The organism is Streptomyces sp. NPDC047880 (genome assembly GCF_040706515.1).
Taxonomy (GTDB): Bacteria; Actinomycetota; Actinomycetes; order Streptomycetales; family Streptomycetaceae; genus Streptomyces.
Window position 1 is genome coordinate 204784 of record NZ_JBEZOK010000006.1, and the last position, 115343, is coordinate 320126.

Here is a 115343-nt window from a genome sequence, read left to right on the forward strand (position 1 = left end):
GATCGTCGATCTGCCGATCTTCGGAACCAGTACCCCCGACCGGATTCGAACCGGCGCTACTGCCTTGAGAGGGCAGCGTGCTAGGCCGCTACACAACGGGGGCGATGCAGATGAGCTCTGCGAGCTGGCCTACCTGGACTCGAACCAAGACTAACTGAACCAGAATCAGTCGTGCTGCCAATTACACCATAGGCCACTGGAACGCAATCCCCCGAGGGGTTCGTGTTCTAGTTTTGCGCCTGGGGTTCCGGCCTTCCGGCCCGCTCCCCGCGGCGCAGGAAGAACATTACCCGAAGGTGGACGGGGCTCCAAAACGAGTATCGGAGCCCAGCAGAGACGGCAGTTCGGCGAGGGAGGCGATGCGGTGCGGCCCGACGGGCGGTTCGATCGTGGCGTACAGGCCGCCACGGTCGATCCACACCGACAGCAGTCCCGCGTCGGCGGCGCCCCGTCCGTCGATCTCCGGGTGGTCACCGACGTAGGCGACCTGGTGCGGCGGCAGCCCGAGGAATGCGCAGGCCGCGAGGAACGCCCCGGCCTCGGGCTTGGAGACGCCGAGCTCGGCCGCGCACAGGATGGTCTCGAAGCGGTCGTGGACGCCGAGGGCGCGCAGCTTGCGGTCCTGGACGTGGAGGCTGGAGTTGGAGAGCACGGCGTGCCGGTGGCTGGCGGAGAGGGCGTCGAGGACGGGCAGGACGTCCGGGAAGAGGGCCCAGACCGCCTCGTAGTGGGTGACGTACCGCTGGAACCAGGCGTCGGCCTCGGTGTCGGTGAGGTCCTGGTCCAGGAACGCCCGGACGCGGTCGCGTCGCTGGCCCTCGAAGGTGGTCTCGCCCGCCGAGAAGCGCGCCCACTGCAGTTCGGTGGTCTTCCGCCAGTGGTCGACGGCCTGCTCGGCGCTGTCGTAGCGGTCGAGCAGGCCCTCGGCCGTGAGATGGGCGCGCATGCCGAGGCGGTCGGCGGAGGTGTAGTCGAAGAGGGTGTCGTCGACGTCCCAGACCACGGCGAGGATGCTCATGCTCCGACCGTACCCACCGCGTCACGCTCTCAGCCCAGGTCCGGGGTGCCGGAGAGCGTGGGGCCCAGGTGGCGGGCTGGTTCAGCCGCCGGACCGGCGCCGGACGGCGAATGGACCTGGGCCTCCGGCTGTGCGAGGGGCGGCGTGGGGGACGATCGGGACCTCGCCGTACGTGCCGTCGAGGGCGCGCAGGGGGCGTCGGACGTCCGCTCCCGGTGCGCGAGTTGGCCGGACGGGTGAACTCCGGGTGACGGCCGGGAGGACACGGCGAGGGCGGCGCCCGATGTGGACGCCGCCCTCGCGGTGTGCGATGTCGCGCGTTACGCGGCCAGCTTCGCCAGCGCCGCGTCGATCCGGGCCAGGGTGGTCTCCTTGCCCAGGACCTCAAGGGACTCGAACAGCGGCAGACCGACCGTGCGGCCGGTGACGGCGACGCGCACGGGGGCCTGGGCCTTGCCGAGCTTCAGGCCGTGCGCTTCGCCGGCGGCCAGGACGGCCTCCTTGAGCGACTCGGCGGAGGTCCAGTCGGCGGCCTCGAGCTTCTCGCGGGCCGTGCGCAGCAGTGCGTCCGAGCCCTCCTTCATCGCCTTGGCCCAGGAGGCCTCGTCCTCGGCCGGCTCCGGCAGGAACAGGAAGTCGACGTTGTCGGTGATCTCGGAGAGAACCTTGAGGCGGGTCTGCGCGTGCGGCGCGATGGCCTGCCACTTCGCCTCGTCGAAGGCTTCCGGCGCCCAGGGGGCGAACGGGGCCCGGAGCCAGGGGCGGCAGCGCTCGGTGAAGTCCTTCACGTCGAGCAGGCGGATGTGGTCGCCGTTGATGGCCTCGCACTTCTTGAGGTCGAAGCGGGCCGGGTTGGGCTGCACGTCGGAGACGTCGAACGCGGCGATCATCTCGTCGATGCCGAAGACGTCCTGGTCGGCCGAGAGGGACCAGCCGAGCAGGGAGAGGTAGTTGAGCAGGCCCTCGGGGAGGAAGCCGCGCTCCCGGTAGAGGTTGAGGGAGGACTGCGGGTCGCGCTTGGAGAGCTTCTTGTTGCCCTCGCCCATCACGTACGGCAGGTGGCCGAAGGACGGGATCTCCTTGGCGATGCCGAGCTCGATCAGCGCCTTGTAGAGGGCGATCTGGCGGGGGGTGGAGGAGAGCAGGTCCTCGCCGCGCAGGACGTGGGTGATCTCCATCAGGGCGTCGTCGACCGGGTTGACCAGCGTGTACAGCGGGGCGCCGTTGGCGCGGACGATGCCGTAGTCCGGGACGTTCTCCGGGGTGAAGGTCAGCTCGCCGCGGACCAGGTCGGTGAAGGTGATCGTCTCGTCGGGCATCCGGAAGCGGACGATCGGCTCGCGGCCCTGGGCCTGGTACTCCTCGACCTGGGCGGCGGTCAGCTCGCGGCAGTGGCCGTCGTAGCCGGACGGCTTGCCGGCGGCGCGGGCGGCCTCGCGGCGGGTGTCCAGCTCGTCCTGGGAGCAGTAGCAGCGGTAGGCGTGACCGGCGTCGAGCAGCTTCTGCGCGACGTCCTTGTAGAGGTCCATGCGCTGCGACTGGCGGTACGGCGCGTGCGGGCCGCCGACCTCGGGGCCCTCGTCCCAGTCGAAGCCCAGCCAGCGCATCGAGTCGAGCAGCTGGGTGTAGGACTCCTCGGAGTCGCGGGCGGCGTCGGTGTCCTCGATGCGGAAGACCAGGGTGCCCTGGTGGTGCTTGGCGAACGCCCAGTTGAACAGGGCGGTGCGGACCAGGCCCACATGGGGGTTACCGGTGGGTGAGGGACAGAAACGGACGCGTGGGGGTACCCCGTGTCCGAGCGGAGTCGAGGACTTGGGGGAGGGGGAGCCGGATGCGCTAGCCACGCTTGACAACCTTGTTGGTGAGAGTGCCGATGCCTTCGATGGTGACGGCGACCTCGTCGCCGACGTTCAGGGGGCCGACCCCAGCCGGGGTGCCCGTGAGGATCACGTCGCCGGGCAGCAGCGTCATGGCCTCGGAGATGTTGACGATCAGGTCCTCGATGGAGTGGACCATCTCGCTGGTGCGGCCCAGCTGGCGCTGCTGGCCGTTGACCGTGAGCTGGATGGTGAGGTCGCTCGCGTCCAGGTCCGTCTCCACCCAGGGGCCGAGCGGGCAGGAGCTGTCGAAGCCCTTGGCCCGGGCCCACTGCTTTTCGCGCTTCTGCACGTCGCGGGCGGTGATGTCGTTGGCGCAGGTGTAGCCGAAGATCACGTCCTTGACGCGTTCGCGCGGGACCTCACGGCACATCCGGCCGATGACCACGGCCAGCTCGGCCTCGTGGTGGACCTCCTCGGAGAAGGAGGGGTACTGGATCTCGTCGCCGGGGCCGATCACCGAGGTGGACGGCTTGAAGAAGGCGAAGGGGGCCTCGGGCACCTCGTTGCCCAGCTCGCGCGCGTGCTCCGCGTAGTTGCGGCCGAAGGCCACGACCTTGTTGGGGAGCACCGGCGGCAGCAGCCTGACCTTGCCGACCGGCACCTTCGTGCCGGAGAGCTCGAAGTCCGCGAACGGGATGCCCTTGATGATGTTCAGGACGAGTTCGTCCTGTTTGTCGCCCTCGATGGCGCCGAAGGCGACGTTCCCGTCGATGGAGAACCTGGCGATGCGCACGGGATGCTTGGCCCCTTGACTGAAGCGGCTGGAGTCTGACGGTCCAGGCTAACGCGGGGAGGGGATCTCACCCCCGCGCAATACGCGGCGGTGCCCCGTCACGTGAGCGGGGGCGCCCCGTCACACACGAAGGGGCGCCCCGTCGCGGGGGCGCCCCTCGGAAAACCGGTTCCGGTCGCCATGAGCATCCGGCGGCCGGCACGCGTACTAGCGAGTGTCACTCCGCGGCCGCGGCGGCCGCGACGGGGATCTCCATGAGGATGGTGCGCTTGGGGTTTGCGGTCTGGGCCGGCAGGTCGACGGGGTGCTCCGGCTGCTCCGGCGTCTGCAGTTCGTCGGCGTCGTTCATGTGCGCCAGCGTCGTGCGCCGCGGGTTGGCGATCTTGTGGAACATCGTCGTCGTCTTCACTGTTTACTTGACCCTGTCCTGTGACGGGCGCCGGGAGGGTGCGTGAACCCCCCGTACGGGCGCGGGTTGTCGAAAGTGCCATCGCTGTAAAGCGTCAGGCTAAACATCCAATTCCCCGGCCCGGACGCGCAGAGGGCATGATCAGCATGTGAGTTTTCTCACGAACCAGAGGGCGAATCGGTCAATCCGGACTCGCGTCCCACCCCGACGAAACGGACATTGACCCCCTGAAGCCATCATTCCGCTCCTGATCATGGCGACTGGGACACCCGACCCAGCTCGGCGACTCGCGGGGCTTACGCCCGATATGAGCGAACTCGCTTTCTACGACCGGTGATCCGGCACTCACGTGGTGTCACCTACATCACGGGTCGGCCTACGGGCCTTGTTGGAGATCCTGTGCTGTGCTGGAATCTCACGGACCGCCGCAGGATCGAGCCGGCGCACAGGGGGCGCACAGTCGCGCCGAGTGGCGGCGAGAAGGGGGAGCCAGCGCCGGTCACTCACGACCACCACGGGGGCGTATTTCAGGGCGTCCCCAGAACGCCGACACCGTGCCCCGCCGTTTCAGGCGACGGGGTGCCTGGTCCAGAGGTTGCGACGCTAGTGCAGGGACGTTTCAAGAGGGATGGCAGCGCTTCGGCGGAGCCGGAGCCGCACGGCGGGACTGGCCCCGTGAAAGGCGGCCCCGCGCCCCAGCACGCCCAGAACCAGGGCCCGGCGGGTGACGGCGGCGAGCGCTCAGGGCGCCCCGGCGCATCGGCCTCCGCGGGGCCCGGGAGCCCTTCGCCGGCGCTGAAGCCGCCGACGGGGCCGACCGGCCCGGGGCCGCGAATAGCCCTGCGCAACTGGCGCATCTCCACGCGACTGGTGTCGCTGCTCGCCCTCCCGGTGGTCGCGGCCACCTCGCTGGGCGCGCTGCGTATCGACCAATCCATGGACGACATCCAGCAGCTCGACAACATGAAGCTGCTGACCGACATGACGAAGCAGGCCACCGAGCTGTCGGCCGCGCTCCAGGAGGAGCGCGACCAGTCGGCCGGCCCGCTGGCGCACGGTGGCAAGGCGAGCGACTTCACGGTCAAGGGACTTCGCGAGAAGACCGACCGGGCGATGAAGAACTTCCTCGACAGTTCCGAGGAGATCGACGGCGCCAGCAAGGACGGCAACCTCAAGGGCGTCCGCGAGTACCTCGTGCAGCTCGCCGGCGAGCTGGGCGACCTGGAGCAGATCCGCAAGGGTGCCTACGCCTCCGAGGGCAACTCCACGCAGACGATCGAGGCGTACCACCGTCTGATCGAGAACCTGATCGACCTCTCCCAGGACATGGCCGAGGCGACCAGCAACCCGGACATGATCCAGCGCACGCGTGCGCTCGCGGCGTTCTCCTCCGCCAAGGAGTACTCCTCGATCCAGCGCGCGGCCCTCGCGGCGGCACTGCCCGCGAGCAACACCACGACCGGCAAGCTCTCGCCGAACGACCGGCTCTACGCCGAGTCCGCCCTGGAGAGCCAGAAGTCCGAGGTCCGCAGCTTCAAGAGCATCTACGGCGAGGACGGCGCGGCCGAGCTGCTGAAGCCCATCGAGGACGGCGGCAACTCCACGATCAAGGCGACCGACACCTACGCGGGCCGCGCCCTGGTCTCCGCGAGCGGTCTCGCCCAGCAGGACAAGCGGTCCTACCGCGACTGGCTGGACGACAGCTCCACCAAGATCCAGCAGATGAAGAACATCGAGCACACGCTGCTCGAGGAGATGGAACAGAAGGCCCGCGAGCTGCGCAGCGCCACCGAGCGCGACGCGATCATCTCCGGTGCCCTGATCCTGATCGTGCTCGGTGTGTCGCTGGTCGGCGCCTTCGTCGTGGCGCGGTCCATGATCCGTTCGCTGCGCCGCCTGGAGGACACCGCGACCAAGGTCGCCTCCGACCGTCTGCCCGAGCTGGTCAAGCAGCTGTCCGAGTCCGACCCGCAGGACGTCGACACGTCCGTGGAGTCGGTCGGTGTGCACTCCCGGGACGAGATCGGCCGAGTGGCCGCGGCCTTCGACGACGTGCACCGCGAGGCGGTCCGCCTCGCCGCCGAGCAGGCCCTGCTGCGGGGCAACGTCAACGCGATGTTCACCAACCTCTCGCGCCGCTCCCAGGGTCTGATCCAGCGCCAGCTGTCGCTCATCTCCGAGCTGGAGTCCCGCGAGGCCGACCCGGACCAGCTGTCCTCGCTGTTCAAGCTCGACCACCTCGCCACCCGCATGCGCCGTAACGGTGAGAACCTCCTCGTCCTCGCGGGTGAGGAGCCCGGCCGCCGCTGGACCCGCCCGGTCCCGCTGGTCGACGTGCTCCGCGCCGCAGCGTCCGAGGTGGAGCAGTACGAGCGCATCGAGCTGGCCTCGGTGCCGACCACCGAAGTGGCCGGCCGCGTGGTCAACGACCTCGTGCACCTGCTCGCCGAGCTGCTGGAGAACGCGACCTCCTTCTCGTCGCCGCAGACCAAGGTCAAGGTCACCGGTCACGCGCTGCCCGACGGCCGTGTGCTCATCGAGATCCACGACACCGGTATCGGCCTGTCGCCCGAGGACCTGGCCGCGATCAACGAGCGGCTCGCCTCTCCCCCGACGGTGGACGTCTCCGTCTCCCGCCGCATGGGTCTGTTCGTGGTCGGCCGGCTGTCCCAGCGGCACGGCATCCGCATCCAGCTGCGCCCGTCCGACTCCGGTGGTACGACCGCGCTGGTCATGCTGCCCGTCGACGTCGCCCAGGGCGGCCGGAAGCCCCAGCCCAAGCAGCCCGGTCAGTCGCCGTCCGGCGGCGGTCCGGCCGCCGCGCAGGCGGCCGCCGGTGCGGCCGCGGCGCGGCGTGCCGCCGGTGCCGGCCAGGGGGCCGGTGCCCTCGGGGCCGGTGCGTCCGGCGGTGCCTTCGGCGGCGGTGCGTCCGGCGGTGGCCGGCTCGGTTCCGGTCAGGGGCCGCGGGCCGCGCTGCCCGGGCGTGACGCGGACGGCGGCCGTCCGGGAGCGCCCGGTGGGGCGCGCGGACCGCAGGGTCCGGGCACCTCGTCGTTCGAGCAGGGTGGTCCCTCGCAGGGCCGTCCCGCTCCCTCGGGTGCCGGGTTCGGCCAGCAGGCGCCGGGTGCCCCGCAGGGTCTGCAGGCGGCCGGCACCAACGGGCCGCAGGGCCAGGACGCCTTCGGCGGAGGCCGGAGCCGCAAGAAGCAGCGCGGTGACTCCGCGCAGGGCACGGGCCGCAGGCCGCAGCTGCCGCCGCGTGGCGGTCCGCGGGCCGAGCTGCCCGGGGGTGACGCGCAGCAGCGCGTGCCGAGCTGGAGCGACGAGAACGCCCAGCCGCCGGCGCCGCGCGCCTCGCTGGACACCCCGCGCGGGCACGAGGAGACGGACCTCTCCCGGACGTCGTCGCTGCCGCGGGTGGACGACCGTCAGGGTCCCGGCGCGACGGCGGAGATGCCGGCCGTGCCGCGCGACAACGACCGGCAGGGCCTCGGCTCTCCGTCCGACTTCGGCGCTCCCCAGCACCAGGACCCGTTCGGCTCCGGCGCGAACGCGTCGCAGGGCCAGGACCCGTTCGTCCGCCCGGACGTCTTCGGCTCCGCCGCCGGTCAGCGCGACGCGTCGGCCACGACGGGCCAGTACCCGGCGCCGCAGTCCTACGACAACGGCTCCACCGGTCAGTACCCGGCGCCCCGCCAGGACAACGGCAACCAGTACCCGGCCCCGCGCCAGGACAACGGCTCCACCGGTCAGTACCCGGCGCCCCGTCAGGACAACGGCTCCACCGGTCAGTACCCCGCGCCGCGCCAGGACAACGGCTCCGGGCGGCCCGGCCTCCCGGGTCCGGCCACGCCGGCCGACCCCGCGGGCACGGGCCGGTTCGAGCGGTCGCAGGCCGGCAACGGCCGGGGTCCGGCCGACTTCGGCGTCCCGCGTCCGCCCGCCCCGCAGGCCCGTCCGGTCCGTCAGGAGCCCGAGGCCCTGCCGCCGGCGTCCGGTCCGGGCGACGGTCGTACGCCGCTGTACGACACGCTGGAGACCAACTGGTTCCACGGCCAGCAGGAGCAGCAGCCGCAGAACAACGGCTCCGCACCGGCCGCCCCGCAGCAACCGCAGGGACCCACCGGTCCGCAGCGGTCCACAGCCCCCGCCGGCTGGCGCACCTCGCCGAACGACGACCTCGTCCGCCAGGCCGAGCGCGTCCGCCAGCCCGCCGCGGGTGGTATCACCACCTCCGGCCTGCCGCGCCGGGTCCCCCGGGCCAACCTCGTCCCGGGCACGGCGCAGCAGCAAACCCACCAGAGCGGTCCGCAGGTCTCGCGTGCGCCCGATGACGTGCGCGGCCGGCTGACCAATCTCCGTCGGGGAATCGCACAGGGTCGTCAGGCCGGGTCCACCCAGACCGGCAGCCACCCACGGCCCACTCACCAGCAGGAGCGTTAGTTGAGTCCGATGAGCCAGGCGGCACAGAATCTCAACTGGTTGATCACCAACTTCGTGGACAACACCCCCGGGGTGTCCCACACCGTCGTCGTGTCCGCCGACGGTCTCCTCCTGGCGATGTCGGAGGGCTTCCCGCGCGACCGCGCCGACCAGCTCGCGGCCGTCGCCTCGGGCCTGACGTCCCTGACGGCAGGCGCTTCCCGGATCTTCGAGGGCGGTGAGGTGGCGCAGACGGTGGTCGAGATGGAGCGGGGATTTCTCTTCCTCATGTCCGTCTCGGACGGCTCGTCCCTGGCCGTCCTCGCCCACCCGGAGTGCGACATCGGCCTCGTCGGCTACGAGATGGCCCTCCTGGTCGACCGCGCGGGCGCGGTCCTCACCCCCGACCTGCGGGCTGAGCTCCAAGGCAGTCTGCTCCACTGATCGGCCCCGGCACCACCCGTCTCACCACATCACCGTCCGGCCGCCACACACCCCACACAGGCCCCGTCAGACGGCTTGCTGACCGACTTGCTGTCCCGCCCGGAGGACCCATGACCCCGCCCACCGCCTCTCATGATCCGTACGCGGAGCCGTACGAGGACGAGGGCGACCAGCCGCTGGTAAGGCCGTACGCCATGACCGGTGGCCGGACGCGGCCGCGCTACCAGCTGGCCATCGAGGCACTGATCAGTACGACCGCGGACCCCGCCGCGCTCATGGGGCTGCTCCCGGAGCACCAGCGGATCTGCCACCTCTGCCGTGAGGTGAAGTCGGTGGCTGAGGTGTCGGCGCTGCTCAACATGCCGCTGGGTGTGGCCCGGATCCTGGTCGCGGACCTCGCCGAGGCCGGTCTCGTCGCGATCCACCAGCCGGGCGGCGACGATGCCACCGGCGCACCGGACGTGACACTGCTCGAAAGGGTGCTCAGTGGACTTCGCAAGCTCTGACGCGGGACGGTCCACCACGTCCGCGAAGATCGTGGTGGCCGGTGGCTTCGGCGTGGGCAAGACCACGTTCGTGGGTGCCGTCTCGGAGATCAACCCGCTGCGCACCGAGGCCGTCATGACGTCCGCTTCGGCCGGCATCGACGACCTCACCCACACCGGGGACAAGACCACCACCACGGTGGCCATGGACTTCGGCCGTATCACCCTGGACCAGGACCTGATCCTGTACCTCTTCGGTACGCCCGGTCAGGACCGCTTCTGGTTCATGTGGGACGACCTGGTGCGCGGCGCCATCGGCGCGGTGGTGCTCGTGGACACCCGGCGCCTGGCCGACTGCTTCCCGGCCGTGGACTACTTCGAGAACTCGGGCCTTCCGTTCGTCGTCGCGCTCAACGGTTTCGACGGCCAGCAGCCCTACCAGCCCGAAGAGGTGCGCGAGGCGCTGCAGATCGGTCCCGACACCCCGATCATCACGACGGACGCCCGGCACCGGGCCGATGCGAAGAGTGCCCTGATCACGCTGGTCGAGCACGCTTTGATGGCACGGCTGAGGTAGCACCCAAATCTGAGGCGCCATACGGCAGTTGTCGTAGATACACCGGAGCCGGCTGTGTCCTTTGACACGGTCGGCCAAGGTGTTCATAACGTTTCGGCAGAGGAATCGGGTGGTACGGCCACGCGTCGCGCACATCCGGTCTCGCTGCGCGCACAATCGCCCCGCCTTTTGGCGGGGCTCGCTCTTTATGACCGTTTTATCTGGGGCTTACATCACGTACATTCCCCGCCTCGGACTGTTTGGAAGAGCGCAGGTCGTCGTGCTGGAATGCCTGAACTGCCCAATAGTCAATGACGTACTCGTCCGTCGCCGGCGACTTGGGCTCTGAACACTGCGGCACAACGTTGGTGCCGACCGCCGAGAGGTTGTTGGTCGAGTGAGGCGAAGCAAGAACAGTCCCGAGCCGTCGGCCCGGGGCAACTTCACCCCGCCGCCGCGCACAGCGGCGCCCGCCCCCGTGCCCGGTTCGGAACCGACGGCCGCGCCCGCCGAGAGCGGCGGCCGTCTCTCCCCGCGCAACTGGCGCGTGGCGACCAGGCTGAACGCGATCCTGCTCATACCCGTGGTGGTCGGCCTCGTCATGGGTGGCTTCCAGGTGAAGAGCTCGATCGACACCTGGCAGGAGGCCGAGGACGCGGAGAACACCGCGCGCCTGGTCCGCGCGTCGCTGCTCTACGCCAACGCCCTCTACAACGAACGCGACATCACCGCCGCCCCGCTGCTGCAGGGCAAGGGCCAGGACGACAAGACCGTCGTCGACGCCCGCAAGCTCACCGACAAGGCCGCCGACGAGTTCGACGACGCGGCGCAGAACATGCCGGCCAAGCCCGGCCTGGAGCGCCGGCTGGACCTGTTCCGCAAGGCGGAGCCGAAGCTGGCCACCCTGCGCCAGGTGGCCTACACCTCCAAGCTCAAGGGCGTACAGACCGAAGAGGGCTACGTCGAGGTCGCCCACCCGCTGACGGAGTTCGCCAACGAGCTCGGCCTCGGCACCGGCAACATCACCAGCTACGGCCGGACCGTGTACGCCATCGAGCTGACCAAGGCGGCCCTGTCGCTGCAGCGCTCGATCGGCATGCACATCCTGGTCAAGCCGGGCCCCGACGGCGGCAACCTGGCCAGCCAGCGCATCGCCCTGTCCTCGTACGCCTACCTCGAGCGCATCGCCGTGCAGGAGTACATCGGCGGTGGCACCGAGCAGGACGCGGCCAAGCTGAAGGCGGCCGAGGCCAAGATCAAGGCCGACGGTGCCGCGATGGCCCGGGAGGCCAAGGGCAAGAACCCCGACTACGTCCCGCCGCCGGCCAACCCGACGTCGATGATCTCGGCCGTGGCGACGCTGCCGAGCACCGACGCGAGCGCCCGTGCCGCACTCGCGCAGAAGGGCATCACCGCCGAGAACTGGTGGGCGGTCAACACGCTCAAGTTCAACGCGTACGAGAAGATCGAGCAGGACATGGCCGACAAGGCCGTGAGCGAAGCGTCCGACATCGCCGACGACGCCCAGCGCGACGCCTACATCACCGGTGCCGCCGTCGTGGTCGCCCTGCTCCTGGCCTTCATCCTGGCCGGTGCGGTCGCCCGCCAGATGAGCCGCTCGATGCGCCAGCTGCGCAACGCCGCCTTCGGTATCGCCGAACAGCGTCTGCCGATGCTGGTCGACCAGCTCTCCCGCACCGACCCCGGTCGCGTCGACACCCGCGTCGCCCCCATCCCGATCTCCACCACGGACGAGATCGGCGAGGTCGCCCGCGCCTTCGACCAGGTCCACCGCGAGGCCGTCCGGCTCGCCGCCGAGCAGGCCCTGCTGCGGGGCAACATCAACGCGATCTTCACCAACCTGTCGCGCCGCAACCAGTCGCTGATCGAGGGCCAGCTGACCCTGATCACCGACCTGGAGAACAACGAGGCCGACCCGGACCAGCTGGAGAACCTCTTCCGCCTGGACCACCTCGCGACCCGTATGCGCCGCAACGGCGAGAACCTCCTGGTCCTCGCGGGCGAGGAGCCCGGCCGCCGCTGGGACCAGCCGGTGCCGCTGGTCGACGTGCTGCGCGCCGCCTCCTCCGAGGTGGAGCAGTACGAGCGCATCGAGCTCTCCGGCGTCCCGGAGGCCGAGATCCACGGCCGCGCCGTGACCGACCTCGTGCACCTGCTCGCCGAGCTGCTGGAGAACGCCACCACGTTCTCCTCCCCGCAGACCAAGGTCCGCGTCACCGCCACCCGTCTCCCCGACGGCCGCGTGATGGTCGAGATCCACGACAAGGGCATCGGCCTGACCGCCGAGGACTTCGCGGACATCAACCACAAGCTGGCCAACCCGCCGACCGTGGACGCCGCGATCTCGCAGCGCATGGGCCTGTTCGTGGTCGGCCGGCTGTCCGACCGGCACGGCATCCGCGTCCAGCTGCGCCCCTCGGGCGAGCAGGCCGGCACGACGTCGCTGGTCATGCTGCCGGACGCGATCACCCACGGTGGTGGTGGCGAGCAGCACGTGGACCGCGACGAGTTCACCGTCTCGCAGATCATCCCGGAGCAGAACTTCGGCGGCGGCGAGAACTTCAACCAGCCGATGCGCACGGCCGCGGAGCTGGGCTTCGACGACAGCCGCTACTCCGACGTCCCCGACGACATACGGGAGCTGGACCCCGTCGGCCGCTCCCTGATGCGCGAGGAGCGCCGGGCGGCCCTGGAGGCCCAGTCGCACGAGCAGCCCGCGCTGCCCGCGCAGAGCGGCCAGGAGTCCTCCCAGGCCACCGGCTACCGCGACGAGTACAACGGGCAGCAGGGCTACGACGCCGGGCAGGCCTACGACACCGGCCAGACCGGCTATCCGGAGCAGCAGCCGTCCTCGTACGACCGCCAGGCGCCGTACGAGCAGCAGCAGGCGTCGTACGAGGAGCAGCGGCACACGGCGTACGAGGAGCCGCAGCAGCCCGCTTACGACGAGCAGTACTACGCGCCGAACGGCGGCCTGCCGCAGAACGACACCTTCTCGCCGAACGGCGGCTATCCGGAGCCCTCCTATGCGGAGCCGGCCCAGGAGGAGCCCTCGGAGCAGGGTGCGGGCACGGCGGGCGGTTTCGCCGCGTTCGAGCAGCGCCGTCACCAGGACGACTGGCCGCAGCAGGACGGTTACCGCAACGGCTACCCGAGCCAGTACCCTTCTCAGGCCCCGGAAACGGAATCTGCGCAGGCCGCTGACGCAAGTGAGCAGGACCGCGTAGGCTTCGACCGTCCGGAATCGAGCCCCTCCGCCGCTCACACGATGACCGACGCCGGGCTTCCCCGCCGTGGATCCACCGCGAGCGGTGCGAACGGCTCGGGTGGCGCACGGCATGTGAGCCAGGAGCCGCCGGCCTCCGCTTCGGAGAACAACGGCGACGACTGGCGCTCGGCCAACGACGAGCGGTGGCAGCAGGCCTCGCAGCTCCGGAAGCCCAAGGCTGGCGGGGTCACCTCCTCCGGCCTGCCGAGGCGGGTACCCAAGGCGAATCTGATCGAGGGTGCCGCCGAAAGCACCCCCCAGGGAGGCCCCCAGGTCTCCCGCGCCCCGGAGGACGTCCGGGGCAGGCTGAGCAACCTGCGTCGGGGCGTCCAGCGCGGACGCAGCGCAGGCAGTGAAACGAACGGCCAGGGCTTCGGTCCTGACAGCACCTACAACCAGGAGCGTTAGTGTGAGCCCGATGAGCCAGGCGGCACAGAACCTGAACTGGTTGATCACCAACTTCGTGGACAACACCCCGGGGGTGTCCCACACGGTGGTGGTCTCCGCCGACGGACTCCTTCTGGCGATGTCCGAAGGCTTCCCCCGCGACCGCGCCGACCAGCTCGCGGCCGTCGCCTCCGGTCTGACGTCTCTGACGGCAGGCGCCTCCCGGATCTTCGAGGGCGGCAGCGTGAACCAGACGGTTGTGGAGATGGAGCGGGGATTCCTGTTCATCATGTCCATCTCCGACGGATCGTCGCTCGCGGTCCTCGCACACCCGGAGGCGGACATCGGCCTCATCGGGTACGAGATGGCGCTGTTGGTCGACCGAGCCGGTACGGTCCTGACACCGGACCTTCGTGCAGAGCTCCAGGGGAGCCTGCTCAACTAGTAGACGGACGGTGCGTTTTGGCGTCCCGGGGCCGTAAGGTTTCGGGACGCGGCTCCACAGCGATGGGTGCCAGGCACAGTCGGAGGAGGAGAAAGTGGCAACACCCCCAGGCGGTTCGTCTTCGGGCAACTGGTCGTACGGCCCTGCCCAGGGCCAGGGCGACGGTGGCCAGAACCCGAACCGTTACAACTTCCCCTCCGCACCCAGCCACCGGCAGCCGTACGCGCCGCAGGGCCCCGGCCCGTCGCCGTACGACCAGCCGCCGGCCCCGCGCATCCAGCCCGTGCAGCCGCAGCGCCGCACCCCCGAGCCGGCGCCCGCCGGAGGGTCGAACAACCCCCTGGTGCGTCCGTACGCCATGACCGGCGGCCGGACCCGCCCGCGCTACCAGCTCGCCATCGAGGCGCTGGTGCACACCACTGCGCAGCCGCACCAGATGCAGGGCCAGCTGCCCGAGCATCAGCGGATCTGCAACCTCTGCCGGGAAATCAAGTCGGTCGCCGAGATCTCGGCGCTCCTCACGATCCCTCTCGGCGTGGCCAGGATCCTCGTCGCCGACTTGGCGGAGGCGGGACTGGTCGCCATCCATCAGCCCGGCGGCGACGAGAACGCCGGCGGCCAGCCAGACGTGACACTGCTCGAAAGGGTGCTCAGTGGACTTCGCAAGCTCTAGCGGAGGGCCTTCCCGCTCCACCACGTCCGCGAAGATCGTGGTGGCTGGCGGCTTCGGCGTGGGCAAGACCACGTTCGTGGGTGCCGTCTCGGAGATCAACCCGCTGCGCACCGAGGCCGTCATGACGTCCGCTTCGGCCGGCATCGACGACCTCACCCACACCGGGGACAAGACCACCACCACGGTGGCCATGGACTTCGGCCGTATCACCCTGGACCAGGACCTGATCCTGTACCTCTTCGGTACACCCGGTCAGGACCGCTTCTGGTTCATGTGGGACGACCTGGTGCGCGGCGCCATCGGCGCGATCGTGCTGGTCGACACGAGGAGGCTCGCCGACTGCTTCCCCGCCGTCGACTACTTCGAGAACAGCGGCCTGCCGTTCGTCATCGCGCTCAACGGCTTCGACGGCCAGCAGCCGTACACGCCGGACGAGGTGCGCGAGGCGCTCCAGATCGGCCCGGACACTCCCATCATCACGACGGACGCCCGGCACCGGGCCGACGCGAAGTCGGCGCTGATCACGCTGGTCGAGCACGCTTTGATGGCTCGCCTGCGGTAGTTCTCCTGCTGTGGGACAGCCCCTGGCGGCCTCTGGGCTGCCGGGGGCTGTTGCGTGCCGGGTGCGGGTGGTGGTGTGCGGCTTGCCGCGCCCACGCGGCGGAGCCGCATATCGATACAGCCCCGCGTCTCTGAGGCATGCACCCCTGGGCGCCCCCCCGGGCGCACCCACAAAAGAGGCCCCTCCGTGTGGAGGGGCCTCTCTCGTGTCCGCGGGCTCAGCGCCAGCTGTGCGGGGCCCTGAAGCCCGGCTCGCGTTCCAGGCGGCGCCAGCCTGCCTTGATGCGGCCTCGGTGGGCCGGGGCCGGGTCCGTGGGGCGGGCGGCGGCGCGGGCCAGGAGGATGGCCGTGATGGCGGCGACCTCCTCGGGCTCGGCGTGGCCCTTCTCGACGCGGATATCAGCAGATTCCATGGGTGTCAGTCTCCGTGAGGAAGATGTCCGCAGGGTTACTGCGGCGGGTTGCCGTGCTTGCGGGACGGCAGGTCCGCGTGCTTGGTCTGGAGCATGGCGAGGGACTTGATGAGCACCTCGCGGGTCTCGGCGGGGTCGATGACGTCGTCGACCAGGCCGCGTTCGGCCGCGTAGTAGGGGTGCATCAGCTCGGACTTGTACTCCTTGACCATGCGGGCCCGCATGGCCTCGGGGTCCTCGGCGTCGGCGATCTGGCGGCGGAAGATGACGTTGGCCGCACCCTCCGCGCCCATGACGGCGATCTCGTTCGTCGGCCAGGCGTAGGTGAGGTCGGCACCGATGGACTGGCTGTCCATGACGATGTACGCACCTCCGTAGGCCTTGCGCAGGATCAGGGAGATCCTCGGCACGGTCGCGTTGCAGTAGGCGTAGAGGAGCTTCGCGCCGTGGCGGATGATGCCACCGTGCTCCTGGTCGACGCCCGGGAGGAAGCCGGGGACGTCCAGAAGAGTGATGATCGGGATGTTGAACGCATCGCACATCTGCACGAAGCGGGCCGCCTTCTCGGAGGCCTCGATGTCCAGCACGCCCGCCAGGGACTGGGGCTGGTTCGCCACGATGCCGACGACCTGGCCGTCCATCCGGCCCAGCGCGCAGATGATGTTGCGGGCCCAGCGCTCGTGGACTTCCAGGTAGTCGCCGTCGTCGACGATCTCCTCGATGACCTTGGCCATGTCGTACGGCCGGTTGCCGTCCGCCGGGACCAGGTCCAGCAGGACGTCCGAGCGGCGGTCGGCCGCGTCCGAGGACTCGGTGCGGGGCGGGTTCTCGCGGTTGTTCTGCGGGAGCAGCGAGAGGAGGTAGCGGACCTCGGCGATGCAGGTCTCTTCGTCGTCGTAGGCGAAGTGGCAGACGCCGGACGTCTCGGCGTGGACGTCGGCGCCGCCCAGGCCGTTCTGCGTGATCTCCTCGCCGGTGACCGCCTTGACGACGTCCGGGCCGGTGATGAACATCTGCGAGGTGTCGCGGACCATGAAGACGAAGTCCGTGAGGGCGGGGCTGTAGGCCGCGCCGCCGGCGCACGGGCCGAGCATGACCGAGATCTGCGGGATGACGCCCGAGGCCTTGGTGTTGCGCTGGAAGATGCCGCCGTAGCCGGCGAGGGCCGAGACGCCCTCCTGGATACGGGCGCCGGCGCCGTCGTTCAGCGACACCAGCGGGGCACCGGCCGCGATGGCCATGTCCATGATCTTGTGGATCTTCGTGGCGTGGGCCTCGCCCAGGGCGCCGCCGAAGATGCGGAAGTCGTGCGCGTAGACGAAGACCGTGCGGCCCTCCACCGTGCCCCAGCCGGTGATCACACCGTCGGTGTACGGCTTCTTGGCCTCCAGGCCGAAGCCCGTGGCCCGGTGCCGGCGCAGCTGCTCGACCTCCCGGAAGGACTCCGGGTCGAGGAGGAGTTCGATGCGCTCGCGCGCCGTCAGCTTGCCCTTGGCGTGCTGCGCCTCGGTCGCCTTCTCGCTCGGTCCGGCCACCGCCTGCGCACGGATCTCGTGCAGTTCGGCCACGCGTCCACGCGCGTCGGTCGGCTCACCCGGCGCCTCATCCAAAACGGTCATGTAGTGACCTTACGAAGCCGAGTGAGAAATGCGGGCCGTCGACTCCTCACAGTCTCCGGCGTGTTTTCCTGGTACCCCTGAACAGAACCGTGGCGGAGTGCAGCCTTTCCGACTGCTCAGGGGGCGTGTCGCTTGTAAGGGTCACACAAAACCGTCAGGCGAGAGTCACCTCACAGATATGCGTGGCACATGCCTCCCCCGGAGTGACGCGCACGCGCAGTCGGCGGCCTGTGGAGAGCACCTCGACGGTGTCGTCCAGGCGGTCGACCCGCCGGACCGGGCGGTCCCAGGTGATCTCCAGGGTTGCGCCGGTGCGGGGCGGTTCGCTCACGCAGAGGGTAGCGGTGCGGCCCCGGACGACGGTCAGCACGCTCGCGGCGGCGGACGCGGTGAGGGGGCCCGCGGTGCCCGGCGTCCAGAAGTTCGCGGCCGTGCAGCCCAGGGAGGGCACGGTGACCGCTTGGCGGTCCGGGTCGTTGGCGAGCACCGACAGCCAGTGACGGTCGGCGGCGCGCCGCGCGACCGCGGTACGGGACGCCCCGGGCATGAGGACGTAGGCGTACGTGGCGTCCTCGGGGTCGGTGCCGTGGTCGAGCCAGAGGGTCTGCCAGCGGCGGGTGCGCCGCTCCGGGGTGCTGCCGGTGTTGATGTCGGACCAGGCGCCGGTGCGGTCCTCGCGCAGCGCCTTCAGCTCACCGTCGAGCACCAGCCAGCCGCCGTGGTCCTCCAGGTGGGCCCATCTCGGTCCCCGCACGAAACGCTGGGTGCCGTTCGCGCCCAGGTTGCGGTTGTCGACGACCGTCTCGACCGGGACGCCGTCGGCACAGGTGATCCCGGCGCCCAGGCAGACCACCGCGTCCGCGAGACAGAACCAGGACTTGCGGGCCTCCAGGGTGGAGCCGAGGCCCTTGAGGTGCTGGCCGAGGGCCGCGCGGGTGCCGTCGGTGGTGCCGCCGACCCAGCGCGCGTCCGGGCGGGCGGTGCCCCACTCGCCGCCTTCGCGGTCGGCGAGCCGTGTGGTGGAGACGGTGGTGCCGGGCAGCCGGTACCAGTCGACGGTCGGCCAGAACCAGTCCGTGTACTGGTCGCTCGCCCCGGCCCACCAGCTGACCATGCCCGCGCCGGTGTGCCAGCCGCGGGGGTTCTCCCCGTTGCCGCACTCGTAGTGGGCGATGCGGTCGCTGGCCATGGCGATGTTCACGGTGAAGCCGGGGCCGCGGTGGACGGCACGGTCCATGGCGGCGAACAGGTGGTGCCCGGTGGGTTCGGGCGCGGCCGGGACGGGTGAGGCGGCGACGGCGTGCAGCCGGGCCAGGTCGGCCACATCGAACTGGCGGGACGTCAGAAGGGGGCTCACGGTGTCCCGTTCGATCCAGCCCTTGATGCGGGCGTGCCAGCGGTCGCGTTCGGCCGGGTTCGCGCCGGTGGCGAGGAGGGCGATGGCCGCGATGAGCCGGTGGCCGTGGTAGTGGTCGCTGCGCAGGACCTTGCGGTCGTCGGTGGTGAGGTAACCGCGGCTGATGGCCCGTCCGTTGACGCTGTCCATGACCAGTCCGTCGTGGAGGAGCGGCGCGTAGGCCCGCTCTACGCTGTCGAGGACGATCTGCCGGCCGGGGTTGGTGACCTCCCAGTCGGATCCGGCGAGCAGGGCGAAGAGGCGGCCGAGCCCGTCGAGCATGACCTGACCGTAGGTGCCCGAGTAGGCGACCCAGGTGTGCTGGACGAAGGAGCCGTCGGCGTAGAGGCCGTCGCCCCGGGTGACGTACGGGAAGACCGGGGAGAGCGCGTCCCGGGCGAGGGCGATCTTGGCGGGGTCGCGGCCGAGGACGCCGCGCAGGACCACGGAACGGCACAGGTCGACGCGGTTGGCGCCGGTGGAGGTGCCGCTGTAGTCGCCGAGGGCCGAGTCGGGGACGAAGTGGTCGACGGCGGCGCAGGCGGCGTCGACACGGGTCCGGCCGAGTTCGTCGTACAGGGCGGTGGTGATGTCCATCAGCAGCCGGGGGCTGCCGATCTGCCATTCCCACCAGTTGCCGTAGGGGGTGGTGGCGGGGTTGTACACGGTGGCGGCGAGGTGGTCGAGGCCCCGCAGGACGCCGGCGAGGAGGCCCGGGTCGGCGGTCGAGCCGGTGCCCTGCTGGACGTAGGCCTGGGTCATGGTCCACAGCCGCGCGTAACCGAGGGTGATGCCGGCCGGTGGGTCGAAGGGGTGGCCGGGCCAGAGGGAGTGCGCCGTCGGGGCCATGCTCGCGTGCAGGTCGCGGGCGAGCGCGCCGGTCTCCGCGAGCCGGGCCGCGTAGGGCTCGGTCGCCGGGTCGTAGCCGGTGCCGAGGGAGATGTGGAGCCAACGGCGGCGGAGGGTGTCGTACGGGTCGCCCGGCGGGCCGGCGATCGGCCCCGCGGGCGCAGCGCCCCCGGTCGCCGCGAGGGCCGCGGCCGCCAGCAGCAGGGCGCGGCGGCCGGGCCGGAACAGGGCGGCCCGGCCCGTACGGCGGGGGACGGCACGACGCTGGGGAGTCATGCCCATGCCCTACCACGGGGAGGCGGTCACCTGAACGGTGGATCCGGCCGGAGTAACCGGAACGGCGGAACGGCGACGCGGGTGACCCTGCGCATCCGGCAGGAAATGCGGAACGGCAGCACGGGTGGCCCTACGCATCCGGCCGGAGCGGCGCAATGGCAGCACCGGTGGTCCCGCGCATCCGGCCGGAAATGCGGAACGGCAGCACGGGTGGCGCTACACATCCGGCCGGAGCGGCGCAATGGCAGCACGGGTGGCCCCGCGCATCCGGCCGGAGATGCGGAACGGCAGCACGGGTGGCGCTACACATCCGACCGGAGCGGCGCAATGGCAGCACGGGTGGCCCCGCGCACCCGGCCGGAGATGCGGAACGGCAGCACGGGTGGCGCTACACATCCGACCGGAGCGGCGCAATGGCAGCACGGGTGGCGCTACACATCCGGCCGGAGCGGCGTGGGGCGGCGCGGCCCCGGCACGGCTCAGCCGAAGCGGTTGAGCAGGCGGCGGTACAGGCCCGGTGCGAGACCTCGGACCCGGCCGGGGACGGTCAGCCAGGTGGGGACGTAGGCCTCGTCGCGCTCCTGCCGGACGGCCTCCCAGATGGTGGCGGCGACGCAGCCCGGCGAGAGGAGACCGGTGCGGGTGCCGTCGTAAGGCCTGCCGCGTCGGGTGTGGAAGGCCGTGTCGACGGCTCCGGGGACGACGAGGGTGACGCCCACGCCCGTGCCGCGCAGCTCCTGGCGCAGCGCCTCGGCGAAGGCGGCCAGGCCGGCCTTGGCGGCGGAGTACACCGCCTCCTCCCGCAGACCCACGCAGCCCGCGACCGAGCCGAGCAGCACCACGCGGCCCCGCCCGGCCGCGATCATGGAGGGCAGGACCTCGCGCACCAGGTGCAGCGTGGCGTTGAGGTCGAGGGTCAGCACCCGGTCGATGTCGGTGTGCGGCATGGTGGTGAAGGGGCCGGTCCAGCCCATGCCCGCCCCGGCGACCAGGACGTCGATGCGGCCGGTGGTGTGCAGCGCGGACCGGGCCAGCAGACGCGGGCCGTCGGGGGCGGCGAGGTCGGCGGGGAGCACGACGGCCGAGGTGCCGGACGCCGTCTGCTCCAGCCGGTTCCGGTCGCGTCCGCTGAGAAGCAGTTGCCAGCCGTCCAGCGCGAACCGCCGGGCCGTGGCCGCCCCGATGCCGGAGGAGGCGCCGGTGACCAGGGCCACGCGCCGGTCGAGGCGTCGCGGTGGCCCGTACTGGTGCACCCGGGCGGGGACGGGGGCCGTGGAGCGGCGCGGGGCGGGATCCGCCGGTGGGTCGTAGGCCGAGCCGGAGCCGGTGAGTGTCACGAGTCGCTCTCCCCTGCGCTGTGCGTCCGCCGTGGGTCTCGTCTGTCTCCTTGCGCTCCCTTGACACGGAACCCCCTCTCGCCGGACACCGCCACCGCACCGGGCACCGGCCGCGGCCCGGCGCTCCGGGTGCGGTGGGCCCGCGGCCCCTGGGCCGACCGGCGCGGGGTCGCCGTGCGCGGCGTCGGCGGGTGCACCCGCGCGGGCCGTGGGATTGCGCCAGGCGGCGGAACGAGAGGCGCGCGGCAGCGGAGAGGCGTGCGGCAGACGACAGACCGAGACTCCTTCCCCGAAGATGTTGAACATTGAACGGAATAGGTCTACGGTGGGTCGCGTTGGAGTAGTTAAAGATTCAACATCAAGCGCAGGAGGCGTACACCATGAGCATCTTCAGCCGCACCGACACCCGGACCGCTGCCGCGAACACCGCCGTGAACCCCGACCTGGCCGCCCTGACCGGCGACTACACGATCGACCCCGCGCACTCGACGATCGGCTTCACCGCCCGGCACGCCATGGTCACGAACGTCAAGGGCAGCTTCCAGGACTTCACCGGCACGCTGCACCTCGACGGCACCGATCCGTCGCGCTCGACGGCCTCCCTCGACGTCGTGATGGACAGCATCGAGACCGGCAACGCCGACCGTGACGGCCACCTCAAGAGCGCGGACTTCTTCAAGACGGACGAATTCCCGGCCATGACCTTCCGCTCCACCAAGGCGGAGGCGCTCGGCAGTGACGAGTACCGGATCACCGGTGACCTGACGATCCTCGGCACCACCCGCACGCTCGCCATCGACCTCGAGTTCAACGGCGCCGCGAAGGACCCCTTCGGCAACGAGCGCGTCGGCTTCGAGGGCAAGGCGGAGATCCTGCGCTCCGAGTGGGGCCTGACCTGGAACGCCGCACTGGAGACCGGCGGCGTCCTGGTCTCGGACAAGATCAAGCTCAACTTCGACATCTCGGCCATCAGGAACGCGTGAGCCCTGTGGGACCGGCCCGGTGAAGCGCCACCGGGCCGGTCTGGCCGATTCCGGCCCCTTGTGCAAAGACTGTCGGCGTTCCCATAATCCAGCAGCAGTATTTTGACCAGTCCATGCCAGCACATGGACGTTCTTTTTGCCTTGCTGCTGTCATGCACTCGTCAATCTGATGCTTCGGTTGCACCTCCCCAGTCAACCCCCCACGGAAGGCATCACGTTGAAGAGACTCCTCACGGCCCTCAAGAGATGCGCGGTCCTCGGCGCCGCCGCACTCGCGATCGCCAGTCTCCAGCCCGTCTCCGCCGCCCAGGCCGCCCCGTCACCCGTCGTCGGCGGGACCCGGGCCGCGCAGGGTGAGTTCCCGTTCATGGTCCGGCTCTCGATGGGCTGCGGCGGCGCCCTCTACACCCAGCAGATCGTGCTCACGGCCGCGCACTGCGTGGGCAGTTCCGGCAACAACACCGGCATCACGGCGACGGCCGGGGTCGTGGACCTCCAGTCCACCACCGGCCGGGTCCAGGTCCGCTCCACCAAGGTGCTGCGCGCCCCCGGCTACAACGGCACCGGCAAGGACTGGGCGCTCATCAAGCTGGCGCAGCCCATCAATCTGCCGACGCTGAAGATCGCCACCACCACGCAGTACAACACCGGTGACTTCACCGTCGCCGGCTGGGGCGCGAACCGGGAGGGCGGCTCCCAGCAGCGCTACCTCCTCAAGGCGACCGTGCCGTTCGTCAGCGACGCCGCGTGCAAGGGCTACGGCGGCCTCTACAGCGACCTGGTCGCGAACGAGGAGATCTGCGCCGGCTTCGACGCGGGCGGCGTCGACACCTGCCAGGGCGACTCCGGCGGCCCGATGTTCCGCAAGGACAACGCGGGCAACTTCATCCAGGTGGGCATCGTGAGCTGGGGCGAGGGCTGTGCCCGGCCCGAGGCTCCCGGCGTCTACACGGAGGTCTCCACCTTCGCCTCCGCCATCGCGTCGGCGGCGTCAACCCTCTGACACGCGGCTTCGGGGCCCGATGCCGAGGGGTGTCGGGCCCGTTCCGCGTGCGGGCCTCCGCCGCCCGGGCTCATCTCGTCCGGGGCTCCCGCGACTCCAGCTTCCTCACCGTCGCCGCCACCTGCGCGGCCCGGCCCCGCGCCGTCCTGGCCCGCAGCACGCCGAGCATCGCCAGATACCGGTCCGTCCGCCCGAGCGCCCCGAACGCCGCGGCGGCCCGGGGGTTCTGCTCCAGCGCCGCCGCCAGGTCCCCGGGGACCCCGGCCTCCTTCTGTGACGCGTACGCGGCCTCCCACCGGCCGTCCGCCCGCGCGGCCGCTACCTCGGCGAGCCCGCCGGGCCGCATCCGTCCGGCGGCGGTCAGCTCCCCGACCCGCCGGACGTTGACCACGGACCAGACGCTGCCCGGACGCCGCGGCGTGATCCGCTGGAGGTAGTACGCGTGGTCAACTCCCTTGCGCTGCCCGGTGATCCACCCGTGGCACAGCGCAAGGTCGTTGACGTCGGCGGCGCTGACGGAGCGGATGCCCGAGCCCTTCTTCGCGATCCGGACCCAGAGTCCGGGGTGCGGCGCCGGGTGCGCGGCGAGCCAGGAGTCCAGGTCGGCCGTGGTCTCGAAGGCGAGGGGGCCTGCGTCGTCGGAGATGGTCATGGCGTCACCGTAGGAAGTAATTAGGACAGCTACTGTCCGCTGGGCGGCAGCGTCCGGGGTCGTCCTGCAGCTCTCGGGCGGCACGAAGGTCAACACGCTGATGTTCCTGATGGCCCCGGTCACCGGGGTCTGGGGCGCGCTGATGTTCGGCGAGCTGTTCGGCGGGCAGACCGCTCACGGGCCGGCCGTCTGCCTCCGGGCGGTCGTCCTGGTCCGTCGAGGGGGCGGCCGACGGGACACGCCCCGGGCCGGCACCCGGGCGGAGCAGGGGGAGATCCGGTGGACCCGCTCCCCCTGGCGCCGTCGGACTCACCCGCGTACCAGCCGGTCGGCGTTGGGTCAGAACCCGCCCCCGAAGTCCCCGCCGCCGCCGAAGTCCCCTCCTCCGAAACCGCCTCCGAAATCGCCGCCGAAGTCGCCGGCGTTGTAGTCCGCGCCGGAGACGTCGCCGCCCTCGTAGCCGCCGAAGTCGCCGTAGCCAGAGCCGTAGTCGGCCGCGTAGGCGGGGCCGGCCATCATGCTGCCGAGCATGGTGCCGACGAGCAGGCCGGGCAGGAGTCCGCCGCCGAAGTAACCGCCGGCCCAGGGACCGTACGCCGGTCCGGCGTCCCAGTAGGGGCGGCGGCCGTACTCGGTGTCGACCTCGCGGATCGCCGGATCGCGGCCCTCGGCCAGACGCCGTTCGTCGGCCGCGCAGACGGGGACCTCGCGGGTGGCGCCGGCCGGGGGCGTCCAGGTGGCGTCGGCGACCGAGGGGCCGTGGCGCGGGTCGAAGAAGCAGGGCGGGCGGCGCTCCGGCAGGGCCCCGCCCTCGCGGCGGGCCGCGAGCCGGGCGAGACAGAAGCGGCCGTCCTCCACGGCCTGGGTGACGGCCCGCACGTCCTCCGGTTTCGTCGCGGCCGCCATCAGGGACTTGGCCTGCTCGTAGGAGTCCAGGGCTCGCTCGTAGTCGGTGCGCATCGCGTCGTCGGCGCCGGGCTCCCCGGGATGGAAGTCGAGCCGGTCGAGCTCCTCACCGAACGCGGTGATGTCCTCGTCGACGACCACCCGCAGCTTCTCCAGAGCGGCCCGCTGCTCCTCCTCGTGGCGGCGCCGGTTGCGGCGGACCATGGCGTAGGCGCCCGCACCGCCGGCCGCCACCAGGGCGCCGATCGTGACCAGGCCGCCGACCGGCACGTCGGTGCCCGAGCCGCCGCTCCAGCTGCTCGGCGCCGTCCCGCCCACGTTGCGCAGGGCGTCGTCGACGAAGTCGTTCAGCTGGGCCTTGGCGTCGCCCGCACCCTGTACGGCCGTGACCAGGTTGGACACCGCCTGGCGGCTCATCACGGAGCTGTCGGCGCGGGCGTCGAAGCGGTCGCCGAGGCGGATGCCGTACAGGCCGGTGATGCCGGTCTCCGTGCGGAGGTTCCGGAACAGGTCCTGCGTGGGGTAGCCGGCCGGGAGGACCGCCACGAAGACGGGTTTGTCCGCGTCCTTGATCTTGTCGGCGAGCGCCTCGGCGTCCGACGCCGCGAGCTGCCCGGAGGCGGCCGGGTCGACGTAGACGGGGTTCTGGCGCAGCTCCCGGGCGACCTCGGAGAGGTCGGTGGCCGCGTGCGCGCCCGGCGCGCCGGCCAGCAGCACCGCCAGTACGGCGGCGAACGGCACGATCAGCAGACGTACGACGGTACGCACCAGTGCGGCCCTCATATGTTCGAAGCTACCCGAAACATCCCAAAAAGGGTTATCCGTCGTGGAAGGGATCTGGGAACGCGGCGGTGCCCGGGTCGTGTCCGTCGTGGGGCGGGCGGGACCTTGCGGACACGGCCTGGTGCCGCGGCAGGCACCGTTCGCCCGTGAAGGAGCGGCGTCCGGTGCGTGCTCTCGGCGTGCCGGCCGGAAGCCCTCGTACGGGGCGTACCCGGGCTTTCGTCGGGTGCGGCGAGAGGGCGTGCCGGGCGTCGCGACGGGGCGAACGTCGCCTGCCGCGGCACTAGGATGCCCCTGGCCATCCAGGAGGGGCGGGAGCGGGGACATGTTCGGACGACGCAGGGTTGCGGACATGGCGGTGTCCGGACTGACCGAGCTGGACCGGTCGCGTACGCGCGCCGACCTGCTGTGGGAGCTGTTCCGCCACGCGGAGGCGGAGGTGACGTCGGCCATCGGCTGGTACCTGGCGCGGCGCCGGGGCCCGTCGCTGTGGTCGCGTGCGCTGCGGGCGCTCGCCACACTGCTGGGCATCGTCGGCACGATCACACCACTGGTGCACGCCGCCTCGCCCACGACCGTGCAGCCCGAGTGGGGGTTCGTGTTCCTGGCCGGCGGGGCGGGCTGTGTGCTCTTCGACCGGATCTTCGGGTTCTCGGCGTCCTGGACCCGCTACATCCGTGCCGAGATGGCGCTGCAGCAGATCCTCAAGAAGGCGCAGTCCGAGTGGGCGCAGGCGTTCCTGAGGACCACGGACTCCCCCAGCGACAAGGAGCAGGCCGCCCTGCTCGGGGTGATCGAGCGGCTGCGGACCGACGCGCAGCGGATCATCGAGGACGAGGGCACGGCGTGGATCGGCTATCTGGCCGACGGCGTCGAGGAGCTGACCCGCTCCACCAGCTCCGCCACCGGCCAGCGTTCCCACACCGCAGGCCTGTTCCGCCTCGACCGGAGCCCCGGGCGGGACCGGGGCGGCGAGGTTCCGGTGCCGCGGTCCCGGGACACCGCGATGTGACACGCGCCCCGGGCTCCGGCCGGCCCGCGGCTACTCCGCCGGGTCGACCCCCGCGCGCAGCAGCCCGTACGTGTACGCGTCCTCCAGGGCCTGCCAGCTCGCGGCGATGACGTTGTCGGCGACACCGACGGTCGACCACTCGCCCGTGCCGTCGGACGTGGAGATCAGCACGCGGGTGGTGGAGTTGGTGCCGTGCTTGCCCTCCAGGATGCGGACCTTGTAGTCCACCAGCTCCAGCTTGGCGAGCTGCGGGTAGATCTTCTCCAGGCCCACGCGCAGCGATCGGTCGAGGGCGTTGACCGGGCCGTTGCCCTCGGCGGTGGCGACGATGCGCTCGCCCTTGGCCCACAGCTTGACGGTGGCCTCGTTGGCGTGGGAGCCGTCGGGCCGGTCCTCGACGATGGCGCGCCAGGACTCGACCTCGAAGTAGTGCAGCGGCTTGCCCTGGACCTCGGCGCGCAGCAGGAGTTCGAAGCTCGCGTCGGCGGCCTCGTAGGTGTAGCCCTTGAGTTCGCGCTCCTTGACCCGCTCGACGACCCGGCCGACCAGCTCGCGGTCGCCGCCGAGGTCGATGCCGAGCTCCTTGCCCTTGAGCTCGATGGAGGCCCGGCCCGCCATGTCGGAGACCAGCATCCGCATGGTGTTGCCGACCAGCTCGGGGTCGATGTGCTGGTACAGGTCCGGGTCGACCTTGATCGCGGAGGCGTGCAGTCCGGCCTTGTGGGCGAAGGCGGAGAGGCCGACGTAGGGCTGGTGCGTGGAGGGGGTGAGGTTGACGACCTCGGCGATGGCGTGCGAGATGCGGGTCATCTCCCGCAGGCGCCCGTCGGGCAGCACCTTCTTGCCGTACTTGAGCTCCAGGGCCGCCACGACCGGGAAGAGGTTGGCGTTGCCGACGCGCTCGCCGTAGCCGTTGGCGGTGCACTGCACGTGGGTGGCGCCGGCGTCGACGGCGGCCAGGGTGTTGGCGACCGCGCAGCCCGTGTCGTCCTGGGCGTGGATGCCGAGCCGGGCGCCGGTGTCGGCGAGGACCGTGGAGACGACGGCCTGGACCTGGGCCGGGAGCATGCCGCCGTTGGTGTCGCACAGGATGACGACGTCCGCGCCGGCCTCCGACGCCGTGCGGACGACCGCCTTGGCGTACTCGGGGTTGGCGCGGTAGCCGTCGAAGAAGTGCTCGCAGTCGATGAAGACCCGCCGGCCCTGCTCCTTGAGGAAGGACACGGTGTCGCGGACCATCGCCAGGTTCTCGTCCAGGGTGGTGCGCAGCGCGAGTTCGACATGGCGGTCGTGTGACTTGGCGACCAGCGTGATCACCGGTGCGCCGGACTCCAGCAGCGCTCTGACCTGGGGGTCCTGGTCGGCGGTGGTGCCGGCGCGGCGGGTGGAGCCGAACGCGACGAGCTGGGCGTGCCGGAAGTCGATCTCCTGCCGGGCGCGGGCGAAGAACTCGGTGTCCCGGGGGTTGGCGCCCGGCCAGCCGCCCTCGATGAAGCCCACGCCGAAGTCGTCCAGGTGCCGCGCGATGGCCAGCTTGTCCGCGACGGTGAGGTTGATGCCCTCCCGCTGGGCGCCGTCGCGCAGGGTGGTGTCGAAGACGTGGAACGAATCGTCGAGCTCGCTGGTTTCGGTCATGGTCTCAAGGCTCCTGAGGATGGGATCTCGGTCGTACCGGAATGACCGGCTCCACCGCCCTCACATGGTCCCTCGCGCTCTCGCCTCCGGCTGCGGGTGGGCCAGAAATGCGAAAAACCTCTCGCGGGTGCGAGAGGTCTGCGCGCGGGTCGAGGACGACGGTGTCCGCCCGTACCTGGTCGTACGTGCGGTCACTGCGGACCGGCGCGCCTGCTGCCAATAATCATGGCGAACGAGAGCACGGGGGCATTTTGGCACAACCCCCGGGCTCCGCTCACCGCCGTCTCAGGATGCGGTCGGTCACTTCGGGTGACGGTCGGAGACGAAGGTGCGGCTGTCGCGGTCGCCACCGGGGCGGACATGCTCGGCTCACTGACGACCCGGGCGCGCGTTCAGGCGTCCGCGAGGAGGCTGTCGGCGAGGAACTCGCGGACGTGCGCGAGCACCGGTGCCCGGTCGGTGCCGCGCAGGCCGATCGCCACGTGGATGGAGAAGCCGTCGAGCAGCGCCCGCAGCCGGGCGGCGAAGCGGTCCGGGTCGACGCGGCGGAACTCCCCGCGCGAGATGCCCTCGGCGAGCAGGGCGACCAGGTCGCGGTGCCAGGCGCCCTCGATGGCGGCCTGCCGGTCACGGGCCTGCGCGTCGGCGTTCTGCGAGCGGTTCCAGACCTCCAGCCACAGTGTCCAGTGGGGGTCGCGGTGCCCGTCGGGCACGTACAGGTCGACGTAGGCGTCGAGGCGTTCGCGAGCCGGCGCGGTCCGGGTGAGCAGGCGCCCCCGCTCGGCGCCGAGCCGGCCCTCGCTCCACTCCAGGGTGCGCAGCAGCAGCTCGTCCTTGGAGCCGAAGTAGTAGAGCAGGTGGCCGCTGCTCATCCCGACCTCGCGGCCGAGCGCCGCCATGGTGAGCTTCTCCAGGCCACGCTCGGCGATCATCTCCATGGCCGCGGCGAGGACGTCCTCGCGGGGCGGGGCCTGCCGTCGCCCACCGGCCATGTGCGCTCCTAGATCCTCGGCTGCTGCTGGGTGATGCAGTGGATGCCACCACCGCCCGCGAAGATCGTACGGGCGTCGACCAGCGTCACGGTGCGCTCGGGGAACAGGCGGCGGAAGATGCCGGCGGCGATCTCGTCACGCGGGTCGTCGAAGCCGCACAGGACCACGCCGCCGTTGCACAGGTAGTGATTGATGTAGGAGTAGTCGGCCCAGTGACCGTCGGCCTCCAGGACGGTCGGGGCGGGGACCTCGACGACCTCCAGACGCCGGCCGCGCGCGTCGGTCTGTGCCTTCAGCAGGCCGATGATCTCCCGGGTCACCTCGTGGTCGGGGTGGGCGGGGTCGGGCTGGGAGTGGGCCACGACGACGCCCGGGCGGGCGAAGGCCGCGACGATGTCGACGTGGCCGAGGGTGCCGAAGCCGTGGGGAGGGTAGTCGCCGGTCAGGCCGCGCGGCAGCCAGATCGCCTTGCGGGTGCCGAGCTGTGCGTGGATCTCGGCCTCGACCTGCTCGCGGGACCAGCCCGGGTTGCGCTCCGGACCGAGCTGGACGGTCTCGGTCAGCAGGACCGTGCCCTCGCCGTCGACGTGGATCGCCCCGCCCTCGTTGACGAGCTGCGAGGCGTACGTCCGTGCCCCGGCGAGGTCGGCGACGTGCACGGCGATCTTCGCGTCGTGCTCCCAGCGGGCCCACTCCTGGGCGCCCCAGCCGTTGAACGTCCAGTCGACGGCGGCCAGTTCGCCCTTCCCGTCGGTCAGGAAGGTGGGGCCGATGTCACGCATCCAGGCGTCGTCGAGGTCCCGCTCGACCGTGTCGACGCCGTCGCCCAGCAGAGCACGCGCCTCGCCCGACCGCCCCGGCCCGCACACCACCGTCACCGGTTCGAAGCGGCGCACGGCCCGGGCCACCGCGGCCCAGGCGACCCGGGCGGCGGCCAGCTCCCCGGGGTCGTCGAAGGTCTGGTTCGGGCCCGGCCAGGCCATCCAGGTGCGCTCGTGCGGAGCCCATTCGGCGGGCATGCGGAAGCCGTCGGCGGCTGCGGACATCGTTGATCCTCAGAGGAAGTAGAGACGGTTGAGGGAGACGGAATCGGCGGGTCCGGAGTGCAGCGGCTCGCCGTCGAGGGTGACGAGACCGGTGCGCTGGTCGACGTCGACGGCTCCGGTACGGGAGTTCAGACGCAGGTCGGCCGGGCCGATGCCACGCGTGCCGCGCACGGCGACCCTGCGGCGCCGGGTCGGCATGGTGTCGTGCCCCTGGTCGAGCGCGGCCTGCGCGACGAACGCCACCGAGATGTCGGCCGGTGTCGCCCCGTGCGCGCCGAACTGCGGCCCGAGGACGAGGGGTTCGCAGGTGTCGGTCGCCGCGCCCGGGTCGCCGACCACGCCGTACGCCGGGAAGCCGGCCTTCAGCACCAGCTGCGGCTTGGCACCGAAGTACTCGGGCCGCCACAGCACGATGTCGGCGAGCTTGCCGGTCTCGATGGACCCGACCTCGTGCGAGAGCCCGTGCGCGAGGGCGGGGTTGATGGTGAGCTTGGCCATGTAGCGCAGGACGCGCTCGTTGTCGTGGCCTTCGTCGGGAGCGCCGGACTCGGCCTTCATCTTCCCGGCCATGGCGAACGTACGGCGGACGGTCTCGCCCGCACGCCCCATGCCCTGCGCGTCCGACGAGGTGATGCCGATCGCCCCCAGGTCGTGCAGGACGTCCTCGGCGCCCATGGTTCCGGCCCGGATGCGGTCCCGGGCCATGGCGGCGTCGCCGGGCAGGTCGGTCTTGAGGTCGTGGACGGAGACGATCATGCCGTAGTGCTCGGCGACGGCGTCCCGGCCGAAGGGCAGGGTCGGGTTGGTGGAGGAGCCGATGACGTTCGGCACGCCCGCCATCTTCAGGACGTTGGGGACGTGCCCGCCGCCGCAGCCCTCGATGTGGAAGGCGTGGATGGTGCGCCCCTCCAGCACGCGCAGGGTGTCCTCCACGGACAGGCACTCGTTCAGCCCGTCGCTGTGCAGGGCGACCTGGACGTCGTGCTCTTCGGCTACGCGCAGGGCGGTGTCGAGCGCGCGGGTGTGGGCGCCCATGTCCTCGTGCACCTTGAAGCCGCTCGCCCCGCCCTCGGCGAGGGCCTCGACCAGGGGTGCCTCGTGCGAGGACGAACCCCGGCCCAGGAAGCCGATGTTGACGGGCCAGGCGTCGAAGGCGTTGAACGCGTGCCGCAGCGCCCAGGGCGAGTTGACGCCGACGCCCCACACCGGGCCGAACTCCTGCCCGATGATCGTGGTCACGCCGGAGGCGAGCGAGGCCTCCATGATGCGCGGCGACAGCAGGTGGACATGGGTGTCGACGGCACCCGCGGTGGCGATGAGACCCTCGCCGGAGACGATCGAGGTGCCCGTGCCGACGACGACGTCGACCCCGTCGAGGGTGTCGGGGTTGCCGGCCCGCCCGATCGCGCAGATGCGGCCTTCGCGGATCCCGATGGAGACCTTCCGGACGCCCTGCACGGCGTCGATGACGACGACGTTGCTGATGACGACGTCGCAGGTCTCGCGGACCGCGGCGGCCTTGAGGTGCAGTCCGTCGCGGGCGGTCTTGCCGAACCCGGCGAGGAACTCGTCGCCGTACCGCTGGGAGTCCGACTCGACCCGGACGACCAGCCCCGAATCACCGAGGCGGATGCGGTCACCGGCGCGGGGCCCGTGGGTGGCGGCGTACTCGTACGGGGTGAGGCGGCGCGCCTGTGCGGGGTGGCCTCCGGGGCGGCTCATCGCTCGACCTCCTGATCAGCTGTTTCCGGTACGCCGAGGTAGCCGCAGGCGGCGGCCCGCTCCAGGGCCTCCTCCTTGGCGCCCGGCGCGTCCAGCGGCCCGTCGACGAGCCCGGCGAAACCGATGGCGATCCGCTCGCCCCCGATCGGCACCAGCCCCACCTCGGCGCTCTCCCCCGGCCCGAGACGGACGGAGGATCCCGCGGGCACGGCGAGCCGCATGCCGTAGGCCCGGCCGCGGTCGAAGTCGAGCCTCGGGTTGGCCTCGAAGAAGTGGAAGTGGGAGGTCACCGAGACGGGCACGGTCGCGGTGTTGGTGACCGTGAGCCGCTCGGCCGGCTCGGGCTCGGGATGCTCCGGCCCGGGCAGCAGGGCACCCGGGGCGTCCGGCCCCGAGTCGCCTCCGATGGGGTGGGAGACGACCGCGAGCCGCGAGCCGTCGTCGAAGACGGCCTCGACGTGCACCTCGGTGACGACGTCGGCGACGCCGGGCAGCACGTCACCGGGCCCGAGGACGGACCGGGCGGCCTCGACGGCCTCCGCGAGCCGCTTGCCGTCCCGGGCGGCCTCGCACACCGTGTCGGCGATGAGCGCGGTCGCCTCGGGGACGTTGAGCCTCAGTCCCCTGGCCCGGCGGGCGCGGGCGAGCTCGGCGGCGCCGAAGAGCAGCAGCCGGTCGCGTTCGGTCGGGGTCAGCCGCATGTCACTCCCTCCATTTAGAGCATCACTCTAAACATGAAATTCACTCGACCGGAAGGTTGACGATGAGGCAATGCGCACATCACATTGAACGTCGCTCTAACCGAGGGAGACCAGCATGCCGATCGAACAGCGCGGAGTCGACACCATCCCCGAGGAGGAACGCACGAGCGGGCCACGCGACCTCGTCTCGATCCTGCTCGGCTCCAACCTCTGCCTGGGCGTGATCGTCTTCGGCTGGCTGCCGCCGTCCTTCGGCCTCGACTGGTGGTCGTCGGTCAGCGCGGTGCTCGCGGGCACGGTGGTGGGCGTGCTGTTCACGGCCCCGCTGGCACTGGTCTCGCTGCGCACCGGCACCAACCTGTCGACCTCCTCCGGCGCCCAGTTCGGCGTGCGCGGGCGGCTGGTCGGCTCCGTGGTCGGACTGCTGCTGGCCCTCGGCTACACCGCGCTGACGGTGTGGATCGGCGGGGACGTGATGGTGAGCGTCCTGGGCCGGCTGGCCGGACTGCCGCAGGGCGGGTTGTCGTACGGCGTCGTCTACGGGCTGCTCGCCGCCGCCACGGTCGCGGGCGCGGTCTACGGCTACCGGGTGCTGCTGGCGATGTCCCGGGTCCTGGCGTTCGGCATGACGGCCCTGCTGGCCGTGGGTGTGATCGCGTACGCCCCCACCTTCACCACCGCCGCGCTGCCGGAGGCCGGCGGCCATCTCCTGGGCGGTTTCTGGCCCACCTGGCTGCTCGCGGCGGTGGCCGCGGGGCTGTCCGGGCCGGTCGCGTTCATCACGCTGCTCGGCGACTACACCCGCTACATCTCACCGGCCCGCCACTCCTCCCGCCGGGTGCTGCACGCGACCTGGCTGGGGCTGATGCTGGGCCTGCTGGTGCCGCAGCTGTTCGGCACGTTCACGGCGTACGCGGCCGGGGCCGCCCTCGACTACGCGGGCCCCCTGGTCGACGCGGCCCCCGGCTGGTACCTGGTCCCGCTGCTCCTCGCGGCCTCGGCCGGCTCGGCCGGCAACGCGGGGCTGATGCTGTACTCGATGGGCCTCGACCTGGACGCGATCCTGCCGCGCGCCTCACGGGCCCGGGCGACGTACGTGGTCGCCGCCGTCGCCACGGCCTGCGTCTTCGCGGGGCACTACTACTCGACCGCGCAGGACGCGATGACGTCCTTCGTGCTGCTCCTGACCGCCATCGGCACGCCCTGGGCGGTCATCACCCTCATCGGCTTCGCCCGCTGCGGCGGCGTCTACGACCCGGACGCCCTCCAGGTCTTCAACCGCCGCTCCCGGGGCGGCGTCTACTGGTACCGCGCGGGCTGGAACGTCCCGGCGACCCTCTCCTGGGCCGCCGGGGCGACGGTGGGCGTCCTGGCGGTGTCCCTGCCGTCGTACGAGGGCCCGCTGCTGTCACTGACGGGCGGGGTGGACTGCAGTTTCCTGCTGTCGGGGGTGGTGGGAGGGGTGGCGTATCTGGTGTCGTCCCCGGGGTCCGTGTCGACGGAACCCGGGGTCGAGGCCCCTGCACCGGCTTCTGTGTCCGACTGATTCGGGTGGTGGGTGGGCACAGTTCCGGGGACCCGGGGGCACAGTTCCGGGGACCCGGGGGCACAGTTCCGGGGACCCGGGGGCGGAGCCCCCGGGGACCAGGAGCACTCAGCCCAGGCGGTGCATCCAACCGTGGGCGTCCGCGGCCGTACCCCGCTGGATGTCCAGCAGCGCCTGACGCAGCCGCAGCGTGACCTCGCCCGGCTCTCCCCCGCTCTGCTTCCACTCGGCCCCCGCCCGCTTCACCGTACCGACCGGAGTGATCACCGCCGCCGTGCCGCAGGCGAACACCTCGGTCAGCGAGCCGTTCTCCGAGTCCCGCTGCCACTGGTCGACCGAGACCCGGCCCTCCTCGGCCTCGTACCCGAGGTCACGGGCGACGGCGAGCAGGGAGTCGCGCGTGACGCCCTCCAGGATCGACCCGGTCAGGGACGGCGTGACGATCTTGTTCCCGTACACGAAGTACAGGTTCATGCCGCCCAGCTCCTCGACCCACGTGTGTTCCACGGCGTCGAGGTAGCAGACCTGGTCGCAGCCCTTCGTCGCGGCCTCGGCCTGCGCGAGCAGGGACGCCGCGTAGTTGCCGCCCGTCTTCGCGTCTCCCATGCCGCCGGGGACGGCACGGACGCGGTCCTCGGAGACCCAGATGGAGACCGGCTTCACGCCACCGGGGAAGTACGCCCCGGCCGGGGAGGCGATCACCAGGAAGAGGTACTCGTTGGCCGGCTTCACGCCCAGCCCGACCTCCGTGGCGATCATGAACGGGCGCAGGTAGAGGGACTCCTCGCCGCCGTGCGCCGGCACCCACGCCTTGTCCTGCTGCACCAGGACGTCGCACGCCTCGATGAACGTCTCGACCGGCAGTTCGGGCATGGCGAGCCGGCGGGCGGAGCGCTGGAACCGCTCGGCGTTCTTCTCCGGGCGGAAGGAGGCGACGGACCCGTCGGGCTGACGGTAGGCCTTCAGCCCCTCGAAGATCTCCTGCGCGTAGTGCAGCACCGTGGTGGCGGGGTCGAGGGAGATCGGCGCGTACGGCACGAGCTGGCCGTCGTGCCAGCCGCGGCCTTCCGTCCACTTGATCGTCACCATGTGGTCGGTGAAGTGGCGGCCGAACCCGGGGCTGGCCAGGATCTGCTCGCGCTCGGCGGCGGAGAGCGGGTTGGCGGAGGGCTTGAGCTCGATCGTGGGCGTCGTCATGGGTTGATGTCCTTCACCGGTTGTAGTGACGGGCCGCGCTCGGTACTGCTCTGATGGTGACCAGTGCCAGGACGTCCGAGCATTCCCTCATTGCGCCGCCTCGCGTTCGATTATCGCCCGGAGGTGGCCGCGGACGGAACGGGGTGACTGCGGCCCGGTGGTCGATGGTGGCACCCGGCGGGGAACATGCGGAAGCCGCCGGGCGCGGATGCGACCCGGCGGCTTGCGGAGAGCAGCGGCGGGTCAGCCGGCTACGCGTACGGCGAGTGCGTCGCCGATCTCGGAGGTGGAGCGGGCGGGCTTGCCGGTGCGCTCGGCGAGGTCGGCGGAGACCGCCTCGTCGATGCGGGCGGCCTCGGCCTCGTAGCCGAGGTGGCGCAGCAGCAGGGCGACGGACAGCACGGTGGCGGTCGGGTCGGCCTTGCCCTGTCCGGCGATGTCGGGGGCCGAGCCGTGCACGGGCTCGAACATCGACGGGAACTCACCGGAGGGGTTGATGTTGCCGCTGGCGGCGACACCGATGCCGCCGGAGACGGCCGCGGCCAGGTCGGTGATGATGTCGCCGAAGAGGTTGTCGGTGACGATCACGTCGAACCGCTCGGGCTGCGTGACCAGGTAGATCGTCGCCGCGTCCACGTGCATGTACTCGGTGGTGACCTCGGGGAACTCCTCGGCCACCTGGTTGAAGATGTTCGTCCACAGGTGACCGGCGAAGGTCAGCACGTTGTTCTTGTGGATCAGTGCGAGCTTCTTGCGGGGGCGGGCCTGGGCCCGGGCGAAGGCGTCACGCACCACGCGCTCGACACCGAAGGCCGTGTTCACCGACACCTCGGTGGCGACCTCGTGAACGGTGCCCTTGCGGATCGTGCCGCCGTTGCCGGTGTAGGGGCCCTCGGTGCCCTCGCGGACCACGACGAAGTCGATCTGCGGCTCACCGGCCAGCGGGGTGGCCACACCCGGCAGGAGCTTGGAGGGGCGCAGGTTGACGTGGTGGTCGAAGGCGAAGCGCAGCTTGAGCAGGAAGCCCCGCTCCAGGACGCCGGACGGCACCGACGGGTCGCCGATCGCGCCGAGCAGGATGGCGTCGTGCCGCTTCAGGGCGTCGAGGTCGGCGTCGGTGAGGGTCTCACCGGTGGCGTGGTAGCGCCGGGCGCCGAAGTCGTACTCCTCGGTCTCCAGCTTCACATCCTGCGGAAGGACGGCGGAGAGGACCTTCAGGCCTTCGGCCACGACCTCCTGGCCGATGCCGTCACCGGGGATCACTGCGAGATTGATGCTGCGAGACATGCGGGCACCCTACTCCTCGTCCCATGGAATGACACTCGGCGTCCGTGATGCGGACAGGTGAGACACGCCCGACCGGGGGACGGCACGCGCCTGCCGGGTGCCGTTCACCCATATGTGGTGCGGACGTTGGCCTCTGCTGGGAGATTCATCGGACATGGAGATCCCCCATTTCGGTATCCCGCCCGGGCTCGCGCGCCGGATGAGCATGGCGGAGCAGCACGAGTACCTGCGGACGCGGCTGTCGCGGCGGCGCACCCTGGTGACCGCGGGCGCGATGGCGAGCGGGTTGCTGACCGGCTGCTCCGGCTCCGGTTCCGGGCAGGGCGGCGCCTCGGCGGCCGGCGGCCCGTCGCCGGGCACGTCGAGGGTGCCCGGCTCCCTCATCACCCCCTTCGGCCGCCATCTCGCCTTCGGCGCCGACCCGAAGACGCAGATGCGGATCTCCTGGCAGGTGCCGCTCGCGGTGCGCAAGCCGTACGTCCGGGTGGGCCTGCGCCCCGACGACCTCGGCCGCAGGATCGAGGCGGAGCTGCGTGACCTGCGCACCCCGGAGCTGAAGGGCGTACGGGCGGCGGTCGAGCAGTACTACCTGCACGCCGCGCTGGACGGCCTGCGCCCGGACACGACGTACTACTACGGCGTCGGCCACGAGGGCTTCGACCCGGCCGCCCCGCGGCACCGGTCGACCGTCACGGCCTTCCGCACGGCACCGGCGCGTCCACCCGGGCGTTTCGTGTTCACCGCGTTCGGCGACCAGGGCGTCGGCGAGGAAGCGGCCCTCAACGACCGTGCGCTGCTGCGCCTGAAGCCCGCCTTCCACCTCCACGCGGGCGACATCTGTTACGCCGACCCGACCGGCAAGGGCAAGGAGTCGGACGTCTTCGACGCGACCCAGTGGGACCGGTTCCTGAAGCAGACCGAGCCGGTGGCCAGGTCGGTGCCGTGGATGGTGACGACCGGCAACCACGACATGGAGGCCTGGTACTCGCCGGACGGCTACGGGGGCCAACTCGCCCGGTTCTCCCTGCCGGACAGCGGCTTCGACGCGCACACGGCACCAGGCGTGTACGCCTTCACCTACGGCAACGTCGGTGTGGTCGCGCTGGACGCGAACGACGTGTCGTACGAGATCCCCGCCAACTTCGGCTACTCGGAGGGCAGGCAGACGAGGTGGCTGGATTCGAAACTCGGTGAGCTGCGGGCCTCGGAGGACGTCGACTTCATCGTCGTCTTCTTCCACCACTGCGCGTACTCGACGTCCACGCACGCCTCCGACGGCGGGGTGCGCGCCGAGTGGCTGCCGCTGTTCGCCCGGCACGAGGTGGACCTGGTGATCAACGGGCACAACCACGTCTACGAGCGGACCGACGCCGTCAAGGGCGGTGAGGTGGGCCGGCCGGTGCCGGTCGGCGGCACGACGGATCCGCGGCGGGACGGGATCGTCTACGTCACCGCGGGCGGCGGCGGTAAGGACCTGTACGGCTTCCCCGACGGCGTGAAGGAGAGCTACGAGGGCAACACCGCCGACCACGAAGCGGTCACCACGTTCCGGTGGACCAGGTCGCAGGACGCCAAGGAGGAGTCCGCGCAGTGGTCACGGGTGCGCTACCGCGGTTTCTCGTTCCTCTCGGTGGAGGCGGTCAGCGGCGCCAGGCCGAGGCTGAAGGTGTCGGCGCTGGCGTCGAGCGGTGAGCGGATCGACCACTTCGAGGTGCGGCGCGGGGCGTGAGGCCCCGCGCCGCACCTCGTCGGGCGGCTCCCGGTCCTGTCGCGGTGTGCGGCTCAGTGGCCGCTGGACCCGCCGTTGTCCCGGCGGTCGAGGGCGCGCTGGAGCGCGGCGGCGGCGTTCTTCCGGTCGGACTCGGTCGTACGGGAAACGTGACGGACTCGGCGGCGGACGGTCGTCTCGGCCATGGGAAATCGACTCCTTCGACAGCACGGAGTGCACAGGGAGGGTTACGAGACGCCGGAAGGGGCGGGGAGCACGATGCCGCAGGGGTTGCCTGCACGGGGCCCGGCTCACGACCGCCATTCGCTTGGTCGAGCGAGACGTTCGGCTCCTACAAAGCTAAAGGAGGCCGGAGCGTCTGTCTCCACAATTACTCGGACTTCCTACTATCTGAGACGGTGGACTGGGTCACACCGCTCTGACCTGCGGCGATCTCTAGAGCACATCACCGTCACGCCAGTCGAAGACGAGTTCGTGCGCGGTGTCGAGCGGACCGGCGAGGGCGGACCGCACGAACGTGCTGTCCTCTTCCTCGGGCAGACGGACGATGCCGTCGAGCGGGCTGAGGGCGTGCACCTGGCCGCCCCAGAGCCGCCAGCCCCGGGAGGTGTAGAGGAAGGCGCCCTCGTCGCTTGCGGAGAGGGCGCCGAGGTCATAGGCCCGGTCGACGACGCGTTCCAGCTCCGCCATGACCCGTCCGCCGAGGCCGGTGCGCCGGGCGTCGGCGCGGACGGCGACGTTCTCGACGTATCCGGCACGCAGCCAGCGCCCGCGGTGCCGCACCCGCCGCATCACGACCGCCCCGTGTGCGACGAGCCCCGAGCCGTCGTGGACGAGGGCGTGCATGCCGCCGAGTCCGTGGTCCCAGTCCTCGTCACCGAAGTCACCCTCGAACGCGGCGCCCAGCAGGCCGCGTACGGCGTCGAGTTCGGCGGGGAGGAGATCGGCGGTGTGGGCGGTGCGCACGCGGATGGCCATCGGCCCAGTCTTTCCCCCGGACATGCCGACGGGCCAGGTCTTTTCGACCTGGCCCGTCGGTGCGCCGGGCGTCAGCCCATGTGCGGGTAGGTGTAGTCCGTCGGCGGGACCAGCGTCTCCTTGATGGCGCGGGTCAGGGTCCAGCGCATCAGGTTCTGCGGGGCGCCGGCCTTGTCGTTGGTGCCGGAGGCACGGCCGCCGCCGAAGGGCTGCTGGCCGACGACGGCGCCGGTGGACTTGTCGTTGATGTAGAAGTTGCCGGCCGCGTAGCGGAGCTTGTTCGCCGTGTAGGCCGCCGCCGCGCGGTCGTTCGCGACGACCGAGCCGGTCAGGGCGTAGTCGGAGACGGACTCCATCTGGGTCAGCATCTCGTCGTACTTGTCGTCCTCGTAGACGTGCACGGCGAGGATCGGGCCGAAGTACTCGGTGCGGAAGACCTCGTTGTCGGCGTCGGTGCACTCGATGACGGTCGGGCGGACGAAGTACCCCTCGGAGTCGTCGTAGGTGCCGCCCGCGACGATCGTGCAGGAGGCGTCCTCCTTGGCCCGGTCGATGGCGGCCTTGTTCTTGGCGAAGGCACGCTCGTCGATGACGGCGCCGATGAAGTTCGACAGGTCGGTGACGTCGCCCATCTTGATGCCGTCCACCTCGGCCGCGAACTCCTCCTTGAAGCCGGAGTTCCAGATCGAGGCGGGGACGTACGCCCGGGACGTGGCGCTGCACTTCTGGCCCTGGTACTCGAAGGCGCCCCGGGTCAGCGCCGTCTTCAGGATCGCCGGGTCGGCCGACGGGTGGGCGACGAGGAAGTCCTTGCCGCCGGTCTCACCGACCAGGCGCGGGTAGGTGCGGTACTTCTCGATGTTGGCGCCGACCGTCTTCCACAGGTACTGGAAGGTCTTGGTCGAGCCGGTGAAGTGGATGCCGGCGAGGTCGCGGTGCTCCAGGGCGACCTCGGAGACCTCGATGCCGTCGCCGGTGACGAGGTTGATGACGCCCTTGGGCAGACCGGCCTCCTCCAGCAGCTGCATCAGCAGCACGGCGGCGTGCGTCTGCGTCGGGGACGGCTTCCACACGACGACGTTGCCCATCAGGGCCGGGGCCGTCGGCAGGTTGCCCGCGATCGCGGTGAAGTTGAAGGGCGTGATCGCGTAGACGAAGCCCTCCAGCGGACGGTGGTCCAGACGGTTCCACACGCCCGGGGCGTTGGCCGGGGGCTGCTCGGCCAGGAGCTTGCGGGCGTAGGAGACGTTGAAGCGCCAGAAGTCGATCAGCTCGCAGGGCGTGTCGATCTCGGCCTGCTGGGCGGTCTTGGACTGGCCGAGCATGGTGGAGGCGGCGAGCGTCTCGCGCCAGGGGCCGGACAGCAGCTCGGCGGCGCGCAGGATGATCGCCGCGCGGTCGTCGAACGACATGGCGCGCCAGGCGGGCGCGGCGGCCAGGGCCGCGTCGATGGCGTCCTGGGCGTCCGCCTGCGTGGCGTTGCGGTACGTGCCGAGCACGGCCTTGTGGTTGTGCGGCTGGACGACCTGGAAGGCCTCGCCGCCGCCCATCCGCTTCTCGCCGCCGATGGTGCAGGGCAGCTCGACCGGGTTGTCGGCCAGCTCCTTCAGCTTGGCCTCCAGCCGGGCCCGCTCGGGCGAGCCGGGGGCGTAGCCGTGCACCGGCTCGTTGACGGGGGTGGGGACCTGTGTCACAGCGTCCATGTTTTCCGTAACTCCTTACTGAGCGGTGTGTCGGTCTCGGCCCTTGAGGGCTGTCAGCCCTTGGTGAGCATCGAGCGGGCGAAGAAGCGCAGGTTGGCCGGCTTCTCCGCGAGGCGCCTCATGAAGTAGCCGTACCAGTCGGTGCCGTACGCGGTGTAGACGCGCATCCGGTGGCCCTCGGCGGCCAGCCGCAGGTGCTCGTCGGTGCGGATGCCGTAGAGCATCTGGAACTCGTACTCGTCGGGCTTTCGCCCGGCCTGGTGGGCGAGTTCCTGGCCGATCGCGATCAGGCGCGGGTCGTGGGACCCGATCATCGGGTACCCCTCCCCCTGCATCAACGTCCGCAGAATGCGCACGTATGCCCGATCGATCTCGTGTTTGTCCTGGTACGCGACGAAGGCGGGCTCCTTGTACGCGCCCTTGACCAGGCGGACCCGGCTGCCGCTCTCCGCGAGGCGGCGGGCGTCCGCCTCGGTGCGGAACAGGTAGGCCTGGATGACGCAGCCGGTCTGCGGGAAGTCCTTCCGCAGCTCCTCGTGGATGGCGAACATCGAGTCGAGGGTGGTGTGGTCCTCGGCGTCGAGCGTGACCGTGGTGCCGATCTCGGCGGCGGCCTCGACGACCGGGCGGACGTTCTCCAGGGCCAGCTCGTGGCCGCCCTCCAGGGCCTGCCCGAACATCGACAGCTTGACCGACATCTCGGCGCGGGTGCCGAGCTCCAGCGGCTTGAGGCGGTCGACGAGCTCCAGGTAGGCGTCCCGGGCGGCGGCGGCCTGCGCGGGAGTGGTGATGTCCTCGCCGACGACGTCCATCGTCAGCTCCAGCCCCTGCCCGGTCAGGTCGCGGACGACGGGGACGATGTCGTCGACGTTCTCGCCCGGGATGAAGCGGTCGACGACCTGCTTGGTCACCGGGGCCGCCGAGATCAGGCGTCGCATCCGGTCGCTGCGTGACGCGGCGAGAATCACGGGACCCAGCACGGGGCACCTCCAGAGCACAAGCAACGTGAAGGCCGGACCCCTCGCGGACGACGCGTCGGGTACGGCACGGAGAACCACCGTGAAACCTAAGGATCCCTCCGATCGTCGGCCATCGACAGCTGTCACGCATCCGTGCCGCAGATCTCAGACAGATGTATGAAGGGGTCCGGGAAGTGCGCGACAATGCCCGGGTGACGTCGGAACACAGAGGCGACTACGAGGAGCTGGTCGACGAGATCTCGGAGCTGCTCGGCGCGCCCGCGACCCTGGAGAACCGGGACTTCGAGCTGATCGCCTTCGGGGCCTACGACAGCGAGGGCGACCTCGATCCCTCGGCCCTGGACCCGGTGCGCACCCGCTCGATCCTCACCCGCCGTTCGACGGCCGCGGTCCGGGCCTGGTTCGAGGGCTTCGGCATCACCCGCGCGACGGAACCGGTCCGTATCCCGCCGACACCGGAGGCCGGGGTCCTGCGGGGCCGGATCTGCCTCCCCGTCCGCCACCGGGGTGTGGTGCACGGCTACGTCTGGCTGCTGGACGACGATCCCGGCCCGAGCGAGCGGCAGCTGTCCGCCGCCATGCGGGTCACGGCACGCATCGGCGCCCTGCTCGCGGACGAGGCGCAGCACGGCGCCGACCTCAGCCGCGAACTCAGGGCCGTCCTGACCGCCGAGCCCGGCTGGCAGGGCGACATGGCCGTCGCCGAGCTCCGCACGGCCCTCGGCCCCCGCGCCGACGGCCTCCACGCCCTGGTGTGCATCGCCCCGTGGCCCTCGGCCGACCCGGACGACGCTCCGTCGGTCCGCGCCGTCCCGGGGGCGGCGGCGCTGTGCACCCTGCCGTGGGGGGCGACGGCCCAGTGTCTGGCGGTGCTGATCCGCCTGCGCTCCCCGGACGTGCTGACGCCGGCGACCACGGCGGCGGGACGGCTGCTGGAGAGGGCGCGCGGGGGAAGCGGCCCGGAGGGCGGCGGGGCGAGAGGCGGCAGCCCGGCACCGGCACCGGCCGCCGGTATCGCCACCCCGCGCTCCGGGCTCGCCGAAACGGCCAGCGCTTGGCGGGAGGCGTCGGCGGCGGCCCGGGCGGCACGGGCCGAGGCGCGGTTCGGGCCGGTCGCGCAGTGGGCGTCCATCGGGCCGTTCCGGCTGCTGACGGCCCTGCCGCCCGAGGTCGCCCACGATCCCGTCGCCCGCGCGCTGCTCACCCCGGCCCACCATGAACTCGCCCGGACCGCAGAGGTCTTCCTCGACTGCGCCGGCCAGGCCGCCCGGGCCGCCGCCGAACTCGGCATCCACCGCCAGACCCTGTACTACCGCCTGTCCCGCATCGAGAAGCTCACCGGCCTCGACCTGGACGACGGCGAGGACCGTCTGCTGCTGCACATGACCCTCAAGGCACACCGACTGTGAGGACCGGCCCGCCCATGCCCCTGCTGCTGCTGGACCTCGACAACACCCTGGTCGACCGGGATGCCGCGTTCCGGGCCGCGCTGCTGGACTTCCTGGCCGAACACGGTCTGCCCGAGGCCGGCATCGACTGGCTCATGGCCGTCGACGCCGGCGGGTACACGCCCCGCCCAAAGGTCGCCCGGGCCATGTACGAGCGGTACGGCGGCCGCGTCGCCCGGGAGACGGTGCTCACCCTGCTCGACCGGGGCGCGGCCGACCGTGTGGTGCTGTCCGCACCGGTCCGCACCGCACTGGAGAAGGCCGCCACGGCCGGCTGGACCCTCGCCATCGTCACCAACGGCCGGACCGCGCAGCAGGAGAGGAAGATCCGCGTCACCGGCCTCGACGCGCTGACCCACGGCTGGGCCGTCTCCGAGGCCGTCGGCCACAAGAAGCCCGCGCCGGAGATCTTCCACACCGCCGCGGTCACCGTCGGCGCCCGCCTCGACGGCGCCTGGGTGATCGGCGACTCCCCGCACGCCGACATCGCCGGCGCGGCCGGCATCGGCGCCCGCAGCGTGTGGGTGTCGGGGGGCCGCCCGTGGACCGGGACGGCACACACCCCCACCCGGACCGCGCTCGACGCCGCGTCCGCCATCGACTCGGTCGTCGGCGCACCCGGCTGAGGCGTCACTTCTCCCCGGCCGCCTCGATCACCCGGCGGAGCCCCGCTGCGAGCTGCTCGGCCTCCGGAGCGTGCTCCGGGTCGAAGGTCCACTGCGCCATCAGGCCCATCATCAGGGTCAGGTAGAAGTACCCGAGGGTGTCCACCTGCTCGTCCGTCACGTCGGCCTCGTGCCCGCCGAGGAAGAGGGGCAGGATGCCGCGCGCGCCCTCGCGCTGGGCCCGTGCGAGATGCGCCCGCACCTCCGGCAGCTGCTCCCCCATGACCACGATCTCCATGCTGAGCCGCCACAACGAACCGGGCTCCCGCATGGTCTGGATGATGTTCGCCCAGACGTCGGTGAAGCGCTCCAGCGACCCCGGCTCCCCGCGCAGCTCACCGCCGCCCTCGAAGGCGTCGGACATGCCCTCCACCATCTCCACGTACGCCTGCGCGAGCAGTGCGTCCTTGGAGCCGTAGTGGTAGCCGATCGACGCCAGATTGGTCCCCGACTCCTTGACGATGTCGCGCGCCGTCGTGCGCAGGAAGCCCTTCGCCAGCAGGCAGCGCTTGGCGCCCTCCAGCAGATCCTCACGGTGTCCCATGGCACGCCACCCTAACCCGGAATCCAGACACACGTATTAAACAGTCGTACTAGACAAGCGTTTAATACGCTCGTACAGTCCTGCTCATGACGACGAACCCGCCTCCTCCCGCCCTCGCCGGCCGCCGTGAATGGACGGCCCTCGGCGTGCTGATGATCCCGCTGCTGCTGGTCTCGATGGACGTCTCGGTCCTCTACTTCGCGATCCCCGCGATCAGCGCCGACCTGGAACCGACCGCCACCCAGCAGCTGTGGATCTTCGACATCTACGGCTTCGTGCTGGCCGGCCTGCTGATGACGATGGGCTCGCTCGGCGACCGCATCGGCCGCCGCAGGCTCCTGTTGATCGGCGCCGCCGCGTTCGGCACGGCCTCGCTGGTCGCGGCCTACGCGAACAGCGCCGAGACCCTCATCGCCGCCCGCGCGGTCCTCGGCATCGGCGGCGCGACGCTGATGCCGTCCACCATGGCCCTAGTGCGCACGATGTTCACCGACCCCGCCCAGCGCACCAAGGCGATCGGTGTCTGGTCGGGGGTGATGACGGCCGGCATCGCGCTCGGCTCGGTGATGAGCGGCGTGCTGGTCGAGCACTTCTGGTGGGGCTCGGTCTTCCTGGTCAACCTGCCGGCGATGCTGCTGCTCCTGGTGCTGGGCCCGGTCCTGCTGCCCGAGTCGCGCACCCCTGCCCCCGGCCGCTTCGACGTGCTGAGCGTGCCCCTGTCGATGGCGGCGGTGCTGCCCGTGATCTACGGCCTGAAGGAACTCGCGGCCGAGGGCTGGAACGTGCGGTACGTGATGTCGGTGACCGTCGGCCTGCTCTTCGCCGCGCTGTTCATCCACCGCCAGCGCACCACGGCCTCCCCCCTCATCTCGCCGGACCTGTTCCGGGCCCGCGGCTTCAGCCCGGCCGTCGTCCTCAACCTCGCAGCCGCCTTCGGCATGATGGGTTCGGCCTACTTCACGACCCAGTACATCCAGTCGGTCCTGGACAAGGGCCCCTCGAAGCGGCGCTGTGGAGCCTGCTGCCGTCGGTGCCCATCGGACTCGCGGCGCCCGTGTGCGCACAGCTCGTCCAGCGGGGCGTCGCGCGCGCTCACGTCGTCGGCGGAGGCTTCGCGGTCGCGGCGTGCGGCTACGTGATGCTGGCCCTGGCCGGAACGGACTCCCTCTGGCTGCTGCTCGCCGCCTGCGCCGTCCTGGCCTGCGGCATCGTCGCGGTCATGTCCCAGGTGGCGGACCTCGCACTGAGCGCCGCCCCGGTCGAGAAGGCGGGCGCGGCGTCGTCCCTGCTGGAGACGGGCACGGAGTTCGGCGGTGCGCTGAGCATGGCGTTCCTCGGCTCCATCGGCACGGCCGTCTTCCGGCACGACATGCCGGACTCGGCACCGGCGGTGGCACGCGAGACCCTGGGCGGCGCCCTGGCCGTGGCCGACCGGCTCCCGGGGCGCGCGGGGGACGCCCTGGCGACGGCGGCGCGGGAGGCCTTCACGGCCGGCATGCACGCGGCGGCGGTCACGGGCGCGGTGCTGCTGGCCGGTGCGGCGGCAGCGGCGGTGCTGACCCTGCGTCGCGTCCGGGAAACGAAGAACGCCGGACGGGCTGATCGGCTCAGCCCGTCCGGCGTCTGAGGACGGACCCGTTCAGGACGAACGGGAGTCCGGGGGGAGCCCCCCGGGCAGGTCAGGCCAGGTTCACCGACCGGGCCGAGGTCGCCCCGATCTCCGCGGCCAGCTCGGCCAGCACGGGCGCGGTCACCGTGTCGTCCACGGTCAGCACCGCCAGCGCCTCGCCACCGGCCACCGAACGCGACACCTGCATACCGGCGATGTTGAGGCCCGCCTCGCCGAGGATGCGGCCCACCGTGCCGACGACGCCGGGACGGTCCTCGTACTTCAGGACCACCATGTGGTCGGCGAGCGCGAGGTCCACGTCGTAGTCACCGACCGCGACGATCTTCTGGAGGTGCTTGGGGCCGGCCAGCGTGCCGGACACCGAGACCTCCTCACCGTCGGAGAGCGTGCCGCGCACCGTGACGACGTTGCGGTGCTCGGTCGCCTCGGAGCTGGTGGTGAGGCGCACCTCGACACCGCGCTCCTGCGCGAACAGCGGCGCGTTGACGTAGGAGACCGTCTCGTCGACGACGTCCTCGAAGACACCCTTGAGCGCGGACAGCTCCAGCACCTTCACGTCGTGCTGGGTGATCTCGCCGTACACCTCGACGTCGAGGCGGACCGCGACCTCGCCGGCGAGTGCCGTGAAGATCCGGCCCAGGCGCTCGGCGAGCGGCAGACCCGGCTTGACGTCCTCGGCGATGACACCGCCCTGCACGTTCACCGCGTCCGGCACGAGCTCACCGGCGAGGGCGAGACGCACCGAGCGGGCCACGGCGATACCGGCCTTCTCCTGCGCCTCGTCGGTGGAGGCACCGAGGTGCGGGGTGCAGACGACCTGGTCGAACTCGAACAGCGGGGAGTCCGTGCACGGCTCCTTCGCGTACACGTCGAGACCGGCACCGGCGACCCGGCCCTCCTTGAGGGCGGAGTACAGCGCCTCCTCGTCGACGATCCCGCCGCGCGCGGCGTTGACGATGCGCACGCTCGGCTTGACCTTGCGCAGCGCCTCGTCGCCGATCAGGCCGAGGGTCTCGGGGGTCTTGGGGAGGTGGACGGTGATGAAGTCGGAGACCTCGAGCAGCTCGTCCAGCGACAGCACCTTGACGCCCATCTGCGCGGCGCGGGCCGGCTGCACGTAGGGGTCGTAGGCGACGACCTTCATACCGAAGGCCGACATGCGCTGCGCGACGAGCGCGCCGATGCGGCCGAGGCCGACGACGCCGAGAGTCTTCTCGGCCAGCTCGACGCCGGTGTACTTGCTGCGCTTCCACTCGCCGTTCTTGAGCGCGGCGTTGGCCTGCGGGATGTTGCGGGCGGTGGCGACCAGCAGACCGCAGGCGAGCTCGGCCGCGGTCACGATGTTCGAGGTGGGGGCGTTGACGACCATCACGCCGGCCTTGGTGGCGGCGGAGACGTCCACGTTGTCCAGGCCGACGCCGGCTCGTGCGACGACCTTCAGCTTGTTCGCGGCGGCGATGGCCTCGGCGTCGACCTTGGTGGCCGAGCGGACCAGAATCGCATCGACGTCGGCGATCGCCGGGAGCAGCTCGGCCCGGTCGGCGCCGTTGCAGTGCCGGATCTCGAAGTCCGGGCCCAGCGCGTCGACGGTGGCGGGCGACAGCTCTTCAGCGATGAGTACGACGGGTTTCGAGCTCACGTGAGTCCTCACAAGTCCAGTGCTGCGGACGGCCGTCCCGACGGCCGCAGGCGGTGGAGGGGTGCTTGCCGCGTTGGAGACGCACGACGCTGTGGGCCTGACGCGTATGTATCTGTGCAGCAGTCTAGTGGCGCCCGGGGAGTCGTCCTGTGCCGCTGCGGAAGGATCACCCGGACGAGAAGTGCCGATGTGGAGGGGGTCCGGGGCGAAGCCCCGTGGCGGCGTCCCCCTGCCGGGGGGCACCGCCACGGGGCCCGCAGGTCACGCGTCCTCGTTCACCCAGGACATCAGCTTGCGCAGCTCCTTGCCGGTGGTCTCCAGCAGGTGCTCGGAGTCCTGCTTCTTGTACTCGTTGTACTTCTTCAGACCGCCGTGGTACTCGTCCATCCACTGCGTCGCGAAGGTGCCGTCCTGGATCTCGGCGAGGACCTTCTTCATCTCGGCCTTGGTGGCGTCGGTGATGATGCGCGGGCCGGTGACGTAGTCGCCCCACTCGGCGGTCTCGGAGATCGACCAGCGCATCTTCTCCAGGCCGCCCTCGTACATGAGGTCCACGATCAGCTTCAGCTCGTGCAGGCACTCGAAGTAGGCGATCTCCGGCTGGTAGCCCGCCTCGGTCAGCGTCTCGAAGCCGGCCTTGACCAGCGCCGCGGTGCCACCGCACAGGACGGCCTGCTCACCGAACAGGTCGGTCTCGGTCTCCTCGGTGAAGGTCGTCTTGATGACCCCGGCGCGGGTGCCGCCGATGCCCTTGGCGTAGGACAGCGCCAGCGCGAAGCCGTTGCCCGTGGCGTCCTGCTCGACGGCGGCGATGCAGGGAACGCCGCGGCCCTCCTCGTACTGGCGGCGGACCAGGTGGCCCGGGCCCTTCGGGGCGACCATGCAGACGTCCACGCCGGCCGGGGGCTTGATGAAGCCGAAGCGGATGTTCAGGCCGTGGCCGAAGAACAGGGCGTCGCCGTCGTTCAGGTTGGGGGCGATGTGCTCCTCGTAGACCTGGGCCTGGATCGGGTCCGGGACGAGGATCATGATGACGTCGGCCTCGGCGGCGGCCTCCGACGGGCTCACCACGCGCAGACCCTGCTCCTCGGCCTTGGCCTTGGACTTGGAGCCCTCGTGCAGACCGACGCGGACGTCGACACCCGAGTCACGGAGCGACAGCGCGTGGGCGTGGCCCTGGCTGCCGTACCCGATGACCGCGACCTTGCGGCCCTGGATGATGGACAGGTCGGCGTCGGCGTCGTAGAACAGCTCGGCCACTTTGGGTTCTCTCCTCGGGAGTGCAGGTGTTGCGTCCCACCGTATGACGGGGGGCGGAAGGGAAGTCTGAGGGTCTCGGAATACGGGCGGACGCACGGCGCTCCGACCGCCCGTTCCAGGGTGCTACGCCGACCGGTCCAGGGCGCGCAGCGACCGGTCCGTGATGGAACGGGCACCGCGTCCGATCGCGATGGTGCCGGACTGGACGAGCTCCTTGATGCCGTACGGCTCCAGCATCTTGAGCATCGCGGTCAGCTTCTCGCCGGATCCGGTGGCCTCGATGGTGACGGCCTCCGGGGAGACGTCGACCGTCTTGGCGCGGAACAGCTGGACGATCTCGACGATCTGGGAGCGCGTCTCGTTGTCGGCGCGCACCTTCACCAGAACGAGTTCGCGCTGCACGGCCTGCGACGGCTCCAGCTCGACGATCTTCAGCACGTTGACGAGCTTGTTGAGCTGCTTGGTGACCTGCTCCAGCGGCAGGTCCTCCACGCCGACGACGATGGTGATGCGGGAGATGTCGGGGTGCTCGGTGACGCCCACCGCGAGCGAGTCGATGTTGAAGCCGCGGCGGGAGAACAGGGCGGCGATCCGGGCGAGGATGCCGGGGGTGTTCTCCACCAGGACGGAGAGCGTGTGCTTGGACATGGTCTTTTTACGTCTCTCTCGCTCAGTCGTCTTCGTTGTCGCCGAAGTCGGGGCGGACGTCCCGGGCGGCCATGATCTCGTCGTTGGAGGTGCCGGCGGCGACCATCGGCCAGACCATCGCGTCCTCGTGGACGATGAAGTCGACGACGACGGGGCGGTCGTTGATGGAGTTCGCCTCTTCGATGACCTTGTCGAGGTCGTCCGGGGACTCGCAGCGGATGGCGTAGCAGCCCATGGCCTCCGACAGCTTCACGAAGTCGGGGACGCGGGTGCCGCGGGCCTCGGGGTTGACGTCGTCCGGGCCGGAGTGCAGCACGGTGTTGGAGTACCGCTGGTTGTAGAAGAGGGTCTGCCACTGGCGGACCATCCCGAGGGCGCCGTTGTTGATGACGGCGACCTTGATCGGGATGTTGTTCAGGGCGCAGGTGGTGAGCTCCTGGTTGGTCATCTGGAAGCAGCCGTCGCCGTCGATGGCCCAGACGGCCCGCTCGGGCGCTCCGGCCTTGGCGCCCATGGCGGCCGGGACGGCGTAGCCCATGGTTCCGGCGCCGCCGGAGTTCAGCCAGGTGCCCGGCTTGTCGTACTCGATGAAGTGGGCGGACCACATCTGGTGCTGGCCGACGCCCGCCGCGAAGATCGTGCCCTCGGGGGCGAGCTGCCCGATGCGCTCGATGACCTGCTGCGGGGAGAGCGAGCCGTCGGCGGGCTGGTCGTAGCCGAGCGGGTAGGTGTCGCGCCAGCGGTTCAGGTCGTTCCACCAGGCGCTGTAATCGCCCTGGTGACCCTCGCTGTGCTCCTTCTGGACGGCCTGGATCAGGTCGGCGATGACCTCGCGTGCGTCACCGACGATCGGCACGTCGGCGGCGCGGTTCTTGCCGATCTCGGCCGGGTCGATGTCCGCGTGGACGATCTTGGCGAGCGGGGCGAAGCTGTCCAGCTTGCCGGTGACGCGGTCGTCGAAGCGGGCGCCGAGGGCGACGATCAGGTCGGCCTTCTGCAGCCCGGTGACGGCGGCGACGGAGCCGTGCATGCCGGGCATGCCCAGGTGCTGCGGGTGCCTGTCGGGGAACGCGCCGAGCGCCATCAGGGTGGTGGTGACGGGGGCGCCGGTGAGCTCGGCGAGGACCTTCAGCTCGGCCGTGGCCCTGGCCTTGAGGACGCCACCGCCGACGTACAGCACGGGCCGCTTGGCCTGGGTGATCAGCTTGGCGGCCTCGCGGATCTGCTTGGCGTGCGGCTTGGTCACCGGGCGGTAGCCGGGCAGGTCCATGGTGGGCGGCCAGGCGAAGGTGGTCTTCGCCTGGAGGGCGTCCTTGGCGATGTCGACCAGGACCGGGCCGGGGCGGCCGGTGGAGGCGATGTGGAACGCCTGGGCGATGATCCGCGGGATGTCCTCGGCCTTGGTGACGAGGAAGTTGTGCTTGGTGATCGGCATGGTGATGCCGACGATGTCCGCCTCCTGGAAGGCGTCCGTGCCGATCGCCTTGGACGCCACCTGGCCGGTGATCGCGACCAGCGGCACGGAATCCATGTGCGCGTCGGCGATCGGGGTGACCAGGTTGGTGGCGCCGGGGCCGGAGGTGGCCATGCAGACGCCGACCTTGCCGGTGGCCTGCGCGTAGCCGGTGGCGGCGTGACCGGCGCCCTGCTCGTGGCGGACCAGGACGTGGCGCACCCTGGTGGAGTCCATCAGCGGGTCGTAGGCCGGGAGGATCGCACCGCCGGGAATGCCGAATACCGTGTCGGCGCCGACCTCCTCGAGAGAGCGGATGAGGGACTGCGCGCCCGTCACCTGCTCGGGGGCGGAGTGTCCTCCGGATCGGGGCCGGGGCTGCGGGTGGTGGGCCCCGGTGGCCTGCTCGGTCATCGGCATTCTCTTCTCAGATGCTGAGGGTTTTTGCGAGGTTTGGACGGTCTTCGGCTGTCGCACGGAAGGTGCCTGTGCAACAAAAAACCCCTCGTGCCATAAGGCAAGCGAGGGGAGCGCGCCGGGTGGGGTCGCTGAGCGGTCGAGGCTCAGCGTCAGCCGACGCGCTTTCCAAGTACGAGAATTCGGGTGCGCATGGCACTGACCCTCCCCCCGGCACACACTCACTGTCAAGTGGGTGGGACGGGAGTCTCATTATGTGAACGAAGGGTCGTACCGCCTCCGATGACGGCGGACATGCCCGAGCCGTACACCCGCGGAGCGCCGCCCGCGAACGCCGGTTCGGCCGGTCCGTCCGGCACCGGATAGTGGCCCGCGGCGAGCGCCCGGCGCAGCCGGTACTCGTCGAGCGGCCCGGAGAAGGCCATGCCCTGTCCGTGCGTGCACCCCATCGCGCGCAGGGCGACGACCTGCTCGGGCAGGTCCACCCCTTCGGCCACGGACTTCAGCCCGAGGTCGCCCGCGATGCGCAGCAGCCCGCTGGTGATCTTGTACAGCCGGGCGGACTCGACGACACCCTCGACCAGACCGCGGTCGAGCTTCAGCACATCGACGGGGAGCCGCCTGAGGGCCGTGATCGCCGCGTAGCCGCTGCCGAACCCGTCGAGCGCGATCCGTACGCCGACCCGCCGCAACGCGCCCAGGCGCCGCTCCAGCTCGTCCATCGAGACCCTCGGGTCGGCGTCCGACAGCTCGATGATCAGCGACCCGGACGGCAGTCCGTGCCGCGTGAGCAGCGCCTCGATCGAACCGAGCGGCATCGACCGGTCCAGCAGCCGGCGGGCGCTCATCCGGACGACGACGGGCGCGGACAGCCCGGCCGCGTGCCGCTCGGCGGCCTGCTCGACGGCCTCCTCGATCATCCACCGGTCCAGCTCGGCGGTCTTGTCGCCGTCCTCGGCGACGCGCAGGAACTCCGCCGGGGTGAAGAGCACCCCCTGGGAGGAGCGCCAGCGCGCCTGTGCGGACACCGACGTGATCCGGCCGTCCTCCAGGGACACCACCGGCTGGTGCAGCAGGGCGAACTCCCCGTCGTGCAGCGCGGCCCGCAGCCGGGTGGCGAGTTCGGCCTTGCGGACGACGTCCTGCTGCATCTGCGGCCGGTACAGCTCGACGCGGCCCTTGCCGCCGGCCTTGGCCCGGTACATGGCCAGGTCGGCGTTGCGCAGCAGTTCACCGGCGCCGAGGCCGGATTCCGCGAAGGCGACGCCGATGGAGGCGTTGACCCGGACATCGTTGCCGTCGATGAGGTAGGGCTGGGACAGGGTCGTCCTGAGGCGGTCGGCGAGCTCCAGGATGTGCCGCTCCCGGGCTTCCCGGTCGCGGGTGTTGTCCCCGGCGATCAGGGCGGCGAACTCGTCTCCGCCGAGCCGGGACGCGGTGTCGCCGTGCCGTACGGAGTCCTGGAGTCTGCGGGCGGCCTGGACGAGCAGCTCGTCCCCGGCCTGGTGCCCGATCGTGTCGTTGACGGCCTTGAAGCCGTCGAGGTCGATGAACAGCACGGCCGTGTTCCGCAGCGCCACGCCCCGGTCGGAGGCACGGCGGCCCGACAGGGCGTGCTGGACGCGCTTGGTGAACAGGGCGCGGTTGGGCAGGTCGGTGAGCGGGTCGTGTTCGGCGTTGTGCTGCAACTGGGCCTGCAGGCGCACCCTTTCGGTCACGTCACGGCTGTTGAAGATGAGGCCGCCGTGATGACGGTTGATGGTCGACTCGACGTTCAGCCAGCCTCCTGCGCCCGAGCAGAAGCGGCACTCGATGCGCGTGGTGGGTTCCTCGACCGGATCGGCGGCGAGGAAACGGCGCACCTCGTGCACGACGCAGCCCAGGTCCTCGGGGTGGATGAGGTTGGCCAGTTCCGTACCCACCAGCTCTTCCGCAGGGCGGCCGTACACACCGGCGGCGGCCGGGGAGACGTACCGCAGGACACCGCTCGGCGCGGCGATCATGATGACGTCGCTGGAGCCCTGGACCAGGGAGCGGAAGTGGTTCTCCTTCTGCGCGAGTTCCTGGGTGAGGGTGATGTTGTCGAGCAGCATGATGCCCTGGCGCACGACGAGCGCGAGGACCACCGTGCCCCCGGTGAGCAGGACGACGCGGTCCACGCTGCGGCCGTTGAGGACGTTGTAGAGGATCCCCAGGGTGCACACGGCGGCCGCGAGATAGGGCGTGAGCGCGGCGAGGGAGCCGGCGATGGGCCGGGCGGCCGGGTACCGGCTGTGCTCGGCGCCGGGCAGGGGCGCCTGGTGGTGGGTGCCGGCGCGCTGCCCCGGCACGTGCTCGTGCACCACGCGGGTGTGCCGGGCGGTGCCGTACCGGCCGGACTCCGCGCGCGCCCCCGCCCACGGGGCGTAGGCCAGGAGCAGCGAGCCGGCGAACCAGCCCGCGTCGAGGAGCTGCCCGGAGCGGTAGTCGTGGTGCATGAGCGGTGAGGTGAACAGGGCGTCGCACATGACGGTGAGGGCGAGGGCGCCGATGGCGGTGTTCACCGCGGAGCGGTTCACCGCGGACCGCCTGAAGTGCAGCGCGAGCACCATGCTCACCAGCGCGATGTCGAGCAGCGGGTACGCCAGCGACAGCGCGATGTGCGCCACGCCGGGCCCTTCCGACTTCGCGGCCTGGGCGAGGGCGAGGCTCCACGCCAGCGTCAGCAGCGAGCCGCCGATGAGCCAGGCGTCCAGCCCGAGGCACACCCAGCCGGCCTTGGTCACGGGCCGCTTGGCGAGCACGAGCAGCCCGACGATCGCGGGCGGCGCGAAGCAGAGGAAGAACAGGTCGGCGTAGCTGGGACTGGGCACGGGCAGCCCCAGGACCACCTCGTACCACCCCCAGACCAGGTTCCCCAGGGACGCCATGACCGAGGAGAGGCCGAACAGCAGCCAGGCGGGTCGAAAGCGGGTCCGGCTGCTGCGGGCGTAGAGGAAGCACGAGACGGCGGCGGTGCCGGCGGCGGCGCTCAGCCCGAAGTCGCCCATGAACAGTGCCACTTCGTATGATCCCCAGCCGAGCGCGGCACCGATGGCGTATACCGCGCAGGCCAGGGTGAGGGCGACTCGGAGGGCCAGGCCGGGCCGCTGTCCGGTGACCGGCGTACGGGGCAGGAGCGCGCCCGGGGAAGGAGGCTGTGCCCGCAGCGCTCCGTCCAGCGTGGGGGTGGGGGGCGCGCTCACCGGGCCCTCCCGGTCCGCGCCGCGCCCGGGTCCCGCGAGCCCCGGTGGACCGGCTGGGCGTGCCTTCTGCTCCTGCCGGTCCTGCGGTGGTGATGGCTGTGATCGGTGTGGTGTTCGCTGTGGTGGGTGTGGTGGCCGACGTGATCGGCGTGCTGACCGCGTCTGCTCGCGGCCGTCCGCCAGGGTCGCCGCCGGCAGCCCCGCCCCGTCGGATCGCTCGTCCATAGGCCGTGCATCGCCTGTCGCCCCCCTCACAGTCTGATGTGTCCGTCCCCGGCGCCGTTGGTCCCCGGCGCAGCCCCTGTCGGGACGATACACCAGTCTCGTCACTCAGGGACATAGGTTCTCTACGCTCCGTGACGATCAACAGATATATGAGTACCCACCGCACCTGGAGGATTGCGGACGGTGCTCGCGGTTGTCTCAGACGGTTGAGGCACCCGTCGTAAGGATCACGTTGCGGAGCGGCTCCCGGTTCACATAACGGTTCAACTGGTCCACCAGGAGCCGCTTGGCGCGCGGAAGGAAAGCGGAGGTGGGTCCGCCGACGTGGGGGCTGATGAGTACCCCCGGCGCACGCCACAGGGGGTGTTCGCGCGCCAGCGGCTCCGGGTCGGTGACATCGAGGGCGGCGGTGATGCGGCCGGTCTCCAGCTCGGCGAGCAGGGCCTTGGTGTCGACGACAGGACCGCGGGCGACGTTGACGAGGAGCGCGCCGTCCTTCATCCGGGACAGGAAGTCGGCTCCGGCCAGGCCACGGGTGGTTTCGGTGAGCGGGGTGGACAGGATGACGACGTCCGCTTCCGGCAGCAGCGCGGGGAGTTCGGTGAGCGGGTGCACCGGACCGCGCGCCGTGGTGCGCTCAGAGCGCGCGACGCGCGCCACCCGCGCCACCTCGAACGGAACGAGCCGGTCCTCGATGGCCTCGCCGATCGAGCCGTACCCCACGATGAGGACGTTCTTGTCGGCGAGCGCGGGCCGGAACCCGCCGAGCCACTCCCCACGGTCCTGCGCGCGCACGAAGTCGGGGATCCCGCGCAGCGAGGCGAGGATCAGCGCCAGGGTCAGCTCGCCGGTGCTGGCCTCGTGCACCCCGCGCGCATTGCACAGCCGGACCCCGGCGGGCAGTTGCGCGAGCCCCGGCTCCACGTGGTCGATCCCGGCGGAGAGGGTCTGCACGACGCGGACGTTGCTCATCCGCCCCAGGGGACGCACGCACAGCGGGCTGGGCTTCATGTAGGGGACGACGTAGAAGGCACAGTCGGCCGGGTCCGCGGGGAAGTCCTCCTCGCCGTTCCAGAAACGGTAGTCCGGGCCCTCGGGGAGTCCGTCGATCTCGTCCGGCGGGATGGGCAGCCACACGTCAGCAGTCATGCTCTGGAGGCTATGTCAGGTGCGTGTGACGGCAGAGGTTAGGTTGGGGTGGCTCGAACAGGGAGGGTCACGACCAGGTGGAGCGCAGGACGATCGGCGCGGCGGCGCTCGCGGTGGGGGCCGTCGGACTCGGGTGCATGCCGATGAGCTGGGCCTACAGTGCGTCGCGGCGGCGCGGCGACGAGTCGCTCAGGGCGGTGCACCGGGCGCTCGACCTGGGCGCGTCCCTGCTGGACACCGCCGACATGTACGGCCCCTTCACCAACGAGCTGCTGGTGGGGCGGGCGTTGAAGGAGCGGCGGTCCGACGCGTTCGTGTCGACGAAGGTCGGCCTGCTCGTGGGCGACCAGCACATCGTCGCCAACGGCCGCCCCGGGTACGTGAAGCGGGCCTGCGACGCCTCGCTGCGGCGGCTGCAGACGGACGTCATCGACCTGTACCAGCTGCACCGGGCCGACCCCGAGGTGCCGGTGGAGGAGACCTGGGGCGCGATGGCGGAGCTCGTGCAGGCCGGGAAGGTGCGGGCGTTGGGCCTGTGCGCGGTGGGCGCGCGGACCGGCCGCCGCACCGGGGCCCGGCTGCACGACGGAACGATCCGGCAGCTGGAACGGGTGCAACAGGTCTTCCCGGTGAGCGCGGTGCAGGCCGAGCTGTCGGTGTGGTCACCGGAGGCGCTGGAGAGCCTGCTGCCGTGGTGCCGCACGCGGGGTGTGGGTTTCCTCGCCGCGATGCCGCTGGGCAACGGCTTCCTGACCGGCAGGCTGCGCCCCGGCGCGGGCTTCGAGGCGGACGACCCGCGCGCCCGGCACCCGCGCTTCACGGGCGAGATGATGGCCGCGAACCAGCCGGTCGTCGCGGGTCTGCGCCGTGTGGCCCGCCGGCACGGCACGGACGTCACGCCCGCACAGGTCGCCCTCGCGTGGGTGCTGGCCCAGGGCCCGCACGTGGTCCCGGTCCCCGGCACGAAGCAGGAGCGCTGGGTCACGGAGAACACGGCCGCCGCGGATGTGCACCTGACGCTCGACGATCTCAGGGAGATAGCCGCGCTGCCGCCGGCCCGGGGGTCGTGGGACTGAGCCCCGGCGTCCGCCGGTGCGTTCCGGTCAAACCCCCTGTTCCCGGTACGGCATTCCGTGATCGGGAACCTTGGAGCCATGAGCGGTGTATGACAGGGGGAGGACCTGCCCCGTCGAAGGGACCATGATCGTGCGACGTCGAGCCGTCCCGGCCGTGCTGACCGCCGCCGCGCTCCTGCTGACGGCCGGTTGCTCCTCCGACGGCACAGGCCCCTCCGGCCAGGACGGGAGCCCCTCCCCGACCCGTACGGCCCCGGGGTCGTCCGCGCCGCCGCGGCAGGCCGGGGAGACGCCGCCCGCCAAGGGCTCGGTGAAGGTGGTGCGCACCGTCGCCGAAGGCCTGGAATCCCCCTGGGGTCTCGCTCCGCTGCCGGGCGGCGGGCTGCTCGTCTCCTCCCGGGACGACGGGACGATCGTCCGGGTCGACGAGAAGACCGGCAAGAAGACCGAACTGGGCGAGGTGCCGGGCGTCTCGGCGGCCGGCGAGGGCGGCCTCCTCGGACTCGCCCTCTCCCCCGACTACGCCTCGGACCGCATGGTCTACGCGTACTTCACCTCGGCCTCCGACAACCGCATCGTCCGCATGATCTACGACGGGCAGAAGCCCGCCGGCGAGCAGCTCGGCGCTCCCGACACGGTCTTCAGGGGCATCCCCAAGGGCTTCATCCACAACGGCGGCCGCATCGCGTTCGGCCCGGACAAGATGCTGTACGTGGGCACCGGCGAGAGCGGCGACACGGGCCTGTCCCAGGACAAGGAATCCGTGGGCGGCAAGATCCTGCGGCTGACCCCGGAGGGCGAGCCGGCGCCGGGCAATCCGTTCCCGGACTCGCCGGTGTACTCCTACGGGCACCGCAACGTGCAGGGCCTCGCCTGGGACGGCAGGCAGCGGCTGTTCGCCTCGGAGTTCGGGCAGGACACCTGGGACGAGCTCAACGCGATCAAGCCGGGCGACAACTACGGCTGGCCGGAGGCCGAGGGCCGGTCCGGCGACGAGGAGTTCCACAACCCGGTCGACCAGTGGACCACGGCCGAGGCCTCGCCCAGCGGCATCGCCCACGCGCAGGGGTCGGTGTGGATGGCGGGCCTGCGCGGCAAGCGGCTGTGGCGCGTCCCGCTGGACGGCACGGCGGCCTCGGCGGAGCCGCAGGCGTTCCTGGAGGGCGAGTACGGGCGGCTGCGCACGGTCGTCGCGGCGGGCGGTGACAGGCTCTGGCTCGTCACCAGCAACACGGACGGCCGGGGCAGCCCGAAGGCCGGCGACGACCGGATCCTGGAACTGCGGGTGACGTAGCGGCTCCCGCTAGCCGCCGGAGCTGTCCGCCTCCTCGTCGGGCGGCCGTACGACGACCTTCCCGGATGCGAGATCTATCGGCCCGCGTCCGGGGTCGCCGTCCCCCACGTCCTCACGGGTCAGTTCCAGGCGGTTCTGCTCGTCGCTGGTGTGCTTGCGCCCCGGCGAGAACAGCTCCTCGAACGCGTTGAACAACGGTGCCTCCCTGAGCCGCGGGGTACGCGACGTCCTTTACAGCGTATGCCTCAGCGGGCTGCACCGGGCAGCAGCGTTTCGGCCGGAAACAGCCCCAGCCGGTGCGCCACCGCCGCCGCCTCGCCCCGCCCGGAGACGCCGAGCTTGCCGAGGATGTTGGAGACGTGCACGCTCGCTGTCTTGGGTGAGATGAACAGCTCCTCCGCGATGCGGCGGTTGGTGTGGCCCGCGGCGACCAGGCGCAGGACGTCCCGTTCCCGGGTGGTGAGTCCGAGGGCGTCCGCGGGGTCGGCCGGCGCGGGGCCGGGTCCCGTGACGGGGGCCAGCGGAAGGCGGGCCCGCCGGGCGAGCGCGGTGGCGGCGTCGGCGAGTGGCGCGGCGCCGAGGTGGCGGGCGACGGAGTGGGCGAGCCGGAGGAGTTCCGTGGCGCGGTCGCGCTCGTCCTCGCCGGCGCCCGTCAGCAGGGACTCGGCCAGGCGGTGCCGGACGCGGGCGAGGTCGTAGGGCCGGCCCAGGGGTTCGAAGGCGGTGACCACGTCCGACCAGGTGTCCGGGGTGCTCCGGCCCTCGGCGCGGTCGAGTTCGGCGCGGACCCACTGCTCGTGGGCGAGCCAGACGGGGACGTGGGTGGTGAGGCGCTTGACGGCACGGAAGATGCCGTCGAGGACCTGCTCGCGGCCCTCGCGGGCGAGGGGCAGGGTCCGGGCGTCGGCCTCGGCGGTGGCCGCCTGGAGCAGCAGCGGCCAGGCGTAGCGCTGGGTGCCGAGCGGGAAGCCGGATTCCAGGGTGCGGGCCAGTTCGGCACGGGCGTCGGCCAGGCGGCCCTCGGCGGCTGCGACGGCGATGGTGAGGCAGGAGATCGGCAGGTCGTGCTGCGGCATGGGGTCGTGCGGACCGTAGGAGGCGCGGGCCTCGGCGAGGTGGCGGGCGGCCTCGGACACCTGCCCGCGGGCGAGGGCGAGGAAGGCCAGGCTGCGGGCGCCCGATCCGTACGGTGCGGCCGTCTGACCCTGACGCTGTGCGCTGGCGGCGGCCTCGGCGGCCTCGTCCCAGCGGCCGAGGGAGATGAGCGACTCGGCGAGGTTGCCCCGGACCCAGCCCTCGGACTCCGTCAGACCCATCCTGGAGGTGAGCCGCAGGCCCTCGCGCAGGATGGTCACGGCCTCCTCGGAGCGTCCGATGCCCTCCAGAGTGGAGGGCAGGTTCACATGGCTGCGGCCGACGACGGCGGCGAGGCCCCGGGCGACCACCTCGTCCCGGACCTCGTACATGTGGGCCAGCCCGGCTTCGGTCTGGCCGGCCTCGACCATGAGTCCGCCGAGGGTGAGCCGGGCGTTGGACTCGATCTCGTCGGCGCCCACCATGCGCGCGTACTCGACGGCCCGCTCGGCGGCCGTCAGGGCCTCCGCGCCGGGCTCGCGCAGCATGGACCAGTGCGCGACCGTGGCCAGCACTTCGGCGTGCACCTCGGACGGCGGCAGGCCGCGGACCAGTTCCTGCGCGGTGGCGATCTCCTGCCAGCCGTCGCCCCGGGCGAGCCGCTGCACCAGCCGGGAGCGCTGGATCCAGAACCAGGCGGCGCGCTGGGGGTCCCTCCTGCTCGCACGCGGTGGAGAGCCTGAGGGAGGAGTGTCCTCGTCCTCCAGCAGGCGCAGCGCCCGCTTGGTGATCTTCAGGGCGCGTTCGCGTTCCCCGCAGAGCCGTCCCGCCACGGCCGCCTCGGCCAGCAGGTCGAGGTAGCGCAGCGCGGTGGTGGCGGGGTCGCAGCCGCAGGGCGGGTAGACCTCGGTGTAGTCCACGGGGCGCAGGGTGGCGCGTACGGCCTCGGGAGCGGAGTCCCACAGTTCCATCGCCCGCTCCAGGAGCCGGAGTTGCTCGGAGTAGGCGTGCCGGCGGCGGGCCTCCACGGAGGCTTCGAGGACGGCCGGCAGGGCCTTGGCGGCGTCGTGGGCGTGGTACCAGTAGCTGGCCAGGCGGGTCGCCCGCTGGTCGGCGGGGACCAGGGCCGGGTCGGTCTCCAGGGCTTCGGCGTAGCGGCGGTTGAGGCGTGAGCGTTCGCCGGGGAGCAGGTCGTCGCTGACGGCCTCGCGGACCAGGGAGTGGCGGAAGCGGTAGCCGTCGCCGCCGGGTGCGGGGGCGAGGATGCCGGCGTTCACGGCGGCCCGCAGCGCCTCGATGAGGTCGTCCTCGGCGAGCCGGGTGACGGCGGCCAGCAGCCGGTACTCGACGGTGGAGCCGCCCTCGGCTACGAACCGGGCGACCTGCTGGGCGGACTCCGGGAGCCCCTCCACACGCACGAGCAGCAGGTCGCGCAGGGAGTCGGTCAGGCCGGTCCGGCAGCCCTCGTGGGCGGCGACGGCGAGTTCCTCGACGAAGAAGGCGTTGCCGTCGGAGCGCTGGAAGATCGCGTCGACCTGGTCCGGATCGGGTTCGTGGGCGAGGATCCCGGCCACCTGACGGCCGACCTCGTCACGGTTGAAACGGGCGAGTTCGAGGCGGCGGATCGTGCGGAGCCGGTCGAGTTCGGCGAGGAGGGGCCGGAGCGGGTGGCGGCGGTGGATGTCGTCGGAGCGGTAGGTGGCGAGGACGACGAGACGGCCGGTGCGCAGGGTGCGGACGAGGTACGTGAGCAGGTGGCGGGTGGAGGCGTCGGCCCAGTGCAGGTCCTCCAGGGCGAGGACGACGGTGTGCTCGGCGGTGACGCGCTCCAGGAGGCGTGCGGTGAGCTCGAAGAGGCGGGCCATGCCGTCCTCGTCGTGCCGTCCGGCCCGTGACTCGCCCAGCTCGGGCAGCAGGCGGGCCAGTTCCTCCTCCTGCCCGGCGGCCGCGGCGGCCAGTTCGCCGGGCAGTTCGCGGCGCAGGGCGCGCAGCGCGGTGGAGAAGGGGGCGAAGGGCAGTCCGTCGGCGCCGATCTCCACGCAGCCGCCGAGGGCGACGACCGCCCCTCGGCGGCGGGCGGCGGCGGCGAACTCCTCGACGAAGCGGGTCTTGCCGACCCCGGCTTCCCCTGCGATGAGCAGCGCCTGCGGCTCGCCCGCGCAGGCGCGCGCGAGTGCGTCGTGCAGCGTGCCCAGTTCCTCGGCACGGCCGACGAAGACGGGGCTGACGGACCTGGTCTCCACGGGCCAGAGCATCGCACGCGGCTCCGGCGGCGCGGCACCGGTTTTCCCTCCAACGGCACGGGCAGCGGCCGCCGTTCCCGTACGAACGACGGCCGCTGCTCCCCGGACTGCCACGGCGGCGGCCGGAGCCGCCCGGGTGTTCACGCGGTCCGGGCGGACCGGAGCCGGCGGAAGCGGCGGCTATGGCTCTCGTGCTCGGCGGAGTCCTGGTCCGCTTCGTGGCGGGCCGCGCGGCGGGCCCGGGCGGCCTCGCGGACCAGACGCTCGTGGTCGGCCCGGCGGATGAGGTCGGAGGTGCGCAGCTGCTGGAGCTCGTACTCGTACATGGTGTGTCCTTCGAGGAGAGGCGGTTGCGGAGTGTTCCTCCGCGATGACCTCACTCTCGTCTCCCAGGTGGGGCCGCCACATCGGGAGAGTTCCGCATCTTCGGCGGTGGGAGGGGCCTTAGATGCGGCTGAGGGGCCTCAGGGGTTCCGTAAGGTGCTCACGGAACCGCCTAAGACCCCTCGGGACCAGCGGGCTCTCAGCTCGCGGACGGCAGTCCGAGCAGGATGCCGGTGTACTTGAGGACGGCCAGGAACAGGCCGATGACGCCGAGCGCGACTCCCGCCCAGGCGACGGACTTGATCCAGGGGGCCTGGATCCTGCCCGGCGTGCCGAACGCGGGCCGGGCGAGCGTCACGACGCCGACGACCAGTGCGATCAGTGCGAACAGGCCGCCCCACAGGGCGGTGGTCTGCCAGGCGTCGCCGTAGACCGCCTGGATCTGCTGGGCCACACCCGCGTTCTGCGCGGTCTCCAGCTGGCCGACCAGGTTCTGGCGCGCGGCGGCGACGGTGCCGATCCAGCTGCCGGTGAGCGAGACGACGCCCAGCGCCGCGGAGACCACGGCCGCGGCGCCCTGGCCCACACCGGAGGGGCTCTGCTCCTTGGCCGGCACGTCTGCGTCGTCGGCAGCGGCCGGGACGTCGGCCCGGGGCGCCTGGTCGGACTCGGTGGTGTCCACCGCCTTCTCGTCGGTCGTGGCCTTGGTGGCCTCGGTCTCGTCCACTGCGTTCGTTGCCATGTCTCGCACCGTAGGGTCGCTGTCTGAGAAGTCTCTTAATGATCGTCGTGAGCCGCACACGCGCGTGCGGCCCGCCACTCGGGCGCCAGCACCGACCAGACTTCGAGATCGTGCCGTACGCCACCATAGGGGTGAGCCTCGCGGCGCACACCGTCGCGGGTCATCCCGAGCCGCCGGGCCACGTTCAGGCTCGGCTGGTTGCCCGAGGCGGCGACCCACTCCACACGGTGGATGCCGCGCTCCTCGACCGCCCAGTCGATCAGCACCCGCATCGCGCGGGTGACCAGGCCGCGGCCCGTTCCCGCGGGCTCCAGCCAGCAGCCGACCTCGCAGTTCCCGCTCGCCGCGTCGAAGTTCAGGAAGAGCACCCCGCCCACCAGGGTTCCCTCCAGCCACAGGCCGTGCAGGGACCCGGTGTCGGCGGCGCGCATGTCGGCGTAGCGCTGGAGCTTCGCGCGGGCCGAGAGCAGGTCCGTCTCGGTCGTCCCGAACGGGATGTACCGCCCGATGAACTCCCGCCCCCGCTCCAGGTGCGCCAGGAACTCCCCGACGTGCCAGGGCTCCAGGGGCTTCAGCTCGGCGTCGTCACCCAGCGATATCGCGTACATCCCGCTGCCGCTCCTCCTCCGCCAGGACGTCCGCCACCTCGGCGTCCGTCGCGGCGGCCAGCCTCTCATGGGCGGCGCGGCTCTCGGGCGGCTCGATGCTGATGCGCGGCATGCGCTTGTCCAGCCAGCGGGGCAGCCACCAGTTGGCGCCGCCCAGCAGGTGCATCAGGGCCGGGACGAGGAGCGTGCGCAGGACGAAGGCGTCCAGGGCGACCGCGGCGGCCAGGGCGATGCCGAACATGGCGATCACCCGGTCGCCGCTGAGCACGAAGGCCAGGAAGACGGAGATCATGATGACGGCGGCCGAGTTGATCACCCGGCTGGTCTCGGCGAGGCCGACCCGCACCGCCCGCCGGTTGTCACCGGTCTCCAGCCACTCCTCGTACATCCGGCTGACCAGGAAGACCTGGTAGTCCATGGAGAGGCCGAAGAGCACCGACACCATGATCACGGGCAGGAAGGGTTCGATGGGTCCCGCGCTGCCGAGGCCGAGCAGTTCGCTGCCCCAGCCCCACTGGAAGATCGCGACCACCACCCCGAAGGCGGAGGCCACGGCGGCGACGTTCATCGCGGCGGCCTTGAGCGGTATGCCGAGGGACCGGAAGGCGAGCAGGAGCAGCAGACAGCCCAGACCTATGACGGCCCCGACGAAGACCGGCAGCTTGGAGACGATGATGTCGGCGAAGTCGTCGTAGCCGGCCGTCATGCCGCCCACCTGCACGTCGAGCGCGGTGCCCGACTCGGCACGCGGCAGCACCTCCTCGCGCAGCCGGTCGACGAGGTCGCTGGTCTGCTTCGACTGCGGGGAGGACTCCGGTACGACGGTCAGGTACGCGGTGTGGCCGCCGGAGTCGTACGTCACCGGGGTGACCGAGGCCACGCCCTCGGTGGCGCGGAGGGTGCCGTCGAGGTTGTCCAGGGCGAGTCTGTCGTCGGCGCCGTCGACCTTCGTGACGAGGGTGAGCGGGCCGTTCACGCCGGGGCCGAAGCCGTCGGCGAGCAGGTCGTAGGCCTGGCGGGTGGTGGCCGTCTTCGGACCGTTGCCCTGGTCGGAGGTGCCCAGGTGCAGCGAGAGGGTGGGCAGTGCGAGGACGGCCATGACGACCAGGGCGACCGCGCCGAGCACCTTGGGGTGGCGCTCCACGAAGGCCGCCCAGCGGGCCGCGAAGCCGGTGGGCACCTCGGGTTCGGGGCCGTGCTCCGCGAGGCGGCGGCGCTCGCGGCGGCTGAGCGCGCGCATGCCGATGAACGACAGCAGGGCGGGCAGCAGCGTCACGGAGGCGGCGACGGTGAGGATCACGGTGAGGCCGGCCGCGACGGCGACGCCGTTGAGGAAGCTGAGCCGCAGGATCAGCATGCCCAGCAGGGCGATGCAAACGGTGGCACCCGCGAAGACGACCGCCCGTCCGGTGGTCGCGACGGCGTTCGTGGCGGCCTCGGTGACGGACAGCCCGCGTTTCAGCCCGCGCCGGTGTCTGGTGACGATGAACAGCGCGTAGTCGATGCCGACGCCGAGTCCGACGAGCATGCCCAGCATGGGGGCGAAGTCGGCGACGGTCATGGCGTGCCCGAGCAGCACGATCCCCGCGTACGCGGTGCCGACCCCGACCAGGGCGGTGGCGATGGGCAGCAGGGACGCGGCGAGCGAGCCGAAGGCGAGGAACAGCACCACCGCGGCGACGATCACGCCGACGATCTCGGCGACGTGCCCGCCGGAGGACTCGGTGAGCGCGACGGCGCTGCCGCCCAGCTCCACCTGGAGCCCGCCGGTCTCGGCGCTCTTCGCGGTGTCGACGACGGCCTGCGCCTCGCCCTCGGCGATGTCCTCGGCCTGGTCGTCGAAGGTGACCGAGGCGTACGCGGTCCGGCCGTCCGCGCTGATGCGGCCTGTGCCGGACCCGCCGTAGGGGCTGATGACCGAGGCCACACCGGGGAGGTTCTCGATGCGGTCCAGGGTTCGGGTCATCGCCTGCTCGACGTCGGCGGCGCGGACACTGCCGGACGTGGTGTGCCAGACGACGGTGTCGCTGTCGCCGCCCAACCGCGGGAAGCCTTCGTGCAGCAGTTCCGTGGCGCGGCCCGACTCGGTGCCGGGGACCTGGTAGTCGTTCGAGTACGTGGTGCCGGCGACGGCGGCGCCGGCGGCGACCCCCGCGAAAGCGAGGAGCCACAGCAGGACGCTGAGCAGACGGCGCTGGACACACCAGCGTGCGAGGGCTGCCACGGAACGTGCTCCCGGAGTTGCCTTGTGTGGATCTTTGGCCGGGAACAGTCGTGCATGAACTGAACAGCCAGCAAAGAACGCATGAGCAATGCGCTGCCACTCTTACAAACGAAAGAGATCATTTGTCGGTTTCGTGGGCTTATTCACAGCGGCCGGTCTCAGTCGAACTGGTCCCCCAGGGCCATCACCATCACGCCCGCGATCAGCAGCCACAGCGCCCGCCGGGTGCGGCCGCGGGCGCCCAGTACGGCGGCGGCAGCGCACACGGCGGCCCCGCCGGCGTAGGCGGCCGGGACGAGCGCCGGCGCGGGGCGGGCGAGGCGGAGCACGGCCGCTGCGAGTCCCGCGAGGGTCAGTGCGGCACCGGTGGCGGCAGCCGTCCAGCGGGCGCGGCGCGCGGCTCCCTCGTCCTGCGCCGGGTCACCGGCCTCGTCCTGCCCGGCAGCCGCCTCCGAGTCCGCTATCTCGGGCTCTTTGTCGGAATCAGGGCGTCCACTCATGGCCGTGACGGTAGCGCGCCCGGCGGGGAAAACCGGCTGCGGGGCCGGGAGCCCGGCTGTTAGCGTCCGCTGGTCCGAGGAATGCCCGCGGCGTCCCGCCGCCCGGCCGAAGCAGGTGCATTGTTTGACGGTCCGACCGAGCTCCTACGCATCCCCTTTCTTCCTCAAGGACTCAAGGAGCCCGTCCACCGATGTCGGACAACACTTCCCGGACCTCGAACGCCCCCCTCACTGACCGTGTGAGCCACCCCGGCTACCCCCGCAGCAACGGCTACGACGCCCGCTGGACCGTCGACAACCAGATGGGCCCGCACGCCCTGTGGCTGCTGGAGTGGCTGGCCCCCGCCCTGGGGCTCGACACCCTGAGCCCCGGCTCCCGCGTGCTCGACCTGGGCTGCGGCCGCGCCATGACGTCGGTCTTCCTCGCCAGGGAGTACGACGCCCAGGTCACCGCCGCCGACCTGTGGATCAAGCCCGACGAGAACGCCGGGCGCATCGTCGAGGCGGGTGTCGCCGACCGCGTCCTGCCCGTGTTCGCCGAGGCGCACGACCTGCCGTTCGGCGAGAACAGCTTCGACACGATCGTCTCGATCGACGCCTACCAGTACTTCGGCACGAACGACCTGTACCTGCCCGGGCTGACCCGGCTGCTGAAGCCCGGCGGGCGGATCGGCGCCGTCGTGCCGGCGCTGCGCGAGGAGATCGACGGCGTCGAGCCGCCGGAGCACCTCAAGCCCTACTGGGAGCCCGACTTCTGGTGCTTCCACTCGGCCGCCTGGTGGCGGCGCCACTGGACCCGCAGCGGGGCCGTGGAGGTCGAGGCCGCGGACTGGCTGGAGGACGGCTGGCGCGACTGGCTGCGCTGGTGCGAGGTCGTGGCCGACGAGAGCACGGACGAGTGGCACGTCCGGATGGCCGGACAGTGCGCCGAGATGCTGCGCCTCGACCGGGGCCGGACGCTGGGCTTCGTCCGGGTCGTCGGCCGCCGCCTCTGAGTGGATGACGCCCATGAGTGAATGACGAGGGGGGACGCACCGGGTACGGTGCGTCCCCCCTCGCCGGGTCCACGGGCGGTCAGCCCTCGCTGACGCCCAGCTTCTGAAGGATCAGCTCCTTGACGCGAGCCGCGTCGGCCTGCCCACGCGTGGCCTTCATGACCGCGCCGACCAGCGCTCCGGCCGCGGCCACCTTGCCACCGCGGATCTTGTCCGCGACGCCCGGGTTGCCGGCGATGGCCTCGTCGACGGCCGCCGTCAGCGCGCCCTCGTCGGAGACGACCTTCAGGCCGCGCTTGTCGACGACCTCGTCCGGGGTGCCCTCGCCCGCGAGGACGCCCTCGATGACCTGGCGGGCCAGCTTGTCGTTCAGGTCGCCCTTCGCGACGAGCTCGGTGACCCGGGCCACCTGCGCCGGCGTGATCGCCAGCTCGTCGAGCGCCTTGCCCGACTCGTTGGCGCTGCGGGCCAGCTCGCCCATCCACCACTTGCGGGCGGACGCGGCGTCGGCTCCGGCCTCGATCGTGGCGACGATCGGCTCCAGCGCACCGGCGTTGAGGATCGCCTGCATGTCGGTGGCCGAGACGCCCCACTCCTCGCGGAGCCGGTTGCGGCGGACCAGCGGCAGCTCGGGCAGCGCGGCCCGGATCTCCTCCACCCACTCTCGGGACGGGGCCACCGGGACGAGGTCGGGCTCCGGGAAGTACCGGTAGTCCTCGGCCTCCTCCTTCACCCGGCCCGAGGTCGTGGACCCCGTGTCCTCGTGGAAGTGCCGGGTCTCCTGGATGATCGTGCCGCCCGAGGACAGCACGGCCGCGTGCCGCTGGATCTCGAAGCGGGCCGCGCGCTCCACGGACCGCAGCGAGTTGACGTTCTTCGTCTCGGAACGGGTGCCGAACTTCTCGGTGCCGTGGGGGCGCAGCGACAGGTTCACGTCGCAGCGCATCTGGCCCATCTCCATCCGGGCCTCGGAGACGCCGAGCGCCTTGATGACCTCGCGCAGCTCACGGACGTAGGCCCGGGCGACCTCGGGGGCACGCTCGCCCGCGCCCTCGATCGGCTTGGTGACGATCTCGATGAGGGGGATGCCGGCGCGGTTGTAGTCCAGCAGCGAGTGGGACGCGCCGTGGATACGGCCGGTGGCACCGCCGACGTGCGTCGACTTGCCGGTGTCCTCCTCCATGTGGGCGCGCTCGATCTCCACGCGGAAGGTCTCGCCGTCCTCCAGCTGCACGTCGAGGTAGCCGTTGAAGGCGATCGGCTCGTCGTACTGGGAGGTCTGGAAGTTCTTCGGCATGTCCGGATAGAAGTAGTTCTTCCGGGCGAAGCGGCACCACTCGGCGATCTCGCAGTTCAGCGCGAGGCCGATCTTGATCGCGGACTCGACGCCGGTCGCGTTGACGACCGGGAGCGCGCCGGGCATGCCGAGGCAGACCGGGCAGGTCTGCGTGTTGGCGTCCTGGCCGAGGGCGGTCGAACAGCCGCAGAACATCTTGGTCTTGGTGCCGAGTTCGACATGGACCTCGAGGCCCATGACGGGGTCGTACGACGCGAGTGCTTCCTCGTACGACACCAGGTCGGTCGTGGTGGTCACGGTGAGTACTTCCCTCTCAGCCCAGCAGGACGTCGTCGTCGCCCAGCCGCTTCAGCTCGCGGTAGAGAATGGCCAGGTTGGTGACGACAGCGGCGCCGGTCACGACGGCGTCGAGCAGCCGCAGCGTGTCGTTGTCTCCGCGGGCCTTCTTGATCTGCTTGTAGACACCGACGGCGCCGAACGCCGACGTGGCCATCGACACGTACAGACCGGACTTGGACTTCTTGAAGCCCTTGGCCTTGGACAGTGCGCTCACAGCGACGGAGCCTCCTCGATCAGCGGGTGGCCCCACTTTTCCACGAAGGCGGCCTCGACGGCTGCGCCCACCTTGTACAGGCGGTCGTCCTTCATGACGGGGGCGATGATCTGCAGACCGACCGGGAGGTCGTCCTCCGGGGCGAGACCGCACGGCAGCGACATGGCCGCGTTGCCCGCCAGGTTGGTCGGGATGGTGCACAGGTCGGCGAGGTACATCGCCATCGGGTCGTCGGCGCGCTCGCCGATCCCGAAGGCGGTGGTCGGAGTCGTCGGCGAGACGATCACGTCGACCTGCTCGAACGCCTTGTCGAAGTCCCGCTTGATGAGCGTGCGGACCTTCTGGGCGCTGCCGTAGTAGGCGTCGTAGTAGCCGCTCGACAGGGCGTAGGTGCCGAGCATGATGCGGCGCTTGACCTCGGGGCCGAAGCCCGCCTCACGGGTGAGGGAGGTGACCTCCTCGGCGGAGTGCGTGCCGTCGTCGCCGGTCCGCAGGCCGTAGCGCAGGCCGTCGAAGCGGGCGAGGTTGGAGGAGCACTCGGAGGGCGCGATCAGGTAGTACGCCGACAGCGCCAGGTCGAAGGACGGGCAGTCCAGCTCGACGATCTCGGCGCCCAGTTCCTTGAGCAGCGCGACGGACTCGTCGAACCGCTGGATGACGCCGGCCTGGTAGCCCTCGCCGCGGAACTGCTTGACGACGCCGACGCGCATGCCCTCGACGCTGCCGTTGCGGGCGGCCTCGACGACCGCCGGGACGGGCTCGTCGATGGAGGTGGAGTCCATCGGGTCGTGCCCGGCGATCACCTCGTGCAGCAGGGCCGCGTCCAGGACCGTGCGGGCGCAGGGGCCGCCCTGGTCGAGGGAGGAGGAGAAGGCGACCATGCCGTACCGGGAGACCGCGCCGTACGTCGGCTTCACGCCGACCGTGCCGGTGACGGCGGCCGGCTGGCGGATGGAGCCGCCGGTGTCGGTGCCGATGGCGAGCGGCGCCTGGAAGGAGGCCAGCGCGGCGGAGGAACCGCCGCCGGAGCCGCCGGGGATCTTGGTGAGGTCCCAGGGGTTGCCGGTCGTGCCGTAGGCGCTGTTCTCGGTGGAGGACCCCATGGCGAACTCGTCCATGTTGGTCTTGCCGAGGATGACCACGTCGGCGGCCTTCAGGCGCTGGGTGACGGTCGCGTCGTACGGCGGGATCCAGCCCTCGAGGATCTTCGAACCGACGGTCGTGGGCACGCCCTCGGTGGTGAAGATGTCCTTCAGCGCCAGGGGCACGCCGGCCAGCGGGCCGAGCTTCTCGCCGCGCTCACGCTTGGCGTCCACGGCACGGGCCTGGGCGAGGGCGCCCTCGCGGTCGACGTGCAGGAAGGCGTGCACCTTCTCGTCGACGGCCTCGATGCGGGCCAGGTGGGCCTCGGTGACCTGCACGGCCGTGAGCTCGCCGGAGGCGATCTTCGCGGCCGTCTCGGCGGCCGTGAGCTTGATGATGTCCGTCATGGCTGTTAGTCCTCCCCCAGGATCTGCGGCACCTTGAAACGCTGCTGCTCCTGGGCCGGGGCGCCGGAGAGCGCCTGCTCGGGGGTGAGCGACGGACGGACCTCGTCCACGCGCATGACGTTCGTCAGCGGGAGCGGGTGCGAGGTCGGCGGTACGTCTTGGTCGGCGACCTCACTGACGCGTGCGACCGCGCCGATGATGTCGTCCAGCTGTCCCGCGAAGTGCTCGAGCTCTTCGGGCTTCAGCTCCAGACGCGCCAGCCGGGCGAGGTGGGCGACCTCCTCGCGCGTGATGCCAGGCATGCAGCGATCCTCTGGGGTGAGTGAATGTGGTTTGGCCCAATCCTATGGGGCGCGGGGCCGTGCCCGTGAAACGGTTTCGCCCCGGAGGCGCTCGGGATGCGCTCAGACCGCGAAGAGCAGGCCGGCGCTGATCAGGACGACGACCGCGGTGGCGAAGTGGATACCGAAGGCCACCGCCTTCGTACCGCCGTGGCGCAGCACGATCAGGGTGTCGCCGAGCGGCACGAGTGCCACGGCGAGCATGAACCAGGCCTCGGCCCCGGCCCCCGCGAAGGCGAGCAGAGCCAGACCGGCCAGCCCGAGGGTGCCGTCCCGCAGACCCTTGATCGTCAGGTAGGCACCGGCGTCGCCGCCGGGGCCGGCCGGGACGCCGTAGCCGGCGGCCGCGGGGGCGGGCTGGAAGAGGAACCGGTAGCCGAGGAACAGGCAGAACAGGTTGAGCACGACGGCCAGGGTGTATGCGGCGACGGTCATGACCTTCTCCGGTTCGCTGATTGCTAGCACTGCTAGGGACAAGAGCGAAGCTAGCAGAGCGTCGGCAGGAATGCTAGCGGTGCTAGGGTTTCTGGCATGACGATCCAGACGCGCCGGGAGCGTGAACGAGCGGAACGCGAGCGGCTGATCGTGACGGCCGCGCGGGAGCTGGCGGAGGCGGAGGGCTGGGACGCGGTGACCACGCGCCGGCTCGCCGACGAGATCGAGTACAGCCAGCCGGTGCTCTACAGCCACTTCAAGGGCAAGGGCGCGATCATGGCGGCGGTGGCGGTGCAGGGCTGCGCCGACCTGGCCGAGGAGATGCGGGCGGCGCGCACGGCGGCCGGGAGTGCCCGCGAGGCGCTGGCCGCGGTGGGCCGCGCGTACACCGCCTTCGCCCGGCGGCGGCCCGCGCTCTACGACGTGATCTTCACGCTCGACGTGGACCTGCCCTTCGCCACCCCGGAGGCGCCCGCGGCCCTCCAGGACGCTTTCGGCGAACTGCTGCAGGCCGTCCAGCCGATCGCGGCCGAGGGCGAGGACACGGGAGCACTGACGGAGACGTACTGGGCCGGGCTGCACGGACTGGTGACCCTGATGCGCAGCGGCCGTTTGCCCGAGGAGGCGCACGAGCGACGGCTGGCGCTGTTCATCGGCCACTTCGTGCCGCAGGGCACGGACTGAGCGCTCGCCCCGGGGAGTTCGCTCCGGACGAGCGCGACAGCGGGGGGCCTATTCGTCGGCGGTCGCCGCGGGCAGCGCGGCGCGCGGGCGCTGCCATCCCCGGGCGCCCCGGGCCCGCAGCCACGCCGTGGTCTCCTCCGGGGGCATCGCGGCGGCGACCAGCCACCCCTGGACGGCGTCGCAGCCGAGATCGCGCAGGCGCTCCCAGGTCTCGTCGTCCTCGACGCCCTCGGCGACGACGAGCAGGCCGAGGGAGTGGGCGAGGTCGACCGTGCAGCGCACGATCTCCGCGTCCTCGGCATCGACAGCGAGCCGCGCCACGAACGAACGATCGATCTTCAGCTCGCTCACCGGCAGCCGCCGCAGGTGCACGAGCGAGGAATAGCCCGTGCCGAAGTCGTCGAGGGACATCTTCACGCCGTGCGCGGTCAGCTGGTTGAGGGTGTCGGCGGCGCGCTGCGGGTCCTCCAGGAGCACGTGCTCCGTGATCTCCAGTTGGAGCGCTCCCGCCGGGACGCCGTGCCGGGCCAGCCGGGCGGCGACGGAACCGGCGAAGCCGGGGGTGTGCACATCGCGCGGGGAGACGTTCACCGCGACCGGGACGAACAGACCCTGCTCCCGCCAGTGCGCGACCTGGCCGAGAGCGGTCTCCAGCACGTACTCGGTGAGATGGGGCATCAGCCCCGAGGACTCCGCGATCGCTATGAACTCGTCCGGCGGCACCTTGCCCCGCTCGGGGTGCACCCAGCGGACCAGCGCCTCGAGGCCCGCGACCTGCCCGTCGAAACGGACCTTGGGCTGGTAGTGCAGCTGCACCTCGTGCGCGTCGAGGGCGCGGCGCAGATCGCCCAGCAGACCGAGCCGGTCGGGGGTGTTGGAGTCACGCTTGGACTCGTAGACCTCGACGCCGGTGCGGTCCCGCTTCGCCTGGTACATCGCCACGTCCGCGCGCCGCAGCAGCCCTTCGGCGTCCAGCGCGTGGTCGGGAAAGACGGCGACCCCGGCACTGGCCTCCAGCACGAGGGTGAGGCCGTCGAGGTCGAGGGGAGAGCTGAGGGCGGCCACGAGGTTGCGGGCGACCCGGGTGGCGGAGGTCGTGGAGTCGGCGACCGGGAGTAAGACGGCGAACTCGTCCCCGCCGAGCCGGGCGGCCTCCGCCCCGCGCGGCAGCGCCACCCGCAGCCGGTCGGCGATCTGCAGCAGCAGCCGGTCACCGGCGAGATGACCCAGCGTGTCGTTGACCGACCGGAACCGGTCGAGGTCGATCAGCATCAGGGCCGCGCGGGCGTCGATCCGCTCCGCGTCGTCCAGCGCGGTCCAGATGCGCTCCAGCAGCCACTGGCGGTTGGGCAGCCCGGTCAGCGGGTCGCGCAGCTGCTCCTCCGCCCGGGCCCGGGCGATCCACAGGGTGGAGTCCAGGGCGATCAGGGGGATGGAGAACAGCGGCAGCAGGATGGGCTTGGCCACGGCGACCACGCAGACCAGCGGCGCGATGCCCAGCAGCGCGACGGCCACCAGGCCCTGTCTGACCAGGGCGGTGCGGGCGACGGTGGGCAGCCCGGGGCGCGGGGCGTGCAGGTACCAGAGCAGGACCCGGGTGACCATCAGGTACGCGACGGCGACCAGGGCGACCTGGGGCGCCGTGGCGAGTGTCCAGGCGGCGGGCTCCGCCGGGGACTCGACGGACGGCACGGTGCCGAAGACGCCCAGCACGAGCGCGCCCGCGCCGATGCCGAGGAGGTCGACCGCACCGTGCAGCACTCCCTGGCGCCAGCGGTTGCGGCGGGCTATGCCGACCAGTACGACCACCGTGAGGCTGACCATGCCGGCCGGAACCCAGCCGTAGAGCAGCAGCACGGCGAGGGTGAGGGCGGCGCCCGAGCCGGTGCCGCCCCACCAGCGGGAGCGGCCCAGCATGACGAGGTGGCCGACGATGATGCCGGTGAGCACCGCCAGCGACCAGCCGGCCGTGCCGGCCGGGAAGAGCGCGTGTCCGCCGGTGAAGGCCCGGTAGAAGCCGGCGCCCAGGACGAGCCCGGCGGCCGCGACGACCGCCGCGGGCAGCGCGGGCCAGGACTGGTGCCGATCGCCGTCCGCGTCCTGATCCGCGCCGGACGGTCCGGGGGTGTGGTCGATGACCGGCTGTGCCCCGGGCCCGTCCGCGGCGCGCCCACCGGCGCCGCGCCCGTCCGGGGTGTACTGTCCGACGGCGCGCACCTCCGCACCCGGACGCCCCGCCGGCCGTACGGCCTCACGGACCGCACGCCAGGCGACCGCCATCCGGCGCAGGTGCAGCCGTGAGCCCGGCACGGCGCTCTCGGTCGGTTCCATTCCCGTCCCTCTCACAGCCGGCGGTGCCCACGCCCCGCGGCCCGGTGCCCGACAACCCTTAGGCGGCCCGCGCCCGAAAACCCTTCCCCGCGCTCCGTGCGAGCACGAAGATGCCCCGACCGCAGCTGGGCACGGCAGGCGCACATCTCAACAGTAGGCCGCAGAAGGCTTCCACGGGCAGCGGTCGCCGACGGTTGCCCGAATGCGCCCCGGCCACCCGTATGCATCTGGTATGCGCCGAACGGGTGGCCTTCAACCGCTACTCCTCGGCCGAAAGGGCGACTTCGGCCGCGGCTTGCGGCCCCCGCTCCAGCAGGACGCCGAAACCCTCCTCGTTCAGGACCGGAACCTTCAGCTGCATCGCCTTGTCGTACTTCGACCCGGGGCTGTCACCGACCACGACGAACGACGTCTTCTTCGAGACCGAGCCGGTCACCTTGGCCCCGCGGCTCTGCAGCGCCTCTTTGGCGCCGTCCCGCGTGAAGTGTTCGAGGGTGCCGGTGACGACGACGGTGAGGCCCTCGAGAGGGCGCGGCCCCTCGTCCTCGCCGGTGCTCTCGGCCTCCATGCGGACGCCGGCGGCCTTCCACTTGCGGATGATGTCGCGGTGCCAGTCCTCGGCGAACCACTGCTTGAGGGAGGCGGCGATGGTCGGTCCGACGCCCTCGGTGACCGCCAGTTCCTCTTCCGTGGCCTGGTCGATCCGCTCGATCGAGCGGAACTCGCGGGCCAGCGCCTCCGCGGCGACGGGCCCGACGTGACGGATCGACAGGCTGGTGAGGACGCGGGCCAGGGGGCGCTCCTTGGCCGCCGCGATGTTCTCCAGCATGGCGACGGCGTTCTTGCGGGGCTCGCCCTGCTGGTTGGCGAAGATCGTGGCGACCTTCTCCTCGCCGGTCTTCGGGTCGCGCTTGGGCAGGCCGCTGTCCGGGTCGAGGACGTACGCCTTGATGGGCAGCAGCTGCTCGATGGTGAGGTCGAAGAGGTCGCCCTCGTCGACCAGCGGCGGGGTCCTCGGCTCCAGCGGGGCGGTGAGGGCGGCCGCTGCGACGTAGCCGAAGTGCTCGATGTCCAGGGCCTTGCGGCCGGCGAGGTAGAACAGGCGCTCGCGCAACTGGGCCGGGCAGGTGCGGGCGTTCGGGCAGCGCAGGTCGACGTCGCCCTCCTTCATGGGCCGCAGGGCCGTGCCGCACTCGGGGCACTCGCTCGGCATGACGAACTCGCGCTCGCTGCCGTCGCGCAGGTCGGCGACCGGGCCGAGGATCTCCGGGATGACGTCACCGGCTTTGCGCAGCACCACCGTGTCCCCGATGAGGACGCCCTTGGCCTTGACCACGTCCTGGTTGTGAAGGGTGGCGAACTCGACCTCGGAGCCTGCGACCGTGACCGGTTCGACCTGGGCGTACGGGGTGACGCGGCCGGTGCGGCCCACGCCCACGCGGATGTTGACGAGCTTGGTGTTGACCTCCTCCGGCGCGTACTTGTACGCGATCGCCCAGCGCGGGGCACGCGAGGTGGAGCCGAGGCGGCCCTGGAGGGGGATCTGGTCGAGCTTGACGACCACGCCGTCGATCTCGTGCTCCACGGAGTGGCGGTTCTCGCCGTAGTGGGCGATGAACTCCCGCACGCCCTCCAGGCCGTCGACCACCCTGTTGTGCCGGGAGGTGGGCAGGCCCCAGGTCTTGAGCAGGTCGTAGGCCTGGGACAGGCGGGTCAGGCCGGTGAAGCCCTCCAGGGCGCCGATGCCGTGGACCACCATGTGCAGGGGGCGGGTGGCGGTGACGCGCGGGTCCTTCTGGCGCAGGGAACCGGCCGCCGCGTTGCGCGGGTTGGCGAAGGGCTTGTCGCCGGCCTCCACCAGGCGGGCGTTGAGCTCCTGGAACTTCTCCATCGGGAAGTAGACCTCGCCGCGGATCTCCACGAGGTCGGGCACGTCGTCGCCCTTGAGGCGGTCGGGGATCTCGGCGATCGTCCGCACGTTGGGGGTGATGTCCTCGCCGGTGCGGCCGTCGCCGCGGGTGGCCGCCCGGGTGAGGCGGCCGCGCTCGTAGGTGAGGTTCACGGCGAGGCCGTCGACCTTCAGCTCGCACAGGAAGTGGTACTCCTGCTCGCCCAGTTCCCTGGCGATGCGCTCCGTCCAGGCGGCCATCTCGTCGTCGTTGAACGTGTTGTCCAGCGAGAGCATCCGCTCGCGGTGCGCGACCGCCGTGAACTCCGTCTCGTAGGACCCGGAGACCTTCTGGGTCGGCGAATCCGGCGTGCGCAGCTCGGGGTACTCCTCCTCCAGCGCCTCCAGGGAACGCAGCAGCTGGTCGAACTCCGCGTCGCTGACGACGGGAGCGTCCTTCACGTAGTAACGGAAGCGGTGCTCCTCGATCTGCTCCGCGAGGCGCGCGTGCTTCTCCCGTGCCTCGGCGGGCACCGTCGTCGTCTCCGCCTGCTTGTCGCCGGCCACCGTGTCGTCCTCCCGTTACTCTGGGTTGTCCGCGAGGGATCTCGCCGCCCGGGCGCAGTGCGCGAGAGCCCTGCGCGCGTACCCCGGGGAGGCCCCCGCGAGTCCGCACGCGGGGGTGACCGTGACCGCCTCCGCGAGAAGCCCCGGAGACAGCCCCAGCCTGCGCCACAGCGTCCTGACACCCATGACGCTACCGGCAGGGTCTGACAATGGGCCCTCCGCGGACGGCACCACACCGGTGAAGAGCCGGGTGCCGGCCTCCACGGTCTCCCCGATCGCCTCGTCGTCACGCTCGGTGAGCAGGGAGAAGTCGAACGAGACGGCGGCCGCCCCGGCCCGGCGCAGCAGGGCGAACGGCACGTCGGGAGCGCAGGAGTGGACCACGACCGGGCCCGCCTCGTGCACCCCGACGAGGTCGCGCAGCGTCTGTTCGACGACCTGCCGGTCGACGGCCCGGTGGGTGCGGTAGCCGCTGGCGGTCTTCACCTGGCCGCGCAGAACGGCGGTCAGGGACGGCTCGTCGAGCTGGAGGACGAGCTGCGCGCCGGGGATGCGCCGCCGCACCTCGGCGAGATGCAGTCGCAGCCCCTCGGCGAGGGAGGCGGCGAGGTCGCGGCAGGCTCCGGGGTCGGAGAGGGCGGCCTCCCCGTTGCGCAGCTCCAGGTTGGCCGCGAGGGTCCAGGGACCGACGGCCTGCACCTTCAGCGGGCCCTCGTACTCCTGCGTGAACTCCTCCAGCGCGTCGAGGTCCTCGCCGAGCCAGGAGCGGGCCCGCTTGGTGTCCCGGCCCGGCCGGTCCCCGAGCCGCCATCCGCTGGGCTCCACGCGCGCGTACAGCTCGACGAGCAGGCCGGCGGTCCGGCCGATCATGTCCGCGCCGGGTCCCCGGGCGGGCAGTTCGGGCAGGAAGGGGAAGTCCTCGAAGGTGCCGGTGACGGTCTTGGCGGCCTCTCGGGCGTCGCCGCCCGGCATGGACCCCACGCCGGTGGCCGCGCCGAACCTGAACTGGCTGTTTTCACTCACCGGAGAAGCCTACGCAGGTGGCGTGCCGGGGTCAGCTCCCCGGGCGCACCGTCAGGTCGTTGACCTCGGCGTCGCGCGGCAGGTCAAGGGCCATGACGACCGTCGTGGCGACCGACTCCGGGTCGATCCACCGCGCGGCGTCGTAGGCCTTGCCCTCCTGCTGGTGGACCTTGGCCTGCATGGGGCTGGCCGTGCGGCCGGGGTAGACCGAGGTGACGCGGATCCCGTTGCCGTGCTCCTCGTGACGCAGGGAGTCGGCGAGGGCCTTCAGACCGTGCTTGGAGGCGGCGTAGGCGGACCAGTCGGCGTGGGCGTTGAGGCCGGCGCCGGAGTTGACGAAGAGCACGTGCCCGCGGGCGGCGCGCAGTTGGGGCAGGAAGTGGCGGGTCAGCTCGGCCGGGGCGATCAGATTGACGTTGAGCTGGTGGCGCCAGGTCTTCGGGGTGAGTTCGCCGACCGGGCCGAGGTCGACGACACCGGCGATGTGCAGCAGCGAGTCCACGCGGTCGGGCAGCGGCTGGTGGGAGAAGGCCCAGGACAGCCTGTCGGGGTCCGCGAGGTCGCCGACAAGGGTCTGCGCCCCGGGGAACTCGGCCGCCAGTTCTTTGGCGCGGCCCGCGTCGCGCGCGTGCAGCACGAGTTCGTCCCCGCGCGCGTGCAGGCGGCGGGCCACGGCCGCGCCGATGCCGGAGCCGGCTCCGGTGATCACATGAGTAGCCATGCCCGCCATGCTCGCATCAGGGCCGGGTCACTCGAACCCCGGCACTCCCACCGCGCAGGCCCCACGGCCGGCCACTCGACGCCCCGGCACCCCCACCGCGCAGGCCCCACAGCCGGCCCCTCGACGCCCCGGCACCCCCACCGCGCTCGCATCACGGCCGGTCACTCGATGCCCCGCCGGCCCTCCCCCGCTCGCACCGGCACCGGCCTACTCGATGCCCTGGCTCTCCTCCAGGTACGCCAGTGCCCCCACCGGCTCCTCGGCGAAGAAGACCAGGTCGGTGAGGGGCCGGGGCAGGAAGCCCTCGGCGTCCATGCGGCGGAACTGCTCCTTCAGGCCGTCGTAGAAGCCCGCGGTGTTGAGCAGGACCACGGGCTTGTCGGTGTGCCCGTGCTTCTTCAGCTCCAGGATCTCGGTCGCCTCGTCGAGCGTGCCGGTGCCGCCGACCATGACGACCACGGCGTCGGCCTTCTCCAGGAGCAGCTTCTTGCGCTCGGCGAGGTCCTTGGCGACGACCATCTCGTCGACGCCCGGGCGGGCCTTGGCCGCGAGGAACTGCACGGAGACGCCGGCCAGCCGGCCGCCGGCCTCCTGCACCCCGTCGGCGACCACCTTCATGAGGCCGACGTCGGAGCCGCCCCAGACGAGCGTGTGGCCGCCCTTGCCCAGCAGTTCGGCGAACTCGCGCGCGGGGCGGGTGTAGCGCTCGTCGAGGTCGGCGGCGGACAGGAAGACACAGATGTTCATGCGCCCACCGTACGGGCCCGGTCCCCCGTGACGGTGACCCGCATCTTGGACTGCCGGTGCGGCAGGCGCTCCCAGTCGTCCATGAACCGGGCGGACAGGCCGTGCTTCGCGGCGAGGTCGGTGAGGGTCCGCGTCCGGTAGTAGAAGTCCTCGTGCAGGACCTGGTGCTCCTCCCCCTCGGTCCGGTCGAAGGTGAAGTCGAAGAAGCCGCCCGGCGCGAGGATCCGGCCGACGTGGGCGAAGCACTCCTCGATGACGTGCAGCGGCGAGTGCGAGAAGACGCTGTGCGCGTGCACGACGTCGAAGTGGGCGTCCGGCAGGAAGGCGAAGGTGAGGTCGTCGGCGAGCGCCAGGTAGGGCAGTTTGGGCTGGAGCTTCTCGGCCACGAGGGTCTCCTGCGCGGCGAGCAGGATGTGCGGCGAGATGTCGATGCCGTAGTAGTGCCCGGTGTCGAGGTGGTCGATGAACAGCCGTCCGGCGCGCAGGTTGCCGCAGCCGATCTCCAGCATCCGGTGGTGCGGCCGCAGGCCGTGGCCCACCAGGTAGTCGAACTGCATGCGGCCGACGCGTTCCCACTGTTCACGCGAGGGGTTGTGCCCGACCGCCGCCTCGGTGCTGCGGGCCGAGTCCGAGGCCATCACGGCCCGGTAGTAGGCGATGTGGTCGGGGTGGCGCAGCCGCAGCCAGGCGTCCCGCAGCGTGCGCCGGGCGTGCGCGGGCACCCGGTCCGGGTGCCGCAGGGCGTACCGGACCTGGTGGAGCAGGCGGGAGCGGTTTCCGGCCGGTTCCGTGGCGCGCATGGGGGCCTCCTGCCGCGGGGGAAGAACTCCGCTTCAGCCTGCGCTGTAGCGGAGGAGTCGGCTACCCGAGGAGAGACGATCGTGACGACAGGGCATCGCATCACCATCGAGCGGAGCGGCAGGCGCGTGCGCGTGGTGCACGACGGTCAGGTGCTGGCGGAGAGCGACCGGTCGCTGGTCCTGCGCGAGACGGGCTGTCCCGAGCGCTACTACATCCCGCCCGAGGACGTGCGCACGGACCTGCTGACGCCGTCCGGCACGCAGACGTACTGCCCGTTCAAGGGCACCGCCTCCTACTGGTCGCGGCCGGACGCGGCGGACCTCGTCTGGGCGTATCCGGACCCCAAGCCGAACGTCGCCGAGATCAGGAACCACCTGTGTTTCTACGAGGTGGAAGTGATCTGATCGGCGGACGCGCCGCCCGCCTCATCGATGAACACCGCGGCGTGCGGCAGTCTGCATGAGCATGGACAAGAAGACCCTTTCGCGTGACGGCACCCGCATCGCCTACGAGAGCACCGGACGCGGCCCCGCGGTCGTCCTGGTGAGCGGCGCGATGTCGACGGGCGGCACCCTGGCGCCGCTGGCCGTGTCGCTCTCGGAGCGTTTCCAGGCCGTGGTGTACGACCGCCGGGGCCGCGATGCCAGCGGTGACACCGCGCCGTACGCCGTGGAACGTGAGGTCGAGGACCTGGCCGCGGTGATCGAGGCGGTGGGCGGCGAGGCGCTCCTGTACGGCATCTCCTCGGGCGGGGCCCTGGCGCTCGAGGCGGCGGCGAGCGGGCTGCCGGTGCGGCGCGTGGCCGTCTACGAGACGCCGTTCGCGATGTCGGAGGAGGGCGCCAAGGAGCGTGCGGAGTACACCGGGCGGCTGACGGAGGCGCTCGGCGAGGGGCGGCGCGGGGACGCGGTCGAGCTGTTCCTGCGCCTGACGGGTCTGGCCGAGGGAGTGATCCAGGGCGCCCGCCAGTCCCCCATGTGGGCCGGCATGGAGGCGATGGCCCCGAGCCTCGCCTACGACGACGCCGTCATGCGCGACGGCCGCGTCCCCCGCTCCCGGCTGGGCTCGGTCGGCGTTCCCGTCCTGGCGGTGGCGGGCGACGCGAGCCCCGAGTGGCTGCGCGAGGCGGCCCGGGCGATCGCGGAATCGGTCCCCGAGGGCGCGTACCGCACGCTGCAGGGACAGACGCACATGGTCGAGACGAACGTGCTGGCCCCGGTGCTCATGGAGTTCTTCGGCCGGGACTGAGCCGAACGCCGGCCCCGCCGCCGGAAGCCGTGGGCGTGCCCCACGCGCGTGCCCCCGTGCGCTCACGGCTCCCCACGGCGGGAAACCGCGTGGAGCCGGCTCCCGCTTCCCGCGGTGGGATCAGGCCACGCCCGCCGTCGCCCGGACCGTCGACGCGATCGTCGCCGAGCCCACTACGCGCGTGCCGTCGTACAGCACGATCGCCTGGCCGGGGGCGACGCCGCGGACGGGCTCGGTGAAGGTGACCTCCAGGGAGCCGTCGACGACCTCGGCACTCACCTCGGTCTCGCCGCCGTGGGCGCGCAGCTGGGCCGTGTAGGTGCCGGGGCCGACGGGGGCGGCACCGCACCAGCGGGGCTTGATCGCGGTGAGGGCGCTGACGTCCAGGGCGGACGCCGGGCCGACGGTCACCGTGTTGTCCACCGGCGAGATGTCGAGGACGTAGCGCGGCTTGCCGTCGGGGGCGGGCGTGCCGATGCGCAGGCCCTTGCGCTGGCCGATCGTGAAGCCGTAGGCGCCCTCGTGCGTGCCGATCTTGGTGCCGGACTCGTCGACGATGTCGCCCTCGGAACGGCCGAGCCGGTTCGCGAGGAAGCCCTGGGTGTCGCCGTCGGCGATGAAGCAGATGTCGTGCGAGTCGGGCTTCTTGGCCACGGCCAGGCCCCTGCGCTCGGCCTCCGCGCGGATCTCGTCCTTGGTGGTGACCGTGTCGCCGAGCGGGAACATCGCGTGGGCGAGCTGCCGGTCGTCGAGCACACCGAGGACGTACGACTGGTCCTTGGCCATGTCGGAGGCACGATGCAGCTCGCGGGTGCCGTCCTCGCGCACGATCACCTGGGCGTAGTGGCCCGTGCAGACGGCGTCGAAGCCGAGCGCGAGCGCCTTGTCGAGGAGCGCGGCGAACTTGATCTTCTCGTTGCAGCGCAGGCAGGGGTTGGGGGTGCGGCCGGCCTCGTACTCGGCGACGAAGTCCTCGACGACGTCCTCGCGGAAGCGGTCGGCGAGGTCCCACACGTAGAACGGGATGCCGATGACGTCCGCGGCGCGGCGGGCGTCACGCGAGTCCTCGATGGTGCAGCAGCCCCGCGCGCCGGTCCGGAAGGACTGGGGGTTGGCGGAGAGCGCGAGGTGGACGCCGGTCACGTCGTGGCCCGCTTCGGCCGCGCGGGCGGCGGCGACGGCGGAGTCGACTCCGCCGGACATGGCGGCCAGGACGCGGAGGGGACGGGGGCGCTGCGGGGTCTCAGTCATAACCCTTCCAGGGTACGGGGCGCGGGAACCGGGGCCGCCGGGTATCCGTTGTCGATCACATGGGACAGCGGAAGGCTTCGAGGGACGGCGACCGCAAGGTCGGCCGACGTGCGCTGCTGATCGGCGGCACGGCGGCCGCGGCGGGCTCCGCCCTGCTCGCCCGCGACGAGCTGGCGCGGCTGTGGTGGCGCACTCCGGGCGTGGAGAAGCCGCGCAAGGAGGGCGAGGTCGACTACGCGGGCGCGCGCTGGGTGGCGGCGTCGGAGGCGAACTGGCGCCGCGCGGACCGCCCCGACGACTACGGCATCGACATGGTCGTCGTCCATGTCACCCAGGGCAGCTTCGACAGTGCGGTGAAGGCCTTCCAGGACCCTGGCCACCGTGCGGCGGCGCACTACATCGTCGGGCAGGACGGGCATGTGGCCCAGATGATCCGCGAGCTGGACGTGGCGTACCACGCGGGCAACCGCGACTACAACGAACGCAGTGTCGGCATCGAGCACGAGGGCTTCGTGGACCGCCCGCAGGACTTCACGGACGAGATGTACGAGGCCTCGGCCCGTCTCACGGCCCGGATCTGCGCCCGTTACGACATACCCGTCGACCGCGAGCACATCATCGGCCACGTGGAGGTCCCGGGCACGGACCACACGGACCCGGGGCGGCACTGGGACTGGGACAAGTACCTGCGCCTGATACGCCGGGCGCGTACGACACCGGCCTGAGCGCGACGGCTCGCCCGCCCCTGGGCCGAGGGGAGGCCGGCACGTTGCCGCGCCCCGGCTCCCAGGTGAGGCCCGCCGCCACGGCTTGCCCGCCCCGGGGCCTAGGTGAGGCCCGCCGCCCTCGCCCGTTCCACCGCCGGGCCGATGGCCTTGGCCAGGGCCTCGACGTCGGCCTCGGTGGAGGTGTGGCCGAGGGAGAAGCGCAGGGTGCCGCGGGCCAGGTCGGGGTCGGTGCCGGTGGCGAGGAGGACGTGGCTGGGCTGGGCGACGCCGGCGGTGCAGGCGGAGCCGGTCGAGCACTCGATGCCCTGGGCGTCGAGCAGGAGCAGCAGGGAGTCGCCCTCGCAGCCGGGGAAGGTGAAGTGCGCGTTGGCCGGGAGGCGTCCGGCCGGGTCCGGGTCGCCGCCGAGGATCGCGTCCGGCACGGCCGAGCGGACCGCGGTGACGAGGGCGTCGCGCAGGGCGCCGATCTCCGCGGCGAACCACTCGCGTTGCTGAGCGGCGAGCCGTCCGGCGACGGCGAAGGAGGCGATGGCGGGCACGTCGAGGGTGCCGGAGCGCACGTGCCGCTCCTGGCCGCCGCCGTGCAGAACGGGGACGGGGGTGTGCTCGCGGCCCAGGATGAGCGCGCCGATGCCGTAGGGGCCGCCGATCTTGTGGCCCGAGACCGTCATCGCGGCGAGGCCGGAGGCGGCGAAGTCGACGGGGATCTGGCCGAAGGCCTGGACGGCGTCCGCGTGCAGCGGGACCTCGAACTCGGCTGCCGCGTCGGCGAGTTCGCGGACGGGCAGGATGGTCCCGATCTCGTTGTTCGCCCACATGACGGTGGCGAGTGCCACGTCGCCGGGGTTGCGGGCGATCGCTTCGCGCAGGGCGTCCGCGTGGACGCGGCCGTGGGTGTCGACCGGCAGGTACTCGACGGTGGCGCCCTCGTGTTCGCCGAGCCAGTGCACGGCGTCGAGGACCGCGTGGTGCTCGACGGGGCTGGCCAGGACGCGGGTGCGGGCCGGGTCGGCGTCGCGGCGTGACCAGTACAGGCCTTTGACGGCGAGGTTGTCGGCTTCCGTGCCGCCCGAGGTGAAGACGACCTCGCTGGGGCGGGCGCCGAGGGCCTCGGCGAGGGTCTCGCGGGCCTCCTCGACGGTGCGGCGGGCCTGCCTGCCGGATGCGTGGAGGGAGGACGCGTTGCCGGTGGCACCCAGCTGGGCGGTGAACGCCTCAACCGCCTCCGGGAGCATCGGGGTGGTCGCGGCGTGGTCGAGGTAAGCCATGGTGAGCCCGATTCTACGGCTCCTTTTCGACCGGCCTCAGAGCAAGGCTGGCCGAATGCGGACCGCCTTCCGGCGCGGCGACGGCCCGTCGTCCCCGGGCCCGGCCGCGGCGTACCGGCGGACGGCTGTCCGACGGCGGCTCAGAAGCTCCACGAGATCGTGCTGTCGAACTCCATGAAGGCCGCGAGGACCAGCAGGTCGGCGACGCCCAGTCCGAGACCCAGCAGCGCGCGGCCGCGGCGCTCGGTACCGCGCCACAGAGCGACGCTCGCCAGCGCGATGGCGATCGGGCCGAGGAAGAGGTTGAGCACGAGCAGGCCGAGGAGGCCGAGGATGAAGGACGCGACGGCCATGCCGTCGGTGTCACGGATACCGGTGCGGCGCGAGGCCGGAGCGGTGAGCTGCATGATGATCGACTCCTGAGGTCGGGTCGAGGGAGGGGTGGTCGGGGTCAGTGGGCCTGGGTGTGGCGGCGGCGGCCGCGCTCGCGGAGCGCGAAGATGCCGAGCCAGACGGCGATGACGGCGCCGACGGCGACGGAGAAGGTGAGCGGCGCGTGGGCCACGGTGCCCAGGACGACGCCCAGCAGCAGGAGTGCGGCGACGATGAACAGCACGGGAACAACCCCCAGGGTTTCGGTGAACGATTGTGGCTACAGTTGTTCACTGACTTCCCAGTCTAACGCCTCTCATGACTTCCCAATTCCAGAGAACAGTTGTTAACTGCATGGTATGAGTCACACCCTCGGCATCCGGCAGGCCCAGAAGCAGAAGACCCGGAAGGCACTCCTCGACGCGGCCCTCGGGCTGCTGGAGGGGCAGAGCCTGAGCAGCCTGGGACTGCGCGAGGTCACCCGCGCCGTCGGTGTCGCCCCGACCGCCTTCTACCGCCACTTCCGCTCCACGGCGGACCTGGGCGTGGCTCTGGTCGAGGAGGCGCTGGGCAGCCTGCACCCGATGATCCGGACGACGGTGTCCACCACGGGCGACCACGAGGAACGCATCACGCGCACCATCGAGTTGATCGCCCGTCACGTCGACGGGTACCCCGCCCATGTCCGCTTCATCGCCCGTGAACGACATGGCGGAGTTCAGCCGGTTCGGGAGGCGATACGCGAGCAACTGGCCCGGTTCGCACAGGAGGTCAAGGACGAGCTGGCCAAGGACCCGGTGTCCGAGGGCTGGAGCGAGGACGACCTGCTGATGCTCGCCCACCTCTACGTCGACCAGATGCTGAGCACGGCGTCGCTGTTCCTGGAGGCCCTGGAGGGGCCGGAGGGGGAGCGCCCGGCCCGGACCCGGCACGTCGCACAGCTGGCGACCCGCCAGATGCGGCTGATCGGGCTCGGGCGCCATCACTGGCTGGATTGACACCCCCGGCAACACACTGGGGCGGCGCGCCCGTTCGCCGGACGCGCCGCCCTCGCCGTGTCCCGGGTGGGCCCGGACCGGCCCACCGGCCCACCTGCCCACCTGTGCCGCCTTGGAGCGCCTACCGCTTCTTCTGCGCTTCCTGCGCCTTCTGCGACTGCTGAGGCTGCGCGTCCTGCCCCTGCCCGCCGGCGGTCCGGCCGCCGCCCGGCCCGCCGCAGCCGCCGCCCTGGCCCCCACCGGGACCGCCCTGGCCGCCCTGCCCGCCTCCCGGCGCACCGCCGGGCATCCCCGAAGGAGCACCCGACGGCGCACCCGTGGGCTTCGCACCTGTGGGCTTCGCACCCGCGGATGCCGCACCCGACGGTGCCCCCGAAGGAACACCGGAAGGTGCCCCCGAGGGCGCCCCCGACGGGGCCCGGCAGGCCTGTTGCCGCCCTGCCCCGCCCCCGCCGTCCGAGGCCGACGAGGAGTCACCCGGCCCGCAAGCCGCGAGGGCAAAGGGGGACAGCACGAGCAGGACCACGGCGGGGACGAGACGCGCACGCTTCATGAGAGACAGCTCCAGGAAGAAGGAGGGAGTTCCGAGGCGACGCACTCAACCAGCGCCGCCTGGGACCCCCTTGGGGCTGTCCTGTGATCCGCCTGTCAACGGGGGCGGGGTTCAGCCCAGCCGGACCCGCGCCAGCTGCCGGGACTGCGCGACCAGCCGGTCCGCGCTGTCCCACACCTCGGCGTCCTCCTCCAGGAAGCCGCCGGCGAGATTGCGCGTGGTGATCGACACCCGCAGCGGGCCCGGGGCCGGGCGGCAGCGGACGTGCACGGTCAGCTCGACGGTCGGCACCCAGCCCTTCAGCCCGAGCTCGAACGCGGTGGGCGGCAGGGCGTCGACCGCGAGCAGCAGGGAGAGCGGGTCGGGGTCGCGCCCGTCCTTGAGCCCGAACCAGGCCCGCATCTCACCCTTGCCGGAGGGCTGCCCGAGGGCCCAGCCGAGGGTGGACGGGTCGAGCTTGAGCATCAGGCGCTCGGTGATCGCCGAGCTGCCGTCGACGGGGGTGGGCCCGTCCTCCGGGCCGAAGCAGTGCTCCATCGGCGGGATCGCGGGCGGCCGGGCCGTCGTGCGGACGTCGTCGGGCAGGGCGTCCAGTTCGCCGTAGGAGGCGAGGACGCGAATGCGTTCCACCTCACGGCCCTCGTCGTCGTACTGGAAGAGGGAGGCCTGGCCGGTCGACAGCGTGCGGCCGGTGCGGACGACGTCCGTGCGGACGACCGCGGGGCCGGGCTGGGAGGCGGTCAGGTAGTGCGCCGAGACGGTGAAGGGGTCGGCGTGCGGCAGGGCGTCCGCGAGGGCCCGGCCGAGGACGGCCAGCAGGTAGCCGCCATTGACGGCGCTGATGATCGTCCAGCCGGCGGAGAGGTCGATGTCGTAGACGCCGGGCGCACGGCGGGTGAGCGCGGTGTCGCGGTCGAACTCGCTGTCGCCGATCGTGGCCCGGACGGCCGGGGCGGTGGCTGCTTCTGGCATGGCTGAACATTACAAGAACTAACTACTAAGCGGTAGCTTTGTGCTTCCGGTCCCGGTCGCGTCGGTGAGACACGGGCAATATCTCGGTAAGTGTCCGGCTGATCCGTAAACCTTCGCTCCCGCTCGCCCCTCTGCAAGGGCATGAGCCTCACCGGAACCCCGTTCCTCTGCACGCTGATCGCCCTGTCCGTCGCCGCCCTCGTCCTGCCGCTGGTCCTCTGGTCGCGCGTCCGCGGGCCCCGGGTGCTGCGGACCACGGCCAGGGCGCTGATGCTGCTGTTCGCGCAGAGGACGGCCGTGGCCCTGGTCTTTACGCTGGTCAACAACGCCAACCTGTACGGCAACTGGGCCGATCTCCTCGGTACCGGCGACCATGTGCAGCAGGCGGCGAACCTGGGCGCCGACGGCACCGGCGGGATCGCGTTCAAGCGGCTGCCCAAGGTGCGGCAGACCTTCGAGTCCGCCACCGGGCCCGGGATGAGCGCGGCCGGCGGGGTGCGGGTGACCCAGCTCAGGGGCCGGGTGTCGGGTGTGAACGCGGAGGTCTACGTCTGGCTGCCGCCGCAGTACCGGGAACCGGCCTACCGGCACCACCGGTTCCCGGTCGTGGAGCTGCTGCCCGGCTACCCCGGTTCGGCGAAGGCGTGGTTCGGCTCGCTGCACGCGCACGAGCAGCTCGAGCCGCTGATGCGCGACGGGCGGGTCGCCCCGTTCATCCTGGTCGCACCCCGCACGAACCTGCTGGCCGCCAAGGACACCGGCTGTGCCAACGTCCCGGGTACGGTCAACGCCGACACCTGGCTGAGCATCGACGTGCCGAAGATGGTCACCGACAACTTCCGCGCCCAGTCCGCCCCGCGGGGCTGGGCCGTCGCCGGGTACTCGGCCGGGGCGCACTGCGCCGCCCGGCTCGCCGTCGCCCATCCCGACCGCTACCGGGCCGCCGTCAGCCTGTCCGGCTACAACGACCCGATCGGCGAGCGCGACTCGCTCACCGCGCAGAGCCCCGCCCTGCGCTCCGCGAACAACCCGCTGCTGATGCTGCGCAGGTCGCCCGTGCCGCCGCGGATCGCGCTGTACCTCTCGGGCCGGCCGCACGACGGCTACGAGGACGCCGTGGCCCTGGAGCAGGCCGCCGAGGCACCGACGACCGTGCACGTCGTCCACATCCCGAAGAGCGCGGGCGGCCACACCATGGCGCTGTGGCGGCCGCAGGTGGTCCCGGTGTTCGGGTGGCTGACCCAGGAGATGGGCGTCGGACCCGTCAGGGCAGGACGGGCTGTTCCTCCTCGCTCACCGTCGACCGCCGGTGCCACGCCCGCGGAGCTCGCCAGTGGTACCGCATCGCGAGCAGGCGCAGTACGAAGGCGGTGATCACGGCGAGGCCGCTGGTGAGCGGGTTCAGGACGTCGTAGCGGATGCACAGGGCGACCAGCGCGGAGCCGACGATCGCCGGGACCGCGTACAGGTCGCGGTCCCAGCGCAGCAGCGAGGGCACCTCGTTGGCGAGCACGTCCCGCAGCACACCGCCGCCCACGGCGGTGGTCAGCCCGAGCCCGGCCGAGGCGGTCAGGCCGAGCCCGTACTCGTATGCCTTGGTCGTGCCTGCGACGCAGAACAGGCCGAGGCCGGCCGCGTCGAAGACGTTCACCGCGACCTGGATGCGCTCCACCTCTGGGTGCAGGAAGAAGACGAGCAGGGTGGCGAGCAGCGGGGTGAGGAAGTACCCCAGGTCCGTGAAGGCCGCGGGCGGCACGGCCCCGATGACCAGGTCCCGGAAGAGCCCCCCGCCCAGCGCGGTGACCTCGGCGAGCACGGCCATGCCGAACACGTCGAAGTTCTTGCGCACGGCCAGCAGGGCGCCGGAGATCGCGAAGACGAAGATGCCGATCAGGTCGAGCGTGTGCTGGACGGACGGGCTGAAGAGTTGCTGGAGCACCCGCACATTTTCACCCACGGGTGAGCCCCCGCCCCGATGTACGAGGGCGGGGGCTCGGGGTGACTCACTTCTCGACGGTCGCGGTGTCGCTCCCCGTGGACTTCTCCACGCCGTTCTCCGCGGCCACCTCGTGCGCCGAGGACAGCAGCTTGGTGTCCTGGGGCTGCTGGTCCGCGAAGTTCTCCGGGTGGTGGCAGGCGACCTGCTGCCCGGCCCGCAGCTCCTTGAGCGGCGGCTCGGTCGTCCTGCAGATCTCCGTCGCCTTCCAGCACCGGGTGTGGAAGCGGCAGCCGCTCGGCGGGGCGATCGGCGAGGGCACGTCGCCCTTGAGCAGGATCCGCTCGCTCTTGACGCCCCGGCGCTTGGGGTCCGGGATCGGCACGGCCGACAGCAGGGCCTTGGAGTACGGGTGCATCGGCGACTTGTACAGCTGGTCGCGTTCGGCCAGCTCCACGATCTTGCCGAGGTACATCACCGCGATCCGGTCGGAGACGTGCCGGACGACCGACAGGTCGTGCGCGATGATCACATACGTCAGGCCCAGCTCCTTCTGGAGGTCGTCCAGCAGGTTCACCACCTGCGCCTGGATCGACACGTCCAGCGCGGAGACCGGCTCGTCCGCCACGACCAGCTTGGGGTTGAGCGCGAGCGCGCGGGCGATGCCGATGCGCTGGCGCTGGCCGCCGGAGAACTCGTGCGGATAGCGGTTGTAGTGCTCGGGGTTGAGGCCGACCACCGACAGCAGCCGCTGGACCTCCTTCTTCACCCCGCCCTCGGGCTCGACGCCCTGGAGCCGGAAGGGGGCGCTGACGATCGTGCCGATCGTGTGGCGGGGGTTCAGCGAGGAGTACGGGTCCTGGAAGATCATCTGCACGTCGCGGCGCATGGGGCGCAGCTCGCCGGTCTTCAGGTGCGTGATGTCCTTGCCCTCGAACTCGACCGTACCGCCGGTCGGTTCGAGCAGCCGGGTGATCAGCCGGCCCATGGTGGACTTGCCGCAGCCCGACTCGCCGACGACACCGAGCGTCTCGCCCTTGCGCACCTCGAAGTCGATGCCGTCGACGGCACGCACCGCGCCGGTCTGCCGCTGGAGCAGGCCCTTGCGGATCGGGAAGTGCTTCTGAAGGCCGGTCACCTTCAGCAGGACCTCGCCGTCGGCGGTGGTGCCCTTGGTGAGGGTGCTCCCGCTCGTGTCCGGTGTGCTCACCGTCTTGTCGTCGCTCACAGCTTCGGCGCAATCTCTTCGGTCCAGATACGCTCCCGCTGCTCCTGCGTCATGTGGCAGGCGGCCCAGTGCGAGCCGCCGACCTCGGTCAGCTCGGGGCGGACCGTGCGGGTGACGTTGTCCTTCGGGATGTCCGCGTACGGGCAGCGCGGGTGGAAGGCGCAGCCGGACGGGAGGTTGATGAGGGAGGGCGGCGCGCCCTTGATCGGGATGAGCCGGTCGGTCTCCTCCCGGTCCAGACGCGGCATCGAGCCGAGCAGACCCCAGGTGTAGGGGTGCCGGGGCTCGGAGAACACGTCCTCGGCGGGGCCGCGTTCCACGCACCGGCCGCCGTACATGACCAGCAGGTCGTCGGCCATCTCGGCGACCACGCCCAGGTCGTGGGTGATCATGATGACCGCGGAGCCGAACTCCTTCTGCAGGTCCCGGATCAGGTCGAGGATCTGTGCCTGCACGGTGACGTCCAGGGCGGTGGTCGGCTCGTCGGCGATGAGCAGCTCGGGGTTGTTCACCAGCGACATGGCGATCATGGCGCGCTGGCGCATACCGCCGGAGAACTCGTGCGGGTAGCCGTCGACGCGCTTGCCGGGCTCGGGGATGCCGACCCGGTCGAGCATCTCGATCGCCCGCTGCCGGGCGACCTTCTTGCTGACGTCGTGGTGGACCCGGTACGCCTCGACGATCTGGTGCCCCACCGAGTAGTAGGGGTGCATCGCCGACAGCGGGTCCTGGAAGATCATGGCCATCTTCCGGCCCCGCAGCCGCCGTACGTCGTCGGGGTCGGCCGCGATGAGCTCCTGGCCGTCCAGCCAGACCTCGCCGGAGACCTTGGCGCGCGCCGAGCGGTGCAGGCCCATCACGCCGAGCGAGGTGACCGACTTGCCGGAGCCGGACTCGCCCACGATGCCCAGGGTCTGGCCCTTGCGCACGTCGAAGCTGACGCCGTCGACGGACTTGACCAGGCCGTCGTCGGTGTCGAAGTGGATGCGCAGATCACGGACGGACAGGAACACGTCGTCCGGGACGGACGCTGCGGTGGTGTCCGGTTCGCCGAGCGCGGCTTTGTCGAGCTTGCTCACGAGTACCTCACCCGGGGGTCGATGGCGGCGTACACCAGGTCGACGATCAGATTGCAGAAGACGATGAAGAACGCGGCGACCAGGGTCACACCCATCACGATGGGCAGGTCGTTGTCCTTGATGGCCTGGACCGAGTAGGCGCCGATGCCCTGGAGGGAGAACACGGTCTCGGTGAGCACCGCGGTGCCGACCAGGGTGCCGAAGTCCATGCCGAAGATGGTGACGATCGGGGTGAGCGCGGAGCGCAGGCCGTGCTTGGCCACGACCGTGGTCTCCTTCAGACCCTTGGCCCTGGCCGTTCTGATGTAGTCCTCGCTCATCGTCTCCAGCATGCCCGCCCGGGTGAGCCGGGCGTAGAGCGCGGAGAAGAGGAACGCGAGGCTGATCCAGGGCAGCATCAGGTGCCAGGCCCATTCGGCCGGGTTGTCCGTGAACGGGACGTAGTCGATGCTCTCCCAGATCGGGATCTCGTAGACGAAGAGCGCGAGCAGGATCTGGCCGGTGAAGAAGATCGGCAGCGAGACGCCGGCGAGCGCGATGAACATGGAGAAGCGGTCGATCGGCTTGCCCTTGCGCAGGGCCGAGATGACACCGGTCGTGACACCGGTGACCAGCCAGATCACGGCCGCACCGATGGCCAGCGAGAAGGAGACGGGGATCCGCTGCTCCAACTGCGGCCACACCTCGATGTGGCTCTTGAAGGAGTACCCGAAGCAGGGTGCGCTGCAGTGCGTCGCGTCGGGACCGAACTTGTAGTCGGCGCCCACCACGAGGCCCTTGATGAACTCCCAGTACTGGACGTAGACCGGCTGGTCCAGACCCAGGTTCTGCTTGATCGCGGCGACGGATGCGGGGTTCGCGTCCTTGCCGACGTACTGGGTGGCCAACTGGTCGGCCGTCTGCCCCCCGAGGCGGGGGACCAGGAAGAAGATGGCGAAGGTGACTGCGCTGACCACCAGCAGCAACAGCACTGCGCCCATGACGCGTCGGAGGATGTACGCAGCCACAGCTGTACGGCCCCGGGTGGCCGCGGCGGGATCGTCCGCCGCGGCCACCCGGTGCCTTCACCTGCCTTTCGAAAGGATCCGGCCTGCTGAATTACTTCGAGGAGCTCATCAGCAGGTAGTCGTACATGCCGAGGTAGGCCTGCGTGACCGTGACGTTCTGCGCGGACGTCGGCCGGAGCAGCAGGTTCTTGCGGTAGACCAGCGGGACGACCGAGGCGTTGTCGAGCACCATCTTGTCGATGTCACCCCAGGCCTTGGTGCGGGCCGCGTCGTCGGTGTTGGCGATCGCGTCCGTCAGGGCCTTGTTGATCTTCGGGTCGTCCAGCTCCATCAGGTTGTTGCCGCCCGAGGGCTTGATGGCCGCACCGTTGATGATCTGGTCGAGGAAGCCGTAGCCGGTCGGCCAGTCGGCGCCCCACGCCATCGAGAGCATGCCGAGCTTGTTGTCGTGGACGTAGCTCGGGACACCGGCGAAGTTCGAGAAGTACTTGCCGGAGGGGAACTGCTTGATCTCGATGTTGATGCCGATCTTCTTCAGCGACGCCTGGATGGCGGTCGCCGCGGCAACCTCGGCGGGACGGTCGGAGCGGGCCGTCAGGATCGTGTTGAAGCCGTTCGGCTTGCCGCACGCCTTCAGGGCCGCCTTGGCCTTGGCCACGTCACCCTTGTGACCGTCGGTCGCGTAGGTGTCGAACTTGGTGTAGCCGTTCACCGACGGCGGCAGCAGCGTTGTCGCCACGTCGCCCTTCGGGGAACCGCCCATGGCGTCGAGCACCGACTGCTTGTCGAGGCCCCACTGCACGGCCTTGCGGCAGTCGGCGTTGTCGAACGGCTTCACGTTCACGTTGAGCGCGATGTACTGCGTGGCACCCGCGTAGGAGCTGTCCGTCTGGTTGGCGTACTTGCCGCGCAGCACCTTCGGCTGGGTCTGCGGCTGCACACCGGTGCCGGCCGCGTCAGCCGTGATCTTGTCGGAGAGCAGGTTGTTGTCGACCGTGACCGGGTTGACCTTGAACTTGATCGTGATCTTGTCCGGCAGGGCCTTGCGGATCGGGTCCGTCTTGGCGTCCCACTGCTTGTTGCGCACGAGGGTGGCGCCGCGGCCCTCCTCGTAGGACTGGAACTGGTACGGGCCGGTGGACTGGATGGCCTGGACGTACTTCGCACCGGTGTCCTTCGCCTGCGGCACGGGGGCCGTCTGCGAGAAGGTCGCCAGGTAGTCGAAGTCGGCGAACGGCTGCTTCAGCTTGAAGACGATCGTCCGGTCGTCCGGCGTCTCGATGGACTTGATGCCCTCGGCGGACTTGTCCTTGTAGGGGCCCTTGTACTTGTCGCCGCCCTCCAGGTAGGCCTTGAAGTACGTCGGGCCGTTGGACAGCGCCTCGGGCGCGAAGTTGGAGCGCTCGATGGCGTACTTCACGTCCTTGGACGTCACCGGGGTGCCGTCCTGGAACTTCACACCGGCACGCAGCTTGTACGTCCAGGTCTTGGCGTCCGGGCTGGACTTGCCGAGCCCCTCCGCGAGGTCCGGCACGACCTCCAGGCCGGCCTTGCCCGCCGCCGGCTTGAACGTGGTGAGCGTCCGGCCGTAGAGGCGGGAGAAGTTCTGGACCCAGCCGTAGTACGTGTTGCCCGGGTCGAGGGAGTCCGGCACGTCCGAGTGCTCGTACGTGACCGTCCCTCCCTTCTTGTCGGACGCGTTGACGATCGAGTTCAGCGCGGCGTCCTTCTTGCCACTGCCTCCCCCGTCGTTGTCGTCGCCTCCGCCGCACGCGGCAGCGCCCAGCGACAGTGCCAGGACCGACGCAACGCCGGCGGTCACCCTTCTCGTCTTCACCTGAGGAAGCCCCCTCATTCGATGGATCACTTGCTGCGAGGGTCGAGGGCGTCACGCAGCCCGTCACCCAGCAGGTTGAAGGCCAGGACGGTGATGAAGATCGCCAGTCCGGGCACGAACATGTACTGCGGATCAGCCGTGTAGAGATCCACAGCGTTGCTGAGCATGCCGCCCCAGGAGGCCTGCGGCGGAGCGATACCGACGCCGAGGAAGCTCAGCGCGGCCTCGAACAGGATGTTCGTCGGGATGATCAGCGTCGCGTAGACGAGGATCGGTGCGACGAGGTTCGGGAGGAGCTCCCGGAACAGGACGTACGGGCCGCGTGCCCCGAGGCTGGTGGACGCCTCGATGAATTCCCGCTTGCGCAGGGTCATCGTCTGGGCGCGCACGATGCGGCCGATGTACGGCCAGCTGAAGAAGCCGATCACGAAGATCAGCACGCTGATGCGCAGGGAGAGTCCTTCGAGGCCGAAGAACCCGTCCTGCACCGAGGCCGAGATCGAGATGGCGAACAGCAGCAGGGGGAAGGCCAGGAACGTGTCCATCAGCCTGCTGATCACGCTGTCGATCCAGCCGCCGTAGTACCCGGCGACGACACCGAGCACGGTGCCGATGCACACGGACAGCAGCGTGGCGCCGCCCGCGACCAGGAGGGAGACCCAGGAGCCGTCGATGATGCGGGCGAGCATGTCACGGCCGTACTGGGGGTCCACGCCCAGCGGGTGGTCCCAACTCATTCCACCCCAGCCGCCCTTGGGGGCGAGCAGTGCGGGGTCGATGAGGTCCTGGTTGAACTTGTTGGGATCGAGGTTGAAGATCCACTGGATCGGCTTGGAGAACACCGCCAGCAGCGTGAGCAGGATGACGACGACGCCGCCCGCCATCGCCACCTTGTCCCGCTTGAAGCGCATCCAGGCGATCTGGGTGAGCGAGCGCCCTTCGATCTGGCTCTTCTTGACCCCGGAGAGCACGGCCTCGGGCTGTGCTCCGGCTTCCGCCCCGGTGGTCTCGATCGGTGCGGTCACGGTGCGATTGACCCCTCTCGGGCCGGCGGTCGCCGAGCCCCTGGTGCCGCTGTAGCGGTTTTGTTTGTCTCGTACACGAGACCGACCCGGCCCGTGTCTTGCGGGGAGTCTTCAACGCTTTGGCGATCTGTTGCCAGACTTGGCGGTGAAAGGATGCGTAAACGTGATGCTGTCTGCGGGGTTCCGTTATCCGGACAACGGGTAACAGGGGTCGGACACCCCAGGACAAGGGCATTTTAGGACAGGTGCGAACTTTTCACCCCTATCTACGCGCGAAGAGCTGAGCAATCCTCGCGTTCCGGGGAGGGTGCGGAGGAGGCTGCCGGGGACGACTTCCAGCCGGTCAGTACCGGCCCTGGGCCGGAGGGTAGCCGTAGCCGGAGGCCGGCGTCTGGACCGGGGCGGTGGCGTGGGCCTCGCGGTCGTAGAACGGGCGTGCCTTCGCGCGCAGCCACATCGCGACCGGGTCGTGCTCGTCGGACATGGCGACGGTGGACACGGGCAGCCCGTCCGGTACGGCGCCCAGGGACTGCTGCATCATCGCGCGCACCGAGTCCACGGCCGGCGGCGAAGTGTCGTACACGTCCAGTCCGATGGCAAGGTAGGGCGCTCCCAGCGCGGGCTGCACCCAGGCGCGGCGCAGCGAGCGGACGGCCGGGGTGCGGTGGGCGTTCTGCGCGAGCAGGGCGTAGAACTGCGGGATCTCGATGGCCGGTTCGGACAGGCGCAGGGGCCCGGCGGGCTGGCGGTCCAGGCCCGTGGCGATCCGGCGCAGGTCGAGCCAGGGGATGCCGACCCCGCCGCCCGGGGCGTGCGGGTTGAGCCAGAGGCCGTAGTGGTCGGGGTAGAGGGCGCGGGCGACGTCGAGCCCGTCGATCACCTCGTACGAGCGGTTCCAGCCGCTGGCGGAGAGCTCCTGGGCGGAGGTCACGCAGGGCGCGTAGCCATGGCCGTCGACGTCCATGTTCCCGTACTGGGCGTCGGGCGAGCCGGCCTGACCCTGCCACAGGAGCATCCAGATCTGGCCGGTGTGCGGGGTCGCGAGCGCGCGCAGGAGTGCCTCGTAGGCGTCGTAACGCCCGGGCGTGACCTGGCGCAGCATGTGCTCGACCTGTCCGGCCGCGGCCGTGCCGCTCGCGCTCACCTTTACCGCCCCTTCGTACAACGCCTCGACGGTGTCCTAGCTTAAGCCCGCAGGGGAGCCCGGGGATTATGCCGCCGGGCGGGTGCGGGTCGCGTGTGGTGGGTCGCGCCCCCGCGGCGGAGCCGCATGACGATACAGCCCCGCGCCCCCGTGGCGGCTGCCCTACCGCTGGTAGAAGGGCCGGACCCGTTCCCTCATCCAGGCGCCCACCGGGTCTTCCGTCACGTCGAGCAGCACCAGGTTGACCGGCCAGGGGGCCGGGGCGGTGGTGACGGCCCGGGTGAGGGCGTCCAGGGGCAGGACGCGCAGGTCGCCCTCCCACTGGGAGAGTTCGACGCCGACGAACATCACCGGGTCGGCGGTCTCGATCGCGGCGAGGCAGCGGCGGGCGGTGACGACGACGCCGGTCGCCTCGAACTCCGCGGCGGCGGCGGCCAGGAAGTCCAGCGGGTCGTCCTGCCAGTCGGGCTCGAAGAGGCGGACCCGGCCGCCGCTCGCGGGGCCGTCCAGCGGGGTCCGGCCGGCCCGGCACAGCTCGGCCACGGCGGGCGGCGGGAGCGGGATGCCGACCACACCGCCCGGGTTGACGGCTATCCCCGCGTGCGGCGGCAGGCCGCGGGCGAACTCCACCGCGGGGGCGATGGTGTACGACATGTGCGAGCCGGCGACCTGGCGGAACTGCTCCTCGGAGCTGAACACCGGTACGAACGCCTGGCCGTCGATCTCGATGCCGGGCAGGTCGAGGGGGCCGCTGTGCGGGCCGCCGCCGTTGGGCAGCGGGATCCAGACGAAGCTCCGGCCCAGCACCTCGACGATCCGCCCGCCGGCCGCCGGTCCGGCGCCGAGGGAGGCCGAGAGCACCTCCTCCAGCTCGTTGCCGGGCCAACCGCCGTGCGGGTGGGTCTGCGTGTGCGCCGGGAAGTCCGCGGAGAAGTCCGCCGGGATGTCCATCTGCCTACCGCCTGCCTGGAACCACTGCTGTGGGTCAAAAGGCTAACGGCTGACGGACTCGGGGCGGCATGGGTGATGCCGGACCGCGGGCGCGTGTGCGGTTCAGCCCGTGAAGCCGATTCTGCGGAGGCCGTCCGCCGCGTCCCGGTCGGCCAGGACGGCAGAACCGCAGCCGGCGGGGAGGTCTCCGCGCTCCACCGCGCGCAGCAGGCGGGTGCTCGCCGCGCGGTGGCGCAGGAACGCGTAGCGCGAGACGCCGCGGCCGCGGTCGCGCTGACCGGCCAGGGCCTCTTCGGGCGTGACGTCGAGGAGGAGCAGGTGCAGGGTGCCGCCGCGGCGGCGGGCCTCGCGGGCGAGCCAGCGGCGGACCCAGGCCTGCGTGCCGCAGTCGTGGACGACGACGCCCTCGCCCGTGCGCAGGGCGCGGCGCAGTCCGGCGTAGTGGGCGAGGCGGACGAACGGGCGGTAGAGCGCGTACGGCAGGGCACGCGGCATGCGGCGGGCCCAGCGGTCGCGGGTGTCCTGGGAGTCGATGCGCCGGCCCGGCACGGTGCGCCGCATCAGCGTGGACTTGCCGCTGCCCGGCAGGCCCGTGACCACGACGAGGTCGCGGGGGCCGAACAGCAGCGCGTGCGGGCTCCGGCCGGCACGGTCGCGCAGATCGCGGACGACCGGCGCCGGTGCCGGTGCCGGAGTGCTGACCGCCCGGGCCCGGGCGGCCGGCTGCTCGGGCAGCGCGATGCCCGTCGTCGCGTACGCGGTGGTCCTGTTCACCGTGATCGTCCTCCCCTGGGGCCAGGTACGGAGTCCCATCCCCGCCGAGTGTAAAGAGAAGGTAATGCCGCACGCCTCTCCATTTGGTGCTCGTCCTGCAACAGGGCTGCTACAGGTCACCGTGCCCGACGCGTGGGACGCGTGCACTCCCCCTGTGAAAGGTCCCCCTGCCGCGCCGGAAGGATGCGTGCAATGATGTGCGCGCCAACTGCATACCGGCCGTTTGAATCCGCGCGGGAGAGTTCCCAGCACCGCAAGAGCTGGGGCGCCGAAGGAGCAAGTCCCTCCCTTGAATCTCTCAGGCCCCGTTACCGCGCGGGCGAGGCACATCTGAAAAGCGGGCCACCTCCTCCGCACGCGAGGCGTGGCCCCACCCAAGGTGCAAGCCGTGTCCCGAGTGGTCATGGCGAACCTCTCAGGTTCCGATGACAGATGGGGAGGAACGACCTCGCCCGTCATGCCCCTGGGAGACACCGACCGTGAGCAGTACAGGAGAACTCCGTCACACCGCGCTCGATGCCCTGCATCGCTCGCTCGGCGCGACGATGACCGACTTCGCCGGCTGGGACATGCCCCTGCGCTACGGCTCCGAGCGCGACGAGCACACCGCGGTGCGCACGAAGGCAGGCCTCTTCGACCTCTCCCACATGGGCGAGATCACCGTCACCGGCCCGCAGGCCGCCGCCCTGCTGGACTTCGCCCTGGTGGGCAACATCGGCGGTGTGAAGCCGGGCCGGGCCCGCTACACCATGATCTGCCGGGCCGACGGCGGCATCCTGGACGACCTGATCGTCTACCGGCTGGGCGAGACCGAGTACATGGTGGTCGCCAACGCCTCCAACGCCCAGGTGGTGCTGGACGCGCTGACCGAGCGCGCCGCCGGTTTCGACGCCGAGGTGCGCGACGACCGGGACGCCTACGCGCTGCTCGCCGTCCAGGGCCCGCAGTCGCCCGGGATCCTGGCGTCCCTCACCGACGCCGACCTCGACGGCCTGAAGTACTACGCCGGGCTGCCCGGCACGGTCGCGGGCGTCCCGGCCCTGATCGCCCGGACCGGCTACACCGGCGAGGACGGCTTCGAGCTGTTCGTGAAGCCCGAGCACGCCGTCGAGCTGTGGCAGGCCCTGACCAAGGCCGGCGAGGGTGTCGGCCTGGTCCCGTGCGGGCTGTCCTGCCGCGACACGCTGCGCCTGGAGGCGGGCATGCCGCTGTACGGGCACGAACTGACCACCTCCCTCACCCCCTTCGACGCCGGGCTCGGCCGGGTGGTGAAGTTCGAGAAGGAGGGCGACTTCGTGGGGCGCGAGGCCCTGCGCGAGGCCGCCGCCCGCGCCGAGCAGAACCCGCCGCGCGTCCTGGTCGGACTCGTCGCCGAGGGTCGCCGCGTCCCGCGCGCCGGGTACGCGGTCGTCGCCGGCGGCGAGGTGATCGGCGAGGTCACCTCCGGCGCTCCCTCCCCCACCCTCGGCAAGCCGATCGCGATGGCGTACGTCGACGCCGGGCACGCCGCGCCCGGCACGGCCGGCGTGGGCGTGGACATCCGGGGCAGTCACGAGCCGTACGAGGTCGTGGCGCTGCCGTTCTACAAGCGCCAGAAGTAGACACTGGCCGGAGGGCCGCGGCAGCGGCCCCGTGCCCGTCGTCCCAGCTCATCAGCAGTCCCCCTTCCACAGCACTCCCGCGCGTACAGGAGAATCCAGGCCATGAGCAACCCCAACGAGCTGCGCTACAGCAAGGAGCACGAGTGGCTGTCGGCCGCCGAGGACGGCGTGTCGACGGTCGGCATCACGGAGCACGCGGCCAACGCGCTCGGCGATGTCGTGTTCGTCCAGCTTCCCGAGGTCGGTGACTCCGTGTCCGCCGGCGAGACCTGCGGCGAGCTGGAGTCGACCAAGTCCGTGTCCGACCTGTACTCCCCCGTGTCCGGTGAGGTCACCGAGGTCAACGAGGACGTCGTGAACGACCCGTCGCTGGTGAACTCGGCCCCCTTCGAGGGTGGCTGGCTGTTCAAGGTGCGGGTCACGGACGAGCCGGGCGACCTGCTCTCCGCCGACGAGTACACCGCGTTCTCCGCCGGCTGAGGAGTCGTATGTCCGTCCTGAACACACCCCTGCACGAGCTCGACCCGGCCGTCGCCGCGGCGGTCGACGCCGAGCTGCACCGCCAGCAGTCCACCCTCGAGATGATCGCCTCGGAGAACTTCGCTCCGGTCGCGGTCATGGAGGCGCAGGGCTCGGTCCTCACCAACAAGTACGCCGAGGGCTACCCGGGCCGCCGCTACTACGGCGGCTGCGAGCACGTCGACGTGGTCGAGCAGATCGCGATCGACCGCATCAAGGAGCTGTTCGGCGCCGAGCACGCCAACGTGCAGCCGCACTCCGGTGCCCAGGCCAACGCGGCCGCGATGTTCGCGCTGCTCAAGCCGGGCGACACCATCATGGGTCTGAACCTCGCCCACGGCGGTCACCTGACTCACGGCATGAAGATCAACTTCTCCGGCAAGCTCTACGACGTCGTCGCCTACCACGTGGGCGAGGACGGCCGGGTCGACATGGCCGAGGTGGAGCGGCTGGCGAAGGAGTCCAAGCCGAAGCTGATCGTCGCCGGCTGGTCGGCGTACCCGCGGCAGCTGGACTTCGCCGCGTTCCGCCGCATCGCGGACGAGGTCGGCGCGTACCTGATGGTCGACATGGCGCACTTCGCCGGGCTCGTGGCGGCGGGGCTGCACCCCAACCCGGTGCCGCACGCGCACGTGGTCACCACCACGACCCACAAGACCCTCGGCGGCCCGCGCGGCGGTGTGATCCTCTCCACGGCCGAACTCGCCAAGAAGATCAACTCCGCTGTCTTCCCCGGTCAGCAGGGCGGTCCGCTGGAGCACGTGATCGCCGCCAAGGCGGTCGCCTTCAAGGTCGCCGCCTCGGAGGACTTCAAGGAGCGCCAGCGCCGTACGCTGGAGGGTGCCCGCATCCTGGCCGAGCGTCTGGTCAAGGACGACGTCCGGGCCGTGGGCGTGGACGTCCTGTCCGGCGGCACGGACGTGCACCTGGTCCTGGTCGACCTGCGCCACTCGGAGCTGGACGGGCAGCAGGCAGAGGACCGCCTCCACGAGGTGGGCATCACCGTCAACCGGAACGCGATCCCGAACGACCCGCGTCCGCCGATGGTGACGTCCGGTCTGCGGATCGGCACCCCGGCCCTGGCCACCCGCGGGTTCCAGGCCGAGGACTTCGCGGAGGTCGCGGACGTCATCGCCGAGGCGCTGAAGCCGTCCTACGATGCCGAGGCCCTCAAGGCACGGGTGAAGGCCCTGGCCGACAAGCACCCGCTGTACCCGGGTCTGAACAAGTAAAGAAGAAACCTTTCGGGTGCCGCCGCCCGTCAGTGGCGGGCGGCGGCACCCACCCCCTCTGCACCACCCCGTAGTCAGGAGTTCCCCCGTGGCCATCTCGGTCTTCGACCTGTTCTCGATCGGCATCGGCCCGTCCAGCTCCCACACCGTCGGCCCGATGCGGGCGGCCCGGATGTTCGCCCGGCGGCTGCGCAACGAGGAGCTGCTGGGGTCCGTCGCCTCGGTCCGCGCGGAGCTGTACGGATCGCTCGGCGCGACCGGCCACGGCCACGGCACGCCCAAGGCGGTGCTGCTCGGCCTGGAGGGCGACTCGCCGCGCACGGTCGACGTGGGGAGCGCCGACGAGCGGGTGGAGGCGATCAAGTCCGGCGGCCGGCTGAACCTGCTCGGCGAGCACGAGATCGCGTTCTCCTTCGACGACGACATGGTCCTGCACCGCCGCAAGGCCCTGCCGTACCACGCGAACGGCATGACGCTGTGGGCGTACGACGCCTCGGGCGCGGAGCTGCTGACGAAGACGTACTACTCGGTCGGCGGCGGGTTCGTCGTGGACGAGGAGGCGGTCGGCGCGGACCGCATCAAGCTCGACGACACCGTGCTGAAGTACCCCTTCCGCACGGGTGACGAGCTGCTGCGCCTGACCGAGGAGACCGGCCTGTCCATCTCCGCGCTGATGCTGGAGAACGAGCGGGCCTGGCGCACCGAGGACGAGATCCGCGAGGGCCTGCTGGAGATCTGGCAGGTGATGCGGGACTGCGTGGCACGCGGACTGTCCCAGGAGGGCATCCTGCCGGGCGGACTCAAGGTGCGCCGCCGTGCCGCGAACACCGCGCGCAAGCTGCGTTCCGAGGGCGACCCGCTGGCCCTCGCCATGGAGTGGATCACCCTCTACGCGATGGCGGTCAACGAGGAGAACGCCGCCGGCGGCCGGGTCGTCACCGCCCCCACGAACGGCGCCGCCGGCATCATCCCGGCGGTCCTGCACTACTACGTCAACTTCGTGCCCGGCGCCGACGAGGAGGGCGTGGTCCGCTTCCTGCTCGCCGCGGGCGCGATCGGCATGCTCTTCAAGGAGAACGCCTCCATCTCCGGCGCCGAGGTCGGCTGCCAGGGCGAGGTCGGATCCGCCTGCTCCATGGCCGCGGGCGCGCTGGCCGAGGTGCTCGGCGGCTCGCCCGAGCAGGTCGAGAACGCCGCGGAGATCGGCATGGAGCACAACCTCGGCCTGACCTGCGACCCGGTCGGCGGGCTGGTCCAGATCCCGTGCATCGAGCGCAACGGCATGGCCGCGGTCAAGGCCGTCACGGCCGCCCGCATGGCGATGCGCGGCGACGGCTCCCACAAGGTGTCGCTGGACAAGGTCATCAAGACGATGAAGGACACCGGCGCGGACATGTCGGTGAAGTACAAGGAGACGGCCCGGGGCGGGCTGGCGGTGAACATCATCGAGTGCTGAGCCCATCCCGCCGGACTTCTCAGCATGCGTCAGCTCGATCCTCGGGGCGGCCGTCGCGCCGTTCATCGCCGTGGCCCTGTGGCAGGCCGGGGACGGCTCGCCCTGGCTGGTGGGCGTCTACCTCCCGGCGATGGCGGTGCTCACGCTGGTCGCGCTCCTGATCGGCAAGGAGACCAAACACCTCTCCCTCGACTCGGGCGAGGCCGCATCCGTCACCGACGCGCCCGCTCCCCCGGTCACCTCCCCCGCCTCCTGAATCCGCCCTCTGTGCACGAGCGCCGGGTGCGAGCCGCCTCGCGCCCGGCGTAGGGCCGCCGCAGCGGGGGCATCACAACAGCCCAGACCCGGGGGACCTCCGCCCCGCACGCGACCAAGGCCGGCCTTCTTGTCCCAGCCGGCACAGCCCCGTGCCCAGGTGGTGGAACTCCCCCTCCCCCCACGTGCACTTCAGGGAGACCCCCATGCTGCGCGGAATCGACGTGAGCGCCTACCAGAGCTCCTCCTACGACACCGACGGCCTCTCCTTCGTCTTCGTCAAGGCGACCGAGGGCCGCACCTACGTCAATCCCAAGCTGGCCGCCCAGACCAAGCGCGCCAGAGACGCCGGACTGGTCGTCGGCTTCTACCACTTCCTGTGGCCCGGCAACCTCACCGCCCAGGCCGAGCACTTCGTCGGCAGCGCCCCGGACCGGCCGGGCGACATCCTCGCCGTCGACTGGGAGACGACCGGAGAGGGGACGCACGCGAGCAACGCCGAGAAGGACCGGTTCATCCGGAAGCTCAAGGGCCTCCGGCCGGAGAACCGAGTGGTGCTCTACTGCAACCGGCACTTCTGGCTGAACGTCGACACGTCGTCCTATGCGGGCGACGGTCTGTGGATCGCCGACTACGTCTCCGCGGGCCAGCCCCGCATCGAGGCCACGTGGCGCTTCCACCAGTACACCGACGACCCGCTCGACAAGAACGTGGCCGACTTCGCGAGCAAGGCGGCGCTGCGGAATTGGGCCGGCAAGGCCTGAGCTGTCCGCTGCACTCCGGCGTGCGCTCCGGGGACGCCTCCGCCAGGGCCTTCCTGACCGCCTCCACGCCGTCGCGCAGGCCGTAGACCGGGGTGCCGGGCTGCTGGCGCCAGGAGTCGTCGATGCCGCCAGCGTCGACGGTGTCGAAGCCGAGCGCGTCGATCAGCTCCCGTACCGTGCGCTTGGCCGCCTCGTCGTCGCCGGCCACCGGCAGGGCCATGCGGCCGGGGCCGCCCGCGGGGAGCGGGCGGCCCCGGATGTCCTGGGCGTAGGTGCCGTTGAAGGCCTTGACGACCGGGTGGCCGATCTGGCGCTCCGTCCAGCGGCTCTCGGTCAGGCCGTCGTCCTCGAGCCCCGCGATCCTGCCGTCGCGCCCGCGCGGGTAGTAGTTGCCGGTGTCGATGACCACGACGCCGTCCGCCGCGCCGTCGAGCAGACCGGAGGGAAGATCCGGGACCGCCTTCAGCGGAATCGTGACGACGACGATCTCGGCGTCCCCGGCTGCCTCCCCGACCGTCACGGGCGTCGCGCCGGTCTCCTCCGCCAAGGCCGTGAGCGTCTCGGGCCCGCGGGAGTTGGACACGGACACGTCGTGACCGAGGGCGGTGAGCCGCCGGGTCAGGTTGCCGCCGATGTTGCCCGCTCCGATGATGCCGATCCTCATGTCCTCGCCACGCCCCTTCCGGAGGTGAACAGCGGCCCGTGGAGTCCCATGGAGTCCCGTGACCGGGTCAACCGGCGCGGCGGGTCGGCTGTTCCGGCTCCGGGTGCGGCTCCTCGCCGTCCCGGGCACGGCGAGGGGCCCGGTCCGCAGCATGGACCGGGCCCCTTCGCTCGGCAGGGCGAGCCGGGCGCCTACTTGTTCAGGTAGGCCCAGAACTCGTCGAAGCTCAGCCGCTTGTCGCCGTCGAGGTCACGGGTCTTGATGACGACCTCGGCGACCGACTCGGTGACGTTCCAGTCACCCGACTGGGCCAGGGCGGCCTTGAACTCGGTAGCGGTGATGAACCCGTCACCGTCCGTATCGATCCGCTCGAACTGCTTGCGTGCTTCCTCGATGTCCGCCACCGGTCCGCCCCTCATCTCGTGCTGTACGTCCTGCTGGCGCAGGTCTGACGCAGGTCAGATTAACCGGCCGGGCACGCCTCCAGCGCGGCGCCCACCCGGGCGCACTCCTCGTGGTGCGCCGCCTCGGGCCCGGTGCTCTGCACCTCGGCGAGCAACTCACGGTGACGGCCGGCCCGGTGAGGGCGTGCGACCGCGTGCGCGTCCGCGATCCTGCCCGCCCGCCACCGGCCGTGACCGGCCCGGTCTCACCGGAACACGCCCGTGTGGCCCAGCGAGTAGCGGCCGGGCTGCGGGTAGACGGCGAGGCCGTGCGGGCCGCTGCCGACCGGGATGCGGGCGAGCTGGGTGCCGGTGCGGGTGTCGACGGCGTACACCTCGGCGTCGTAGCGGCCGGACAGCCACAGCACCTTGCCGTCGGCGGAGACACCGCCCATGTCGGGGCTGCCGCCGTCGGGCAGCTGCCACTTCTTGGTCAGCCTGTCCTGGGTGAAGTCGAAGACGGAGATCGTGCCCTCGCCGCGGTTGGTCACGTACATCTCCCGCGAGTCGCGGCTGACGTAGAGGCCGTGACAGCCCTTGCCGGTGGGCATCAGGGTGGGCTTGCCGAACCGGTCGCCGTCGAGGACCCACATCCCGTGGGCCATCATGTCGGCGATGTAGAACTTCCTGCCGTCGGGCGAGATCTTCACGTCCTGCGGCATGGCGCCCTGGAACGGCAGCCGCTGCTGCCCGACGACCTCCATCTTCTCGGTGTCGACCTTGAGCAGCTCGCCGCTGAACTCGCAGGAGACGATGAAGTAGCGTCCGTCGAGGGAGAAGTCGGCGTGGTTGACGCCGTAGCAGGAGACCGGGACGGTCTTCCTGGTCTCCATGGTGTGCGGGTCGCGGAAGACCAGTTGCCGGTCGAGGGAGGCCATGACGACGGCGTACCTGCCGTTGGGTGTGAAGTAGAGGTTGTAGGGGTCGTGGACCTCGACCTCCTTGCCCGCCTTGCCGGTCCTCGGGTCGATCGGGGTGAGGGTGTGGCCGCGGTTGTTGTTGACCCACAGCGTCCTCAGGTCCCAGGACGGGACGACGTGCTGCGGCTGCCGGCCCACCCGGATCGCCTCGGTGACCTCGTACGTCTTCGGGTCGATGACGGTGACCGTGTCGGACTCGGTGTTGGGGACGTAGACCCGGGACGGGAAGTCCTTGACCACCGGGGACAGCTTGTTCGGGCGGTCGGCCGCGTACACGTCCTCGGGGTCCAGGACGGGCGGCATGCCGGGCAGGCCCTCGACGGGCTTCTTCTCGGACGGTGCGGGCACGGCGGCCTCGGTGCCGCGCGCCTCGGAGGCCCGGTCCCCGCTCCCGGTGCCGCAGGCGGCGAGGACGGCGAGGGCTGCACCCGCGACCAGGGTGCTCTTGAGGAGATGGGGGCGCATTGCACCATTTAATGAGCGACTGGCAGGGAAACCCGCGATTCGCCCGTCCGGCGACCGGGTGAGGCACGGGACGCGCTCAGCGGTCGGCGACCCGCATCTCGAACCAGGTGGTCTTGCCCCGGGGCAGGAGGTCGACCCCCCAGCGGTCGGACAGCTTGTCGACGAGGAACAGGCCCCGGCCGCTGATGTCCATCTCCTGGACGGGCATCAGGCAGGGCAGACCGCGGGAGGGGTCGCGGACCTCGACGCGGATCCAGCCGCGGCGCCGGTGCAGACGCAGCCCGAAGACCCGGGCGCCGGTGTGGCGCACGGCGTTGCCGACCAGCTCGGAGACGAGCAGGACCGCGTCCTCGGTGGTCTTCGGGGTGAGGCCCCAGTGGCGCAGGACCACGACCTGGGTGAGCCGTCTCGCGGTGGCGGCGGACTCGGGACGGGACGGCAGTGGAACCTCTGCCTCCGCCGGGTTGCCGTACAACTCCAGCGCCTTGAGCGCGTGTTCGTCCTCGACGGTCGGCGACCAGCGCGCCGCGGCCGCATGTGCGTGTCCCCGCGGCTGTTCCATACCCTCCAGCCCCGCCATGCCCCCATCATGGCCGCCCGGGGCACCCGAAGGGGCCGTTCCCGGGGAATACACCCCGGGGAACGAGGGGTGGAACGACGATCGTCTGACATATGCCAAAGGCATCTCGACGTCTCCGGCATCCGCCGTGACCTGCTGGAACGCCCTACTCCGGCACAATCGCCGGACTCTCCCGCTCCGGCACGCTTAAGGTTGCCTTAAGGCTGTCATAAACCGCCCCATCGAGGGACCCCGGGTCAGACACCGCGTCAATGGCAAGCCCCTGGCCGGATGTTCAGAGGAACTTCGCCTTGCCCGGCCCCTCCTCCACGAAGCTGCGCATCCCGCGCGCGCGGTCCTCGGTGGCGAACAGACCCGCGAACCAGTTCCGTTCGATCGCGAGACCCGTGTCGATGTCCGTCTCCAGGCCGGTGTCGATCGACTCTTTCGCGGCGCGCAGCGCGAGCGCCGGGCCCTGGGCCAGCTTCGCGGCCCAGGCGTGCGCCTGGGTGTACACCTCGTCGACGGGGACGACCCGGTCCACCAGACCGATCTCACGGGCCTCCTCGGCCTTCACCATGCGGCCCGTGAAGATGAGGTCCTTGGCCTTGGAGGGGCCGACCAGGCGGGCCAGGCGCTGGGTGCCGCCGGCGCCCGGGATCAGCCCGAGCAGGATCTCCGGCTGGCCGAGCTTGGCGTTCTCGCCGGCGATGCGGAAGTCCGCGCACAGGGCGAGTTCGCAGCCACCGCCCAGCGCGTAGCCCGTCACGGCCGCGACGACCGGCTTGGGGATCCTGGCCACCGCCGTGAACGAGTCCTGGAGGCCGCGGGCGCGCAGGACCATCGCGGTGTGGTCCATCGCCTGCATCTCCTTGATGTCCGCGCCGGCCGCGAACACCTTCTCGCCGCCGTAGATCACCACGGCCCGCACGTCCTCGCGGCGCGTGGCCTCCTCGGCGAGTTCCTTCAGCCGGTCCTGCGTGGCGATGTCCAGCGCGTTCATGGGCGGGCGGTCGAGACGGATCGTGCCGACGCCTTCAGCGACTTCGAGAGAGACGGTCATGGGCAGCAGGTTAACCGGGACTAACAGAAGGGGCCCCGGTGCGGTCGGTCACACCGGGGCCCCCACGTCCTGCGCTGCCTACTTCTTCCACTTCTCCCAGGACATGTTCCAGCCGTTGAGCCCGTTGTCCGGGTCGACGATCCGGTCCTTCGAGTTCTTGACGACCACCACGTCGCCGATCATCGAGTGGTTGAAGAACCACGCGGCCGGCACCTTCTTGTCCCAGCCGCCGCGCACGTCGCGCAGGCCGATGCAGCCGTGGCTGGCGTTGTAGTTGCCGAAGGCGCCGCTCGCCCAGTAGTTGCCGTGCAGGAAGGTGCCGGAGGTGGTCAGGCGGACGGCGTGCGGAACGTCCTTGATGTCGTACTCGCCGCCGTAGCCGACCGTCTCGCCGTTCATCCGGGTGACGGTGAGCATCTCGCTGATGACCATCTGGCCGTTCCAGGTCTCCATGCCGGGCTGGCCGGTGGTGACCGGGATGGTCTTGATGGTCTTGCCGTCGCGCATGACCTTCATCGTCAGCTTCTTGGCGTCGACCACGGAGACCTGGCTGCGGCCGATGGTGAACTTCACCGTCTTGTCCTGCTCGCCGTAGACGCCGGAGCGGCCCTCGACGCCGTCGAGGTTCAGGTCGACGGTCACCTTGGTGCCGGGCTTCCAGTACTTCTCGGGGCGGAAGTCGAGACGGTCGTTGCCGAACCAGTGGCCCTCGACGTCGACGGCCGGCTCCGTCTTGATGCGGATGGCCTTCTGGACGTCCTCCGGGTTGGTGATGCCCCGGGAGAAGCGGATGGAGAACGGCATTCCGACGCCGACCTTGGAGCCGTCCTCGGGGGTGAAGGTGCCGGTGAAGGTGTTCTCCGGGGTCAGCGTGGTGAAGCCCGCGTCCTCCGCGGCGGTGCGGCCCTGGGAGTCCTTGGCCACCGCGTGGACCGTGTACTTCGTGGCGCCGGACAGATGGGTGGACGGCGTCCAGCTGGCGCCGTCCCCGGATATCTCGCCGTCGATCTTCCCGCCCTCGGCGTCCTTGACCTCGACCTCGGTCAGCTTGCCCTTCGACGCGGTGACCTTCAGCGCACCGCTCGTGTCGACGGACTTGGCCCCGTCCTTCGGGGTGATGCCGACGACCGCCTCGGACTGCTTGCTCTGCGCGCTGCCCGAGTCCTTGCCGTTGTTGCCGCCTTCGCCGGAGCCGGAGCCGCTCTCCCCGCCGCCGCACGCCGTGACGGCGAGCAGCAGCACGCCGATCGCCGACGCGAGCACTCCGTTCCTGCGCCCAACCGACGCCCCCGATATCGGTCGCCCGTTCACGTGGTTCTCCCCTCCCAGGGCCTGGTCAGGCCCGCACCCCGCGCGTCCCCCGCGCGTCGGCGCATATTAACCACAAGGCACCGGCCGCAGGCGGCCCCCGATTGTCACCGTTCGGTCCCAACGGATCCCGGGCCAACCCGCCCCTCTGTCCCGCTACTTCACCGCACTGCCCGCCTTCCATGCATTCCAGCCCATATTCCATCCTCCGAGCCCGTTGTCGGGAGAGACCTTTTTGTCATTGCTGTTGACGACCTCGACGACGTCCCCGACGAGGCTGCGGTCGAAGAACCAGCCGGCCGGGGTGTCCGACCCGCCGCCCTTCACGTCACGCAGCCCGATGCAGCCGTGGCTGACGTTGGTCCGGCCGAACACGGTGTGGTGCGCCCAGTAGTTGCCGTGCAGGAAGGTGCCCGAGTCGGTCAGGCGCATGGCGTGCGGAACGTCCGGGATGTCGTACTCGCCCTTGCCGTCGCGCTTCTTGAAGCCGACGGTGGCGCCGTCCATCCGGGTGACGTCGAGCATCTCCGTCACCACCATCTTGCCGTTGTACGTGGTGTTCTTGGGCGCGCCCGCCGTGACGGGCACGGTGGCGAGGGGCTCGCCGTCGCGCCGGACCTCCATGGAGTGCGCGGCGGCGTCGACCACGGAGACCTGGCTGCGGCCCACGGTGAAGGAGAACGTCTTGTGCTGGAGGCCGTAGACGCCGGGTGCGCCCTCGACGTCGCGCAGCCGCAGGGCGACGGTGACCTGGGTTCCGGGCTTCCAGTAGTCCCGGGGGCGGAAGTCGAGACGGGCGGCGCCGAACCAGTGCGGGCGGATCTCGACGGGCGGGCGGGCGGTGACCCGGACCGCGCGTTCGACGGCGGCGCGGTCGGTGATCTCGCGGTTGAACTCCAGGGAGACGATCATGCCGATGCCGACCGTGGCGCGGTTCTCCGGGGCGACGTAGCCGATGAAGCGTTCCTCGGGGACGTGGGTGGTGAAGGTCGTGTGCCGGGCCGAGCGGCGTCCGTCGCCGTCCACCGCCACCGCGTCGATGGTGTACTCGGCTGCCAGCGCGAGCCGCTCTTCGTCGGGTTCCCAGGTCAGGCCGTCCGCGGAGAGGCGCCCGGGCACCTGGGTCTCCTGCGCGTCCTGCGACCTGACGACCTTCACCTTCTCCAGCCGGCCGTCGGGCACGCGCACCCGCAGCTTCCTCCCGGGGCGCACACCCCTGCTGCCGTCGTCGGGCGAGACCTCGATGACGTCCTCGGGCGCCGGGGGCGCGCCGAACACCCCGGCGATCCCACCCGCGTCGTCCGAGGTACACCCCGTGGCCCCGGCGAGGAGCCCTGCCCATGTCACTACGGCGGCCAGCGCGGCCCTCGCGCGCCGCGCGCGCCCTTGTACGTGCCTCACGCGGTGCCCAACGACCGGCCGTGTCCCCGGGAAACGACCATGCCCGCCCCCGGGGAAACGTGAGTGCGACGCATGCTCTGGGCAGAACAGTGGGGAGGACGACGCGCAGGGGAGCCGCGACCCGGGCCGCCGCACAGGGCCGCACTTCTCTGTCCCCCGTCGTCCCACGAGCCGGTGGGAGGCTGACAGGTGTCCAGCGCAGCCGAGCAGGAGGCGGTGGCCGGTCATCGGGCCACCGGGAACGGGCGCCAGGCCGCCGCCGTGAACGGAGCACGGCGGGCCGCGCCGCCGCCCACCGTGCCCGCGTGGCCGGGCGCTCCGACCCCGCTGGGTGCCCGGTTCCGGGTCGGCCCGGACGGGGTGGCGGGCACCAACTTCGCGTTGTGGGCGGGCGGAGCCGAGGGCGTGGAGCTGTGCCTGTTCGACGAGACGGGCAAGGAGTCGCGGGTCCGGCTCGCCGAGCTGACCCACGAGATCTGGCACGGCTTCGTCCCGGGCGTGCTGCCCGGCCAGCGCTACGGCTACCGGGTGCACGGCCGCTGGGACCCGTGGACCGGCGCCCGCTGGAACCCGGCGAAGCTGCTGCTCGACCCGTACGCCCGCGCGGTGGACGGCGACTTCGGCCTGCCGCCGGAGGTCTACGGGCACGTCCGCGACTGGCCGCAGCAGCACGTCGCCGACACCGTGCGCGACGACCGGGACTCGGCGCCGTACGTGCCGAAGGGCGTCGTCGTCCACGATGACGACGACTGGGCCGACGACCGCCGGCCGAAGACCCCCTGGGCCGACTCGGTGATCTACGAGCTGCACGTCAAGGGCTTCACCCGGCTGCACCCGGGCATCCCCGAGGAGCTGCGCGGCACCTACGCCGGTCTCGCGCACCCGGCGGCGGTCGAGCACCTGGTGAAGCTGGGGGTGACGGCGGTGGAGCTGCTGCCGGTGCACCAGTTCGCCCACGAGGACCACCTGCTGCGCAGGAGCCTCAGGAACTACTGGGGCTACAACTCCATCGGATACTTCGCCCCGCACGCCGGCTACGCGGCCTCCGGGACGAGAGGGCAGCAGGTCGGCGAGTTCAAGCGGATGGTGCGCGCCCTGCACGCGGCCGGGATCGAGGTCATCCTGGACGTGGTCTACAACCACACCGCGGAGGCGGGCGAGCTGGGTCCGACGCTGTCCTTGAAGGGCGTCGACAACCGCGGCTACTACCGCCTCCAGGACGACGCCCGCCGCTACGCCGACTACACCGGCTGCGGCAACACCCTGCACGTGGTCCAGCCGCACGTGCTGCGCCTGATCACGGACTCGCTGCGGTACTGGGTGACCGAGATGGGCGTGGACGGCTTCCGCTTCGACCTGGCGGCGGCGCTGGCCCGCTCCATGCACGACGTCGACATGCTGTCCCCGTTCCTCGCGGTCATCGCCCAGGACCCGGTGCTGCGCCGGGTGAAGCTGATCGCCGAGCCGTGGGACGTGGGGTCGGGCGGCTACCAGGTGGGCGCCTTCCCGCCGCTGTGGACGGAGTGGAACGACCGGTACCGCAACGCTGTACGGGACTTCTGGCGGCACGCGCTGCCGGACGTCCGGGAGATGGGCTACCGGCTGTCGGGCTCCAGCGACCTGTACGCCTGGGGCGGGCGCAGGCCGTACGCGTCGGTCAACTTCATCACCGCGCACGACGGTTTCACCCTGCGCGACCTCGTGTCCTACGAGCGCAAGCACAACGAGGCCAACGGCGAGGGCAACCGGGACGGCACGGACGACAACCGGGCCTGGAACTGCGGCGCCGAGGGCGAGACGGACGACGAGGGGGTACGGGCGCTCAGGCGCCGGCAGCTCAGGAACCTGCTGACCACGCTGCTGCTGTCGACGGGCGTGCCCATGCTGGTCGCGGGCGACGAACTGGGCCGCACCCAGCGCGGCAACAACAACGCGTACTGCCAGGACAACGAGATCGGCTGGCTGGACTGGGAGCTGCTGGAGGACCCCGCCTGGCAGGCCCTGTTCGCACTGACCTCCCGGCTGATCGCGCTGCGCCACCGGCACCCGGTGCTCAGGCGCAGGGCGTTCTTCTCGGGCCGGGCGCAGACCGCGGACGGACTGCGCGACCTGGCCTGGTTCACCTCGCGGGGCACGGAGATGACCGAGCAGGACTGGTACGCGCCCGCCGCCACACTGGGCATGTACCTGTCCGGCCGGGACATCCCGGGCCGCGACGAACGCGGGGAGCAGATCCTCGACGACAGCTTCCTGGCCGTGCTGCACGCGGGTGAGGGGCCCGTGGACTTCGTACTGCCGGGGCCGCCCTGGGCCGAGCGGTACGAGGTGGTCGTGGACACGAGCCTGGAGGAGCAGGGGGAGGCGCCGGGCGTGGAGCACCGGGCGGGTTCGGAGATCACGATGCCGGCGCGGGCGGTGCTGCTGCTGCGGGTGACGGGCTGAGGCATCGTTTCGCCGACCGGGCGGGAGGGCGGCGCGGGGCACACCGGCCACCTGTGCGACCCGGTCGACGACCGGCGCGAGCGGGCCGATCTCGCGCCGGGGCGGCCGGAGTTGCCGGCGGAGCCGAGGACGGGGATCGCGCTCCGGCGGCATCGGCCGATCGGCTGACGCGGACGTACGACCCGTCGAACGTTCCCCCAGGTCGCAGGACCAAGGCCCGGGCCGGGTCCGGCCAAAACTCGGTGGGCAGTGTCAGTGGCGATCCGTAGTCTCGCTGCTGATGGCCACGACACCCGCCCCCGCCCAGGACCGTTCCGCCGTGCGTTCGCTGCTGCGCCTGTGGCCGTACGTGCGGCCCGTGCGGGCGCGGCTGTCCAGTGCCGCGTGCGTCGCGGTACTCGCCTCTTGCGTGGGCCTGGTGATCCCGCTCGTCCTGAAGTGGATGGTCGACGGGCCGATCGCCCGGCGGGACCCGGCCGGAGTGTGGTTCGGCGCGCTGTACCTGCTGTTGCTCGGCTTCACGGAGGCCCTGCTGTTCGGGCTGCGGCGGTGGCTGGTGGCCCGTCCGCTCACCCACGTCGAGGCGTCCATGCGGGCGGGGCTGTACCGGCACCTGCAGCGGCTGCCGGTGGCCTTCCACGACCGGTGGGCCTCGGGGCAGTTGCTCTCCCGGGCCACCACGGACCTGATGCTGCTGCGCCAGTTCCTCGCCTTCCCGCTGACGTTCCTGCTGGTCAACGGGGTGACGATCGTCGTCGGCGTGGTCATCATGCTGCTCCAGGACTGGACGCTGGGGCTGGTCGTCCTCGGGCCCGCCGTGCCCGTCGTGGTCACCTGCGTGATCTTCGAGAAGCAGTACGCGCAGGTGGCCCGGCGGGCCCAGGACCAGGTCGGCGACCTGACGACGGTCGTCGAGGAGAGCGTGCTCGGCATCCGCATCATCAAGGGCTTCGGCCGCCACCGCAGTCAGGCCCGGGCGTTCCGGGACCTGTCGAGGACGCTGCGCGGCACGGAGCTGCGCAAGGCACGGCTGCTGGCGACGATCTGGGGCGTCATCGTGACGCTGCCGGAGGTCGCGATCGGGGCGGCGCTGGTGGTGGGGGCCGTCCAGGTGGCGGACGGTTCCCTGTCGGCCGGGACACTGGTGGCGTTCCTGTCGACGGCGCTGGCCCTGCGGTGGCCGGTGGAGTCGATCGGGTTCCTGCTGGCGATGAGCCAGGAGGCGGCGACGGCGACGGAGCGGTTCTTCGAGGTGATGGACGAGGAGGCGGAGCACGCCTCCTCGAGCGCGCAGGCCTCCTCGAGCGCGCACGCCTCCTCGAGCGCGCAGGCCTCCTCGAGCGCGCACGCCTCCTCGAGCGCGCAGGCCTCCTCGAGCGCGCTCACCGGCGCGAGGCGGCCGGAGGACACCGGGCTGCGCTTCCACCACGTCCAGTTCCGCTACCCGGACGCCGAGCCCGGTTCCGCGCCCGTGCTGCGGGACGTCGACCTGCACATCCGCTCCGGCGAGTCCATGGCCCTGGTCGGTGCCACCGGCAGCGGCAAGACCACCCTCACCGCGCTCGTCCCCCGC

Annotated in this window: 97 protein-coding genes, 2 tRNA genes, 4 pseudogenes and 1 riboswitch (1 of these 104 running past the window's edge); of the genes and pseudogenes, 34 read left to right on the forward strand and 69 right to left on the reverse strand. The window is 71.3% G+C overall.

Going from position 1 to position 115343, the window contains the following annotated elements; all coding sequences use genetic code 11:
- Nucleotides 1–30 precede the first annotated feature (30 nt).
- The 6 genes from AB0937_RS12460 to AB0937_RS12485 all read right to left on the reverse strand — a co-directional run bounded on the left by AB0937_RS12460 (nt 31) and on the right by AB0937_RS12485 (nt 4040).
- Nucleotides 31–103 (reverse strand) — tRNA-Glu (locus AB0937_RS12460).
- Between the two features lie 21 nt (nt 104–124).
- Nucleotides 125–196 (reverse strand) — tRNA-Gln (locus AB0937_RS12465).
- 90 nt (nt 197–286) lie between these two features.
- Complete coding sequence (locus AB0937_RS12470; RefSeq protein ID WP_366711306.1) at nt 287–1018, reverse strand: HAD family hydrolase; 732 nt, start codon at nt 1016–1018, stop codon at nt 287–289.
- A gap of 320 nt (nt 1019–1338) precedes the next feature.
- Nucleotides 1339–2862: a glutamate--tRNA ligase gene (gltX, locus tag AB0937_RS12475; protein ID WP_366711308.1), complete on the reverse strand. Its 1524-nt coding sequence runs from the start codon at nt 2860–2862 to the stop codon at nt 1339–1341.
- Nucleotides 2855–3631 carry a fumarylacetoacetate hydrolase family protein gene (locus AB0937_RS12480; RefSeq protein ID WP_366711309.1) on the reverse strand — a complete coding sequence of 259 codons (777 nt, stop codon included), beginning with the start codon at nt 3629–3631 and terminating at the stop codon, nt 2855–2857. Before AB0937_RS12480 ends, gltX begins: the two co-directional genes overlap by 8 nt.
- A gap of 217 nt (nt 3632–3848) precedes the next feature.
- Nucleotides 3849–4040 (reverse strand): hypothetical protein, encoded by a 192-nt coding sequence (locus AB0937_RS12485; protein WP_366711311.1) that lies wholly within the window; start codon nt 4038–4040, stop codon nt 3849–3851.
- 606 nt (nt 4041–4646) lie between these two features.
- Between AB0937_RS12485 and AB0937_RS12490 the strand changes: the two genes are divergently transcribed.
- The 8 genes from AB0937_RS12490 (at nt 4647) to AB0937_RS12525 (ending at nt 15303) form a co-directional block, all read left to right on the forward strand.
- Nucleotides 4647–8483: a nitrate- and nitrite sensing domain-containing protein gene (locus AB0937_RS12490; RefSeq protein WP_366711312.1), complete on the forward strand. Its 3837-nt coding sequence runs from the start codon at nt 4647–4649 to the stop codon at nt 8481–8483.
- Nucleotides 8484–8492: 9 nt separating this feature from the next.
- A complete protein-coding gene (locus AB0937_RS12495) occupies nt 8493–8906 on the forward strand; it encodes a roadblock/LC7 domain-containing protein (protein WP_030851929.1) in 414 nt (137 codons plus the stop codon).
- 110 nt (nt 8907–9016) lie between these two features.
- Nucleotides 9017–9412 (forward strand): DUF742 domain-containing protein, encoded by a 396-nt coding sequence (locus tag AB0937_RS12500; protein WP_030851927.1) that lies wholly within the window; start codon nt 9017–9019, stop codon nt 9410–9412.
- Entirely contained in the window at nt 9393–9968 is a 576-nt protein-coding gene (locus tag AB0937_RS12505; protein WP_104781463.1) for an ATP/GTP-binding protein, read from the forward strand. The genes AB0937_RS12500 and AB0937_RS12505 overlap by 20 nt, the downstream gene beginning before the upstream one ends.
- Nucleotides 9969–10344: 376 nt before the next feature.
- Nucleotides 10345–13644 (forward strand): nitrate- and nitrite sensing domain-containing protein, encoded by a 3300-nt coding sequence (locus AB0937_RS12510; RefSeq protein ID WP_366711314.1) that lies wholly within the window; start codon nt 10345–10347, stop codon nt 13642–13644.
- 10 nt (nt 13645–13654) lie between these two features.
- Complete coding sequence (locus AB0937_RS12515) at nt 13655–14068, forward strand: roadblock/LC7 domain-containing protein (protein WP_004983065.1); 414 nt, start codon at nt 13655–13657, stop codon at nt 14066–14068.
- A 94-nt stretch (nt 14069–14162) separates the two neighbouring features.
- Nucleotides 14163–14741, forward strand: a complete 579-nt coding sequence (locus AB0937_RS12520) for a DUF742 domain-containing protein (RefSeq protein WP_366711315.1) — start codon at nt 14163–14165, stop codon at nt 14739–14741.
- Nucleotides 14722–15303 carry an ATP/GTP-binding protein gene (locus AB0937_RS12525; RefSeq protein ID WP_014675207.1) on the forward strand — a complete coding sequence of 194 codons (582 nt, stop codon included), beginning with the start codon at nt 14722–14724 and terminating at the stop codon, nt 15301–15303. Before AB0937_RS12520 ends, AB0937_RS12525 begins: the two co-directional genes overlap by 20 nt.
- Before the next feature lie 217 nt (nt 15304–15520).
- Here AB0937_RS12525 and AB0937_RS12530 read toward each other — a convergent pair whose 3' ends face one another.
- The 4 genes from AB0937_RS12530 to AB0937_RS12545 form a co-directional block, all read right to left on the reverse strand.
- On the reverse strand, nt 15521–15715 hold the full coding sequence (locus tag AB0937_RS12530; protein ID WP_033313207.1) for an acyl-CoA carboxylase subunit epsilon: 195 nt from the start codon (nt 15713–15715) through the stop codon (nt 15521–15523).
- Between the two features lie 35 nt (nt 15716–15750).
- Nucleotides 15751–17334 carry an acyl-CoA carboxylase subunit beta gene (locus tag AB0937_RS12535; RefSeq protein WP_366711316.1) on the reverse strand — a complete coding sequence of 528 codons (1584 nt, stop codon included), beginning with the start codon at nt 17332–17334 and terminating at the stop codon, nt 15751–15753.
- A gap of 154 nt (nt 17335–17488) precedes the next feature.
- Nucleotides 17489–19855, reverse strand: a complete 2367-nt coding sequence (locus AB0937_RS12540; protein ID WP_366711317.1) for a polysaccharide lyase 8 family protein — start codon at nt 19853–19855, stop codon at nt 17489–17491.
- 479 nt (nt 19856–20334) lie between these two features.
- Nucleotides 20335–21192 carry an SDR family NAD(P)-dependent oxidoreductase gene (locus AB0937_RS12545; protein ID WP_366711319.1) on the reverse strand — a complete coding sequence of 286 codons (858 nt, stop codon included), beginning with the start codon at nt 21190–21192 and terminating at the stop codon, nt 20335–20337.
- A gap of 380 nt (nt 21193–21572) precedes the next feature.
- Between AB0937_RS12545 and AB0937_RS12550 the strand changes: the two genes are divergently transcribed.
- On the forward strand, nt 21573–22175 hold the full coding sequence (locus AB0937_RS12550; protein WP_366711320.1) for a YceI family protein: 603 nt from the start codon (nt 21573–21575) through the stop codon (nt 22173–22175).
- 217 nt (nt 22176–22392) lie between these two features.
- On the forward strand, nt 22393–23178 hold the full coding sequence (locus AB0937_RS12555) for a serine protease (protein ID WP_366711322.1): 786 nt from the start codon (nt 22393–22395) through the stop codon (nt 23176–23178).
- A gap of 70 nt (nt 23179–23248) precedes the next feature.
- Here the strand turns inward: AB0937_RS12555 and AB0937_RS12560 are convergent, their stop codons facing one another.
- On the reverse strand, nt 23249–23830 hold the full coding sequence (locus tag AB0937_RS12560; protein WP_366711323.1) for a YdeI/OmpD-associated family protein: 582 nt from the start codon (nt 23828–23830) through the stop codon (nt 23249–23251).
- 58 nt (nt 23831–23888) lie between these two features.
- On the opposite strand from AB0937_RS12560, the pseudogene AB0937_RS12565 reads away from it, so the two are divergent.
- A pseudogene (locus AB0937_RS12565) lies at nt 23889–24062 on the forward strand (EamA family transporter); the annotation flags it as partial.
- Between the two features lie 107 nt (nt 24063–24169).
- Here AB0937_RS12565 and AB0937_RS12570 read toward each other — a convergent pair.
- Nucleotides 24170–25519, reverse strand: a complete 1350-nt coding sequence (locus AB0937_RS12570) for a hypothetical protein (RefSeq protein ID WP_366711325.1) — start codon at nt 25517–25519, stop codon at nt 24170–24172.
- Nucleotides 25520–25871: 352 nt separating this feature from the next.
- On the opposite strand from AB0937_RS12570, the gene AB0937_RS12575 reads away from it, so the two are divergent.
- A complete protein-coding gene (locus AB0937_RS12575) occupies nt 25872–26531 on the forward strand; it encodes an SLATT domain-containing protein (RefSeq protein ID WP_366711327.1) in 660 nt (219 codons plus the stop codon).
- Nucleotides 26532–26561: 30 nt separating this feature from the next.
- Here the strand turns inward: AB0937_RS12575 and cimA are convergent, their stop codons facing one another.
- The 5 genes from cimA to ureA all read right to left on the reverse strand — a co-directional run bounded on the left by cimA (nt 26562) and on the right by ureA (nt 32627).
- On the reverse strand, nt 26562–28166 hold the full coding sequence (cimA, locus tag AB0937_RS12580; RefSeq protein WP_366711328.1) for a citramalate synthase: 1605 nt from the start codon (nt 28164–28166) through the stop codon (nt 26562–26564).
- Nucleotides 28167–28558: 392 nt separating this feature from the next.
- Nucleotides 28559–29158 (reverse strand): TetR/AcrR family transcriptional regulator, encoded by a 600-nt coding sequence (locus tag AB0937_RS12585; protein WP_366711329.1) that lies wholly within the window; start codon nt 29156–29158, stop codon nt 28559–28561.
- Nucleotides 29159–29166: 8 nt separating this feature from the next.
- Entirely contained in the window at nt 29167–30204 is a 1038-nt protein-coding gene (locus AB0937_RS12590) for an agmatine deiminase family protein (RefSeq protein ID WP_366711331.1), read from the reverse strand.
- A 9-nt stretch (nt 30205–30213) separates the two neighbouring features.
- Nucleotides 30214–31926: an urease subunit alpha gene (locus AB0937_RS12595; RefSeq protein WP_366711332.1), complete on the reverse strand. Its 1713-nt coding sequence runs from the start codon at nt 31924–31926 to the stop codon at nt 30214–30216.
- Nucleotides 31923–32627: an urease subunit gamma gene (gene ureA / locus AB0937_RS12600; RefSeq protein WP_366711333.1), complete on the reverse strand. Its 705-nt coding sequence runs from the start codon at nt 32625–32627 to the stop codon at nt 31923–31925. The genes AB0937_RS12595 and ureA overlap by 4 nt, the downstream gene beginning before the upstream one ends.
- 115 nt (nt 32628–32742) lie before the next feature.
- Between ureA and AB0937_RS12605 the strand changes: the two genes are divergently transcribed.
- Nucleotides 32743–34173, forward strand: coding sequence for a cytosine permease (locus AB0937_RS12605; RefSeq protein WP_366711334.1), 1431 nt, complete (start codon nt 32743–32745; stop codon nt 34171–34173).
- A gap of 108 nt (nt 34174–34281) precedes the next feature.
- On the opposite strand, the gene AB0937_RS12610 is transcribed toward AB0937_RS12605, so the two are convergent.
- Both AB0937_RS12610 and AB0937_RS12615 read right to left on the reverse strand, forming a co-directional pair.
- On the reverse strand, nt 34282–35370 hold the full coding sequence (locus tag AB0937_RS12610) for a branched-chain amino acid aminotransferase (protein ID WP_366711336.1): 1089 nt from the start codon (nt 35368–35370) through the stop codon (nt 34282–34284).
- 243 nt (nt 35371–35613) lie between these two features.
- Entirely contained in the window at nt 35614–36657 is a 1044-nt protein-coding gene (locus AB0937_RS12615; protein WP_366711337.1) for a 3-isopropylmalate dehydrogenase, read from the reverse strand.
- A 154-nt stretch (nt 36658–36811) separates the two neighbouring features.
- Here AB0937_RS12615 and AB0937_RS12620 point away from each other — a divergent pair, with 154 nt between their 5' ends.
- Entirely contained in the window at nt 36812–38386 is a 1575-nt protein-coding gene (locus AB0937_RS12620; RefSeq protein ID WP_366711338.1) for a metallophosphoesterase family protein, read from the forward strand.
- Nucleotides 38387–38439: 53 nt separating this feature from the next.
- Here AB0937_RS12620 and AB0937_RS12625 read toward each other — a convergent pair whose 3' ends face one another.
- The 4 genes from AB0937_RS12625 to AB0937_RS12640 all read right to left on the reverse strand — a co-directional run bounded on the left by AB0937_RS12625 (nt 38440) and on the right by AB0937_RS12640 (nt 42047).
- Nucleotides 38440–38571 carry a hypothetical protein gene (locus AB0937_RS12625; RefSeq protein WP_104781486.1) on the reverse strand — a complete coding sequence of 44 codons (132 nt, stop codon included), beginning with the start codon at nt 38569–38571 and terminating at the stop codon, nt 38440–38442.
- A gap of 250 nt (nt 38572–38821) precedes the next feature.
- The gene (locus AB0937_RS12630) at nt 38822–39364 is read right to left on the reverse strand and encodes a GNAT family N-acetyltransferase (RefSeq protein ID WP_366711340.1); all 543 of its coding nucleotides are present in this window, start codon (nt 39362–39364) and stop codon (nt 38822–38824) included.
- Between the two features lie 71 nt (nt 39365–39435).
- On the reverse strand, nt 39436–41067 hold the full coding sequence (gene pruA, locus AB0937_RS12635; RefSeq protein ID WP_366711341.1) for an L-glutamate gamma-semialdehyde dehydrogenase: 1632 nt from the start codon (nt 41065–41067) through the stop codon (nt 39436–39438).
- A 53-nt stretch (nt 41068–41120) separates the two neighbouring features.
- Complete coding sequence (locus AB0937_RS12640; RefSeq protein ID WP_366711343.1) at nt 41121–42047, reverse strand: proline dehydrogenase family protein; 927 nt, start codon at nt 42045–42047, stop codon at nt 41121–41123.
- A gap of 191 nt (nt 42048–42238) precedes the next feature.
- On the opposite strand from AB0937_RS12640, the gene AB0937_RS12645 reads away from it, so the two are divergent.
- Together AB0937_RS12645 and AB0937_RS12650 are read left to right on the forward strand one after the other, a co-directional pair.
- On the forward strand, nt 42239–43456 hold the full coding sequence (locus tag AB0937_RS12645) for a helix-turn-helix domain-containing protein (RefSeq protein WP_366711344.1): 1218 nt from the start codon (nt 42239–42241) through the stop codon (nt 43454–43456).
- Between the two features lie 14 nt (nt 43457–43470).
- Nucleotides 43471–44121 (forward strand): HAD family hydrolase, encoded by a 651-nt coding sequence (locus AB0937_RS12650; RefSeq protein WP_366711346.1) that lies wholly within the window; start codon nt 43471–43473, stop codon nt 44119–44121.
- A gap of 4 nt (nt 44122–44125) precedes the next feature.
- Here AB0937_RS12650 and AB0937_RS12655 read toward each other — a convergent pair whose 3' ends face one another.
- Nucleotides 44126–44704, reverse strand: a complete 579-nt coding sequence (locus AB0937_RS12655) for a TetR/AcrR family transcriptional regulator (RefSeq protein WP_366711348.1) — start codon at nt 44702–44704, stop codon at nt 44126–44128.
- A gap of 86 nt (nt 44705–44790) precedes the next feature.
- Between AB0937_RS12655 and AB0937_RS12660 the strand changes: the two are divergent.
- Nucleotides 44791–46331: pseudogene (locus AB0937_RS12660) on the forward strand (MFS transporter).
- Nucleotides 46332–46383: 52 nt separating this feature from the next.
- On the opposite strand, the gene serA reads toward AB0937_RS12660, so the two are convergent.
- The 6 genes from serA to AB0937_RS12690 form a co-directional block, all read right to left on the reverse strand.
- Complete coding sequence (serA, locus tag AB0937_RS12665; RefSeq protein WP_366711349.1) at nt 46384–47973, reverse strand: phosphoglycerate dehydrogenase; 1590 nt, start codon at nt 47971–47973, stop codon at nt 46384–46386.
- A gap of 261 nt (nt 47974–48234) precedes the next feature.
- A complete protein-coding gene (ilvC, locus tag AB0937_RS12670) occupies nt 48235–49233 on the reverse strand; it encodes a ketol-acid reductoisomerase (protein WP_234845322.1) in 999 nt (332 codons plus the stop codon).
- Between the two features lie 123 nt (nt 49234–49356).
- Nucleotides 49357–49881, reverse strand: a complete 525-nt coding sequence (gene ilvN, locus AB0937_RS12675) for an acetolactate synthase small subunit (protein WP_003993148.1) — start codon at nt 49879–49881, stop codon at nt 49357–49359.
- Nucleotides 49882–49903: 22 nt separating this feature from the next.
- On the reverse strand, nt 49904–51748 hold the full coding sequence (locus AB0937_RS12680) for an acetolactate synthase large subunit (protein WP_366711351.1): 1845 nt from the start codon (nt 51746–51748) through the stop codon (nt 49904–49906).
- Nucleotides 51749–51978: 230 nt separating this feature from the next.
- The gene (locus AB0937_RS12685; protein WP_366711352.1) at nt 51979–54975 is read right to left on the reverse strand and encodes an EAL domain-containing protein; all 2997 of its coding nucleotides are present in this window, start codon (nt 54973–54975) and stop codon (nt 51979–51981) included.
- 423 nt (nt 54976–55398) lie between these two features.
- Nucleotides 55399–56349, reverse strand: coding sequence for a 2-hydroxyacid dehydrogenase (locus AB0937_RS12690; protein ID WP_366711353.1), 951 nt, complete (start codon nt 56347–56349; stop codon nt 55399–55401).
- A 77-nt stretch (nt 56350–56426) separates the two neighbouring features.
- On the opposite strand from AB0937_RS12690, the gene AB0937_RS12695 reads away from it, so the two are divergent.
- Nucleotides 56427–57425 carry an aldo/keto reductase gene (locus AB0937_RS12695; RefSeq protein WP_366711354.1) on the forward strand — a complete coding sequence of 333 codons (999 nt, stop codon included), beginning with the start codon at nt 56427–56429 and terminating at the stop codon, nt 57423–57425.
- 124 nt (nt 57426–57549) lie between these two features.
- Nucleotides 57550–58719 carry a PQQ-dependent sugar dehydrogenase gene (locus tag AB0937_RS12700; RefSeq protein WP_366711356.1) on the forward strand — a complete coding sequence of 390 codons (1170 nt, stop codon included), beginning with the start codon at nt 57550–57552 and terminating at the stop codon, nt 58717–58719.
- 9 nt (nt 58720–58728) lie between these two features.
- Here AB0937_RS12700 and AB0937_RS12705 read toward each other — a convergent pair whose 3' ends face one another.
- The 7 genes from AB0937_RS12705 to AB0937_RS12735 form a co-directional block, all read right to left on the reverse strand.
- Entirely contained in the window at nt 58729–58914 is a 186-nt protein-coding gene (locus tag AB0937_RS12705) for a DUF6191 domain-containing protein (protein ID WP_366711357.1), read from the reverse strand.
- A gap of 50 nt (nt 58915–58964) precedes the next feature.
- Nucleotides 58965–62048: an AAA family ATPase gene (locus tag AB0937_RS12710; protein ID WP_366711358.1), complete on the reverse strand. Its 3084-nt coding sequence runs from the start codon at nt 62046–62048 to the stop codon at nt 58965–58967.
- Nucleotides 62049–62176: 128 nt separating this feature from the next.
- Entirely contained in the window at nt 62177–62362 is a 186-nt protein-coding gene (locus AB0937_RS12715) for a hypothetical protein (protein WP_234845330.1), read from the reverse strand.
- A gap of 197 nt (nt 62363–62559) precedes the next feature.
- Nucleotides 62560–63102 carry a hypothetical protein gene (locus tag AB0937_RS12720; protein ID WP_366711359.1) on the reverse strand — a complete coding sequence of 181 codons (543 nt, stop codon included), beginning with the start codon at nt 63100–63102 and terminating at the stop codon, nt 62560–62562.
- 35 nt (nt 63103–63137) lie between these two features.
- Nucleotides 63138–63710, reverse strand: coding sequence for a GNAT family protein (locus AB0937_RS12725; protein ID WP_366711360.1), 573 nt, complete (start codon nt 63708–63710; stop codon nt 63138–63140).
- Nucleotides 63688–65934, reverse strand: a complete 2247-nt coding sequence (locus tag AB0937_RS12730) for an MMPL family transporter (RefSeq protein WP_366711361.1) — start codon at nt 65932–65934, stop codon at nt 63688–63690. The genes AB0937_RS12725 and AB0937_RS12730 overlap by 23 nt, the downstream gene beginning before the upstream one ends.
- Before the next feature lie 158 nt (nt 65935–66092).
- Nucleotides 66093–66434, reverse strand: coding sequence for a hypothetical protein (locus AB0937_RS12735; protein ID WP_366711363.1), 342 nt, complete (start codon nt 66432–66434; stop codon nt 66093–66095).
- 191 nt (nt 66435–66625) lie between these two features.
- Between AB0937_RS12735 and AB0937_RS12740 the strand changes: the two genes are divergently transcribed.
- Nucleotides 66626–67429, forward strand: coding sequence for a methyltransferase domain-containing protein (locus AB0937_RS12740; protein ID WP_366711364.1), 804 nt, complete (start codon nt 66626–66628; stop codon nt 67427–67429).
- 79 nt (nt 67430–67508) lie between these two features.
- Here AB0937_RS12740 and gatB read toward each other — a convergent pair whose 3' ends face one another.
- From gatB to AB0937_RS12765, 5 genes are all read right to left on the reverse strand, one after another.
- Nucleotides 67509–69023 (reverse strand): Asp-tRNA(Asn)/Glu-tRNA(Gln) amidotransferase subunit GatB, encoded by a 1515-nt coding sequence (gene gatB, locus AB0937_RS12745; protein ID WP_366711366.1) that lies wholly within the window; start codon nt 69021–69023, stop codon nt 67509–67511.
- A gap of 16 nt (nt 69024–69039) precedes the next feature.
- The gene (locus tag AB0937_RS12750; RefSeq protein ID WP_019329755.1) at nt 69040–69279 is read right to left on the reverse strand and encodes a hypothetical protein; all 240 of its coding nucleotides are present in this window, start codon (nt 69277–69279) and stop codon (nt 69040–69042) included.
- On the reverse strand, nt 69276–70769 hold the full coding sequence (gatA, locus tag AB0937_RS12755) for an Asp-tRNA(Asn)/Glu-tRNA(Gln) amidotransferase subunit GatA (protein WP_366711368.1): 1494 nt from the start codon (nt 70767–70769) through the stop codon (nt 69276–69278). Before gatA ends, AB0937_RS12750 begins: the two co-directional genes overlap by 4 nt.
- 5 nt (nt 70770–70774) lie before the next feature.
- The gene (gene gatC, locus AB0937_RS12760) at nt 70775–71071 is read right to left on the reverse strand and encodes an Asp-tRNA(Asn)/Glu-tRNA(Gln) amidotransferase subunit GatC (RefSeq protein ID WP_031485327.1); all 297 of its coding nucleotides are present in this window, start codon (nt 71069–71071) and stop codon (nt 70775–70777) included.
- Nucleotides 71072–71173: 102 nt separating this feature from the next.
- Nucleotides 71174–71545 (reverse strand): DUF4267 domain-containing protein, encoded by a 372-nt coding sequence (locus AB0937_RS12765; RefSeq protein ID WP_366711370.1) that lies wholly within the window; start codon nt 71543–71545, stop codon nt 71174–71176.
- 96 nt (nt 71546–71641) lie between these two features.
- Here AB0937_RS12765 and AB0937_RS12770 point away from each other — a divergent pair, with 96 nt between their 5' ends.
- Entirely contained in the window at nt 71642–72229 is a 588-nt protein-coding gene (locus AB0937_RS12770; protein WP_366711371.1) for a TetR/AcrR family transcriptional regulator, read from the forward strand.
- Between the two features lie 48 nt (nt 72230–72277).
- Here the strand turns inward: AB0937_RS12770 and AB0937_RS12775 are convergent, their stop codons facing one another.
- The 6 genes from AB0937_RS12775 to AB0937_RS12800 all read right to left on the reverse strand — a co-directional run bounded on the left by AB0937_RS12775 (nt 72278) and on the right by AB0937_RS12800 (nt 80306).
- On the reverse strand, nt 72278–74560 hold the full coding sequence (locus tag AB0937_RS12775) for a bifunctional diguanylate cyclase/phosphodiesterase (protein WP_366711373.1): 2283 nt from the start codon (nt 74558–74560) through the stop codon (nt 72278–72280).
- A 259-nt stretch (nt 74561–74819) separates the two neighbouring features.
- Nucleotides 74820–77015, reverse strand: coding sequence for an NAD-dependent DNA ligase LigA (ligA, locus tag AB0937_RS12780; protein ID WP_366711375.1), 2196 nt, complete (start codon nt 77013–77015; stop codon nt 74820–74822).
- Between the two features lie 15 nt (nt 77016–77030).
- The gene (locus AB0937_RS12785) at nt 77031–78038 is read right to left on the reverse strand and encodes a methionine synthase (RefSeq protein ID WP_366711377.1); all 1008 of its coding nucleotides are present in this window, start codon (nt 78036–78038) and stop codon (nt 77031–77033) included.
- Nucleotides 78039–78069: 31 nt separating this feature from the next.
- A complete protein-coding gene (locus AB0937_RS12790; RefSeq protein ID WP_366711378.1) occupies nt 78070–78759 on the reverse strand; it encodes an SDR family oxidoreductase in 690 nt (229 codons plus the stop codon).
- A 207-nt stretch (nt 78760–78966) separates the two neighbouring features.
- The gene (locus AB0937_RS12795) at nt 78967–79506 is read right to left on the reverse strand and encodes a TIGR00730 family Rossman fold protein (RefSeq protein ID WP_366711380.1); all 540 of its coding nucleotides are present in this window, start codon (nt 79504–79506) and stop codon (nt 78967–78969) included.
- Nucleotides 79503–80306, reverse strand: a complete 804-nt coding sequence (locus tag AB0937_RS12800; protein ID WP_366711382.1) for a class I SAM-dependent methyltransferase — start codon at nt 80304–80306, stop codon at nt 79503–79505. Before AB0937_RS12800 ends, AB0937_RS12795 begins: the two co-directional genes overlap by 4 nt.
- Before the next feature lie 81 nt (nt 80307–80387).
- Between AB0937_RS12800 and AB0937_RS12805 the strand changes: the two genes are divergently transcribed.
- Together AB0937_RS12805 and AB0937_RS12810 are read left to right on the forward strand one after the other, a co-directional pair.
- Complete coding sequence (locus tag AB0937_RS12805; protein ID WP_366711383.1) at nt 80388–80711, forward strand: DUF427 domain-containing protein; 324 nt, start codon at nt 80388–80390, stop codon at nt 80709–80711.
- 61 nt (nt 80712–80772) lie between these two features.
- A complete protein-coding gene (locus AB0937_RS12810) occupies nt 80773–81555 on the forward strand; it encodes an alpha/beta fold hydrolase (protein WP_366711384.1) in 783 nt (260 codons plus the stop codon).
- 120 nt (nt 81556–81675) lie between these two features.
- On the opposite strand, the gene mnmA is transcribed toward AB0937_RS12810, so the two are convergent.
- Nucleotides 81676–82806 carry a tRNA 2-thiouridine(34) synthase MnmA gene (mnmA, locus tag AB0937_RS12815; RefSeq protein ID WP_366711385.1) on the reverse strand — a complete coding sequence of 377 codons (1131 nt, stop codon included), beginning with the start codon at nt 82804–82806 and terminating at the stop codon, nt 81676–81678.
- A 59-nt stretch (nt 82807–82865) separates the two neighbouring features.
- Between mnmA and AB0937_RS12820 the strand changes: the two genes are divergently transcribed.
- Complete coding sequence (locus tag AB0937_RS12820; RefSeq protein WP_366711387.1) at nt 82866–83531, forward strand: peptidoglycan recognition family protein; 666 nt, start codon at nt 82866–82868, stop codon at nt 83529–83531.
- Nucleotides 83532–83632: 101 nt separating this feature from the next.
- Here the strand turns inward: AB0937_RS12820 and AB0937_RS12825 are convergent, their stop codons facing one another.
- From AB0937_RS12825 to AB0937_RS12835, 3 genes are all read right to left on the reverse strand, one after another.
- Nucleotides 83633–84802, reverse strand: a complete 1170-nt coding sequence (locus AB0937_RS12825) for a cysteine desulfurase family protein (RefSeq protein WP_366711389.1) — start codon at nt 84800–84802, stop codon at nt 83633–83635.
- A gap of 140 nt (nt 84803–84942) precedes the next feature.
- Entirely contained in the window at nt 84943–85209 is a 267-nt protein-coding gene (locus tag AB0937_RS12830) for a DUF4190 domain-containing protein (RefSeq protein WP_366711390.1), read from the reverse strand.
- A gap of 44 nt (nt 85210–85253) precedes the next feature.
- Nucleotides 85254–85418, reverse strand: coding sequence for a hypothetical protein (locus AB0937_RS12835; RefSeq protein ID WP_031103608.1), 165 nt, complete (start codon nt 85416–85418; stop codon nt 85254–85256).
- 115 nt (nt 85419–85533) lie between these two features.
- Between AB0937_RS12835 and AB0937_RS12840 the strand changes: the two genes are divergently transcribed.
- Nucleotides 85534–86172, forward strand: a complete 639-nt coding sequence (locus AB0937_RS12840) for a TetR family transcriptional regulator (RefSeq protein WP_366711392.1) — start codon at nt 85534–85536, stop codon at nt 86170–86172.
- Nucleotides 86173–86836: 664 nt separating this feature from the next.
- On the opposite strand, the gene AB0937_RS12845 is transcribed toward AB0937_RS12840, so the two are convergent.
- Complete coding sequence (locus AB0937_RS12845; RefSeq protein WP_366711393.1) at nt 86837–87697, reverse strand: thioesterase family protein; 861 nt, start codon at nt 87695–87697, stop codon at nt 86837–86839.
- A 141-nt stretch (nt 87698–87838) separates the two neighbouring features.
- Between AB0937_RS12845 and AB0937_RS12850 the strand changes: the two genes are divergently transcribed.
- Complete coding sequence (locus AB0937_RS12850) at nt 87839–89071, forward strand: alpha/beta hydrolase-fold protein (RefSeq protein ID WP_366711394.1); 1233 nt, start codon at nt 87839–87841, stop codon at nt 89069–89071.
- Here AB0937_RS12850 and AB0937_RS12855 read toward each other — a convergent pair.
- From AB0937_RS12855 to AB0937_RS12895, 9 genes are all read right to left on the reverse strand, one after another.
- Complete coding sequence (locus AB0937_RS12855) at nt 88962–89636, reverse strand: trimeric intracellular cation channel family protein (RefSeq protein ID WP_366711395.1); 675 nt, start codon at nt 89634–89636, stop codon at nt 88962–88964. The genes AB0937_RS12850 and AB0937_RS12855 overlap by 110 nt on opposite strands.
- A 64-nt stretch (nt 89637–89700) precedes the next feature.
- Nucleotides 89701–90861: a dipeptide ABC transporter ATP-binding protein gene (locus AB0937_RS12860; RefSeq protein WP_366711397.1), complete on the reverse strand. Its 1161-nt coding sequence runs from the start codon at nt 90859–90861 to the stop codon at nt 89701–89703.
- Nucleotides 90858–91940, reverse strand: coding sequence for an ABC transporter ATP-binding protein (locus tag AB0937_RS12865; protein WP_366711399.1), 1083 nt, complete (start codon nt 91938–91940; stop codon nt 90858–90860). Before AB0937_RS12865 ends, AB0937_RS12860 begins: the two co-directional genes overlap by 4 nt.
- A complete protein-coding gene (locus AB0937_RS12870; protein ID WP_366711400.1) occupies nt 91937–92947 on the reverse strand; it encodes an ABC transporter permease in 1011 nt (336 codons plus the stop codon). Before AB0937_RS12870 ends, AB0937_RS12865 begins: the two co-directional genes overlap by 4 nt.
- A gap of 91 nt (nt 92948–93038) precedes the next feature.
- A complete protein-coding gene (locus AB0937_RS12875) occupies nt 93039–94802 on the reverse strand; it encodes an ABC transporter substrate-binding protein (protein ID WP_366711402.1) in 1764 nt (587 codons plus the stop codon).
- A gap of 8 nt (nt 94803–94810) precedes the next feature.
- A complete protein-coding gene (locus AB0937_RS12880) occupies nt 94811–95809 on the reverse strand; it encodes an ABC transporter permease (RefSeq protein WP_366711403.1) in 999 nt (332 codons plus the stop codon).
- Between the two features lie 343 nt (nt 95810–96152).
- A complete protein-coding gene (locus AB0937_RS12885; RefSeq protein ID WP_366711404.1) occupies nt 96153–96953 on the reverse strand; it encodes an enhanced serine sensitivity protein SseB C-terminal domain-containing protein in 801 nt (266 codons plus the stop codon).
- Between the two features lie 162 nt (nt 96954–97115).
- Nucleotides 97116–97904, reverse strand: a complete 789-nt coding sequence (locus AB0937_RS12890) for an enhanced serine sensitivity protein SseB (RefSeq protein WP_366711406.1) — start codon at nt 97902–97904, stop codon at nt 97116–97118.
- Between the two features lie 102 nt (nt 97905–98006).
- Entirely contained in the window at nt 98007–98678 is a 672-nt protein-coding gene (locus tag AB0937_RS12895) for an AAA family ATPase (protein ID WP_366711408.1), read from the reverse strand.
- A 224-nt stretch (nt 98679–98902) separates the two neighbouring features.
- A riboswitch (glycine riboswitch) is annotated at nt 98903–99002 on the forward strand.
- A gap of 155 nt (nt 99003–99157) precedes the next feature.
- On the opposite strand from AB0937_RS12895, the gene gcvT reads away from it, so the two are divergent.
- The 6 genes and pseudogenes from gcvT (at nt 99158) to AB0937_RS12925 (ending at nt 104505) form a co-directional block, all read left to right on the forward strand.
- Complete coding sequence (gcvT, locus tag AB0937_RS12900; protein WP_366711410.1) at nt 99158–100279, forward strand: glycine cleavage system aminomethyltransferase GcvT; 1122 nt, start codon at nt 99158–99160, stop codon at nt 100277–100279.
- Between the two features lie 102 nt (nt 100280–100381).
- Entirely contained in the window at nt 100382–100759 is a 378-nt protein-coding gene (gene gcvH, locus AB0937_RS12905; protein ID WP_234845364.1) for a glycine cleavage system protein GcvH, read from the forward strand.
- Between the two features lie 8 nt (nt 100760–100767).
- Nucleotides 100768–102030, forward strand: a complete 1263-nt coding sequence (gene glyA, locus AB0937_RS12910) for a serine hydroxymethyltransferase (RefSeq protein ID WP_366711412.1) — start codon at nt 100768–100770, stop codon at nt 102028–102030.
- Nucleotides 102031–102118: 88 nt separating this feature from the next.
- Nucleotides 102119–103486: an L-serine ammonia-lyase gene (locus AB0937_RS12915; RefSeq protein WP_366711414.1), complete on the forward strand. Its 1368-nt coding sequence runs from the start codon at nt 102119–102121 to the stop codon at nt 103484–103486.
- Between the two features lie 28 nt (nt 103487–103514).
- Nucleotides 103515–103742: pseudogene (locus AB0937_RS12920) on the forward strand (MFS transporter); the annotation flags it as partial.
- 205 nt (nt 103743–103947) lie between these two features.
- Entirely contained in the window at nt 103948–104505 is a 558-nt protein-coding gene (locus tag AB0937_RS12925; RefSeq protein WP_366711416.1) for a glycoside hydrolase family 25 protein, read from the forward strand.
- 22 nt (nt 104506–104527) lie between these two features.
- Here the strand turns inward: AB0937_RS12925 and AB0937_RS12930 are convergent.
- The 7 genes and pseudogenes from AB0937_RS12930 to AB0937_RS12960 all read right to left on the reverse strand — a co-directional run.
- Nucleotides 104528–105169 (reverse strand): annotated as a pseudogene (locus AB0937_RS12930) (NAD(P)-binding domain-containing protein); the annotation flags it as partial.
- A 191-nt stretch (nt 105170–105360) separates the two neighbouring features.
- Entirely contained in the window at nt 105361–105573 is a 213-nt protein-coding gene (locus AB0937_RS12935; RefSeq protein ID WP_366711417.1) for an EF-hand domain-containing protein, read from the reverse strand.
- 245 nt (nt 105574–105818) lie between these two features.
- Nucleotides 105819–106997: a YncE family protein gene (locus tag AB0937_RS12940; protein ID WP_366711419.1), complete on the reverse strand. Its 1179-nt coding sequence runs from the start codon at nt 106995–106997 to the stop codon at nt 105819–105821.
- Between the two features lie 76 nt (nt 106998–107073).
- On the reverse strand, nt 107074–107682 hold the full coding sequence (locus AB0937_RS12945) for an ATP-binding protein (RefSeq protein ID WP_366711420.1): 609 nt from the start codon (nt 107680–107682) through the stop codon (nt 107074–107076).
- A gap of 169 nt (nt 107683–107851) precedes the next feature.
- Nucleotides 107852–108619, reverse strand: coding sequence for an enoyl-CoA hydratase-related protein (locus AB0937_RS12950; protein WP_366711421.1), 768 nt, complete (start codon nt 108617–108619; stop codon nt 107852–107854).
- A 78-nt stretch (nt 108620–108697) separates the two neighbouring features.
- Nucleotides 108698–109882 (reverse strand): Ig-like domain-containing protein, encoded by a 1185-nt coding sequence (locus AB0937_RS12955; protein WP_366711422.1) that lies wholly within the window; start codon nt 109880–109882, stop codon nt 108698–108700.
- Nucleotides 109883–110083: 201 nt separating this feature from the next.
- Nucleotides 110084–111328, reverse strand: coding sequence for an Ig-like domain-containing protein (locus AB0937_RS12960; protein WP_366711423.1), 1245 nt, complete (start codon nt 111326–111328; stop codon nt 110084–110086).
- 189 nt (nt 111329–111517) lie between these two features.
- Here AB0937_RS12960 and glgX point away from each other — a divergent pair, with 189 nt between their 5' ends.
- Both glgX and AB0937_RS12970 read left to right on the forward strand, forming a co-directional pair.
- On the forward strand, nt 111518–113770 hold the full coding sequence (gene glgX / locus AB0937_RS12965) for a glycogen debranching protein GlgX (RefSeq protein ID WP_366711425.1): 2253 nt from the start codon (nt 111518–111520) through the stop codon (nt 113768–113770).
- 280 nt (nt 113771–114050) lie between these two features.
- On the forward strand, nt 114051–115343 hold the 5' portion of the coding sequence (locus tag AB0937_RS12970) for an ABC transporter ATP-binding protein (RefSeq protein ID WP_366711426.1). The gene runs 579 nt beyond the window's last position; the window shows 1293 of its 1872 coding nt (coding positions 1–1293); it begins with the start codon at nt 114051–114053; its stop codon lies off the right edge, out of view.

Excerpts from the sequence above, each read along its gene's own strand:
- AB0937_RS12470 (WP_366711306.1), bottom strand. The coding sequence starts at position 1,018 with ATGAGCATCCTCGCCGTGGTCTGGGACGTCGACGACACCCTCTTCGAC.
- AB0937_RS12495 (WP_030851929.1), top strand. The coding sequence starts at position 8,493 with ATGAGCCAGGCGGCACAGAATCTCAACTGGTTGATCACCAACTTCGTG.
- AB0937_RS12500 (WP_030851927.1), top strand. The coding sequence starts at position 9,017 with ATGACCCCGCCCACCGCCTCTCATGATCCGTACGCGGAGCCGTACGAG.
- AB0937_RS12515 (WP_004983065.1), top strand. The coding sequence starts at position 13,655 with ATGAGCCAGGCGGCACAGAACCTGAACTGGTTGATCACCAACTTCGTG.
- AB0937_RS12530 (WP_033313207.1), bottom strand. The coding sequence starts at position 15,715 with ATGGAATCTGCTGATATCCGCGTCGAGAAGGGCCACGCCGAGCCCGAG.
- AB0937_RS12535 (WP_366711316.1), bottom strand. The coding sequence starts at position 17,334 with ATGACCGTTTTGGATGAGGCGCCGGGTGAGCCGACCGACGCGCGTGGA.
- AB0937_RS12540 (WP_366711317.1), bottom strand. The coding sequence starts at position 19,855 with ATGACTCCCCAGCGTCGTGCCGTCCCCCGCCGTACGGGCCGGGCCGCC.
- AB0937_RS12550 (WP_366711320.1), top strand. The coding sequence starts at position 21,573 with ATGAGCATCTTCAGCCGCACCGACACCCGGACCGCTGCCGCGAACACC.
- AB0937_RS12560 (WP_366711323.1), bottom strand. The coding sequence starts at position 23,830 with ATGACCATCTCCGACGACGCAGGCCCCCTCGCCTTCGAGACCACGGCC.
- AB0937_RS12570 (WP_366711325.1), bottom strand. The coding sequence starts at position 25,519 with ATGAGGGCCGCACTGGTGCGTACCGTCGTACGTCTGCTGATCGTGCCG.
- AB0937_RS12575 (WP_366711327.1), top strand. The coding sequence starts at position 25,872 with ATGGCGGTGTCCGGACTGACCGAGCTGGACCGGTCGCGTACGCGCGCC.
- cimA (WP_366711328.1), bottom strand. The coding sequence starts at position 28,166 with ATGACCGAAACCAGCGAGCTCGACGATTCGTTCCACGTCTTCGACACC.
- AB0937_RS12585 (WP_366711329.1), bottom strand. The coding sequence starts at position 29,158 with ATGGCCGGTGGGCGACGGCAGGCCCCGCCCCGCGAGGACGTCCTCGCC.
- AB0937_RS12590 (WP_366711331.1), bottom strand. The coding sequence starts at position 30,204 with ATGTCCGCAGCCGCCGACGGCTTCCGCATGCCCGCCGAATGGGCTCCG.
- AB0937_RS12595 (WP_366711332.1), bottom strand. The coding sequence starts at position 31,926 with ATGAGCCGCCCCGGAGGCCACCCCGCACAGGCGCGCCGCCTCACCCCG.
- ureA (WP_366711333.1), bottom strand. The coding sequence starts at position 32,627 with ATGCGGCTGACCCCGACCGAACGCGACCGGCTGCTGCTCTTCGGCGCC.
- AB0937_RS12605 (WP_366711334.1), top strand. The coding sequence starts at position 32,743 with ATGCCGATCGAACAGCGCGGAGTCGACACCATCCCCGAGGAGGAACGC.
- AB0937_RS12610 (WP_366711336.1), bottom strand. The coding sequence starts at position 35,370 with ATGACGACGCCCACGATCGAGCTCAAGCCCTCCGCCAACCCGCTCTCC.
- AB0937_RS12615 (WP_366711337.1), bottom strand. The coding sequence starts at position 36,657 with ATGTCTCGCAGCATCAATCTCGCAGTGATCCCCGGTGACGGCATCGGC.
- AB0937_RS12620 (WP_366711338.1), top strand. The coding sequence starts at position 36,812 with ATGGAGATCCCCCATTTCGGTATCCCGCCCGGGCTCGCGCGCCGGATG.
- AB0937_RS12625 (WP_104781486.1), bottom strand. The coding sequence starts at position 38,571 with ATGGCCGAGACGACCGTCCGCCGCCGAGTCCGTCACGTTTCCCGTACG.
- AB0937_RS12630 (WP_366711340.1), bottom strand. The coding sequence starts at position 39,364 with ATGGCCATCCGCGTGCGCACCGCCCACACCGCCGATCTCCTCCCCGCC.
- pruA (WP_366711341.1), bottom strand. The coding sequence starts at position 41,067 with ATGGACGCTGTGACACAGGTCCCCACCCCCGTCAACGAGCCGGTGCAC.
- AB0937_RS12650 (WP_366711346.1), top strand. The coding sequence starts at position 43,471 with ATGCCCCTGCTGCTGCTGGACCTCGACAACACCCTGGTCGACCGGGAT.
- AB0937_RS12655 (WP_366711348.1), bottom strand. The coding sequence starts at position 44,704 with ATGGGACACCGTGAGGATCTGCTGGAGGGCGCCAAGCGCTGCCTGCTG.
- ilvN (WP_003993148.1), bottom strand. The coding sequence starts at position 49,881 with ATGTCCAAGCACACGCTCTCCGTCCTGGTGGAGAACACCCCCGGCATC.
- AB0937_RS12680 (WP_366711351.1), bottom strand. The coding sequence starts at position 51,748 with ATGACCGAGCAGGCCACCGGGGCCCACCACCCGCAGCCCCGGCCCCGA.
- AB0937_RS12690 (WP_366711353.1), bottom strand. The coding sequence starts at position 56,349 with ATGACTGCTGACGTGTGGCTGCCCATCCCGCCGGACGAGATCGACGGA.
- AB0937_RS12700 (WP_366711356.1), top strand. The coding sequence starts at position 57,550 with ATGATCGTGCGACGTCGAGCCGTCCCGGCCGTGCTGACCGCCGCCGCG.
- AB0937_RS12710 (WP_366711358.1), bottom strand. The coding sequence starts at position 62,048 with ATGCTCTGGCCCGTGGAGACCAGGTCCGTCAGCCCCGTCTTCGTCGGC.
- AB0937_RS12715 (WP_234845330.1), bottom strand. The coding sequence starts at position 62,362 with ATGTACGAGTACGAGCTCCAGCAGCTGCGCACCTCCGACCTCATCCGC.
- AB0937_RS12720 (WP_366711359.1), bottom strand. The coding sequence starts at position 63,102 with ATGGCAACGAACGCAGTGGACGAGACCGAGGCCACCAAGGCCACGACC.
- AB0937_RS12725 (WP_366711360.1), bottom strand. The coding sequence starts at position 63,710 with ATGTACGCGATATCGCTGGGTGACGACGCCGAGCTGAAGCCCCTGGAG.
- AB0937_RS12735 (WP_366711363.1), bottom strand. The coding sequence starts at position 66,434 with ATGAGTGGACGCCCTGATTCCGACAAAGAGCCCGAGATAGCGGACTCG.
- AB0937_RS12740 (WP_366711364.1), top strand. The coding sequence starts at position 66,626 with ATGTCGGACAACACTTCCCGGACCTCGAACGCCCCCCTCACTGACCGT.
- gatA (WP_366711368.1), bottom strand. The coding sequence starts at position 70,769 with ATGACGGACATCATCAAGCTCACGGCCGCCGAGACGGCCGCGAAGATC.
- gatC (WP_031485327.1), bottom strand. The coding sequence starts at position 71,071 with ATGCCTGGCATCACGCGCGAGGAGGTCGCCCACCTCGCCCGGCTGGCG.
- AB0937_RS12765 (WP_366711370.1), bottom strand. The coding sequence starts at position 71,545 with ATGACCGTCGCCGCATACACCCTGGCCGTCGTGCTCAACCTGTTCTGC.
- AB0937_RS12770 (WP_366711371.1), top strand. The coding sequence starts at position 71,642 with ATGACGATCCAGACGCGCCGGGAGCGTGAACGAGCGGAACGCGAGCGG.
- AB0937_RS12775 (WP_366711373.1), bottom strand. The coding sequence starts at position 74,560 with ATGGAACCGACCGAGAGCGCCGTGCCGGGCTCACGGCTGCACCTGCGC.
- AB0937_RS12790 (WP_366711378.1), bottom strand. The coding sequence starts at position 78,759 with ATGGCTACTCATGTGATCACCGGAGCCGGCTCCGGCATCGGCGCGGCC.
- AB0937_RS12795 (WP_366711380.1), bottom strand. The coding sequence starts at position 79,506 with ATGAACATCTGTGTCTTCCTGTCCGCCGCCGACCTCGACGAGCGCTAC.
- AB0937_RS12800 (WP_366711382.1), bottom strand. The coding sequence starts at position 80,306 with ATGCGCGCCACGGAACCGGCCGGAAACCGCTCCCGCCTGCTCCACCAG.
- AB0937_RS12810 (WP_366711384.1), top strand. The coding sequence starts at position 80,773 with ATGGACAAGAAGACCCTTTCGCGTGACGGCACCCGCATCGCCTACGAG.
- mnmA (WP_366711385.1), bottom strand. The coding sequence starts at position 82,806 with ATGACTGAGACCCCGCAGCGCCCCCGTCCCCTCCGCGTCCTGGCCGCC.
- AB0937_RS12820 (WP_366711387.1), top strand. The coding sequence starts at position 82,866 with ATGGGACAGCGGAAGGCTTCGAGGGACGGCGACCGCAAGGTCGGCCGA.
- AB0937_RS12825 (WP_366711389.1), bottom strand. The coding sequence starts at position 84,802 with ATGGCTTACCTCGACCACGCCGCGACCACCCCGATGCTCCCGGAGGCG.
- AB0937_RS12830 (WP_366711390.1), bottom strand. The coding sequence starts at position 85,209 with ATGCAGCTCACCGCTCCGGCCTCGCGCCGCACCGGTATCCGTGACACC.
- AB0937_RS12840 (WP_366711392.1), top strand. The coding sequence starts at position 85,534 with ATGAGTCACACCCTCGGCATCCGGCAGGCCCAGAAGCAGAAGACCCGG.
- AB0937_RS12845 (WP_366711393.1), bottom strand. The coding sequence starts at position 87,697 with ATGCCAGAAGCAGCCACCGCCCCGGCCGTCCGGGCCACGATCGGCGAC.
- AB0937_RS12850 (WP_366711394.1), top strand. The coding sequence starts at position 87,839 with ATGAGCCTCACCGGAACCCCGTTCCTCTGCACGCTGATCGCCCTGTCC.
- AB0937_RS12875 (WP_366711402.1), bottom strand. The coding sequence starts at position 94,802 with ATGAGGGGGCTTCCTCAGGTGAAGACGAGAAGGGTGACCGCCGGCGTT.
- AB0937_RS12890 (WP_366711406.1), bottom strand. The coding sequence starts at position 97,904 with ATGGACATCCCGGCGGACTTCTCCGCGGACTTCCCGGCGCACACGCAG.
- gcvH (WP_234845364.1), top strand. The coding sequence starts at position 100,382 with ATGAGCAACCCCAACGAGCTGCGCTACAGCAAGGAGCACGAGTGGCTG.
- glyA (WP_366711412.1), top strand. The coding sequence starts at position 100,768 with ATGTCCGTCCTGAACACACCCCTGCACGAGCTCGACCCGGCCGTCGCC.
- AB0937_RS12925 (WP_366711416.1), top strand. The coding sequence starts at position 103,948 with ATGCTGCGCGGAATCGACGTGAGCGCCTACCAGAGCTCCTCCTACGAC.
- AB0937_RS12940 (WP_366711419.1), bottom strand. The coding sequence starts at position 106,997 with ATGCGCCCCCATCTCCTCAAGAGCACCCTGGTCGCGGGTGCAGCCCTC.
- AB0937_RS12945 (WP_366711420.1), bottom strand. The coding sequence starts at position 107,682 with ATGCCTTTGGCATATGTCAGACGATCGTCGTTCCACCCCTCGTTCCCC.
- AB0937_RS12950 (WP_366711421.1), bottom strand. The coding sequence starts at position 108,619 with ATGACCGTCTCTCTCGAAGTCGCTGAAGGCGTCGGCACGATCCGTCTC.